This window comes from Streptomyces sp. NPDC090106, from assembly GCF_044747265.1.
Lineage (GTDB): Bacteria > Actinomycetota > Actinomycetes > Streptomycetales > Streptomycetaceae > Streptomyces.
The window spans coordinates 288,357-398,921 of record NZ_JBIVDS010000009.1; the positions used below are offsets into that span (position 1 = coordinate 288,357).

General features: G+C 72.0%; 110 protein-coding genes (2 of these 110 running past the window's edge). 53 read left to right on the forward strand and 57 right to left on the reverse strand.

Annotation, left to right across the window (positions count from 1 at the left end):
- Window positions 1-298 carry the 3' portion of an aldehyde dehydrogenase family protein gene (locus ACIPSE_RS28610; protein ID WP_401667764.1) on the forward strand. It extends 1,217 nt beyond the left edge of the window, so the window shows 298 of its 1,515 coding nt (coding positions 1,218-1,515); its start codon lies off the left edge, out of view; its stop codon occupies window positions 296-298.
- Between the two features lie 16 nt (window positions 299-314).
- Here the strand turns inward: ACIPSE_RS28610 and ACIPSE_RS28615 are convergent, their stop codons facing one another.
- Complete coding sequence (locus ACIPSE_RS28615) at window positions 315-941, reverse strand: TetR/AcrR family transcriptional regulator (protein ID WP_401667767.1); 627 nt, start codon at window positions 939-941, stop codon at window positions 315-317.
- A 108-nt stretch (window positions 942-1,049) separates the two neighbouring features.
- Here ACIPSE_RS28615 and ACIPSE_RS28620 point away from each other — a divergent pair, with 108 nt between their 5' ends.
- Window positions 1,050-2,189 (forward strand): acyl-CoA dehydrogenase family protein, encoded by a 1,140-nt coding sequence (locus ACIPSE_RS28620; protein WP_401667769.1) that lies wholly within the window; start codon window positions 1,050-1,052, stop codon window positions 2,187-2,189.
- Between the two features lie 96 nt (window positions 2,190-2,285).
- Here ACIPSE_RS28620 and ACIPSE_RS28625 read toward each other — a convergent pair whose 3' ends face one another.
- The 6 genes from ACIPSE_RS28625 to ACIPSE_RS28650 form a co-directional block, all read right to left on the reverse strand.
- Entirely contained in the window at window positions 2,286-4,118 is a 1,833-nt protein-coding gene (locus ACIPSE_RS28625) for an AMP-dependent synthetase/ligase (protein ID WP_401667771.1), read from the reverse strand.
- A gap of 196 nt (window positions 4,119-4,314) precedes the next feature.
- The gene (locus ACIPSE_RS28630; protein ID WP_401667773.1) at window positions 4,315-6,498 is read right to left on the reverse strand and encodes a 3-hydroxyacyl-CoA dehydrogenase NAD-binding domain-containing protein; all 2,184 of its coding nucleotides are present in this window, start codon (window positions 6,496-6,498) and stop codon (window positions 4,315-4,317) included.
- A gap of 59 nt (window positions 6,499-6,557) precedes the next feature.
- Complete coding sequence (locus ACIPSE_RS28635; protein WP_401667776.1) at window positions 6,558-7,772, reverse strand: acetyl-CoA C-acetyltransferase; 1,215 nt, start codon at window positions 7,770-7,772, stop codon at window positions 6,558-6,560.
- Between the two features lie 110 nt (window positions 7,773-7,882).
- Entirely contained in the window at window positions 7,883-9,025 is a 1,143-nt protein-coding gene (locus ACIPSE_RS28640) for an acyl-CoA dehydrogenase family protein (protein WP_401667778.1), read from the reverse strand.
- A gap of 47 nt (window positions 9,026-9,072) precedes the next feature.
- Window positions 9,073-10,098, reverse strand: a complete 1,026-nt coding sequence (locus ACIPSE_RS28645; RefSeq protein WP_401667780.1) for an LLM class F420-dependent oxidoreductase — start codon at window positions 10,096-10,098, stop codon at window positions 9,073-9,075.
- Window positions 10,098-11,321 carry a CaiB/BaiF CoA transferase family protein gene (locus ACIPSE_RS28650; RefSeq protein WP_401667783.1) on the reverse strand — a complete coding sequence of 408 codons (1,224 nt, stop codon included), beginning with the start codon at window positions 11,319-11,321 and terminating at the stop codon, window positions 10,098-10,100. The genes ACIPSE_RS28645 and ACIPSE_RS28650 overlap by 1 nt, the downstream gene beginning before the upstream one ends.
- Window positions 11,322-11,569: 248 nt before the next feature.
- Here ACIPSE_RS28650 and ACIPSE_RS28655 point away from each other — a divergent pair, with 248 nt between their 5' ends.
- Both ACIPSE_RS28655 and ACIPSE_RS28660 read left to right on the forward strand, forming a co-directional pair.
- Window positions 11,570-12,217, forward strand: a complete 648-nt coding sequence (locus ACIPSE_RS28655) for a TetR/AcrR family transcriptional regulator (RefSeq protein WP_401667786.1) — start codon at window positions 11,570-11,572, stop codon at window positions 12,215-12,217.
- A 147-nt stretch (window positions 12,218-12,364) separates the two neighbouring features.
- Window positions 12,365-14,287 carry an ABC transporter ATP-binding protein gene (locus ACIPSE_RS28660; RefSeq protein WP_401667789.1) on the forward strand — a complete coding sequence of 641 codons (1,923 nt, stop codon included), beginning with the start codon at window positions 12,365-12,367 and terminating at the stop codon, window positions 14,285-14,287.
- A gap of 66 nt (window positions 14,288-14,353) precedes the next feature.
- On the opposite strand, the gene ACIPSE_RS28665 is transcribed toward ACIPSE_RS28660, so the two are convergent.
- Both ACIPSE_RS28665 and ACIPSE_RS28670 read right to left on the reverse strand, forming a co-directional pair.
- The gene (locus ACIPSE_RS28665; protein WP_401667792.1) at window positions 14,354-17,443 is read right to left on the reverse strand and encodes an NACHT domain-containing protein; all 3,090 of its coding nucleotides are present in this window, start codon (window positions 17,441-17,443) and stop codon (window positions 14,354-14,356) included.
- A 259-nt stretch (window positions 17,444-17,702) separates the two neighbouring features.
- Window positions 17,703-18,194 carry a hypothetical protein gene (locus ACIPSE_RS28670; RefSeq protein WP_401667794.1) on the reverse strand — a complete coding sequence of 164 codons (492 nt, stop codon included), beginning with the start codon at window positions 18,192-18,194 and terminating at the stop codon, window positions 17,703-17,705.
- Window positions 18,195-18,433: 239 nt separating this feature from the next.
- On the opposite strand from ACIPSE_RS28670, the gene ACIPSE_RS28675 reads away from it, so the two are divergent.
- On the forward strand, window positions 18,434-19,147 hold the full coding sequence (locus ACIPSE_RS28675) for a hypothetical protein (RefSeq protein WP_401667797.1): 714 nt from the start codon (window positions 18,434-18,436) through the stop codon (window positions 19,145-19,147).
- Between the two features lie 64 nt (window positions 19,148-19,211).
- Here ACIPSE_RS28675 and ACIPSE_RS28680 read toward each other — a convergent pair whose 3' ends face one another.
- Window positions 19,212-20,612 carry an MFS transporter gene (locus ACIPSE_RS28680; RefSeq protein WP_401667799.1) on the reverse strand — a complete coding sequence of 467 codons (1,401 nt, stop codon included), beginning with the start codon at window positions 20,610-20,612 and terminating at the stop codon, window positions 19,212-19,214.
- Window positions 20,613-21,008: 396 nt separating this feature from the next.
- On the opposite strand from ACIPSE_RS28680, the gene ACIPSE_RS28685 reads away from it, so the two are divergent.
- The 11 genes from ACIPSE_RS28685 to ACIPSE_RS28735 all read left to right on the forward strand — a co-directional run bounded on the left by ACIPSE_RS28685 (window position 21,009) and on the right by ACIPSE_RS28735 (window position 31,279).
- Window positions 21,009-22,496: an aldehyde dehydrogenase family protein gene (locus ACIPSE_RS28685; protein WP_401667801.1), complete on the forward strand. Its 1,488-nt coding sequence runs from the start codon at window positions 21,009-21,011 to the stop codon at window positions 22,494-22,496.
- Window positions 22,497-22,519: 23 nt separating this feature from the next.
- Window positions 22,520-23,458 (forward strand): VOC family protein, encoded by a 939-nt coding sequence (locus tag ACIPSE_RS28690; protein ID WP_401667804.1) that lies wholly within the window; start codon window positions 22,520-22,522, stop codon window positions 23,456-23,458.
- Window positions 23,455-24,252, forward strand: a complete 798-nt coding sequence (locus ACIPSE_RS28695) for an aspartate dehydrogenase domain-containing protein (protein ID WP_401667806.1) — start codon at window positions 23,455-23,457, stop codon at window positions 24,250-24,252. Before ACIPSE_RS28690 ends, ACIPSE_RS28695 begins: the two co-directional genes overlap by 4 nt.
- Window positions 24,249-25,052, forward strand: coding sequence for an alpha/beta fold hydrolase (locus ACIPSE_RS28700; protein WP_401667809.1), 804 nt, complete (start codon window positions 24,249-24,251; stop codon window positions 25,050-25,052). The genes ACIPSE_RS28695 and ACIPSE_RS28700 overlap by 4 nt, the downstream gene beginning before the upstream one ends.
- A gap of 5 nt (window positions 25,053-25,057) precedes the next feature.
- On the forward strand, window positions 25,058-25,579 hold the full coding sequence (locus ACIPSE_RS28705; protein WP_401668289.1) for a cupin domain-containing protein: 522 nt from the start codon (window positions 25,058-25,060) through the stop codon (window positions 25,577-25,579).
- Window positions 25,572-26,315 carry an SDR family oxidoreductase gene (locus ACIPSE_RS28710; RefSeq protein WP_401667812.1) on the forward strand — a complete coding sequence of 248 codons (744 nt, stop codon included), beginning with the start codon at window positions 25,572-25,574 and terminating at the stop codon, window positions 26,313-26,315. Before ACIPSE_RS28705 ends, ACIPSE_RS28710 begins: the two co-directional genes overlap by 8 nt.
- Window positions 26,316-26,337: 22 nt before the next feature.
- Complete coding sequence (locus ACIPSE_RS28715) at window positions 26,338-27,129, forward strand: SDR family oxidoreductase (protein WP_401667815.1); 792 nt, start codon at window positions 26,338-26,340, stop codon at window positions 27,127-27,129.
- A 9-nt stretch (window positions 27,130-27,138) separates the two neighbouring features.
- Window positions 27,139-28,779: a thiamine pyrophosphate-binding protein gene (locus ACIPSE_RS28720; protein WP_401667818.1), complete on the forward strand. Its 1,641-nt coding sequence runs from the start codon at window positions 27,139-27,141 to the stop codon at window positions 28,777-28,779.
- Window positions 28,780-28,793: 14 nt separating this feature from the next.
- Window positions 28,794-29,741, forward strand: a complete 948-nt coding sequence (locus ACIPSE_RS28725) for a PDR/VanB family oxidoreductase (RefSeq protein ID WP_401667821.1) — start codon at window positions 28,794-28,796, stop codon at window positions 29,739-29,741.
- Window positions 29,742-30,018: 277 nt separating this feature from the next.
- On the forward strand, window positions 30,019-30,243 hold the full coding sequence (locus ACIPSE_RS28730; protein ID WP_401667823.1) for a recombinase-like helix-turn-helix domain-containing protein: 225 nt from the start codon (window positions 30,019-30,021) through the stop codon (window positions 30,241-30,243).
- Window position 30,244: 1 nt separating this feature from the next.
- Window positions 30,245-31,279, forward strand: coding sequence for a Rieske 2Fe-2S domain-containing protein (locus ACIPSE_RS28735; protein WP_401667825.1), 1,035 nt, complete (start codon window positions 30,245-30,247; stop codon window positions 31,277-31,279).
- A gap of 69 nt (window positions 31,280-31,348) precedes the next feature.
- Here the strand turns inward: ACIPSE_RS28735 and ACIPSE_RS28740 are convergent, their stop codons facing one another.
- The 4 genes from ACIPSE_RS28740 to ACIPSE_RS28755 all read right to left on the reverse strand — a co-directional run bounded on the left by ACIPSE_RS28740 (window position 31,349) and on the right by ACIPSE_RS28755 (window position 34,780).
- Window positions 31,349-31,897, reverse strand: coding sequence for a MarR family winged helix-turn-helix transcriptional regulator (locus tag ACIPSE_RS28740; protein ID WP_401667827.1), 549 nt, complete (start codon window positions 31,895-31,897; stop codon window positions 31,349-31,351).
- A 61-nt stretch (window positions 31,898-31,958) separates the two neighbouring features.
- Window positions 31,959-32,138: a DUF6480 family protein gene (locus ACIPSE_RS28745; protein WP_401667830.1), complete on the reverse strand. Its 180-nt coding sequence runs from the start codon at window positions 32,136-32,138 to the stop codon at window positions 31,959-31,961.
- A gap of 131 nt (window positions 32,139-32,269) precedes the next feature.
- Window positions 32,270-33,301 (reverse strand): NlpC/P60 family protein, encoded by a 1,032-nt coding sequence (locus tag ACIPSE_RS28750; RefSeq protein ID WP_401667833.1) that lies wholly within the window; start codon window positions 33,299-33,301, stop codon window positions 32,270-32,272.
- Window positions 33,302-33,523: 222 nt separating this feature from the next.
- Window positions 33,524-34,780 carry an MFS transporter gene (locus tag ACIPSE_RS28755; RefSeq protein ID WP_401667835.1) on the reverse strand — a complete coding sequence of 419 codons (1,257 nt, stop codon included), beginning with the start codon at window positions 34,778-34,780 and terminating at the stop codon, window positions 33,524-33,526.
- Between the two features lie 92 nt (window positions 34,781-34,872).
- On the opposite strand from ACIPSE_RS28755, the gene ACIPSE_RS28760 reads away from it, so the two are divergent.
- On the forward strand, window positions 34,873-35,328 hold the full coding sequence (locus ACIPSE_RS28760; RefSeq protein WP_401667838.1) for a MerR family transcriptional regulator: 456 nt from the start codon (window positions 34,873-34,875) through the stop codon (window positions 35,326-35,328).
- Window positions 35,329-35,350: 22 nt separating this feature from the next.
- Here ACIPSE_RS28760 and ACIPSE_RS28765 read toward each other — a convergent pair whose 3' ends face one another.
- Both ACIPSE_RS28765 and ACIPSE_RS28770 read right to left on the reverse strand, forming a co-directional pair.
- Window positions 35,351-35,908, reverse strand: coding sequence for an SMI1/KNR4 family protein (locus ACIPSE_RS28765; RefSeq protein ID WP_401667840.1), 558 nt, complete (start codon window positions 35,906-35,908; stop codon window positions 35,351-35,353).
- A 109-nt stretch (window positions 35,909-36,017) separates the two neighbouring features.
- Entirely contained in the window at window positions 36,018-36,665 is a 648-nt protein-coding gene (locus ACIPSE_RS28770) for a TetR family transcriptional regulator (RefSeq protein WP_401667843.1), read from the reverse strand.
- 225 nt (window positions 36,666-36,890) lie between these two features.
- On the opposite strand from ACIPSE_RS28770, the gene ACIPSE_RS28775 reads away from it, so the two are divergent.
- Both ACIPSE_RS28775 and ACIPSE_RS28780 read left to right on the forward strand, forming a co-directional pair.
- Entirely contained in the window at window positions 36,891-38,489 is a 1,599-nt protein-coding gene (locus tag ACIPSE_RS28775; RefSeq protein WP_401667845.1) for a GMC oxidoreductase, read from the forward strand.
- A gap of 40 nt (window positions 38,490-38,529) precedes the next feature.
- Entirely contained in the window at window positions 38,530-39,933 is a 1,404-nt protein-coding gene (locus ACIPSE_RS28780) for a lipase family protein (RefSeq protein ID WP_401667848.1), read from the forward strand.
- 94 nt (window positions 39,934-40,027) lie between these two features.
- Here the strand turns inward: ACIPSE_RS28780 and ACIPSE_RS28785 are convergent, their stop codons facing one another.
- The gene (locus ACIPSE_RS28785; RefSeq protein WP_401667850.1) at window positions 40,028-40,243 is read right to left on the reverse strand and encodes a twin-arginine translocase TatA/TatE family subunit; all 216 of its coding nucleotides are present in this window, start codon (window positions 40,241-40,243) and stop codon (window positions 40,028-40,030) included.
- Between the two features lie 146 nt (window positions 40,244-40,389).
- Here ACIPSE_RS28785 and ACIPSE_RS28790 point away from each other — a divergent pair, with 146 nt between their 5' ends.
- The 3 genes from ACIPSE_RS28790 to ACIPSE_RS28800 all read left to right on the forward strand — a co-directional run bounded on the left by ACIPSE_RS28790 (window position 40,390) and on the right by ACIPSE_RS28800 (window position 42,017).
- The gene (locus ACIPSE_RS28790; protein WP_401667853.1) at window positions 40,390-41,286 is read left to right on the forward strand and encodes an ion transporter; all 897 of its coding nucleotides are present in this window, start codon (window positions 40,390-40,392) and stop codon (window positions 41,284-41,286) included.
- Window positions 41,287-41,368: 82 nt separating this feature from the next.
- Window positions 41,369-41,776: a sec-independent translocase gene (locus tag ACIPSE_RS28795; RefSeq protein ID WP_401667855.1), complete on the forward strand. Its 408-nt coding sequence runs from the start codon at window positions 41,369-41,371 to the stop codon at window positions 41,774-41,776.
- Between the two features lie 10 nt (window positions 41,777-41,786).
- A complete protein-coding gene (locus tag ACIPSE_RS28800; RefSeq protein ID WP_401667858.1) occupies window positions 41,787-42,017 on the forward strand; it encodes a hypothetical protein in 231 nt (76 codons plus the stop codon).
- Window positions 42,018-42,035: 18 nt separating this feature from the next.
- Here the strand turns inward: ACIPSE_RS28800 and tatA are convergent, their stop codons facing one another.
- The 7 genes from tatA to ACIPSE_RS28835 all read right to left on the reverse strand — a co-directional run bounded on the left by tatA (window position 42,036) and on the right by ACIPSE_RS28835 (window position 48,960).
- Complete coding sequence (gene tatA / locus ACIPSE_RS28805) at window positions 42,036-42,317, reverse strand: Sec-independent protein translocase subunit TatA (protein WP_401667861.1); 282 nt, start codon at window positions 42,315-42,317, stop codon at window positions 42,036-42,038.
- A 78-nt stretch (window positions 42,318-42,395) separates the two neighbouring features.
- Window positions 42,396-44,099, reverse strand: a complete 1,704-nt coding sequence (locus tag ACIPSE_RS28810) for an LCP family protein (protein ID WP_401667863.1) — start codon at window positions 44,097-44,099, stop codon at window positions 42,396-42,398.
- Between the two features lie 227 nt (window positions 44,100-44,326).
- Entirely contained in the window at window positions 44,327-46,945 is a 2,619-nt protein-coding gene (gene mgtA / locus ACIPSE_RS28815; protein WP_401667866.1) for a magnesium-translocating P-type ATPase, read from the reverse strand.
- Window positions 46,938-47,300 carry an ArsR/SmtB family transcription factor gene (locus ACIPSE_RS28820; RefSeq protein WP_401667868.1) on the reverse strand — a complete coding sequence of 121 codons (363 nt, stop codon included), beginning with the start codon at window positions 47,298-47,300 and terminating at the stop codon, window positions 46,938-46,940. The genes mgtA and ACIPSE_RS28820 overlap by 8 nt, the downstream gene beginning before the upstream one ends.
- A 79-nt stretch (window positions 47,301-47,379) precedes the next feature.
- The gene (locus ACIPSE_RS28825) at window positions 47,380-47,706 is read right to left on the reverse strand and encodes a hypothetical protein (protein WP_401667871.1); all 327 of its coding nucleotides are present in this window, start codon (window positions 47,704-47,706) and stop codon (window positions 47,380-47,382) included.
- A gap of 74 nt (window positions 47,707-47,780) precedes the next feature.
- Complete coding sequence (locus ACIPSE_RS28830) at window positions 47,781-48,365, reverse strand: TerD family protein (protein ID WP_401667873.1); 585 nt, start codon at window positions 48,363-48,365, stop codon at window positions 47,781-47,783.
- Window positions 48,366-48,558: 193 nt separating this feature from the next.
- The gene (locus ACIPSE_RS28835) at window positions 48,559-48,960 is read right to left on the reverse strand and encodes a hypothetical protein (RefSeq protein ID WP_401667876.1); all 402 of its coding nucleotides are present in this window, start codon (window positions 48,958-48,960) and stop codon (window positions 48,559-48,561) included.
- 149 nt (window positions 48,961-49,109) lie between these two features.
- On the opposite strand from ACIPSE_RS28835, the gene ACIPSE_RS28840 reads away from it, so the two are divergent.
- Window positions 49,110-49,772, forward strand: coding sequence for a class I SAM-dependent methyltransferase (locus ACIPSE_RS28840; RefSeq protein WP_401667878.1), 663 nt, complete (start codon window positions 49,110-49,112; stop codon window positions 49,770-49,772).
- A 10-nt stretch (window positions 49,773-49,782) separates the two neighbouring features.
- Here the strand turns inward: ACIPSE_RS28840 and ACIPSE_RS28845 are convergent, their stop codons facing one another.
- Together ACIPSE_RS28845 and ACIPSE_RS28850 are read right to left on the reverse strand one after the other, a co-directional pair.
- Complete coding sequence (locus tag ACIPSE_RS28845) at window positions 49,783-51,273, reverse strand: long-chain fatty acid--CoA ligase (protein ID WP_401667881.1); 1,491 nt, start codon at window positions 51,271-51,273, stop codon at window positions 49,783-49,785.
- 79 nt (window positions 51,274-51,352) lie between these two features.
- Complete coding sequence (locus ACIPSE_RS28850) at window positions 51,353-52,087, reverse strand: TetR/AcrR family transcriptional regulator (protein WP_401667883.1); 735 nt, start codon at window positions 52,085-52,087, stop codon at window positions 51,353-51,355.
- 346 nt (window positions 52,088-52,433) lie between these two features.
- Between ACIPSE_RS28850 and ACIPSE_RS28855 the strand changes: the two genes are divergently transcribed.
- The 7 genes from ACIPSE_RS28855 to ACIPSE_RS28885 all read left to right on the forward strand — a co-directional run bounded on the left by ACIPSE_RS28855 (window position 52,434) and on the right by ACIPSE_RS28885 (window position 60,849).
- On the forward strand, window positions 52,434-53,924 hold the full coding sequence (locus ACIPSE_RS28855; RefSeq protein WP_401667886.1) for an APC family permease: 1,491 nt from the start codon (window positions 52,434-52,436) through the stop codon (window positions 53,922-53,924).
- Between the two features lie 66 nt (window positions 53,925-53,990).
- Window positions 53,991-55,637: an amidohydrolase gene (locus ACIPSE_RS28860; RefSeq protein ID WP_401667889.1), complete on the forward strand. Its 1,647-nt coding sequence runs from the start codon at window positions 53,991-53,993 to the stop codon at window positions 55,635-55,637.
- Between the two features lie 259 nt (window positions 55,638-55,896).
- Complete coding sequence (locus ACIPSE_RS28865) at window positions 55,897-56,265, forward strand: STAS domain-containing protein (RefSeq protein ID WP_401667892.1); 369 nt, start codon at window positions 55,897-55,899, stop codon at window positions 56,263-56,265.
- A 220-nt stretch (window positions 56,266-56,485) separates the two neighbouring features.
- Window positions 56,486-58,123: a PP2C family protein-serine/threonine phosphatase gene (locus tag ACIPSE_RS28870; protein WP_401667894.1), complete on the forward strand. Its 1,638-nt coding sequence runs from the start codon at window positions 56,486-56,488 to the stop codon at window positions 58,121-58,123.
- Window positions 58,120-59,214 (forward strand): B12-binding domain-containing protein, encoded by a 1,095-nt coding sequence (locus tag ACIPSE_RS28875; protein ID WP_401667897.1) that lies wholly within the window; start codon window positions 58,120-58,122, stop codon window positions 59,212-59,214. Before ACIPSE_RS28870 ends, ACIPSE_RS28875 begins: the two co-directional genes overlap by 4 nt.
- On the forward strand, window positions 59,211-59,612 hold the full coding sequence (locus tag ACIPSE_RS28880) for an STAS domain-containing protein (RefSeq protein WP_401667899.1): 402 nt from the start codon (window positions 59,211-59,213) through the stop codon (window positions 59,610-59,612). Before ACIPSE_RS28875 ends, ACIPSE_RS28880 begins: the two co-directional genes overlap by 4 nt.
- A gap of 223 nt (window positions 59,613-59,835) precedes the next feature.
- Window positions 59,836-60,849: a sporulation protein gene (locus tag ACIPSE_RS28885; protein ID WP_401667901.1), complete on the forward strand. Its 1,014-nt coding sequence runs from the start codon at window positions 59,836-59,838 to the stop codon at window positions 60,847-60,849.
- Window positions 60,850-60,946: 97 nt separating this feature from the next.
- Here ACIPSE_RS28885 and ACIPSE_RS28890 read toward each other — a convergent pair whose 3' ends face one another.
- Window positions 60,947-61,894 carry a M56 family metallopeptidase gene (locus ACIPSE_RS28890; protein ID WP_401667903.1) on the reverse strand — a complete coding sequence of 316 codons (948 nt, stop codon included), beginning with the start codon at window positions 61,892-61,894 and terminating at the stop codon, window positions 60,947-60,949.
- A 6-nt stretch (window positions 61,895-61,900) separates the two neighbouring features.
- Entirely contained in the window at window positions 61,901-62,290 is a 390-nt protein-coding gene (locus ACIPSE_RS28895) for a BlaI/MecI/CopY family transcriptional regulator (protein WP_401667905.1), read from the reverse strand.
- A 139-nt stretch (window positions 62,291-62,429) separates the two neighbouring features.
- On the opposite strand from ACIPSE_RS28895, the gene ACIPSE_RS28900 reads away from it, so the two are divergent.
- Together ACIPSE_RS28900 and ACIPSE_RS28905 are read left to right on the forward strand one after the other, a co-directional pair.
- Entirely contained in the window at window positions 62,430-63,005 is a 576-nt protein-coding gene (locus ACIPSE_RS28900; protein WP_401667908.1) for a TerD family protein, read from the forward strand.
- A gap of 173 nt (window positions 63,006-63,178) precedes the next feature.
- Window positions 63,179-63,883, forward strand: coding sequence for a hypothetical protein (locus tag ACIPSE_RS28905; protein ID WP_401667910.1), 705 nt, complete (start codon window positions 63,179-63,181; stop codon window positions 63,881-63,883).
- Here ACIPSE_RS28905 and ACIPSE_RS28910 read toward each other — a convergent pair.
- The 4 genes from ACIPSE_RS28910 to ACIPSE_RS28925 are packed head-to-tail and all read right to left on the reverse strand — an operon-like array spanning window position 63,880 to window position 66,007.
- Window positions 63,880-64,374, reverse strand: coding sequence for a GNAT family N-acetyltransferase (locus ACIPSE_RS28910; RefSeq protein WP_401668292.1), 495 nt, complete (start codon window positions 64,372-64,374; stop codon window positions 63,880-63,882). The genes ACIPSE_RS28905 and ACIPSE_RS28910 overlap by 4 nt on opposite strands.
- A gap of 20 nt (window positions 64,375-64,394) precedes the next feature.
- Window positions 64,395-64,826: an arsenate reductase ArsC gene (locus ACIPSE_RS28915; protein ID WP_401667912.1), complete on the reverse strand. Its 432-nt coding sequence runs from the start codon at window positions 64,824-64,826 to the stop codon at window positions 64,395-64,397.
- Between the two features lie 45 nt (window positions 64,827-64,871).
- Window positions 64,872-65,612, reverse strand: coding sequence for an aquaporin (locus tag ACIPSE_RS28920; protein ID WP_401667914.1), 741 nt, complete (start codon window positions 65,610-65,612; stop codon window positions 64,872-64,874).
- On the reverse strand, window positions 65,609-66,007 hold the full coding sequence (locus ACIPSE_RS28925; RefSeq protein WP_401667917.1) for an ArsR/SmtB family transcription factor: 399 nt from the start codon (window positions 66,005-66,007) through the stop codon (window positions 65,609-65,611). The genes ACIPSE_RS28920 and ACIPSE_RS28925 overlap by 4 nt, the downstream gene beginning before the upstream one ends.
- Window positions 66,008-66,086: 79 nt before the next feature.
- On the opposite strand from ACIPSE_RS28925, the gene ACIPSE_RS28930 reads away from it, so the two are divergent.
- Entirely contained in the window at window positions 66,087-66,521 is a 435-nt protein-coding gene (locus ACIPSE_RS28930) for an ArsI/CadI family heavy metal resistance metalloenzyme (protein ID WP_401667919.1), read from the forward strand.
- Between the two features lie 312 nt (window positions 66,522-66,833).
- Window positions 66,834-67,016: a hypothetical protein gene (locus ACIPSE_RS28935; RefSeq protein WP_401667922.1), complete on the forward strand. Its 183-nt coding sequence runs from the start codon at window positions 66,834-66,836 to the stop codon at window positions 67,014-67,016.
- Window positions 67,017-67,122: 106 nt separating this feature from the next.
- On the opposite strand, the gene ACIPSE_RS28940 is transcribed toward ACIPSE_RS28935, so the two are convergent.
- On the reverse strand, window positions 67,123-68,151 hold the full coding sequence (locus ACIPSE_RS28940; protein ID WP_401667924.1) for a LacI family DNA-binding transcriptional regulator: 1,029 nt from the start codon (window positions 68,149-68,151) through the stop codon (window positions 67,123-67,125).
- Between the two features lie 6 nt (window positions 68,152-68,157).
- Window positions 68,158-71,217, reverse strand: coding sequence for an aminotransferase (locus ACIPSE_RS28945; RefSeq protein ID WP_401667926.1), 3,060 nt, complete (start codon window positions 71,215-71,217; stop codon window positions 68,158-68,160).
- Between the two features lie 346 nt (window positions 71,218-71,563).
- Here ACIPSE_RS28945 and ACIPSE_RS28950 point away from each other — a divergent pair, with 346 nt between their 5' ends.
- The 4 genes from ACIPSE_RS28950 to ACIPSE_RS28965 all read left to right on the forward strand — a co-directional run bounded on the left by ACIPSE_RS28950 (window position 71,564) and on the right by ACIPSE_RS28965 (window position 74,988).
- Window positions 71,564-72,556 carry a DUF1353 domain-containing protein gene (locus ACIPSE_RS28950; RefSeq protein WP_401667929.1) on the forward strand — a complete coding sequence of 331 codons (993 nt, stop codon included), beginning with the start codon at window positions 71,564-71,566 and terminating at the stop codon, window positions 72,554-72,556.
- Between the two features lie 126 nt (window positions 72,557-72,682).
- Entirely contained in the window at window positions 72,683-73,390 is a 708-nt protein-coding gene (locus tag ACIPSE_RS28955) for a restriction endonuclease (RefSeq protein WP_401667931.1), read from the forward strand.
- 83 nt (window positions 73,391-73,473) lie between these two features.
- The gene (locus ACIPSE_RS28960; protein WP_401667934.1) at window positions 73,474-73,938 is read left to right on the forward strand and encodes a hypothetical protein; all 465 of its coding nucleotides are present in this window, start codon (window positions 73,474-73,476) and stop codon (window positions 73,936-73,938) included.
- A gap of 234 nt (window positions 73,939-74,172) precedes the next feature.
- Window positions 74,173-74,988: an SAM-dependent methyltransferase gene (locus ACIPSE_RS28965; RefSeq protein ID WP_401667937.1), complete on the forward strand. Its 816-nt coding sequence runs from the start codon at window positions 74,173-74,175 to the stop codon at window positions 74,986-74,988.
- 226 nt (window positions 74,989-75,214) lie between these two features.
- Here the strand turns inward: ACIPSE_RS28965 and ACIPSE_RS28970 are convergent, their stop codons facing one another.
- From ACIPSE_RS28970 to ACIPSE_RS29010, 9 genes are all read right to left on the reverse strand, one after another.
- Entirely contained in the window at window positions 75,215-75,838 is a 624-nt protein-coding gene (locus tag ACIPSE_RS28970) for a hypothetical protein (protein WP_401667939.1), read from the reverse strand.
- Between the two features lie 31 nt (window positions 75,839-75,869).
- On the reverse strand, window positions 75,870-76,409 hold the full coding sequence (locus tag ACIPSE_RS28975; RefSeq protein WP_401667942.1) for an RNA polymerase sigma factor: 540 nt from the start codon (window positions 76,407-76,409) through the stop codon (window positions 75,870-75,872).
- 8 nt (window positions 76,410-76,417) lie between these two features.
- The gene (locus tag ACIPSE_RS28980) at window positions 76,418-76,645 is read right to left on the reverse strand and encodes a hypothetical protein (RefSeq protein WP_401667945.1); all 228 of its coding nucleotides are present in this window, start codon (window positions 76,643-76,645) and stop codon (window positions 76,418-76,420) included.
- Between the two features lie 125 nt (window positions 76,646-76,770).
- Window positions 76,771-77,655 (reverse strand): TauD/TfdA dioxygenase family protein, encoded by an 885-nt coding sequence (locus ACIPSE_RS28985; protein WP_401667948.1) that lies wholly within the window; start codon window positions 77,653-77,655, stop codon window positions 76,771-76,773.
- Window positions 77,656-77,683: 28 nt separating this feature from the next.
- Complete coding sequence (locus ACIPSE_RS28990) at window positions 77,684-78,544, reverse strand: ABC transporter ATP-binding protein (RefSeq protein ID WP_401667950.1); 861 nt, start codon at window positions 78,542-78,544, stop codon at window positions 77,684-77,686.
- The gene (locus tag ACIPSE_RS28995) at window positions 78,531-79,589 is read right to left on the reverse strand and encodes an ABC transporter substrate-binding protein (protein WP_401667952.1); all 1,059 of its coding nucleotides are present in this window, start codon (window positions 79,587-79,589) and stop codon (window positions 78,531-78,533) included. Before ACIPSE_RS28995 ends, ACIPSE_RS28990 begins: the two co-directional genes overlap by 14 nt.
- A 92-nt stretch (window positions 79,590-79,681) precedes the next feature.
- Window positions 79,682-80,578: an ABC transporter permease gene (locus ACIPSE_RS29000; protein ID WP_401667954.1), complete on the reverse strand. Its 897-nt coding sequence runs from the start codon at window positions 80,576-80,578 to the stop codon at window positions 79,682-79,684.
- A gap of 451 nt (window positions 80,579-81,029) precedes the next feature.
- A complete protein-coding gene (locus ACIPSE_RS29005) occupies window positions 81,030-81,455 on the reverse strand; it encodes a hypothetical protein (protein WP_401667956.1) in 426 nt (141 codons plus the stop codon).
- Between the two features lie 152 nt (window positions 81,456-81,607).
- On the reverse strand, window positions 81,608-82,765 hold the full coding sequence (locus tag ACIPSE_RS29010) for an FAD-dependent oxidoreductase (protein ID WP_401667958.1): 1,158 nt from the start codon (window positions 82,763-82,765) through the stop codon (window positions 81,608-81,610).
- 178 nt (window positions 82,766-82,943) lie between these two features.
- Between ACIPSE_RS29010 and ACIPSE_RS29015 the strand changes: the two genes are divergently transcribed.
- Window positions 82,944-83,627: a TetR/AcrR family transcriptional regulator gene (locus tag ACIPSE_RS29015; RefSeq protein WP_401667960.1), complete on the forward strand. Its 684-nt coding sequence runs from the start codon at window positions 82,944-82,946 to the stop codon at window positions 83,625-83,627.
- A gap of 68 nt (window positions 83,628-83,695) precedes the next feature.
- Here the strand turns inward: ACIPSE_RS29015 and gap are convergent, their stop codons facing one another.
- The 3 genes from gap to ACIPSE_RS29030 all read right to left on the reverse strand — a co-directional run bounded on the left by gap (window position 83,696) and on the right by ACIPSE_RS29030 (window position 86,474).
- The gene (gene gap, locus ACIPSE_RS29020) at window positions 83,696-84,694 is read right to left on the reverse strand and encodes a type I glyceraldehyde-3-phosphate dehydrogenase (protein WP_401667962.1); all 999 of its coding nucleotides are present in this window, start codon (window positions 84,692-84,694) and stop codon (window positions 83,696-83,698) included.
- Window positions 84,695-84,892: 198 nt separating this feature from the next.
- Window positions 84,893-85,849, reverse strand: a complete 957-nt coding sequence (locus ACIPSE_RS29025) for a GlxA family transcriptional regulator (RefSeq protein ID WP_401667965.1) — start codon at window positions 85,847-85,849, stop codon at window positions 84,893-84,895.
- 61 nt (window positions 85,850-85,910) lie between these two features.
- Window positions 85,911-86,474 (reverse strand): dihydrofolate reductase family protein, encoded by a 564-nt coding sequence (locus tag ACIPSE_RS29030; protein WP_401667968.1) that lies wholly within the window; start codon window positions 86,472-86,474, stop codon window positions 85,911-85,913.
- A 166-nt stretch (window positions 86,475-86,640) separates the two neighbouring features.
- Between ACIPSE_RS29030 and ACIPSE_RS29035 the strand changes: the two genes are divergently transcribed.
- From ACIPSE_RS29035 to ACIPSE_RS29045, 3 genes are all read left to right on the forward strand, one after another.
- On the forward strand, window positions 86,641-86,880 hold the full coding sequence (locus tag ACIPSE_RS29035; protein ID WP_401667971.1) for a hypothetical protein: 240 nt from the start codon (window positions 86,641-86,643) through the stop codon (window positions 86,878-86,880).
- Window positions 86,880-87,257, forward strand: a complete 378-nt coding sequence (locus tag ACIPSE_RS29040) for a toxin Doc (protein WP_401667973.1) — start codon at window positions 86,880-86,882, stop codon at window positions 87,255-87,257. Before ACIPSE_RS29035 ends, ACIPSE_RS29040 begins: the two co-directional genes overlap by 1 nt.
- Window positions 87,258-87,537: 280 nt before the next feature.
- Window positions 87,538-87,912, forward strand: coding sequence for a VOC family protein (locus tag ACIPSE_RS29045; RefSeq protein WP_401668295.1), 375 nt, complete (start codon window positions 87,538-87,540; stop codon window positions 87,910-87,912).
- Between the two features lie 13 nt (window positions 87,913-87,925).
- On the opposite strand, the gene ACIPSE_RS29050 is transcribed toward ACIPSE_RS29045, so the two are convergent.
- The 3 genes from ACIPSE_RS29050 to ACIPSE_RS29060 form a co-directional block, all read right to left on the reverse strand.
- Window positions 87,926-88,909: a DMT family transporter gene (locus tag ACIPSE_RS29050; RefSeq protein ID WP_401667976.1), complete on the reverse strand. Its 984-nt coding sequence runs from the start codon at window positions 88,907-88,909 to the stop codon at window positions 87,926-87,928.
- Complete coding sequence (locus ACIPSE_RS29055) at window positions 88,906-89,517, reverse strand: TetR/AcrR family transcriptional regulator (protein WP_401667978.1); 612 nt, start codon at window positions 89,515-89,517, stop codon at window positions 88,906-88,908. Before ACIPSE_RS29055 ends, ACIPSE_RS29050 begins: the two co-directional genes overlap by 4 nt.
- A gap of 65 nt (window positions 89,518-89,582) precedes the next feature.
- Window positions 89,583-90,560: an endonuclease/exonuclease/phosphatase family protein gene (locus ACIPSE_RS29060; RefSeq protein ID WP_401667981.1), complete on the reverse strand. Its 978-nt coding sequence runs from the start codon at window positions 90,558-90,560 to the stop codon at window positions 89,583-89,585.
- Window positions 90,561-90,965: 405 nt separating this feature from the next.
- On the opposite strand from ACIPSE_RS29060, the gene ACIPSE_RS29065 reads away from it, so the two are divergent.
- The 3 genes from ACIPSE_RS29065 (at window position 90,966) to ACIPSE_RS29075 (ending at window position 94,929) form a co-directional block, all read left to right on the forward strand.
- A complete protein-coding gene (locus ACIPSE_RS29065; protein ID WP_401667984.1) occupies window positions 90,966-92,381 on the forward strand; it encodes a family 2B encapsulin nanocompartment shell protein in 1,416 nt (471 codons plus the stop codon).
- A gap of 79 nt (window positions 92,382-92,460) precedes the next feature.
- A complete protein-coding gene (locus tag ACIPSE_RS29070; RefSeq protein ID WP_401667986.1) occupies window positions 92,461-94,038 on the forward strand; it encodes a family 2 encapsulin nanocompartment cargo protein terpene cyclase in 1,578 nt (525 codons plus the stop codon).
- Between the two features lie 15 nt (window positions 94,039-94,053).
- A complete protein-coding gene (locus tag ACIPSE_RS29075; protein ID WP_401667989.1) occupies window positions 94,054-94,929 on the forward strand; it encodes a geranyl diphosphate 2-C-methyltransferase in 876 nt (291 codons plus the stop codon).
- 76 nt (window positions 94,930-95,005) lie between these two features.
- Here the strand turns inward: ACIPSE_RS29075 and ACIPSE_RS29080 are convergent, their stop codons facing one another.
- From ACIPSE_RS29080 to ACIPSE_RS29095, 4 genes are all read right to left on the reverse strand, one after another.
- Window positions 95,006-95,539, reverse strand: a complete 534-nt coding sequence (locus ACIPSE_RS29080; RefSeq protein ID WP_401667992.1) for a GNAT family N-acetyltransferase — start codon at window positions 95,537-95,539, stop codon at window positions 95,006-95,008.
- Window positions 95,540-95,620: 81 nt separating this feature from the next.
- Window positions 95,621-97,645 carry a CDP-glycerol glycerophosphotransferase family protein gene (locus tag ACIPSE_RS29085; protein WP_401667995.1) on the reverse strand — a complete coding sequence of 675 codons (2,025 nt, stop codon included), beginning with the start codon at window positions 97,643-97,645 and terminating at the stop codon, window positions 95,621-95,623.
- Window positions 97,646-97,770: 125 nt separating this feature from the next.
- Window positions 97,771-98,205, reverse strand: a complete 435-nt coding sequence (locus tag ACIPSE_RS29090; RefSeq protein WP_401667998.1) for a hypothetical protein — start codon at window positions 98,203-98,205, stop codon at window positions 97,771-97,773.
- Between the two features lie 76 nt (window positions 98,206-98,281).
- The gene (locus ACIPSE_RS29095) at window positions 98,282-99,337 is read right to left on the reverse strand and encodes a PucR family transcriptional regulator (RefSeq protein ID WP_401668000.1); all 1,056 of its coding nucleotides are present in this window, start codon (window positions 99,335-99,337) and stop codon (window positions 98,282-98,284) included.
- A gap of 224 nt (window positions 99,338-99,561) precedes the next feature.
- On the opposite strand from ACIPSE_RS29095, the gene ACIPSE_RS29100 reads away from it, so the two are divergent.
- From ACIPSE_RS29100 to ACIPSE_RS29115, 4 genes are all read left to right on the forward strand, one after another.
- Window positions 99,562-100,071, forward strand: a complete 510-nt coding sequence (locus tag ACIPSE_RS29100) for a hypothetical protein (RefSeq protein ID WP_401668002.1) — start codon at window positions 99,562-99,564, stop codon at window positions 100,069-100,071.
- A gap of 61 nt (window positions 100,072-100,132) precedes the next feature.
- The gene (locus ACIPSE_RS29105; protein WP_401668004.1) at window positions 100,133-101,656 is read left to right on the forward strand and encodes a flotillin family protein; all 1,524 of its coding nucleotides are present in this window, start codon (window positions 100,133-100,135) and stop codon (window positions 101,654-101,656) included.
- A 125-nt stretch (window positions 101,657-101,781) separates the two neighbouring features.
- A complete protein-coding gene (locus ACIPSE_RS29110; RefSeq protein WP_401668006.1) occupies window positions 101,782-102,402 on the forward strand; it encodes a DUF6000 family protein in 621 nt (206 codons plus the stop codon).
- A 221-nt stretch (window positions 102,403-102,623) separates the two neighbouring features.
- Entirely contained in the window at window positions 102,624-103,118 is a 495-nt protein-coding gene (locus tag ACIPSE_RS29115; RefSeq protein ID WP_401668008.1) for a hypothetical protein, read from the forward strand.
- Between the two features lie 11 nt (window positions 103,119-103,129).
- Here ACIPSE_RS29115 and ACIPSE_RS29120 read toward each other — a convergent pair whose 3' ends face one another.
- Window positions 103,130-103,414 carry a DUF3040 domain-containing protein gene (locus tag ACIPSE_RS29120; RefSeq protein ID WP_401668011.1) on the reverse strand — a complete coding sequence of 95 codons (285 nt, stop codon included), beginning with the start codon at window positions 103,412-103,414 and terminating at the stop codon, window positions 103,130-103,132.
- A gap of 290 nt (window positions 103,415-103,704) precedes the next feature.
- Here ACIPSE_RS29120 and ACIPSE_RS29125 point away from each other — a divergent pair, with 290 nt between their 5' ends.
- Window positions 103,705-104,646 carry a HAMP domain-containing sensor histidine kinase gene (locus ACIPSE_RS29125; protein WP_401668014.1) on the forward strand — a complete coding sequence of 314 codons (942 nt, stop codon included), beginning with the start codon at window positions 103,705-103,707 and terminating at the stop codon, window positions 104,644-104,646.
- 171 nt (window positions 104,647-104,817) lie between these two features.
- Here ACIPSE_RS29125 and ACIPSE_RS29130 read toward each other — a convergent pair whose 3' ends face one another.
- The gene (locus ACIPSE_RS29130; protein WP_401668016.1) at window positions 104,818-106,098 is read right to left on the reverse strand and encodes a cation:proton antiporter; all 1,281 of its coding nucleotides are present in this window, start codon (window positions 106,096-106,098) and stop codon (window positions 104,818-104,820) included.
- Window positions 106,099-106,490: 392 nt separating this feature from the next.
- Here ACIPSE_RS29130 and ACIPSE_RS29135 point away from each other — a divergent pair, with 392 nt between their 5' ends.
- Entirely contained in the window at window positions 106,491-106,694 is a 204-nt protein-coding gene (locus ACIPSE_RS29135; RefSeq protein ID WP_007502648.1) for a cold-shock protein, read from the forward strand.
- 87 nt (window positions 106,695-106,781) lie between these two features.
- The gene (locus tag ACIPSE_RS29140; RefSeq protein ID WP_401668019.1) at window positions 106,782-108,464 is read left to right on the forward strand and encodes a DEAD/DEAH box helicase; all 1,683 of its coding nucleotides are present in this window, start codon (window positions 106,782-106,784) and stop codon (window positions 108,462-108,464) included.
- Here ACIPSE_RS29140 and ACIPSE_RS29145 read toward each other — a convergent pair.
- Entirely contained in the window at window positions 108,461-109,870 is a 1,410-nt protein-coding gene (locus ACIPSE_RS29145; RefSeq protein ID WP_401668022.1) for a hypothetical protein, read from the reverse strand. The genes ACIPSE_RS29140 and ACIPSE_RS29145 overlap by 4 nt on opposite strands.
- Window positions 109,871-109,959: 89 nt before the next feature.
- Entirely contained in the window at window positions 109,960-110,385 is a 426-nt protein-coding gene (locus ACIPSE_RS29150) for a hypothetical protein (RefSeq protein ID WP_401668024.1), read from the reverse strand.
- Window positions 110,386-110,500: 115 nt separating this feature from the next.
- Here ACIPSE_RS29150 and ACIPSE_RS29155 point away from each other — a divergent pair, with 115 nt between their 5' ends.
- On the forward strand, window positions 110,501-110,565 hold the 5' portion of the coding sequence (locus ACIPSE_RS29155; protein ID WP_401668026.1) for a hypothetical protein. The gene runs 1,309 nt beyond the window's last position; the window shows 65 of its 1,374 coding nt (coding positions 1-65); its start codon is at window positions 110,501-110,503; the stop codon falls past the right edge of the window.

Genomic DNA, 110,565 nt, shown 5'->3' on the forward strand with positions numbered 1-110,565 from the left:
CGTGTTCTGCGGCAGCGGGCGCGCGGGCGCGGCGATCGCGGCGCGGCTGCGGGCGGGGGCCGTGTCCGTCAACTCGGTCCTCGGTTTCGCCGCGGTGCCCGCGCTGCCCTTCGGCGGGTCGGGCGACTCGGGGTTCGGCCGGATCCACGGGGCGGACGGGCTGCGGGCGTTCACCGCGCCGCAGTCCGTCACCGTGCGCCGGTTCGCCGCCCCGGTCGACCTGACGTCCTTCCGGACCCCCGCCGCCGCGAAGGCCCGTGCCATCGCCCTGGCCCGCGCGCTGCACCGGAGGCGCTGAGCGGGCCGACGGGCCCTCAGGCGTGGAGCAGGGGGGCGAGGTAGCGGCGGGCGAAGGCGCGCGCCTGCTCCTCGTCGTCCAGCTCGATGCAGCTGGCCGGGTTGAGGAGGAAGGACACCGCCACGCGCACCATCAGCTCGGCCGCCGGCCGGGGGTCGGACTCGGGACGGCCCTCGGTCTGCTGGGCTCGGCGCAGATGAGCGGTCAGATAGTCGGTGGTGGCGGTGAGCGAGGGCCCGCCCTGCACGGTCATGTACGGCAGGACGACCTCGGGTTCGAGCCGCAGCAGCCCCCCGAAGAGCGGGTGGGCCTTGGTGTACCGCAGGGCGACCACGAAGCCCTCGACGATGCGGTCCTCCATGGTCGGCAGCGCGGCGACCGCGGCGTCCAGCTTCTGGAAGAAGCGGCTCCCCTCGCGCAGCAGACAGGCCTCCACCAGGCCGTCCTTGCTCTGGAACCGCCGGTACACGGTCACCCGCGACACTCCGGCCCGTTTCGCGACGTCGTCCACCGAGGAGCGGCGCAGGCCGAACGTCGTGAACTGCTCCACAGCGGCGTCGAGGATCTGCCGCGCCAGCTTTTCCTCTGTCTCGGGCCGCGCGATGGCGCGGGCCAGCAGGGAGTCGTTAGCAGAAGTCTTCATGGTGCCTTTCACGGTACCGGCACAGCCACCGAACGCAACATTGATACATAATTCATATCTCTGTACCTCGCTGTATCCGACTGTACCTGACCGGTCCTGGAGGCCCCCATGGGAAGCCGTCTCACCCCCGAGCAGTCCGACTTCGCCGCCGCCGTACGCGACTTCGCCAAGCGCGAGTGCGGCACCCGCGAACAGCGTGAGGCGCTCACCGAGGGCGGACGGGAGCCCCACAACGCGAAGATCTACGGCATGCTCGCCGACCTCGGCTGGCTCGGCGTCTGCCTGCCCGAGGAGTACGGCGGCGCGGGCGGCGGCCTGGCCGACGCCTGCGTGTTCCTGGAGGAGTGCGCCTACGGTCTGATACCGGCGGGCGGCTTCGTCACCACCGTCATCACCGCCAAGGCCTACGAACGGTTCGGCACCGAGGAGCAGCGCCGCGAGGTCCTCGGCGCCGCCGCGCGCGGCACGGTGCTCTCCATCGCCATGTCGGAGCCGTCGGCGGGATCGGACGTCGGCGCCCTGCGCGCCCGGGCGGAGCGCCTGCCCGACGGGGGTTGGCTGGTCAACGGGCAGAAGACGTGGATCTCCAACGCCCACATCGCCCGCAGCATGCTCCTCGTGGCCCGCACGAGCGACGACAAGCACGGCGGTCTGACCATGTTCCACGTCCCCATGGACACCCCCGGTGTGGAGACGCGCGGCATCGAGACCATGGGGGGCCGCGAGGTCAACGACGTGTTCCTCACGGACGTACGGCTGCCCGCCGGGGCCGTCGTCGGCGAGGTCGGCCAGGGGTGGCGCCAGCTGATGGCCGGGCTGAACTACGAACGGCTGTTCCTGGCCGCCAACATGCTGGGGCTGGCCCGCCGGGCCTTCGACGACGCCGTCGCCTATCTCGGCGAGCGCGAGCAGTTCGGCCGACCCATCGGGTCCTTCCAGGCACTGCGGCACCGGGTCGCCGACCTCGCCACCGAGCTGGAGTGCGCACGCCTGCTGGTGCGCGAGGTGGCCCTGGACTGCGACGCCGAACCCGACCGGCTGTTCCCGCGCGAGGCGTCGATGGCCAAGCTCAAGGCGACCGAGACCGCGAAGCGGGTCACCCTGGAGTGCATGCAGATGATGGGCGGCTACGGCTACGCCACCGAGTACGGCATGGAACGCCATCTGCGGGCCGCCGTCGTCTCCACCGTCTACGGCGGAACCAGCGAGATCCAGCGCGACATCATCGGCAAGAGCTACGGGCTGTGACGCATCACCTGATGACCTGATGACCTCATGACCGAGGGCCTCCGGTCACCCGCGCGAGCTGCGGGTGACCGGAGGCCCTCGTCGTTGAGGCGGTGATCAGTCGTCGTACAACTGCGTGAGCGCGTCGGCGTACTTGTCGCCGATGATCCTCCGGCGCAGCTTCAGGGACGGGGTCAACTCCCCGGTCTCCGGGCCCCATTCCTGGTCGAGCAGACGGAACCGCTTGACCTGTTCGGTCCGGTTGAGCCGTGCGTTGGCGGCGGCGACGGCACGCTCCACCTCCTCGCGGATCACCGGGTGCGTCACCAGCGCGGCCGGGCCGGTGTCCTCGATGCCGTGCGCGGTGGCCCAGGCCGGAGCCGCCTCGGCGTCCAGGACGAGCAGCGCGACGAGGTACGAGCGACGGTCGCCGTGCACCAGCGCCTGCCCGATCAGGGGGTGTTCCTTCAGCGTGTTCTCCACCAGCGCCGGGGAGACGTTCTTCCCCGTCGAGGTGATGATCATCTCCTTCTTGCGGTCCGTGACCCAGACATAGCCGTCCTCGTCGATCCGGCCGATGTCTCCGGTGCTCAGCCAGCCCTCCCCGTCCAGGGCCGAGCGGACCGAGCCGTCCTCCTGGAGGTAGCCCGCGAAGACGGATTCCCCGCGCACCTCCAGCTCCCCGTCCTCGGCCACGCGCACCCGGACGCTGGAGACGGCACGCCCCACCGAGCCGAGCCGGAACCCGGTCTTGGGGCTGTTGGCGGTGGCGACACCGGTGGTCTCGGTCAGGCCCCAGGCGTCCATGATGACGACGCCGAGCCCCGCCCAGAACCGCACGACGTCCAGGGCCATGGGCGCGGACGCGCTGGCCGCCCAGGTCACCCGGTCGAGGCCGCCCATGGCCAGCAGCGGCAGGAGCACTTCCCGGCGGCAGCGGTCGTAGGCCGCCTCCAGGTCGGCGGGCGGCTGCTCCCCGCGCTCACGGAAGGCGACGTGCTCGCGGGCGATCTCCGCCGCGCTCTCGACGGCCTCGCGCTGTTCGGCCGGCAGGGCGGCGAGGCCGGCGCGCACCGCGGCGGCCAGCTTCTCCCAGATGCGGGGCACCCCGAAGAACTGGCGGGGCCGCACCTCGCGCACCACGCCCGCCACGGCGGTCGGGTCGGCGCACAGATGGACGTGCGAGGCCCGGTGGCAGGGCAGGTAGATGCCGAGCATCCGCTCCGCGATGTGGGCGAACGGCAGGTAGCAGATGTGCTCGACGTGCGCCGGCAGCTCCACGACCGCGTCCAGGGCACGGGCGTTGGCCAGCACCTGGGCGTGGGTCAGCACGACGCCCTTGGGCTCACCGGTGGTGCCGGAGGTGTAGACGACGGTCAGCGGATCGTCGGGAAGCGCCCCGTCCAGTTCCTTGTCCAGCTCGTCCGGGACGGGTTCGGCGGCCAGGGCCGCGCAGGGCAGATGGCGGCCCTCCTCGCCCGCGTTGACCACGACGAGCCGGGACAAGGGAGTGTCGTCGTCATCCAACAGGGCTTCCCACACGGCGACTTGGGCGGCGCCCTCCACCACGGCCACCGCGGCACGGCAGTTGCGCGCGATGTGGGTGATCTGCCCCGGCGCGGCGGTGCCGTACACACTCACCGGTACGGCACCGAGGCGGACCAGCGCGAGGTCGGACAGCCAGTGCTCGGGCCGGTTGCCGATCATCAGCAGCACGTGGTCGCCGCGCCCGACGCCGAGTGCGGCGAATCCGGCGGCCAGCCGCCTGGTGCGGTCGTGGACCTCGGCCCAGGTCAGGGTGGAACCGGTGGTGCCGCCCGGTTCCTTCCAGGACAGGGCGGGCAGGTCCGGGTGGAGGCGCGCGTTGCGCTCCAGGAGCTGCGGCAGGGTGCGTGGCGCGGAGGGCGGCGCCGGGGGTGGTTCGCCTTCGGTGCGCGGGGCTGGTGTCATGACGGCCTCCTGGCGGGCTGGAACGGACGGACCGGGGTGCGGGTGCGGGTGCGAGAGGGGCGCGGTCCGCCCCGGCCGGTGCGGGGCGGACCTGGTGCGTGCCCAGCCGGTGCCGGGCGGACCTGGTACGTGCCCAGCCGGTGCCGGGCGGACCTGGTACGTGCCCAGCCGGTGCCGGGCGGACCTGGTACGTGCGTCAGGCGTCGCGGAACGTCTCTTCGCGCTCGGCCTTGCGGATCAGCAGGGCGGGCGGTTCGAAGCGCTCGCCGTGCAGGTCGCGCAGCTCCCGGGCGCGGGTCAGGAACCCCGGCAGACCGCCCGGGTAGCCGTTGGCGTACTGGAGGACGCCGCCCGTCCAGGGCGGGAACCCGATGCCCAGCAGCGACCCGACGTTGGCGTCGGCGACGGAGCCGAGGACACCCTCCTCCAGGCAGCGCACGGAGTCGAGGGCCTCGACGAACAGCATGCGTTCACCGAGCTCCGTCAGATCCGCGTCGCGCAGCGCCGGGTCGGTGAAGTGGGTGCGCAGACCCGGCCACAGTCCGGTGCGCCGCCCGTCGGTGTACTCGTAGAAACCGGCGCCGCCGCTGCGGCCGGGACGCCCGAACTCGTCGATCATCCGGTCGACGACGGCGTCGGCGGGGTGCGGCTGCCAGGTCCGGCCGGCCTCCTCGGTGGCCCGCCGGGTCTCCTCGCGGATGCGGCGCGGCAGGGTGAGGGTGAGTTCGTCCATCAGGGCGAGCACCTTCGCCGGGTAACCGGCCTGCGCCGCGGCCTGTTCGACGGTCGCGGGATCGTAGCCCTCGCCGACCATCGCGACGCCCTCATCGATGAAGCGGCCGATCACGCGGGAGGTGAAGAAGCCCCGGCTGTCGTTGACGACGATCGGCGTCTTCCTGATCTGCCGCACGAGGTCGAAGGCGCGGGCCAGCGCCTCGTCGCCGGTCTGCTTTCCCTTGACGATCTCGACCAGGCGCATCTTGTCCACGGGTGAGAAGAAGTGCAGCCCGATGAAGTCCTTGGGCCGCTCGACGGCGCCGGCGAGCAGGGAGATGGGCAGGGTGGACGTGTTGGAGCAGAGCAGCGCGTCCGGGGCGACCCGCGCCTCGGCCTCGTGGAAGACCTCGCTCTTGACCGCGGGGTCCTCGAAGACCGCCTCGACGACCGCGTCACAGCCCGCGAGGTCCTCCGCGCGGGAGGTGGGCGTGATCCGGGCGAGCACCCGGTCCCGTTCCTCCTCGGTCGAACGGCCCTTGGCCACGGCCCGGTCGAGCAGCCGTGCCGAATACGCCTTCCCGCGCTCGGCCGCTTCCTGGCCGACGTCCTTCAGGACCACGTCGATGCCCGCCACGGCGCACGCGTAGGCGATGCCCGCGCCCATCATGCCGCCGCCGAGGACGGCGACCTTGTGGACCGTGCGGGCGCGTATGTCCTGCGGCCGGTTGGCGCCGGAGTCGACGGCCCGCAGGTCGTGGAAGAAGCCCTGGATCATGTTCTTGGCGGTCTGTCCGGCGACGAGTTCGGTGAGGTAGCGGGCCTCGACGACGAACGCGGTGTCGATGTCGACCTGGGCGCCCTCGACGGCCGCCGCCAGGATGTTGCGCGGTGCGGGGTAAGGGGCGCCGCCCAGCTTCTTGCGCAGGAGGGCGGGAAACGCGGGGAGTTGCGCGGCGAGCGCGGGATGGCTGGGGGTGCCCCCGGGTATCCGGTGGCCCGGGGTGTCCCACGGCTGGCCGGACCGCGGGTGCGCGTCGATGAACGCCCTTGCGCGGGCGTGCAAATCGTCGTCGTCGGTGGCGATCTCGTCGACCAGTCCGGCGGCGAGGGCGTCGGCGGGGGCGTACTGGCGGCCTTCGAGGAGGACCTTCTGGAGGGCCTCGGCGACGCCGAACATCCGTACCGTGCGCGTCACTCCGCCGCCGCCCGGGAGCAGCCCGAAGGTGACCTCGGGCAGTCCGACGCGGGCCGAGGGCCGGTCGAGGACGATCCGGTGGTGGCAGGCGAGCGCGATCTCGTAACCGCCGCCCAGTGCCGCCCCGTTGATCGCGGCGACCACGGGAAGCCCGAGCGTCTCGATCCGGCGCAGGGCGCGCTTGACCCGCATTCCGGCGTCGAAGGAGAGCTGTGCGGTCTCGGGGGTGACCGAGCCGAGGTCGCGCAGGTCGCCGCCCGCGAAGAAGGTCTTCTTGGCGGAGGCGACGATCACGCCCCTGAGGGTGTCCCGGTGGGCTTCCAGACGGTCGGCCGTCGCGTCCAGGGAGTCGATGAAGGCCTGGTTCATGGTGTTGGCGGACTGGCCTGGGTCGTCGAGGACGAGGGTGACGACGTGGTCGGCGTCCTCCTCCCAGCGGATGGTGCGGCGTTCGGCGTCGGGGGCCATGGATGCGCTCTCCAGGGGTGAACGGGACGGAAGGGGGCGGGAGTCGGGCATCGGGCGGTTCACAGGCGTTCGACGACGGTGGCGATGCCCATCCCGCCGCCGACGCACAGGGTGGCGAGTCCGTAGCGGCCACCCCTGCGCTCCAGTTCGTCCACGAGGGTGCCGAGGATCATCGCGCCGGTCGCCCCCAGCGGATGTCCCATCGCGATGGCGCCGCCGTTGACGTTGACCTTGTCCGGGTCCAGGCCGAGGTCCTTGACGAAGCGGAGCACCACCGCCGCGAACGCCTCGTTGATCTCGACCAGGTCGAGGTCGCCGACGGTCAGTCCCGCCTTGGCGAGGGCCTTGCGGGAGGCGGGGGCGGGCCCGGTGAGCATGATCGTGGGGTCGGCGCCGGAGACCGCGGCCGAGACGACGCGCGCCCGGGGCGTCAGCCCGTGCCGCTCCCCCGCCGCCGCGTTCCCGATGACGGTCAGCGCCGCGCCGTCCACGATGCCGGAGGAGTTGCCCGCGTGATGGACGTGGTCGATCCGCTCGACCCAGTGGTAGCGCTGGAGCGCCACCGCGTCGAAGCCGGCCTGTTCGCCGAGGTCGGCGAAGGACGGCTTGAGCCGGGCGAGCGAGTCGGCGGTCGTGCCGGGCCTGAGGTGTTCGTCGTGGTCCAGGACGAGCAGCCCGTTGCGGTCGAGGACCGGGACGACGGACCGCGCGAACCGTCCCTCCTTCCACGCCTCGGCGGCCCGGGCCTGGGACTCGGCCGCGTAGGTGTCGACGTCGTGCCGGGTGAAGCCCTCCAGGGTGGCGATGAGGTCGGCGCCGATGCCCTGGGGGACGAATCCGGTGGTGTGGTTGGTCAGCGGGTCCGTCGCCCAGGCTCCCCCGTCGCTGCCCATCGGGGTCCGGGACATGGCCTCCACGCCGCCCGCGAGGACGAGATCCTCCCAGCCCGAACGGACCTTCGCGGCGGCCAGGTTGACCGCTTCCAGGCCGGAGGCACAGAAGCGGTTCTCCTGGACCCCGGCGACGGTGTCCGGGAGCCCGGCCGCCATCGCGGCGGTCCGCGCGATGTCCGCGCCCTGCTCGCCGACGGGGCTCACGACCCCGAGGACGATGTCGTCGACACCGGCCGGGTCGAGGCCGGGGAACCTGCGGCGCACCTCGTCGATCAGTCCGACGACCAGGTCGACGGCCTTGACGGAGTGCAGCGCTCCGTCGGCCTTGCCACGGCCGCGCGGGGTGCGGATCGCCTCGTACACAAACGCTTCGGTGCTCAACGGGAACCTTCCGGTCGATTCAGGAGGGGGACACGAAGGGAGCGGGGACCGCGAACGGGACGGCCGGACGGGGAAGACCGGGGAACCCTCGGCCATCGGGCCGTCGGCGGTCACGCCAGCAGGGAGCGGCCGATGATCTCCTTCATGATCTCCGTGGTGCCGCCGTAGATGGTCTGGATGCGCCCGTCGAGGAAGGCGCGGGCGACCGGGTACTCGGTCATGTAGCCGTATCCGCCGTGGAGTTGGAGACAGCGGTCGACGACGCGCTTCTGGAGTTCGGTCGCCCACCACTTGGCCATCGAGGCGTGCGTGGCGTGCAGGCGGCCGTGGGTGTGCTCGATGATGCAGCGGTCGACGAAGCTGCGGGTGACGGCGCATTCGGTGGCCATCTCGGCGATCTCGAAGCGGATGTGCTGGAGGCGGGACAGGGGCCGCCCGAACGCCTCGCGTTCCTTCACGTACGTCGTCGTCACCTCCAGGATGTGCTCGGCCGCCGCGGCGGCGCCCACGGCGATGGCCAGGCGCTCCTGTGCGAGGTGCCCCATGAGGGCGGTGAACGCCTTGTTCTCCTCCCCCAGCAGGTTCTCCTTGGGCACCTTGACGTCCTCGAAGAACAACTCGGCGGTGTCCTGGGCCTTCTGGCCGATCTTGTCGAGGTTCCGGCCGCGCTCGAAGCCCTCCATGCCGCGTTCGACGACGAGGAGGCTCTGGCCCGAGCTGCCGCCGTCGGGGGTGGTGCGGGCGACGACCACGACGAGGTCGGCGAGGATGCCGTTGGAGATGAAGGTCTTGGTGCCGTTCAGGAGGTAGTGGTCGCCCCGGTCGGCGGCGGTGGTGCGGATGCCCTGGAGGTCGGAGCCCGCGCCGGGTTCGGTCATGGCGATGGCGGTGATGAGGTCGCCGGAGGTGTAGCCGGGCAGCCAGCGCCGTTTCTGTTCGTCGGTGGCGAGGCGGGTGAGGTACGGGCCGACGATGTCGTTGTGCAGGCTCAGTGCCATCCCGGAGGCTCCTGCCCGGGCGAACTCCTCGATGAGCAGGGCGCTGTAGCGGAAGTCGTCGACGCCTCCGCCGCCGTACTCGGTCGGGACGGCGAGGCCCAGCAGGCCCTGGCGGCCGGCCGCGCGCCACGCCGCGCGGCTGACGACGCCGTCCTTCTCCCACTGTTCGTGGTGCGGGGTCACCTCTTTGGCGAGGAAGATGCGCACGGTGTCGCGGAACGCCTCGTGGTCGGCGGTGTAGAGGTCTCGTCGCATGTCGTCTCCGGTCGGTGGGCGTGGGCCGGGCGCGGTGCCGTCGCGCTTCACAGCCAGGTCTTGACCTGCTCGACGAGGCGGGCCGGTTCGGGGCCGACGGGGGTGACGTTGAGCATGGTGACGCCCGCCTCCCGGAACACCTCGACGCGGTCGCGGACATAGCCCTCGGGGCCCGCGAGGCAGACCCGTTCGCACAGTTCGGCGGGTACGGCGGCCTCGGCGTCCTTCTTGCGGCCCGCGAGGTAGTGCTCCTGCACGGCGGCGGCCTCGGCCTCGTAGCCGTACGAACAGGCCAGGTCGTAGTAGAAGTTGCGGCCCGGTGCCCCCATGCCGCCGACGTACAGGGCGATGACGGGCCGCATGAGGTCGCGTACCGCCTCGGCGCCGTCGCCGATCGCCAGCAGGCCGCCCGCGACGACGGACAGGGGGCCCAGGGCGGCGTCGCGGCGGGCCGCGCCCTCGGCGAGGGGCTTGCCCCAGACCTCCGCCGCGCGTTCGGGGACGTAGAGGAACGGCAGCCAGCCGTCGGCGAGTTCGGCGGTCATGCGGACGTTGGCCGGGCCGAGGGCGGCGACATGGATCGGGATGCCGGCGCGGACGGGGTGGGTGAGGAGCTTGAGGGGCTTGCCGAGGGTGCCGCCCTTCTCGGCGGGCAGCGGCATGTCGACGATGCCGTGGTGCTCGATCACCTCGCGCCGCCAGATGCGCCGCGCCAGCTGGATGGTCTCCCGGGTGCGGCCGAGCGGCTTGTCGTAGCGGCGGCCGTGCCAGCCCTCGACGACCTGCGGGCCGGAGGCGCCGATACCGAGGATGGCCCGGCCGCCGGTGAGCGCGTCGAGTCCGGCCGCGGTCTGCGCGATGAGCGCGGGGGTGCGGGAGTAGACGTTGAGGATGGCCGAGCCGATGCGCAGGTGCTCGGTGCGGGCGGCCAAGTAGCCCATGATCGTGGGCGAGTCGAAGCCGTACGCCTCGGCGACCCAGACCGCGTCGAGTCCGGCGCGTTCGAGGGCGGCGGCGTCGTCGGCCGCGGTGCGCGGGTCGCCCGCGTAGTTCAGGGGCATCGAGAGTTCCATCAGTGTCCTCCTCCGGCGACCGGGCCGGGTACGTCCGATACGGCGAGCCCCGCGACCGCGCCCGGCGCCTCCGGTGCGGCGAGTGCGGGCACCTTCCAGTCCCGGGCGACCTCGCCGCCGTGGGCCCCGGGCTGGGCGGGCGGCAGCCGCAGGGCGCCCGGTGTGGCGGAGAAGCGGGGAGCCACGCCGGGCTGGGTCACGCCGTGCGCCTCGGTGAGCGTGCCCCGCGCCGCGAGGTGGGGGTGCCGGGCTGCCTCCTCCAGGGACAGCACGGGCGCGGCGCAGGCGTCCGTGCCCTCGAAGACGGCGGTCCACTCGGCCCGGCCGGCGCTCTTGAACCGCTCGGCGAAGCGGGCGCGCAACCGCGGCCACTCGCGCGGGTCGTGACGGTCCGGCAGGTCCTCCTCGCGCAGGCCGAGAAGGCGGACGAACTCGGCGTAGAACCGGCCCTCCAGCGCGCCGACCGCCATGTGTCCGCCGTCGCCCGTCTCATAGACGGAGTAGTAAGGGCAGCCCCCGTCAAGGAGGTTGCTCCCGCGCCGGTCGTGCCAGGCACCGGCGGCGAGCATCCCCCTGAGGGCGGCGGTGAGATGGGTCGTGCCGTCGACGATCGCCGCGTCCACCACCTGGCCTCGTCCCGTCAGACGGGCGTCGAGCAGCGCGGCGAGCAGACCGACCGCGAGGTAGAGGGAACCGCCGGCGTAGTCGCCGAGGAGGTTGGCGGGGACGGCCGGCGGGCCGTCGGGGGCGCCGATCATGCCGAGGGCGCCGGTGAGGGCGATGTAGCCGATGTCGTGCCCGGCGCGGGGCGCGAGGGGGCCGTCCTGGCCCCAGCCGGTCATCCGGCCGTACACCAGGGCCGGATTGACGGCCGCGCACGCCTCGGGACCGACGCCGAGGCGTTCGGCGACTCCGGGGCGGTAACCCTCGACGAGGATGTCGGCGCGTTCGGCGAGGGCGAGCACGACGGCCGGGCCGTCCGGGCTCTTGAGGTCGACGACGACCGAGCGCTTGTTGCGGTTGGTCAGGTCGTGGGCGGGGTCGATGCCCACGGGCGAGGCGGCGGGGCGGTCCACGCGCACGATGTCGGCGCCCAGGTCCCCGAGGAGCATCGCGGCGAACGGCGCGGGACCGATGCCCGCCAGCTCCACCACCCGCACCCCGGCGAGCGGGCCGGGCCCTCGCCCGGACCGCGGATCGCTGTCGCCACTGGCTGAGCTCATGAGACCCCTCTCTCGACGAGGGCCGCACGGACCCCCGGAACAGGATTACTTAGCGCTCGCTAAGACAGTAGGGGTGAGGCAATGAGCGGTCAACAGTCGTGAAACATCGGGGATTTCAACGACCCTTCGGCGGGAAGGTCATCAACTGCTGATCGATCGATAAGCTGGCTTCCAGGCCCGGCGGAGGGCGGCGGCCGTACACTTCACCTCGCCGGGGCACTTCCCGGAGACACATCGAAGGAGCGCCGTTGAGCACACAGGCGAAGCAGGGCACCGACGCCGTACAGCACTGGCGCGCGTACGAGCCGCTCGACCTGCATCCGATCCTGATGCACACGATGGAGGCGTTCAACGAGCACGGGTACCACGGCACTTCGGTCCGTGACATCGCCGGCCGGGTGGGCGTGACGGTCCCCGCGCTCTACTACCACTACGAGAACAAGCAGGCGCTCCTGGCCACCCTGCTCCAGATGTCCATGACGGACGTCCTCGACCGGTGCCGGGCCGCCGCCGCCGAGGCGGGCGAGGACCCGCTGCCCCGTTTCTGCGTCATGGTCGAGTCGATCACCCTCTACATGGCCCACCGCAAGGGCCTGGCGTTCCTGGACACGGAGATACGCAGCCTGGACGCCGGCAACCGCGCCCGCTACGTGGCGCTGCGCGACTATCTGGAGCACATGCTCCTGGACACCGTGAAGTCCGGTGTCGCGCAAGGGGTGTTCACGACGCCGATCCCCGCCGAGGCCGTCCGCGCCGTACTGACCATGTGCCAGGGCGTGGCCAACTGGTACCGGGCCGACGGCCCGCTCGCGGCGGAGGAGATCGCACGACGGTACGTCCTCCTGGCCCTCGGCACCGTCCAGCACACCGGCACGTTCCCCTCGAAGGCACCCTGAGACACGCCCCGGCCCACCACCTGGACGAGCACGGCCGACGGCACGAGCACCGCACCGGAGTGTCCGATTATCACCGCTCCGCCGTAAATGCTTGGACTGAGAGGCTTGTTCAACGGGACACTGCGCTTCCCCACCCCCGGGAGTGTGATGGGCACCTCTGAAACCTATGGTTCCGCGCCGGGCAGGAGTGCGGTCCTGCTGGCGCTGCGCCACTACAACCTCGAACTTCTCCGCCTTCGTTGGCTGGCGCTGCCCGCGCTGCTGCTGCCGGCCCTGGGCAACATCGGCATCCGCTACGTCTCTCCCCTGCTGATCGCCAAGCTCGCCGGGCGCGCCGCCGCCGACGGCGGTCTCACCCTCGCCACCGCGGCGCCGTACATCCTCGCCTTCGGCGTGACCCTGCTGCTCTCCGAAGCGGTCTGGCGGGTCGGGCAGCACTGCCTGAACCGCGTGGGCGCGCTCGGCATGGAACACCTCTACGTCGACGGCATGGACGAACTCCTGTCCAAGGACGCGGCGTTCTTCCACGACAACTTCGCTGGCTCCCTCACCAAGCGGGTGCTGAGCTACGGCAAGCGGTTCGAGGACTTCATCGACACGATGACGTACCGGATCGTGGGCAGTCTCGTACCGCTGGTCTTCGGTGCCGCGGTGCTGTGGACGTACTCGCCGATGCTGGTCGCGGGCCTGCTCGTGATGATGGCGCTGACCCTGGTGGCGGCGACCCCGCTGATCCGGCGCCGTCAACGGCTCGTCAACGCACGCGAGGCGGCCATCGCCCGTGTCTCCGGCCATGTCGCCGACAGCCTGATGAACATGGAGACCATCCGGGCGTTCGCGGCCGAACGCCGGGAGGGCGCCGAGCACCGCAGCCGCGTCGCGGAGTCCCGGCGGCTGACGCTCCGGTCGTGGGACTACGGCAACCTGCGCGTCGACACCGTGATCGCGCCGCTGTCCGTGGCCACCAACGTGCTGGGACTGGTGGTGGCGATCGCCTTCGGCGGTCCGGGACTCGGGGTCGAGGGCGTCGTCGTCGCCTTCACCTACTACTCCCAGGCCACCGAGATCATGTTCGAGTTCAACCAGATCTACCGGCGGCTCGAAAGCTCGATGACGGAGGCGGCGCAGTTCACGGAGCTGCTGCTGGACCCGCCCACCGTCGTCGACCCGCCGAAGCCGGAGCCGCTCGCCCCGCGCGACTCGGCCGTGCGCTTCGACAAGGTCACGTTCGCCCACGCGGGTTCGGAGCCGATCTTCGAAGAGCTGGACCTGGACGTGCCCGCGGGTGCGCGGATCGGGCTGGTCGGCCGGTCCGGCGGCGGGAAGACCACGCTCACCCGCCTGTTGCTGCGCATGTCGGACGTCGACGGCGGACGCATCATGATCGGCGGCCAGGACATCAGCCGGCTGCGCCAGAGCGACCTGCGGTCGCTGATCGCCTACGTGCCGCAGGAACCCGCCATGTTCCACCGCCCGTTGCGGGACAACATCGCGTTCGCCCGGCCGGGCGCGACGGAGGCCGAGATCCTCGCGGCGGCCCAGGCGGCGCACGTGACGGAGTTCGCCGAGCAACTCCCGGACGGCTTCGGGACGCTGGTGGGCGAGCGAGGGGTGAAGCTCTCGGGCGGTCAGCGTCAGCGCGTCGCCCTGGCCCGCGCCATCCTGCGCGACGCGCCGGTCCTGCTCCTCGACGAGGCGACCAGCGCGCTGGACTCGGAGAGCGAGATCCTCATCCAGGACGCGTTGTGGCGTCTCATGAAGGGCCGGACGGCGCTCGTGGTCGCCCACCGGCTGAGCACCGTCGCGGGCATGGACCGGCTCGTCGTCCTGGACCGCGGGAACGTCGTCGAACAGGGCACCCACGAGGAGTTGCTCGCGGGACGCGGGACGTACGCCCGGCTGTGGCGGCACCAGTCGGGCGGCTTCCTCGGCGACAACACCCGACGGGACTCCGGTCCGCAGGAATCCGGCACGCACAACACCAGCCCCCGGGACTCCGGCACGCAGAACACCGACCCACAGGGCTCCGGCCCCCGGGAACCGGCGACCGACCCGACGCCCGTGACCTGACCGCGGCGACAGGACGCCGGTGACATGACGTGACGCCCCGATACCGAGGAAGGCACGGCGCCACGTCTAACCCCGGTCCGCCCCGCCGCCGCCGATCCCCGTGTTCTCGCCGTCGCCCGCGGCCCCGCCGTCGAACGGACGGCGGGGCCGCAGGGCATCCGCCTGGGCGGGGAGGGCCATGTCCGCGCTCGGGCGGTCGCCTGCCAGATGGGCGTGGAGCCGCACATGGCGGAACTCGAAGCTCGCACCGTTCTGCCGCAACACCCCGCGCCGGTGGGCGTCTTCGAGGAAGGTCATCAGCCGCCACGGCAACCGGCCCGTCGTCGCGAGCCAGACGCGCGTCACCGTGAACCGGCCCCACGCGCTCAGCGACAGCGCCGCGGTGCCCAGCGGCAGCCACAACTGGGTGGCCACGTGCACCAGTCCGCCCCGGTCACCGGGCAGCGCCGCCACCGGGACGCACACCAGCGCCACGAGCAGCGCGACGGCACCGCCGCGGGTCACCGACGCCGTCCGGTCCGTACGCAGCGAGGACGCGGGGCCCGCCGCGCGCATCACGTCCGAGGGCACGCTCAGCGCGCGGTACACCCCGCACACGCACCCTCCGACCACGCCGATGAGCACACCCGCGCCGAGCAGGGGCGGCAGCGTCCGCCGCAGCAGGCCGCTCACCGGGCCCTGGCCCAGCCAGCCGCGGGCCTCCTGCGGGAGGGTCCAGCGCAGGTTGGCGGCATAGGCCACGGTCGTCCCCGCCCCCGATCCCGGCGCGGCCCGCCTGCCTGTCGGGACCGGCTTCCAGGGCGTCAGACCGGTGACCCTGCCGCCGCCCGCCAGGGTGAGCCGGACCGCCACCGCGCCGTCCCGTGACTCGAACACCGTGCGCAGCGAGGTGAAAGGAACGCACGTACGCGTGCGGAGCAGCGGCAGCGTGCAGTCCGAGGGCCTGGACCCCTCGGGGTAGGCCACCGGCCGGGCGCCGCCGCCGGGGATGAGCAGCGTGCCGCGCAGAGGGCGCAGGGTGACCGCCGTTCTGACCCCGTGGTGCTCCGCGAACCGCCAGCCGCCGAAGTGCCGTCCGCCGAGATCGGTGGTGGAGGCCGCCTTCAGCTTCACCGCGGTCACCGCGACCGCGGTCAGCCCCGCCGCCCCGCAGGCCCCCACCCCGATCACCAGGGCGGCGGCGGTCCCGCGCGTGGCACCGACCAGGAAACGCCGGGCCACCCGCCCGGCCTGCACCGAGTGCGGGCTGTCCCGCCCGGCCCGGCGGGTGGCGCCCGCCAGCAGGACCACCCCGGCCACCGCGCAGGTGGTGCCGATCAGCGCGGTCCACAGGCTTCCGGACCGTCCGGCCAGCACCAGGCCCGTCGCGTACGCGCCGCCCACCAGCAGCACCGATCCGCAGACCCGGGCCGACGCCCGGCCCGCGGAGCCGCTCCAGGGCAGGCTGAGGGGCACCGGATGCTGGGGCAGCCCGGCGATGCCGAAGAACAGGGTGAACAGCATGGAGAACAGGCAGCCGCCGAACAGGTCGGGTAGCCATCCGTCGCTGACCCCGCCGAAGCGGAAGCCGAGCCGCAGGTCGTCGGCCCAGGCGAAGCAGGCCCACAGCAGCACGCTCACGCCGACGGTGACGAGACCCTGTCGTAAGAGGAAGCGTCCACCCCGTCGACCGGGGGCCGCCGGCAGCAGGCAGTGCGCGCCGATGGCGAACCCGATGGTCTGTCCGACCAGCGCGGCGATGACGGAGACGAGATCCTCCGCGCCCGCCAGGTCGCTCTCCGTGCGGGCCACGGCGACGGGGAGCACCAGGACGGACAACGCCGCGATCGCCAGCAGTCCGGGCGCGTACAGCGCCAGGCCCCTGGGCAGCATCGACTCCAGCTCCCACCAGGCCAGGCGTCCTCCGGCCCGCAGCCGCGCGGCCCTGGCCAGCAGCGTCAGCCGCCGTACGGCGGTCTCGGCGGCCCGCGGACCCGCGTCCGCGAACGCGGCGGGCACGAACGCCTTCAGCAGATGCTCCTCGACGCTCGCCACGCTGGTGAAGCGCTCCTGGTCGAGGAGTTCGGACGGGTCACGGGAGGTGTCGCTGTAGACGGCGCGGGCGAGGGCCACCATGAGGGGGGTGGTGAGGGCGCGCGCGGCGGGTGCGGACGGGGACCGGGTGAGCCGGTGCAGCACCGGTGTCCACACGGTGCGGGGTTCCTCGGTGTCGCGGCGCAGCAGCCGTGCCGTCCGCTCCAGATGGGCGGCGGCCCCGTCGAGGCGCAGCGGCAGCAGCTCGACCACCTCGGCGGCGGTGAGCACATCCCCTTCGGTGACCGCCCGCTCCCACGCCTCCCGGCGGCTGGTCAGCAGCAGCGGCAGGTCGGTGTCGAGTTCGGCGTTGACACGGCGTACGGCCTGCCCCTGCGCGGCCTGGGCGAGTTCGTCGAAGCCGTCGAGGACGGGCAGGACGAGTCCGGTGTCGAGGAGGGCGCGGGCGAGGGAGCGCCGGTCGTCGACCGGTGCGGCCAGCGGCCGGTAGTCGGCGGCGAGCCGGGTGGTCAGCCATTCCCGCAGGCCGGTGCGGCGGGGGTCCCAGCTCGACAGGGGGAAGATCACCGGCACCGGATCGCCGGGCTGCCGGGCGGCCAGCCGGTCGAGGACGTACCGGATGGCCAGCACGCTCTTGCCGGTGCCGGGCCCGCCGAGCACCACGAGCCGCCGGCCGGGCAGGGCGGGCAGCGCCCCCACGATGTCCTGGTCGTCGCTGTCGCGGGGCGCGGGCAGGGGCGGTCGGCGCCGGATGTTCTGCGCGTGGTCGGCCAGGTGCCGGGGCGCCGGTGTCCACTCCACGTCGAGCGGAGCCGGGTCCTGGAGCCTGCGCAGCCGGGCCTCGGCACCCCACTGGTCCCGTACGGCGTCGGCGAGGGAGTCGGCCGCGCGCCGCCGGGTCTCGGTGTCGGACAGGCCCGACGCCCCTCCGTCGTTCCGTACGAGGTCGGTCACGAGCGCGGCGACCGACACGAAGGCGCCGATCGCGGAGACCAGGACGCCGGCGGTCGCCGTGTCGTCCCACCAGAACCGCAACGAGCCCGCCAGGCCCGCGAGAGAGGCCCCGCAGACGGCAAAACCCAGCCGCCGCCGCAGTCGGGCGCTGCGCCATCCCTCGTGCATATGTCCCCGTCCTCCGCGGACGGGCTCCGGCGCCCTGCCGCTGTGTCGAAGTTCCCTGTTGTAGCGGACGGGACCGGCGGCGATTCGCCTGTTCGAAACACGTGTGAGGGAGCGCGCGGGAGTACTCACGGGGCGGACGGGAGTGCGCTACGCCGTTCAGGGCACGCTCTTGGGGCATACCCGCCGGGCACATGACCACGCCCCACGCGGACGGCGCCGGACGCGGGTCCGGTCAGGCGGTGCCGTGATCCTCGGGGCGCTACAGGTCCCTCCTCTGCCACGCGTCCGGCTTGTCCCCCCGCCAGAGTTCCCGTTCCGCCGCGCTCGCGTGAGTGAGCATCCAGGCGTGCAGGGCTTCGATGTCGTGAGCCATCTCGGTGCGCGTCGGGACGAGCATGACGCGGAACGTCGTGTCGTACCACCAGGAGAACGTGTCACCGAAGAGGCGGACCACGTAGACGTCTTGGACGGCGCCGAGTTCGATGGCGATCCAGAGGCGCTGGAAGAAGTAGACGACCTGCTGCAGGTCGGAGATGCCGGAGAAACCGAACAGGTCGCGCAACTCCTGGTAGTCCCTCTCCGGGTGCTGCGCGACGAGCTGCGCGGCGGCATGCCGTGCGCGCATCATGTCCGCCCCGTGCAGCTCCTGGTGCAGGTCGAAGGTGATGCTCAACCGGCGCTGCCGGTTGGCCGACCGCTGCGTCAGGGACGCCCCGACGAAGACACCGGCGAGACTTGCCACGACACCCATGATCGTTTCCATCGCGGTCCCGGTTCAGCTCGTCGCGGCGCGTTCGACCCGGGCCGCGGCATCGGCGGAGGTACGCCCCCACCGTCCCACCGCACGGCCCCGGACGACGACGGAACGGCACAGGACGGGACCGCCGTCGCGAACGGCCCTGATCGGTCAACAGGTGCTCGACAGACGGGAGTTGAAGGAACACCATGGTGTTCCTGAGGGTGGGGCAGGACGGGTGGAGGGGGCGTTCGATGAGGGACGACGTGAGACCGCGGGTCTACCGGATGGCACCGAACCGCAAGCGCGCGTTCCTGGTGGTGATCGGCGTGGGCACCCTCGCCATGCTGGGGGTGGTGCTGCCGGCGGACGATCTGCCCGGCACGTGGCGGTTCGGGTTCCTGTTCGTGTGGGCGGCGCTGATGGGCTGGCTGTTCTACGCCACACTCCGCTGTTCCACGTCCTTCGACATCAAGGCGCTGTATGCGCGCGGCATGGTGCGCGGGCGGAGGCTGGCCTGGGAGGACATCCAGGACATCAGGGCGGAGCCGAACCCGGCGGCGGCGATGCAGCGGGGCGCGGCGGAGGTGCTGGTGCACGCCTACGGCCGGGACGGCAGCAAGGTACTGCTGCCCTTCGTCGACGACCTGCACGTGAACGTGGAACGTGAACTAGGGCTGCTCCGCACGACCTGGACGGAGCTGCGCGGCGAGGACTGGGCGCCCGATCCGCAGGCGGCCGTCACGATCGAGCGGCGTGATGCCCGGCAGGCGGCGCTGATGCTCGGGTTCGGGGTCACGATGATGGCGACCCTGCCGCTCACGGTGCTCATGCTCCTGCCCCTCTTCGTGGACATGCCCGGCTGGCTGGAGTCGACGCTGAGCCCGCTCACGGTGATGGGCCTGGGACTGCCGCTCGTCTTCCTCCTGACGGCGGTCCTCTCCTACCGCGCACGGCTGCGCCGCTGACCCGGGCGACCGGCGCCTTCGGGGGCGCACCTCCGTCACGCGCCCGGGTCAGCGGCGCAGCGGTTCAGGGAGCGACGTCCTCCAGTCGGCGCCCGCTGGTCTCCTCGGCCCCGGTCGCCGCCGTCACCGAGCCCACGAGGGCGACGGCGGCCAGCGTGACGAAGACGGTGCCGATCGCGCCGCCCGCGTAGACCGCGCCCACGACGATGGGGCCGAGGATGATGCCGAGCCGGTTCATGGCACTGCCGAGGCTGACCCCGAGCGCCCTGATCCGGGTCGGGAACAGTTCGGGTGTGTAGACGTAGAGGCAGATGTTGCAGCCGAAGAGGAAGACGGCGGCCAGGGACGTCCAAGCGAGGACCCCGACGGCGGTGCCGGTGGCCGCGAGGCCGAGGACGAGCAGACACAGAGCCGCGGCGCCCAGGCACCGCACGACCGTGTTGCGGCGGCCCACCCGGTCGACGGTGAGGGCGACGACGAGGCAGCCGAGGAGACCGGCGCAGCTCGTCACAGTGGAGTAGAGAAGGGCCGTGGACAGGTCGAGGCCGAAGCGGGTGCCGTAGATGGTGGGCAGCCAGGAGGTGATGCCGTAGTTCACGAAGTAGCCGGTGAACCAGAGGACACCGATGACGATCATGCGTTTGCGGTAGCGGCGGCCGAGGAGCTCGCCCAGTCCGCCCCTGCCCTGGGAGGGCGCGGCAGGGTGCGCGGGCTCGGGGTCGGGCAGCGGGGCGCCGGTGCTCTTCTCGACCTTCGCCTCGATGGCGGCCATCGTGGCGAGCGCCTTCTCGTGGTGACCGTGGTCGGCGAGCCAGCGGGGCGATTCGGGGACGCGGCGCAGGATGACCGGGCACAGGACCGCGGGGAGCGCCGCGAGGGCGAACATCCAGCGCCAGCCCAGCAGCGGGATCAGCCAGTAGGCGACGAGCGCCCCGGCGGTGAGTCCGGCGGGGAAGACCAGCTCGAAGAGGAGGACGAACCGGCCGCGCCGATGGGCGCGGGTGATCTCCGCGATGAAGGTGGCCGCGATGGGCACCTCGCCGCCGATGGCCATGCCCTGGAGGAAGCGGATCGCCATGAACGGTTCGGGCGAGTGGCACAGCGTGAGGGCGAGATTGCACAGGCTGGCCACCGCGATACAGGTGGCGATGACCTTGACGCGTCCGACGCGGTCGGCGAGCCGGCCCGAGACGAGTGCGCCGATGAGCATGCCGACCGATCCGACGGTCATCAGGGCGGTGGTGTGGCCGGTGTCCAGGTTCCACTCGCCGCGCAGCTGGGGCAGCGCGTAGGCGATCAGCAGCTGGTCGAAGGCCTCGAAGAAGGTGGCGGTGCCGATGATGAGCCGGACCGTCACCTGCCAGCGGCTCAGCGGCAGCCGCTCGAAGCGGGCGCCGATGTCGGCCGCGAGGGAGGATGCGTCACCTGGTCGGTCCGTGGCGGCGCGGTGTGCGTCGATCGTCATGGCTGGCCTCCGGGTCCGTACGGCGGTGAGAGGACGGGACCGCACGGGAGGGTTCGGGCCGCGAGGGTACGACGATAACCGTGTACCGGGCGGCTGAAGAGGTGGGGACGGGACGGCGGGCCTGAAGCGGGGCGGCGCATGCTGCGCGCCCACCCCTTCTCCGTAGGTGTTCTGTCGGCGTTCTGTAGGTGCTGAACATCTCAGCGCTTAATGTTCTACCGGCCGCCCTCCGTGGTTAGGCAAGCCTTATCTCTGACGTGGGGAAAAATTCTTCGACGCCGCCCCCTTGCGGCCAAAATAGTTAAGCCCTTAGATTTCAAGTGCTTCGACAAACCCGCTGAGGCCCAGCGCCCGCACTGTCGGAGGTCCCCGTACCGCCCTCATCCGGAGGTCCCCATGCCGCGCATCCCAGCCGACGAGATCCTCATCGCGGGCCACTGGCCACGCGGCCGGGGCGCCCCCGTCCGGACGGTGGACCCGGCCGACGGCACCCTTCTCGCCACCCTCCACGCCGCCTCGGTGGACGACGTCGAGGAAGCCGCCCGGGCCGCCGCGGAGGCCGCCGCCGCACCCGCCTGGCGCGACCTCCTGCCGCACGAGCGGGCCCGTCTCCTGCACCGGATCGGCGACCTGATCGAGGAGCACGCCGACGACCTGTCCGCGCTCCAGACCGCCGACACCGGCAAGACCCTCGCCGAGACCCGCGCCCTCGCGCTCAGCGCCGCCGCCACCTTCCGCTACACGGCCGCCGCGCTGGAGACCGCCGAGGACGCCCTCACCCCCTCCCGGGGCGGCTACGTGACCATGAGCGTCCACGAGCCCATCGGTGTCGTCGGCGCCATCAACCCCTGGAACTCGCCGATCGCCTCCGACGCGCAGAAGGTTGCCCCCGCCCTGGCCGCCGGCAACGCCGTGCTGCTCAAGCCCGCGGAGTGGACCCCGCTGGTCTCCCTCGCCTTCGGCCGCCTCGTCCACCGGGCGCTCACCGAGGCGGGACTGCCGGCCGCGCTGCTCTCCGTCCTGCCGGGCAAGGGCAGCGTCGTGGGCGACGCGATCGTCCGGCACCCGCTCGTCGCCCGGATCGGCTTCACCGGCGGCACCGGCACCGGGCGCGCCATCGCCCGCACGGCCGCCGACAAGCTCGTCCCCGCCTCGCTCGAACTCGGCGGCAAGTCGCCCACGATCGTCCGCCCCGACGCGGACGTCGAACAGGCCCTCGCCGGAGTGCTGTTCGGGATCTTCTCGTCCAGCGGCCAGTCCTGCATCGCCGGTTCGCGGCTGTTCGTCCACTCCTCCCTCTACGACTCCTTCGTCGGCGAACTCGTCGAGCGCGTGCGGAGGTTGCGGGTGGGCCCCGGCACCTCCCCCGGCACCCAGGTCGGACCGCTCGTGCACCACCGCCACCGCGACGCGGTCGCCGCCTACGTCGACCTGGCGCGCGAGGAGGGCGGCCGGGTGCTCTGCGGGGGCGCGGTGCCCGAGGGCGAGGAGTACGCCGAGGGCGCCTACTACCTGCCGACCGTGATCGACGGCCTGCCGAACTCCGCCCGCACCTGCCAGGAGGAGATCTTCGGCCCCGTCCTCGTCGCCCTCCCCTACGACGACGAGGACGAGCTGGTCGCCCGGGCCAACGCCACCGACTACGGCCTGGCCTGCGGGATCTGGACCCGGGACGCACGCGCCGCCTGGCGCCTGGCCCGCCGTATCGACGCCGGGACCGTCTGGATCAACACCTACAAGCAGTTCTCCATCTCCACCCCCTTCGGCGGCATGAAGGACTCCGGCCTCGGCACCGAGAAGGGCCGCGACCTGATCCGCGCCTACCAGCGGCAGAAGTCCCTCTACTGGGGCACCGACACCGCGCCGCTGCCCTGGGCCAACTGACGCACCTGTCTGGGAGACATCACATGAACCACCCCCCGATCGCCCGGCTGCGCGCACTGCGCTCGGTCGAGCTGCTCACCCCCGACTTCGCGGAGGCCGCGAGCTTCTACGAGGAGGTGTGGGGCCTGGAGGTCGTCGAGGCCGGACACAGCGCCAGCTGGCTGCGCGGCACCGGCGAGGAGCACCACGCCCTGCGTCTGACCCGCTCCGAGCGGATCGGCCTGGGCCGGCTCGCCTTCGCCGTCGGCTCGCCCGCCGAGATCGACGAGGCCGCCCGCCGTCTGGAGGCCCGCGCGATCCCCCTCGTCACCGCGCCCGGTCCGCTGGACCAGGTCGGCGGCGGATACGGGCTGCGCTTCCACGACCTCGACGGACGCCTGATCGAACTGTCCGCCGACACCTGGGCCGTCCCGGCGCGCGGCCGGGACGAGGCGCTGCCCGTCGGCGTCACCCACGCGGTCCTCAACACCACCGACATCGACGCCGCCGTCGCCTTCTACCAGGACGTGCTCGGCATGCGGGTCTCCGACTGGTCCGAGCACCAGATGGCCTTCCTGCGCTGCAACGCCGACCACCACTGCGTCGCCTTCAACCAGGCACCGTGGGTGTCCCTCAACCACGTGGCCTACGAGATGAGTTCGCTCGACCACTTCATGCGCGGCCTCGGCCGGCTCAAGCACCACGGCATCACCCCCGAGTGGGGTCCCGGGCGGCACGGCCCCGGCGACAACACCTTCTCCTACTTCACCGACCCCACGGGCCTGGTGTGCGAGTACACCTCCGAGGTCGCGCAGGTCGTCGAGGACCGGTGGATCTGCCGGACCTGGCGGCGCACCCCCGAACTCTCCGACACCTGGGGCACCGCGGGCCCGCCGTCGCGGCACATCCGCGCCCACATGGCCGGGACCCCGGACGGCAGCCCCGTCCTGGCGCCCGTCGACGCCGAGGGAGCCGCCGCGTGAACCGGACCCGTACCGTCGCACTCGTCGGCTGGGGCGCCATCGGCCGCGTCGTCGGCACCGCGCTGGCCGCCGGTGAGGTGCCCGGCGCCGAACTGGCCGCCGTCGTCGACAACCGGCCCCTGGGCGACGCCGCGCCAGCACCGCAGCTGACCATGGACCAGGCCATCGACGCCTGCGACCTGATCGTCGAGGCGGCGGGACAGGGTGTCGTGCGCGGCTGGGGCGAGACGATCCTCGCCTCCGGCACCGACCTCCTCGTGGCCTCCACCGGCGCCCTCACCGACGAGGACCTCGCGAAGCGGCTCCTGACCACCGGGCCCGGCCGGGTCTACTTCACCGGCGGCGCCGTCGGCGGACTCGACCTGCTCCAGGCGGTCCGCGCCATGGGCCCGCTCGGCGAGATCACCCTCACCACCACCAAGCTGCCCTCGACGCTCGAACAGCCCTGGATGGACGAGGACCTGCTGGGCGAACTGCGCGCGGCGACCGGCCCCGTCGAGGTCATGCGCGGCACCGCCCGCGAAGTGCCCGTGAAGTTCCCGAAGTCGACCAACGTGGCCGCCTCCGTCGCGCTCGCCGTCGGCGACCTCGACGCGGTGCGGGTCAGTGTCGTGGCCGACCCGGCGGCCGTGCACACCTCCCATGTCATCGAGGCCAACGGCCCGCAGGGCTCCTACCGGTTCGAGGTGCGCCACCAGCCGGACGCGGCCAACCCGGCGACCAGCCAGGTCGTCCCCTATGCGGTGCTGCGCTCCCTGGCCGCCCTCTGCGGACGCTCGGGCCAGATCCTGTGACCGCCCACGATCTCGCCGGGCTGCACCTGGAACGGGCGGGCGCCGACGGACCGCTCGTGCTGTGCCTGCACGGCATCGGTTCCTCCTCCGCCGCCTTCACCCCCCAACTCCGTGCACTCGCGCCGGACTTCCGGGTCCTGGCCTGGGACGCGCCCGGCTACGGCCGCTCGGCCGACCCCGAACACCCCCTCACCCTCGACGACTTCGCCGACACCGCCGCAGCCGTGATCCGCGCCCACGGCGGCCGGGCCCACGTCGTCGGCGTCTCCTGGGGCGGCGTGATCGCGCTGCGGCTCGCCGTCCGCCATCCCGGCCTCGTCGAGTCGCTCACCGTGGCCGACTCCACACCCGGCTCCGGCACCAGCCCCGACAAGGCCGCCGCCATGCGCGCCCGGGTCCCCGAACTCGCCGAGCTCGGCCCCCGCGCCTTCGCCGAGCGGCGCGCCCCGCGCCTGGTCTCACCGCAGGCGCCCGACGCACTCGTCCGACGCGCCGTCGACACCATGGCCGCCGCGGTCCGCCTCCCCGGCTACTCCTACGCGGCCGAGTCCATGGCCACCACCGACCTGCGCGACGAACTCGCGAAGGTCGACGCCCCCACCCTCGTCCTGTGCGGCGCGCAGGACCGGATCACCGGTCCCGACGCCTCCCAGGTCCTGGCCGGCGGTCTGCACAAGACCGCGTACGTGATCGTCAAGGACGCCGGTCACCTGGCCAACCAGGAACAGCCCGAGCACTTCAACGCCTGGCTGCTCGCCCATCTGCACATCGTCACCGACGCCAAGACCAGCAAGGGATGACCACCATGCCGCTCACCACCACCGACTACGACAACGGCGCGGACCTCGCGAAGTACACCGACGCCCTCATCGCCACCAAGGACTCCCGCGAGCCCGACTGGGGCACCCTGTCCTTCCAGGAGAAGGCCGGACCGCAGTTCAAGCGCGCGCAGATCCGCTACGTCGGCTCCGGCGCCACCGGCGACCACGAGAGCGACAACCGCATCCTGCCCTCCGGCGGGTTCACCTTCTCCAACATGCTGCTGCCGCCCGGCGCCGAGGGCCCCGCCCACACCCACCACGACGTCGAGGAGGCCTTCTTCGTCCTGGAGGGCCAGGTCAGCGTCGGCATCCACCGCGGCCCCGACGAGGTCGAGTACCGCACCCTCGGCTACCGCGACATGATCGTCGTCCCGGCCGGGGTGACCCGCTCCCTCAAGAACGAGGGCGACACCGACGCCCTGTTCTGCGTGATCATCGGCACGCGGAAGCCGCAGGTGCCGACCTACCCCGAGTACTCGCCGCTGTACGGCGTCACCCGTGACTGAGACGCCGCGCACCGTCGTCGTCACCGGCGCGGGCCGTGGCCTGGGGGAGGCCATGGCCCGCCGGGCCGGCGCCGACGGGTACCGGGTGGTCGTCGCCGAGCTCGACGCGGAGTCGGGCCGGCGCACGGCCGCCGCCGTCGAAGAGGCGGGCGGCACCGCCGTGTTCCTGCCCCTCGACGTCGCCGACCCGGCCTCGGTCGAGGCGCTGGCCGCCCGTCTCGCGCCCGACGGACCCGTGTACGCGCTGATCAACAACGCGGCGCTCGCCAACGGCGTCGGCGGCAAGTACTTCCACGACCTCGACGTCGAGGTCTGGGACCGGCTGATGGCCGTCAACGCACGCGGCCCCTGGCTCGTCGCCAAGCACCTGCTGCCGCTGATGTCCCGCCCGGGCCGCATCGTCAACATCGCCTCGGACGCCGCCCTGTACGGCTCCCCCCGGCTCGCGCACTACGTCGCCTCCAAGGGCGCCGTCATCGCCCTGACCCGCGCCATGGCCCGGGAGGTGGGACCCGAGGGCATCACCGTCAACGCGGTGGCGCCTGGACTGACCGAGGTCGAGGCGACGCGGACCGTCCCCGCCGAACGGCACGCCCTGTACGCCCAGAACCGGGCCGTCCCCCGGCCCCAGCAGGCGGACGACCTGGTCGGCACGGTGGCGTTCCTCCTCGGCGAGGAGTCCCGGTACCTGACCGGCCAGGTGATCGCCGTCAACGGCGGCTTCACGATGCACTGACCCCCTTCTGCAAGGAGTTCTCATGGACCTCGGCCTCGCCGACCGCACCGTACTGGTCACCGGCGGCAGTTCGGGTGTCGGCCTGGCCACGGTCCGGGCCCTGCTCGACGAGGGCGCCAACGTCGCCACCTGCGGGCGGAACGCCGACCGGCTCGCCAAGGCCGCCGACCGACTGGGCGCCGGGAGCGACCGGTTGTTCCGCGGGGTGTGCGACGTCCGGGACAGCGACGCCGTGACCGGCTTCGTCACCCGGGCCGCCGACCACTTCGGCGGACGCCTCGACGCCCTCGTCAACAACGCCGGACAGTCCCGTATGAAGCCGCTCGACGAGACCACCGCCGAGGACTGGCGCGACGAACTGGAGCTGAAGTTCGCCGGGGTGCTCAACCCCCTCACCGCCGCCCGCCCTTACCTGCGTGCCTCGGACGCCGCCGCGATCGTCAACGTCAACGCCGTCCTCGCCAAGCAGCCCGAGACCCGGCTGATCACCACCAGCGCGGCCCGCGCGGGCATCCTGAACCTCTCCAAGTCCCTGGCCACCGAACTCGCCGCCGACGGCGTCCGTGTCAACTCCGTCTGCCTCGGCCTCGTCGACACCGGCCAGTGGACGCGCCGCCACCGCGCCGCCGACAGCGGCCTCACCTACGAGGAGTGGCAAGCCGGACTCGCCGCCGATCGCGGCATCGCGCTCGGCCGGCTCGGCCGCGCCGAGGAGGTCGCCTACGCGATCGTCTCGCTGCTGTCGCCGCGCGCCTCCTACATCACCGGAACCAGCATCGACGTCTGCGGCGGAGTCGGCCGCGGCATCCTCTGAGGAGCCTGCATGTCCCCTGTGACCTACCGCGACGGAGGCGAGCTCCTCGCCGCCCACCTCACCTCGCTCGGCGTCGACACCGTCTTCGGCATCGTCTCCGTGCACAACCTCCCGCTCGTCGAGGCCATCGACGCCGACCCCGCGCTACGCTTCGTCCCGGTGCGCCACGAGGCCACCGCCGTCAACGCCGCCGACGCCTACGGCCGGGCCCGCGGCAGCATCGGCTGCGCCCTCACCTCGACCGGGACGGGCGCGGGCAACGCCGCCGGCTCCCTCGTCGAGGCCCTGGCCTCGGGAACCTCCGTCCTGCACGTCACCGGACAGGTCGAGTCCGCCCACCTCGGCAGCGGGCGGGGCTTCATCCACGAGACCAAGGACCAGCTCGGCATGCTCCGCGCGGTCTCCAAGTACGCCGCGACCGTCACCTCCACCGAGGACGCGGGCCGGCTGCTGCGCGAGGCGTCCCTCGCCGCGCTCACCGCACCCGGCGGCCCGGCCAGCGTCGAATGGCCGATCGACCTCCAGTACGCGGCCCAGCAGGACTCGGGCAGCACGGTCGCCGCCCCCGAGGCTCCGCGGCCCGAGCAGGCCGAACTGGACGCCGCCCGCGCCTTGTTGGCGGGCGCCCGACGGCCGCTGATCTGGGCCGGCGGTGGCGCGACCACCGCGCGCGCCGAGGTACTGGCCCTCCTGGAGGCCACCGGCGCGGGTCTGCTCACCTCCAACTCCGGGCGCGGCTGCGTGCGCGAGGACCATGACCAGGTCGTCGGGAACTTCGCCACCACCCCCGCCGGACGCGCGCTGCTCAAGGACGCCGACGTCCTGCTCACCATCGGCACCCACTTCCGCTCCAACGAGACCGCCGACTACGCGCTCGACCTGCCCGCCGCACACATCCAGATCGACGTCGACGCCGCCGCCCTCGGCCGCGTCCACCCGGCACGGCACGCCCTCCACGCCCCGGCCCACACCGTCCTGCCCGAACTGACCGCCGCCGCAGGGCCCGCCGACCCCGCCTGGACGGCCCGCGTCCGCCGGGTCCGCGACGAGGTCCGCGCCGCCCTGCACGAGGCCATCGGCCCGCAGGCCGCGATCTGCGACGCCCTCGCCGCGGTGCTGCCGCCGGGCACGGTCGTCGCCCGGGACGTCACCATCCCGTCGTCCTCCTGGGGCAACCGGCTGCTCCCGATCCACGATCCGCGCGCCAACGTGTTCCCCCGCGGCGGCGGCATCGGGCAGGGTCTCGGCATGGGCATCGGCGCGGCCCTCGCCCGCCCCGGCCGGCCCACCGTCGTCATCGCCGGGGACGGCGGACTCGCCGTCCACCTGGGCGAGTTGCTCACCCTGGCGCAGGAACGGCCCCGGCTGACCCTGATCGTGTTCAACGACGGCGGCTACGGGGTGCTGCGCAACATGCAGGACCGGTACAGCGAACGCCGCTCCGGCGTCGACCTGTTCACCCCCGACTTCGACCGGCTCGCCGCCGCCTGCGGGCTCGCCTACGCGCGGATCGCCGAGGAGAGCGACGCGCTGCCCGTGATCACGGCCGCCGTCGCCGCGGAGGGGCCCACCCTCGTCGAGGTCGACCTGAACGCGCTCGGCCCGATGAAGAGCCCCTTCACCCCGCCCGTGAAGATCCCCACCGCGTAAGGAGGTTCACCCCCATGAGCACCACCGAAGAGCAGCGGCTCGACCTGCTGGTCCGCCGGATGACCTGGGAGGCGGAAGGCGTGCTGTCCGTCGAACTCGCCCACCCCGACGGCAAACCGCTGCCGGCCTGGACTCCGGGAGCGCACGTGGATCTCCATGTCGACGGCCACGTACGGCAGTACAGCCTGTGCGGCACCCCGGAGGACACCGGGGTCTACCGGCTCGGCATCCTCCACGAGCCCTCCTCGCGCGGCGGTTCACGCCACGTGCACACCAAGCTGCGGCCCGGCCACACTGTGCGGGTGGCCGGGCCGCGCAACCACTTCGCGCTGGAACCCGCCGCCTCCTACGTGTTCATCGCGGGCGGCATCGGGATCACCCCCGTCCTGGCCATGGCGGGACAGGCCGAACGCGACGGTGTCCCCTACCGCCTCGTCCACGGTGGCCGCACCCGGGCGTCGATGGCCTTCGGCGGCGAACTGGGCCTGCTCGACGGCGGATCGGTGACGCTCGTCCCGCAGGACGAGCAGGGCCACATCGACCTGGCGGACGTCGTCGGTGGGCTGCCCGCCGACGCGCTGGTGTACTGCTGCGGCCCCGAGCCGCTGCTGAAGGCCGTCGAAGAGGTCGTGCCCCAGGAGCAGTTGCGCGTCGAGCGGTTCGCCGCGCCGGTGGTCGAACGCGACGGCGACGACAGCGGCTTCGAGATCGAGTGCCGCACCTCGGGCGTGACCCTCACCGTCGGCCCCGGCACCTCCATCCTCGAAGCGGCCGAGAACGCCGGACTGGACGTCAACTCCTCCTGCCGGGACGGGATCTGCGGCTCCTGCGAGACCCGTGTCCTGGCCGGCACCCCCGACCACCGCGACTTCCTGCTCAGCGAGGCCGAGCACGCGGCCGGCGAGACGATGATGATCTGCGTCTCGCGCTGCGCCTCGGACCGGCTCGTCCTCGACCTCTGAGCCCCCGCACCTCCTCGACCCTTGAGCCCCGCACGTCCTCGCCGCCCGAGACCCGCGCCTCCCCGACCTCTGAGACCTGCACGCCTCAGCCCGCCGAGCCCGCGCCTCCCCAACCACCGAGGCCGGTGGGCCTCAGCCCGCCAAATCCGCACCCCCCAACCACCAAGACCGGTGCGCCTCAACCCGCCGAGCCCGCACCCCCCGACCACCAAGACCGGTGCGCCTCAGCCCGCCAAACCCGCACCCCCCGACCACCAAGACCCGCCCGGAGAACCCGATGCCCGAGACCTGGCCCTACCTGGACCCGCACCAGAGCCGCGACCACGCGCCCACCCCGTACGAGATCAAGCTCGCGCGGACGCTGGAGGACATCTTCACGCACGACGGCCACGAGCTGGCCGACGTGATCGACGGCCTCAACTCCCGTCAGCTGCACACACCCACGGGCGCGCCCTGGACCGAGGAGTCCTTCCGCGCCGAGATGCACCGCCTGGGAGCCTGAGATGACGCTGTCCACCCGTGCCACCGCCGAGCACATCTACGCCCACGGCCTGCGCAACCAGTGGCACCCGGTCGTGCCGTCCGACTTCGTGAAACCGGGCGCCATGCGCCGGGTGACCGCCCTGGGCGAGAACTGGCTGCTGTTCCGCACCGCCGCGGGCACCCTGTCCATGCTCGCCGACCGCTGCCCGCACCGCGGCGCACCGCTGTCGCTGGGCAGGCACCTGGGCGACCGCGTCGCCTGCTGGTACCACGGGGTCGAGGTCGACGGCACCGGCAAGGTCGCCGCCGTCCCCGGTCTGCCGGGCTGCAATCTGGAGGGCAAGACCCTCGTCACCTCGCTGCCGGTGCGCGAGGCCGGCGGGGCGGTCCTGGCCTGGTTCGGCGACGAGGAGCACCCGGAGCCGGGCGAACTCACCGTGCCGGACCCGCTGGCCGACGACGAGATCTCCGCGTTCCTCTGCTACGCCGAGTGGGACGTGCCGTGGCGGTACGCCATGGAGAACCTCCTCGACCCGATGCACGGCGCGTTCCTGCACAGCGAGTCCCACACCATGTTCGGCGGCGACACCCGGGCGAAGTTCCGCATCCGGGAGACCGACCGCGGCTACTTCTTCGAGAAGACCGACCAGCGCGGCGTCAACTTCGACTGGGTCGAGCTGTGTCACACGGGCGTCGACTGGGTCGACCTGTCCATCCCCTACCCGCCCTCCGCGGGACCCGGCGGCGCCTTCGGCATCGTCGGCATGGCCTGTCCGGTCGACGCCGGGCGCACGGGCGTCTTCTTCTGGCGCTACCGCAAGGTGCGGGACTGGCAGCGGGACACCTGGCGGTTCCTGTACCGCACGCTCATCGAGGCCCGGCACTGGGACGTCCTGGAGCAGGACCGCGTCATGCTGGAGGGACTGCCCCAGGACGCCGACCAGCACGAGAACCTCTACCAGCACGATCTCGGCATCGTCCGGCTGCGGCGCATGTACCAGGCCCAGGCGAAGCGGCAGTCGACAGCCGGGCAGCCGGCCGGAGCCGAGCGCTGACCCATGCGGGACGGCCGGGGGGGGCGGCGAGGCGGGCGGGGCAGGCCGTCGGGCCGGCCGGCAGCCGGGTCAGCCGGTGGCCGGGCCCGTCGGCTCCAGCTCGTCGGACTCCACGATGGACCGCTCCAATTTGGAGAGCAGACCGCCCAGTTGACGGCGTTCGGCGGGCGAGAGACCGCTGAGCATGCGGCGTTCGTTCTCCAGGTGGGCGGCGAACAGCTCGTCCACCTTCGCCAGCCCGGCGTCCGTCAGCCGTGAGTAGACGACGCGGCGGTCCTCGGCGTCCCGTTCCCGTACCAACAGGCCGTCCTTCTCCAGCCGGTCCAGGCGCAGGGTCACCCCCGCCGACGAGATCAGTCCGGACGCGGCCAGCTGCCCGGCGGTCAGCCGGTAGGGGGCGCCGGACCGGCGCAGCGCCGTGAGGACGTCGAAACCGGCGACCGACAGTCCATGGGCGTCGAGCTGGGACGTCATCCGGGACTGGTACTGGAGGTAGGAGCGGTGCAGCCGGGCGAGCACCTCCAGCGGCGAGGTGTCCAGCTCGGGCCGCTCCCGCGCCCAGTCGTCGACGATCCCCGCGACGGCGTCCGGCCGTCGCGCCGCCCTGCGCTGAGCCATGTGTTCCCCTCACGGCATATCTGTAGGTGTTGAAATCTTAGCCCTGAGGGAAACGGATGGTTCAGAGACCGGCGATACGGGCCACGAAGAACCCGGCGACGAGCAGGCATCCGAGCACGATCAGCCCGAGCCAGATCCGGGGATGCTCCCAGACGCCCCCGTCGGGCCGTTCCTGGTGGGCCTCGGCGGTCGATCCTTCCATGGCGGGCGTCTCGTTCGGCGGGACGAGAGGTTCAGGCATGGTCCGGCCTCCTCACAGGAGCAGGAGCACGGGAAGTCGTGCTCCTCGCACAGCTCCTTCCTGATGTTCCGCCGCGGCCTCCCGATCGGATGCGGCCCGCGAGACCGGCCCGCGAGACGCGGCCCGCCCGCTCAGCCCGCGATCCGCACGCCGAACTGGAACGATCCGATCGTGCTCATCGACTCGTAGCGCACGTAGGCGCCCGGGTAGGGGGCGTGCAGCACCTGGTTGTTGCCCGCGTAGAGGCCCACGTGCTCGGTGTTGTTGAAGAAGACCAGGTCACCGGGCTTGAGAGCGCTCATCCCGATCTGGGTTCCGTCGTTGACCTGGGTGTAGGTGACCCGGGATATCCCGACACCGGCCTGCCCGTACGCCCACTGCGTGAGACCCGAGCAGTCGTAGGAGCCGGGGCCCGTGCCGCCGCGGGCGTACGGCTTGCCGATCTGGGTGGCGGCGGCGTTCAGCGCGGCGGCGCCGAACGGGGAGGCGGCCACCTCGTTGCCGAGGTCGACCTGCTGCGCGGCGGTCTGGCTGGCCTGCCGCTCGGAGTCGGCGATCTCCTGGCGCTCGGCGGCGGTCAGCGTGTTCAGCAGCTTCTGCGCCTTGCTGAGCTTGCCCTGGATCTCCTTCTTCTTCTCACCGAGCTCGGTGCGGGTCTCCGCGAGGTCCTTGAGCTTCCGCGTGGCCTCGGCGCGCTGCTGGGCCAGCTCACGCTGTTTCGCCTGGACCTTCTTCAGCGCCTCCAGCTGCTGCTCGGAGAGCGACTCCAGCGTGGACGCCTTGTCGAGGTAGTCGTCCGGGTCAGCGGAGAGCAGCAGCTGGACGGAGGGGTCGATGCCACCGGTGCGGTACTGGGCGCTGGCCATCGTGCCGATGCCTTCGCGCAGTTCGTTGAGTTCGTCCTGCTCGCGGGCGACCTTGTCCTGGAGCCGGCCGATCTCCTTCTGGAGCTTCTCCTGCTTCTCCTTGGCGCCGTCGTACTGGTTGGTGGCGCGCTCCGCCTCCTTGTAGAGCTTGTCGACCTCGGACTTCACCTCGCTCTTCGTGGGCTTGGGGGCCGCGTTGGCGGCCTGCGAGGTGAGCGCCACGGCAGCGGCGGCGGTCGCGGTCAACACCGTCACGCGAGCGCGGCTGGGTGACTTGGGTCGGCGGTGAAGCGCCACGAGGACAAGCTCCTTCTTCCTCCACCGCCCACGCAACTGCCCGCGCGCGGTGGCACCTTCACCGTCATCCACCCCTGGCGGGCGATCGTCCGTGCGAAGGTTCGAGACCTCACCTTAGTGATCTTCTTGTGACCGAATCAAAGTTTGATGAGAATCATCTCGATCACGTTCCGCACTCTTTACACACAAACCGATCACAAACCGCCCTCACGATGAGAGTCGTCACTCAGGTTCCGGGCTCGGGTCGTGCCCCGCGCGCAGGGCGACCGGCACGCAGAGGAGCAGGGTCACGGTCAGCGCGGCCAGGGGAACCGTCCAGGTTCCGGTCGCGCCGTGCAGCACGGAGGCGAGGACCGGACCGGTCGCGGCGAGGAGGAAGCCACCGGTCTGGGCCATGGTGGACAGGGCCGTCACATGGTCGTGGTCGCGCCCCCGGCGGGCGTAGAGCACCCCGGGCAGGGCCTGTCCGGCACCGAGCCCGACCCCGAGGACGACGACCCAGAGCATCGCGCCGCCGGCCGGGGCGAGCACGAGCCCGGTGAGCCCGGCAGCGCACACCAGCAGGGTCGCCAGGACGTGCGGGCGCTGATCGGCTCGCCGGGCGGCGAGGACCGGGGCCGTGAAGCCACCGGCGGCCACCCCGCAGATGAGCACGGCCTGACCGGCCCCGGCGGCACCGCTGTCCAGGCCCGCCCGGACGAGGATAGAGGGCAGCCAGGCGAGCAGGGTGTAGAAGGCGAGGGTCTGGACGCCGAAGAAGGCGGTCAGGCTCCAGGCGAGGCCGGTACGGGCCACGGGCCGGCGTCCCGCGCTCCCGGCGCCCGCGACCGCCCCGGCGGAAACCTCCGGAAGCCGGTGCCGTAGCTGCGGGGCCATCCCGGCGGCGGCGAGAACGGCGGGCACGACGGCCAGGCCGACGGCCGCCTGCCAGGACCCCGTGGCCCGGGCGACCGGGACGACCAGGGCCGCGACGAGCGCCGATCCGGCACCCATCGACAGCGCGTAGAGGCCCATCATCGCTCCGCCGCGCTCCGGCGGGAACCGCTTGCGCACCAGGACCGGGACGATCACGTTGACCACGGCGGTGGCCGCGCCGACCACCACCGTGCCCGCGATCAGCCCGGCCGCGCCCAGCACGCGCAGCACCGCTCCGGCCACCAGGATCAGGCCCGCCCACCACAGCCCGCGTTCCTCGCCGAAGCGGCGCCGCACCACGGCCGCGAGCGGGGCGAAGGCGCCCATGCACAGCGGCGGCAGCAGCCCGAGCAGGGAGACGGTTGCGGAGGAGAAGCCCGCGAGCGGGGCCAGCGGCCCGATCTGCCCGAACGCGACCCTCGTGTTCAGGCTCAGCAGCACGAATCCGACGACCAGCAGCGCACCCGCTCCGGCGGCGGGCGGGGCGCCGCGACCGGCGACGGACACGGGGCCGGCGACTGCATCGGGGGCGGTCGCCGCTGTCGGGACCGGGGAGACGGGCATGGAAGGCCCTCCAGGGAACTCGGCGGTTAGGCTGGCCTCAACCCTGCGCGCTCAAGTCCACTTGAGCGCAAGTTCCCGAGCCCGAGGACTCCATGGAAGAGCGACTGCACTCGATCAGCGAGGTGGCGCGCGCCTTCGGCCTGTCGGTGCCGACGCTGCGCTACTACGAGGAGTGCGGCCTGCTCCGGCCCGTCGCGCGACGCGGCCGGGTCCGCCAGTACGACCGCGCGGCCCTGGAGCGCCTCGCCTACGCCCAGCTCTGGCACCACGACGGTCTGATGCCCCTCGCCGACACCGCCGCCGTGCTGACGACGGCCCACGCGCCCGAACGGCACGCCCTCATCGCGGCGCAGCACGACGCCATGCGGCAGCGGATCGAGAAGCTGGACCGGGCCGCCGCCGTCCTGCGCCACCTGCTGCGCTGCCCGGCCGACCATCCGCTCGACTGTCCCGTCACCGGCGCCTACATCCGCGCCCGGGTCGACGCCGCCCTCACCGGCGAGGACCTCCCCGAGCCCGTCTTCCCCGATCCCCCGCACACCCCCTGAGCCCCTGGCGCACCGCGCCTCCCTACACCCCGGACGAAAGCCGCCCCTCGGCCTCCTCCCACGGCTGCGGTTCGGCCACGTCGTCCCTGTCGCAGGCGTCCTCCTCGAACCAGCCGGTGCCCGCGAGCCAGGTCTCCAGCCATGCCGCCAGGCCGGTGGAGTCCAGGAACCAGCACGGCGCCCACGATCCGCCGCCGTACGGGTTCGGTTCGAAGAGCAGGACCTGGCCGTCCTCGGCGCGGCAGTCGACGCCCGCGTACATGCCGCAGCCCCAGGTGAGGATCGGTACGACCCTCTCGGGCCACTCCGGGTGCTCCGCGCCGACGGATGCCGCACGTCGCGCCAGGTACTCGCCGACGACGCTCGCACCCGGGCCGAGCAGTGGCAGCAACCGGTAGTCGGGGCCGTAGCCGCCGTCGGCGACCTCGCGGTACAGGCGGGCGAGCAACGGGTGCAGCGCCGTGCCCAGTTGTCTCTCGGCCTCGGCGATCCGGGCGTCGTCGGCGGGCGCGGGGAGTTCGTCGTTCTCGGACGCGGCCCGCAGGGCCACGCGCCGGACCAGGGCATCGGCATCGATCATGACCGTGATGCTGCCAGAGGCAACTGACAACGCGACGGCCGCGGGGTGCACCACGCTCCGCCCCCTCCCTGACGGCCGCCCAGTACGGAACGGGCCAGTAGGGCACGGGTCAGTAGGGCAGCCCTTCCGCCGCCGCCCGCAGTGCCGTCTCGATGCACGGGGCGATCTCGGCACCCGAGGCCCCCGGGTCGTCGGCGTGCCGACGCGCGAACTCCTCGACGGCCGCGCGCAGCGCCCCGTTGAGCGTCGCGGCGTGCACCGCGACCCGCAGATCGCCCGGGTCGGCCCCGGAGCGCTCGGCCAGCAGCCGGCCGAGGACGGGGAGCGCCTCGTCGTGGGCCTGGAGCCACAGGGAGCGCAGGGACGGATCGGTGGAGGTCATGCGGATCAGCGCGAGGATCTCGGGTGTGGCGGGCGGGAGTTCGCCGATGCGGCAGGTCTCGGTGAAGAAGTCGAGCAGGCTCATGTCGGTGGGCCAGTGGTGCATTCGCTCCACGAGGAAGTCGAGGCCCGCCGCGAGGAGCGGCAAGACACAGCTCTCCTTGGTGGGGAAGTGGCGCCACAGGGTGCGGGCGGAGATCCCGACGGACCGGGCGATCTCCTCGCCGGTGGTGGCGGTGACGCCCTGGGCGGTGAACCGGCGCAGCGCCTCGAACGCGATCTCCAGCCGGAGCGCTTCCCGGCGGCGTTCGGCGAACGACGGCCGCTCCCCCTCTCGCGCCGTCCGTCCCCGTGCCGTCGACAGCGTCTCGCGCACCCTGGTCCCCACCCTCCGCCTGCGGTCGGCGCAGCATATCGAGCGGGTGCCTGAATTCCCGCCCTCATGACGCTTGCAGACATCTTGTCAGTGAGTGACAGCCAACCCTACTCTGCAGTAGCTGACTGGCGAGTAACCGCTCCTTCCTCCCGTCCGCTTGGCATGCCCACGCCAATATTTCGCCTTGCTCGGCAGCCCCCGAACACCCTCATCAAGGAGTTGTTCATGCCCTCACCCAGCAGGCGCGCCCTGCTCACCGGCGCCGCGGCCCTGGCGGCAGCCGGTGCCCTGCCGGCTCGCGCCGCCTCCGCCGCGCCCGCCCGCATCACCCTGACCCGGGAGGAACACCGGGTCGTCGTCATCGGATCGGGGTTCGGCGGCGGTGTGGCGGCACTGCGGCTGGCCCAGGCCGGTGTCCCCGTCACCGTGCTGGAACGCGGCCGACGCTGGCCGACCGGCCCGAACGCGGAGACCTTCCCCCATGTCTCCGGCCTCGACAGACGGATGCTCTGGTACGGCACGCTCCCCGAGGCCGTACGGCCGCTCGCCGGGCTGATCGGCACCCCGCTCGGCTTCACGCCCTACGTGGGCCTCCTCGAACCGGTGCTCGGCGAGAACATCCTGAGCGTGTGCGCGGCCGGAGTCGGCGGCGGCTCGCTCGTCTACCAGGGCATGACCCTCCAGCCGTCGGAGGCGGTCTTCAACACCTGGCTTCCCGAAGGGCTCGACTGGCGGCGGATGAACGAGATCCACTACCCGCGCGTCGCCCGCATGCTGCGGGTCGCGACCGCACCGGACGCGCTGGTCGACTCCCCCACCTACTACGCCGCACGCGTCTTCGCCGACCGGGTCCGCAAGGCCGGATACGGCCTGGAGAAGATCCCGATGCCGATCGACTGGGACTACGCGCTGGCCGAACTGCGCGGCGAGATGAAGCCGTCCTACACCAACGGCGACTGCGCGCTCGGCGTGAACAACGGCGGCAAGAACTCCGTCGACGTCACCTACCTCAAGCAGGCCGAGGAGACCGGCCGGGTCACCGTCGCCACCCACCACCACGTCACCTCCGTGGCCCGCGCCGCCGACGGCCGGTGGGAGGTCCACGTCGACCGCACCGACGACGAGGGAACCGTCCAGGAACAGAAGATCCTCACCGCCCGCGCGCTGGTCATGGCCGCCGGGAGCGTCAACACCAGCAGGCTCCTGGTGCGCGCCGGTGCCACCGGTGCCGTCCCCGACCTCCCGGACGGTCTGGGCCAGGGCTGGGGCACCAACGGCGACCGCATCTACGCCTGGACGAACCTCTGGGAGGACTTCGGCGGCGAGCAGGGCGGCCCCGTCGTCTACGGCAGCAAGGACTGGGACGACCCCGCGACCGCCCACACCGTCATCCAGGCGTCCCTGCCACCGGTGGGCATCGACACCAGGACGACGATGCTCGTCGGCTTCGGGGTGAGCCGCGACCGGGGCAGCCTGCGCTACGACTCCGCCACGGACTCCGTGTCCCTGCACTGGCCGCGGGACGGCGACGCCTCCAGCCATCGCGCCATCCACCGCCGCGTCACGGCGATCTCGCAGGGTCTCGGCACCCTCACCGACACCAACTCCCTGGTCAACAGCACCTGGCACCCGCTCGGCGGCGCCCCGATGGGCACCGTCTGCGACCTCGACGGCCGGGTGAGGGAACAGCGCGGCCTGTACGTCCTGGACGGCGCGCTGATCCCCGGCACCACCGGGGCCTGCAACCCCTCGATGACCATCGCCGCCGTGGCCGAGCGGGCGATGGACGCCATCACCTCCCAGGACATCGACACGGTCTTCTGACCGGCCCGCACACCCATCCACCGCGAACGAGGAGCACACCTTGAGCCGCAAGCTGTCCCCTTCCCGCGTCACCTCCCCCGCCTCCGCCTCGGTGGAGCCTTCGACCCCCCGCGCCACGCGGACCGGTCGGCGCGTGCTGGCCGGCGTCGTCACGAGCGGCGTCTGCCTGTGCCTGGCCACGGTCCCCGCCTCCGCCGCCGACGTCCCGCCCGTGGTCTCGCGCGGGGTGACGATCCCGGCCTTCTACACCCCGCCCGCCGAACTCCCCGCCGCCAACGGCGCGTTGGTCCGCACCGAGCCGATGTCCCTGGGGCTGGCCATTCCCGGGCTCGACGGCCGCCCCATGCCGGGCACCGCGACCCGGCTCATGTACCGGTCCACGGACTCGGCGGGACAGCCCGTCGCCGTCACCGGGACGTACATCGAGCCCTCGGCCGCCTGGACGAAGAGCGGGCCGCGTCCGCTGGTCGCCGTCGCGTCGGGCACCATGGGGCAGGGCGACCAGTGCGCGCCGTCCCTCGCCCTGGAACACCCCCTCACCCTGACCGGCGACACGGTCTCCGTGGGCTACGAGGCGCTCGCCGTCTACCGCATCCTCGCCACCGGCGCGGCGGTCGTCCTCACCGACTACGTCGGGCTGGGCGCCACCGACCGGCTGCACACCTACGCCAACCGCCTCGACCAGGGCCACGCCCTGCTGGACGCGGCCCGCGCCGCCCGCAAGGTACCGGGCGCCTCCGTGACCGCGGCCTCGCCGACCGGTCTGTACGGCTACAGCCAGGGCGGCGGCGCGGCGGCGTCGGCCGCCGAACTCCAGCCCGGCTACGCCCCGGACGTGCCCGTCGTCGGCACCTACGCCGGTGCGCCTCCCGCCGACCTGACGTCCACGATGAAGGGCATCGACGGAAGCGCCCTGGCCGGGGCACTGGCCTGGTCGGTCAGCGGGTTCGCCCAGGCCGACCCGGACCTGCGGGCCGTCGTCGAGGCCAACATCAACGACACCGGGAAGGCCGCGCTCAAGGACGCGTCGACCATGTGCGTCGGCGACGCCCTCCTCGGCTACGGCTTCACCAAGAGCTCGAAGTGGACCGTCAGCGGCAAGTCCGTCGCCGAGGTCATCGCCGCGGACCCGGCCGCCCAGCAGGCCCTGGACAAGCAGCGCATCGGCAACCTCACGCCCGCGGGCCCCGTGCGCGTGGCGACCGGCGTGCACGACGACATCGTCCCCCACGCGCAGGCCAGGCAACTGGCCGTCGACTGGTGCCGCAAGGGCGCGAACGTCACCTACGAGCCGGTGATCCTGCCCAACCTCGGCGACAAGATCCTCACCAACCATCTCGTGCCGTTGATCACCGACCAGGGCAACGCCATCGACTGGCTGAGCGACCGCCTCTCCGGCAAGCCGGCCGTCTCCGACTGCTGGAGCATGCCGCTCCAGCCCTGACACGCCGCCGGCCGGCGCCGCCCGGGGAAGGGGGCGGCGCCGAGACCGTGCGGGGCTCCGCGCCGCGCGAGGGCCGCGCCGCGCGAGGGCCCTGTCAGGTGCGGGTGGGCGGCTCGTCCCGGTCGACGACCGTGCCCTGGACGACCGGGCCCGTGGCGGGCCGGGTGCCGTCGGCGTCCTGCTCCTTGAGGGCCTTGGCCTCGCTCTTGAAGATGCGGGCGGCCTTGCCCGCCGAGCGGGTCAGCTCGGGCAGCTTCTTGATACCGAGGACCACCACCACGACGAGGAGGATCAGGGCCAGTTCACTCATGCCGAACATCGTGTCTGCTCTCCCGGCGAGGCGATGCTGTCTACAGTGCTGTAGAAGTCTCCCTGAAACGTGATCGCTCAACAAGTCCGCGTTCCGGCCGCGTTGGCCGCGCGGCTTGTGCCATGCCAGGGAGCAGAGACAGCAGGATGCACGACACCCCCACCATCTCGGCGCACACCCCTTCCGCCCGCGCCGAGTTGGCCCGCCGCTGCCACGCGGTGACCGAGGCGCGCTGGTTCGCGCTGACGGTCTTCGCACTGATCCTGGCCAACGCCGCCCTGCTGGGCGTGGAGACGTACACCGGCCTGGTGGCCGATTGGCACCGCCCGTTACGGCTCGCCGAACACCTCTGCCTGGCCGCCTTCACCGTCGAGATCGCGCTGCGCCTGGGCGCCCACGCCGACCGGCCGCGCGACTTCTTCAAGGACCCCTGGAACCTCTTCGACCTGGCCGTGGTCCTGTCGGCGTTCCTGCCCGTCGTCCGCGAGAACACCACGATCCTGCGGCTGCTGCGGCTGGCGCGGGTCCTGCGCACCGCCCGTTTCCTGCCCCAGCTCCGGGTGGTCCTGACCGCGGTGGTCCGCAGCCTGCCGGGCACGCTCAGCTTCCTGCTCGTCGGCGCCCTGCTGCTCTATGTGTACGCGATGGTCGGCTGGGTCTTCTTCGGCCGGCACGACCCCGAGCACTACGGCTCCATCGGCCGCGCCGTCCTGTCCCTGTTCCTGCTGATGACCCTGGACGGCATCGGGGACGCGGTCCGGGCCGGCCTGGAGCTGTCCCGCTGGAGCCTGCTCTACTACGCCTCCTACGTGCTCATCGCGTCCTTCGTGCTCGTCAACGTCCTCATCGGTGTCGTCCTCACCTCCCTGGACGAGGCCCGGCAGGAGGAACGGGACGAGCCGGAACCCGCGCCGGAGACCAGCGACCCGCATCTGCTGAACGCGCGCATCGCCGCCGCCCGCCGCGCCCTGGACGACCTCCAGAGCGAGCTCGACCGCGCCGCCCCGGCCGCCCTGACACCCGGCCCGACCACACCGCAATAGTTCTATGCTTGCGCAACCTATAAAGTGTTGACCTGTGGAGGCCGTGCGGACAGGCCCGCGCGACAGAGGCGAAAGGTGTCAGATGCTCTCCGATGTGGGCCCCCTGGAACTCATCACGCTGGTGATCCTCGCCGTCCTGCTCTTCGGCCCGGACAAACTCCCCGAGCTCATCCAGAACGTGGCGGGGTTCATCCGCAGGGCGAGGGAGTTCTCGGAGAGCGCCAAGGACGAGATCCGATCCGAACTCGGCCCGGAATACCAGGACTTCGAGTTCGAGGATCTGCATCCGAAGACGTTCATCCGCAAGCACGTCCTCGACGGCGAGCAGGGCGGACTCGGACTGGACGAGGTACGCCGGGCCCTCGACCCGAGGGCGGAACTGGCCGAGGCCGCCGAGGCGGTGCGCGAAGCGGCCGACGAGTCGCCGCGGGAAAAGGCGCCTTCGGGCCGGCCCGACGCCAAAACACCTATAGATTTGCGCAAGCTTTAAACTCGTGACCGTGGAGACGATCAACGTGAAGACATGGGAGACCGCGGTCCTCGACGGAGGACCCGCGGACGGACTGCGGATGAAGGTCGCCGACCGGCCGCGGGTGATCCAGGTGACCTACCCGTGCCAGGTGGAGGCCGCGCCCCAGGGCCTGCGCGCGGACGGGGTGTACATCTACCGCCGCGACCACGACTCGGCGAGCGAGCCGCTGCGGTACGGCTTCGACATCGCCAGCCCCTGACCGGCACGGCCCGCCGGGTCAGCGGACCGAGTGCCCTTCGGCCGCCGGGCGCGCGGTGACGGTCTCGTCGGAGCCCGCCCGGACGGTCGTCCGGGCGGGCTCCGCGGCGGCGCGCTCGGCGTTCGCCGCGGACGCGGGCTCCGCCCCGTCCTCCTTCATCGCCTTCGCCTCGCTCTTGAGAATGCGCATCGACTTGCCCAGCCCCCGGGCGGCCTCGGGCAGCTTCTTCGAACCGAACAGCACGATGATGACGATCGCCACGATCAGCAGATGCCAGGGTTCCAGTCCGTTGCGGAGCATCCCGCTCACCTCTCCTCATTCAACAGTTGCCATCAATATTTGCGATGTTGCGCAACTATATAACTCTCGGGCCGGCTCTCAGTCGTCGGAGTCGGGCTTGCCGGCCGCGGCCTCGTACGCCTGCGCCGGGGTCATCGGCACACCGTTGAGCTGCACCGTCCTGTAAGGGCTGACCTTGGCGCAGGTCTTGGCCTCGTCCGCGGTGGAGGCATGGGCGTCGGAGACGGCCGCCTTGGTGTCGGCGGGCGCCGGCGAGGACGTGCCGCCGGGGTAGCTCGTCCCGCTCGGCCAGTCGTCGCCGATCACCAGGCTGAGCCCCGTGCCGGTCCCCTGCTCGATGCGCGAGCCCGGCAGCCCCAGGGCCTTCGCGACGGTCCTGGCCTCCGCCTTCTGCCCCGTGCCGTACGACAGGGTGGTCTTCGTCGCGGTGCTCGCGGCGTTGCCCGTGGTGGTGTCGGGGCTGAAGCCCTGGTCGATCAGGGCGGTCGCGACGTCCGAGGCGCGGCCGGTGATCCCGGTTCCGTTCTCCACCGTGACGGCGATATCGGACGCGGGGACGGCCGACGCGGTCGCCGTCGCCGAGGCCGCCGCCGACTTCTTGCCCGAACCCGTCGTCAGCGACTGGTCGCCCGCGATGGCGGCGAACAGGCTCTTGGCGCCTGTGCCCACCACGACCCGGTTGCTGTCGGCCGGGTCCGGGGCCGTCTGCATCGTGGTGAACGTCATCCGCTTGGTGGGGACCTTGTTCAGGTCGGCGGCCAGGGAGATCAGCTTCTTGACGCTCCCGAGGCCGTCGTCCACGGTCAGCGCCTTGGTCGCGGCGTCCGCGAGGTGGTAGACCGCGGACGGATCGGTGAGGGTGCCCGCGCTCTTGAACTTGCGGATCATCGCGCTGAGGAAGATGTGCTGGGACACCGTGCGGCCGAGGTCGCTGCCGTCGCCGAAGCCGTGCCGGGAGCGGACGAACTGGAGCGCCGCCTCGCCCTTGAGGGTGTGGGTGCCCTCGGACAGTTTCAGGTGCGAGTACGTGTCGTACACGTCGTCGTCGACACAGACGGAGACACCGCCGACCGCGTCCGACATCTTCACCACGCCCGAGAAGTCCAGCTTCACGAAGTGGTCGATGGGGATGCCGGTGAGCTGGTGGACGGCGTCCACCTGGCAGGCCGGGCCGTAGCGCAGCGCGCTGTTGATCTGGCCGTGGTAGCCGCTCGTGGACTCGCCGGAGTCGGGGTCCTCGCAGGCGGGAATGTCGGTCATCGTGTCGCGGGGGATGCTCATGACCGTGGCGTTGGAGCGGTCGGCCGCTATGTGCACCACCATCTGCACGTCGGCGTTCCCGTTGCCGCTCTGGACTCCGGTCTTCGAGCAGCCTCCGCCGAGCTTGCAGTCCGCCGCGCTGGTGCGGCCGTCCGACCCCATCACCAGGATGTTGATCGGGGTGCGGCCGAACGCGTCGGCCGTCTCGGAGCCGCCCTTGCCGTCGAGCGAGACGCTGTTGATGTTGCCGTTGAGGTGCTGGTAGAACCACCAGCCGAAGCCCGCCGTCCCCAGCACCAGGACCGCCAGGCACAGCCCCAGGATCCGCAGCGCCCGCCTGCCCCGCCGCACCGGCTTGGCGCGCCGCGCCCCCCGGCCGCCCCGCGAACGGTTCGCGGCCCGAGACGCCGCCCGGCCGCCGGACCGGCGGGAGTCCCCGGAAGCCTCCTTGCGGCCTCCGGGCCCTTCCTCGGCGCGGTCACGGGTGGCTTGTACGCCCTGACCGTCCCACGGGTCGCTCATGTCCCACTTCCCTGAACGGTAGGGCCCGCCACGCCGCGGGATGCGGTACGGCCGGCACGCGTGGCGGAGTACAAACGGGTGAAGCAGAGGCACATGTTAATTGCATGGTTGCGCAATCTACAAACTTATGCGGGGTCGAAACCCGTCCCGGGGCCCTTCACGCGCGACGGCGTGATCTCACACGCGGCCCGAGGCTCCCCGCGCCGGCGCACACGTGGCTCCGGGCCTCACAGCGCCGACCCGCGCCTCGCGCGGCGCCGCTCGTAGCCCGCCCTCGCCGCCACGAGCCCCACGGCGTACAGACCGAGGACTCCGGTCAGCATCAGGTAGTACACCGGTGGCAGCGCGGTCAGGTGCAGCACCGGTCCCAGCGGGGACAGCGGCAGGGTCAGACCGATCACGGCCAGCGCGCCCGCCGCCCAGGCGACCGGGCCCGGCCGCCGTCCTTCGGCGCCCCGGCGGCCCGCGCGCAGCAGGACCATCACCAGGGCCTGGGTGAGCAGGTTCTCGGTGAACCAGCCGGAGTGGAACACCGCCTGGTCGTCGCCGGTCCCCGGGCCGTGCAGGGCCAGCGCGAGGACACCGAAGGTGGCGAGGTCGGCGACGGCGTTCAGCGCGCCGAAGCCGGTGATGAAGCCGAGCAGGTCGCGCGGGCGCAGGACGACGGGCCGGCGCAGCACCGACGGGTGGGGGCGGTCGTGGGCGAAGGCGAGCTGGGCCGCGTCGAAGCAGAGGTTCTGGGCCAGGACCTGGGCGGGGAGCATCGGCAGGAACGGCAGGAGCAGGCCCGCGGAGAGCATCGCGATGACGTTGCCGAGGTTCGAGGACAGCGTGATGCGCAGATACGTGGTGATGTTGCCGCTCGCGCGACGGCCCGCGCGCACCGCGTGGGCGATCGCGGTGAGGTCCTTCTCCGCGAGCACCACGTCGGCGCCCTCGCGGGCCACGGCGGCGGCGTTGCGCGGGGCGATGCCGACGTCGGCGGCCCGGAGCGCGGGCAGGTCGTTGACCCCGTCGCCGAGGAAGCCGACGGTGTGCCCGGCCTCCCGCAGCGCCTGGGTGACGCGGGCCTTGTGGGCTGGGGTGCAGCGGGCGAAGACGGTGGTGCGGCCGACGAGGTCGGACAGCTCCGCGTCGGTCAGGCCGCCGAGCCGGTCGGCGGTGAGGACGGCGTCGTCGGCGACCGGGATGCCCAGGTCGCGGCAGGCGCGCGTGGCGGTGCCGGGGTGGTCGCCGGTGAGGATCTTCACGGTGACGCCCTGCTCGGCGAGGACCTTCAGGGCGTCGGCGGCGCTCGGCGCGAGGGCGTCGCGGAAGGTGACGAGCCCTTGGAAGTCCAGCCCGCGCTCGTCGGCGGGGGTGTAGGCACGGGTGCGTGCCGGGCGTACGGCGGTGGCGACCGCGAGGACCCGCAGCCCGTCCTCCGCCTGGCGCGCGGCGAGCTCGCGCAGCCGGACGCGCTCGTCCTCGGTGACGGCGCACCGCTCCAGGACGGCCTCCACGTCCCCCTTGACCACCAGGGTGTGGCGGCCGAGCAGGCCCGGAGCGCGGACGACCGCGGTCGCCAGGCAGCGCCCCGCGTCGAAGGGAATGGCGTCCGTGCCGTCGTACGCCATGAGGTCGTCCTCGTCGGCCGCGTCCAGGAGCGCCTCGTCGAGCGCGTCGGGGACGGGGAGGTCGGCCAGTTGCAGGGTCCACCAGGCGTTGGCCGCCGCCCAGCGCAGTACGGCGGGCTCGTCGCGGCCGTCCGGTCCGAGCGCGCGGTCCAGGACCGGGCGGTCCTGGGTGAGCGTGCCGGTCTTGTCCAGGCACAGCACGTCCATGGCGCCCACGTCGTGCAGCGCGGGCAGCCGCTTCACGATCACGCCGTGGGCGCGGCCGAGGAGGGAGGCGCCGCGCGCCAGACAGGTGGTGACCAGGACCGGCAGCATCTCCGGTGTCAGTCCGACCGCCACGGCGACGGCGAACGGCAGGGTCTCCAGGCCGCGCCCACGCAACGCCGCGTTGGCCATCAGGACCAGCGGCGGGGTGAGCAGCATGAACCGGATCAGGATCCAGGAGATGCCGTGGACGGACCGGTCGAAGGCGCTGACCTGCGGTCGGCCGGACATGTGACCGCGCGCGGCGGCGAACCGGGTGTGCGCGCCGGTGGCGACGACGACGGCGGTGGCGCTGCCGGAGGCGACGCTGCTGCCCTGGAAGCACGACTCCGCCTCGTCGGACGCGCCGGGATGTCCTTCGGCCGACTTCGCGACGGGCGCCGACTCCCCGGTCAGCGCCGCCTGGTGCACGGTCAGCCCGCTCGCCCGCAGCAGCCGTAGGTCCGCGGGGACCAGGTCGCCCGGGCCGAGCCGGACGATGTCGCCGGGGACGAGTTCCCCGACCGGGATCTCCCGGGCGGCCTGTGCCGCCTCCCCGTCGGCGCGGCGGACCACGGTCGCGGTCGTGGCGACCAGCTCGCGCAGGGCGGCGGTGGAGCGGTCGGCCCGGTGCTCACCGGACGCCCGCAGCGCACAGCTGACCAGCACGAGAAGGAGGATGACGGAGGCGGTGCCCCAGGCGAGGACGACCGCGGACACCAGTCCGAGGCAGGCCAGCACCGCGGTGAACGGGTCCCGCATGCTGCGCACGAACAACCGCGGCCACGAGGGGGCGCGCCCGCCCGGCACCGCGTTCTCGCCGAGCCGGGCCAGCCGCTCGACGGCCTGTGCCTCGGTCAGCCCGCGCGGACCGCTCTCCAGACTCCGCAGCACCTCGAGGACGGTGGGTACGCAGGGGGCGGCGCCGAGTTCCGCGACGTCCTGGCCCCCGCTCCCCGCCGGAGCGGCCGGAGCGCTCTCAGACACCGATCCCGTGCATTCGCCGTACCGGCGCCGTGCCCTCGCGCGTGCGGGCGGTCAGCTGCCCGACCATCACGCGCACCACGGTCACGATCTCGGGGTCGTCGACGTAGTAGATCTGCCGACGGCCCTCGCGGCGGGCCCGGACGAGTCCGGCGAGTTTGAGCTTCGCCAGGTGCTGGCTGACGGCGGGCAGGGCACCGCCGACGCGGTCGGCGAGGTGGGTGACGTCGCTCTCGCCCTGGGACAGGGCCCACATGAGGTGGAGCCGGGCCGACGAGGCGAGCAGCCCGAACGCCTCGGCCGCCTCCGCCAGCACCTCGGCGGAGGGATCCTCGTACCCACCGGAGTCCTTCGCCAAGGTCCTCTCCCGTCCCACCCTCATCGCTTCCTGTGCACACGTACCGTCCCAGTCTAGGTGCCGGGCCGGCCACCGCTGCTCAGCCGTGTCCGGCGAGCATCCCGTGCGCCTTCGCCGCCTGGTCCGTCGCACACGTGCGGCTGTCGGCGCACACCTCGACGTACCGTGTGCCGCTCGCCGCGTGCCGCTCCCGTACGGCGTCCGCGTCGCCCTGCGCGCACGGCACGATCGCCACGACCCCGTTGCGGGCCGGTACCTCCGCGACCAGGCCGGTGCGCCGGGCGTCCGCGCCGATGTCCGCGAACCGGTCGAGCACCTCCACGCGGCGCCGCTCGGCCAGGAGCCGTTCGGCCAGGGCGTGGGCGGTGGCGAGCCGGTCGGCGACGGACCGGCCCGTGACCCACACCGTCGCCCCGGGACACGTACATCGGCACTCCGCGTCGCCCACCTCCGGCACGCGTCTTTGCCGCTCGGATTCCGCTACTTGCTGACGGCGAACCGCATCAGCGCGTGCTCGTCGCCCTGCTTGATCTTGCCCGTCGTATTGATCACTTCGAGCTTCCAGCTCCCGCCGACCCGGATCGCCTTGGCCACGGCGCAGCCGTTGTCCTGGCTCAGCAGGCTCGGCCAGATGTCGGCGACCTGCTGCGAGCTGCCCCCGGTCGCGTCGTACACCTTGAAGCTGATGTTGCGGGCCTTCTGGAAGGAGCTGCCCTTCTTGTACGCGGCGGCCACGAACACGATCGACGTGATCTGCGAGGGGATCCGCGCGAACTCGACGGTCACCGTCTCGTCGTCGCCCTCGCCGCGGCCGGTCTGGTTGTCGCCGCTGTGCACCAGCGAGCCGTTGCCCATCGGGTCGAGCGAGTCCAGGCCCGCGAGACGCACCGGGTCACCGCCCTGGAGGGCGATCGCGATCAGGTCGAGGTCGGTACCGCTGTTGCGGCGCAGCTTGCCCAGCACGCCGCCGCTGCTGCCGGCCGTGGGGTCCCAGGAGACGCCGATGGACAGATGGGTCACTCCGTCCAGGTCCGCCGGGCCGTCTTCCTTGGTGAGCGTGATCATGAGTGGTGCATCCTTACGTCGTAGCAACTGCGGCACGCAGAGTCTGCCTGGCCCCCGCGCGCCCGCACAGACCGGGGCATCATGCTCGCACCAGGCCACTTGCATGATCCAGCAAGTATCCACCGTGCACACGAGACGCCCGGCCGGGGGTGTCCCGGCCGGGCGTCGGTCGTCGTCCGTCGTCGGCGCGCAGCTAGCAGGACCGGGTGTCCGGGAGGACGTTGTCCGGGTAGTCGACGTAGTAACTGGCCATCCAGCCCTGGAAGTTGGGCGTGATGATGTAGATCCAGTACGGGTTGCCGCCCACGGTCTGGCTGCCCACCGTCTGACACCACACCTCGAACGAGTCGCCCCGGTTCACCTGCCCCCGGATGTCGGGGCAGTTGGCCGTGGACGGCGACATCCCGCAGGTGGTGAGGCTGGCGTTGTTGTGGCGCACGTTGACGTTCGTGGCCCAGGTGCCGAAGGCACGCTGGACGGACACCTCGCCTTCGCTCTTGGCGGTCACGGCCGGTCGCGGACCGGCGTCCGCCGACGGCGCACCCACGAGCACCATGGCCGCCGCCGCGAACAGACCCAGAACAGTCCTACGCATCAGAACTCCTTCCCGAGCGGAGCATCGTGGGCGCAAGACTAGGAAAACGGGGACGGGGAAGGTCCTGACAGATGTCAGGGTCGCAGGGCCCGACTCCCGCGCCCTGCGGGCGCATCGGAACCGAAGCGGAACCCGGGAGGCGCACCGCGATGCACGACCCCGACAGCCAGGTCCCCTACTGGGACGCCGCCGCGGCCACGAAGACGTTCACGCACCCGCTCCATCCGCCCTGGCTCGACCGCATCGGCAGAAACGCCGCGATCCTCGACCACGGATGCGGATACGGCCGCGTCCTGACGGAACTCGGACGCCACGGCTTCACCGACCTGACGGGCGTCGACACCTCACCCGCGATGATCGCCCGGGCCCGCGCCCTGCACCCCTCCCTGCGCCTGGCCACCCTGGACACGCCACCGGCGCTGCCCTACCCCGACGCGCACTTCGACGCCGTCCTCCTCTTCGCCGTGCTGACCTGCGTTCCCGGCGACGCGGCCCAGCGCCGGCTGATCGCCGAGCTGAACCGGGTCCTCGCACCCGGAGGAACGCTCTACGTCAGCGATCTGCTCCTCCAGAACGACCCGCGCAACCGCGGCCGTTACGACCGTCACGCCGATCGCCACGGCAGCCGCGACAGCTACGGCGTCTTCGAGACCGGCGACGGCGCGCTGTGCCGGCACCACCCCCGTGAGTGGTTCACCGACCTGCTCGCCGGATTCCGGACCCTCGACACCCGGACGATCACGGTGTCCACCATGAACGGCCACGAGTCGACCGGCATCCAACTCCTCGCCCGCAAGCCCCCGTCACCGTGAACGGGCGCGGTCACCCGGTCGTGACGTCGATCCGGCGCTTGAGGATCTTGCCGCTGGGTCCGGTCGGGAGGGCGTCGACGATTCTGACGTGGCGTGGGTACTTGTAGGCGGCCACGCGTTCCTTGACGAAGTCGCGGAGTTCGTCCGGGGTGGCCTGCGCGCCGGGGCGCAGCACGACGGCGGCGGCGATCTCCTCACCCAGGTGGTCGTGCGGGACACCGACCACCGCGGCCAGCGCCACGGCGGGATGCTCGTGCAGGACCTCCTCGATCTCGCGCGGGTACACGTTGTAGCCGCCCCGGATGATGAGGTCCTTCTTGCGGTCGACGATGAAAAGGTAGCCGTCGTCGTCGGCGCGGGCGAGGTCGCCGGTGCGCAGCCAGCCGTCGGGGACGGCCGCGGCGGTCTCCTCGGGGCGGTTCCAGTAGCCCTTCATCACGTTCGGCCCGCGCACGGAGAGTTCACCGACGGCGCCGGGTTCGACGTCCTTGCCGTCGTCGTCCAGGAGCCGCACCTCGACATCGCGGATGGGGGTGCCGATGGAGCCGGGTTTGCGCGGGCGGTCGCTGTGGTTGAAGGTGACGACGGGGCTGGTCTCCGACATGCCGAAGCCTTCGAGGACCGGGCAGCCGAAGCGCCGTTCGAAGCCGTGCAGGACCTCGACGGGCAGGGAGGCACCGCCGGAGACGCACATGCGCAGCGAGGAGACGTCCGTGTCGGCGGCGGCCGGGTGCGCGAGCAGCGCCGCGTACATGGTGGGCACGCCCTCGAAGACGGTCGCCCGGTCGCGGGCGATGGTGTCGAGCACGGTCTGCGGGTCGAAGCGCGGGACGAGGACGAGCGCGGCCCCGGCGTGCACGGCCGTGCTGAGGGTGCAGATCTGCCCGAAGATGTGGAACAGCGGCAGACAGCCGACGACGTCCTCGGCGGTGAGCAACTCGATGTCGACCGAGGTGACTTCGGTGTTGTGGCGCAGACCCGCGTGGGTCAGCGAGGCCCCCTTGGGGCGGCCGGTGGTGCCGGAGGTGTACAGGAGCACGGCGACGTCCTCGCCGGCCGTCTCCGCGATCTCGTACGCCGGGGCCAGTCCGGCGAGCGTCGCGGCGAAGGCCTCCGGTTCGACGGCCAGGGCACGAACACCGGCCGCGGCGGCCCCCTGGCTCCCCTCCCCCGGTGCCTGGTGCCACTCGCACAGCAGCACCGCTCCGGAGTCACCGAGGTGGTACGCCACCTCGCGTTCCTTCAGCAGCGGATTGAGGGGGACGACGATGCCTCCGGCGCGCAGGACGCCGTAGTACAGGACGACGAACTCCGGCACGTTGGGCAGCATCAGCGCGACCCGGTCGCCGGGGCCGACGCCTTCGGCCCGCAGCAGCGCCGCCGCCCGCGCGCTGCGTTCGTCCAGCTCGGCGTAGGTGACGTCCGTGGTGCCCAGGCGCAGCGCGGTGCGCCCGGGGTGACGGCGCGCCGTGCGCGTCAGGAACTCCGCCAGATTCGACATGATGCCTCCTTGCATCGGTACCGGATGGTGACAAGGGCCGGCCGGACGAACCGACCGGGGCCGACCGCCGTACGCCTCTTCAGCGGGCCTGACGGTCGAGCGCGGCCTGCACGCCGTCCAGGAAGACCTCCAGCGCGCCGGGGTAGGCGCTGACGCTCATCGTCTGCGCCAGGGCCTGGGCGGACTCGGCGATACGCGGGTACTCCTCGGCGGGCAGGCGGGCGTAGGTCGCCTGCCAGGCGGCCCGGTCGCCCGCTCCGGCTTCGGCGGGCAGCGCGTGGGCCGCCGCGTCGATGGCGGCGAAGCCGAGGGTGAAGTCGATGAACCGGTGGTAGTAGCGGGCCGCGTCGTCCGGCCCGAACCCGGCCCCGCGCAGGACGTCCAGACCGGCCTCGATGCCCCGCATCTCGTTGGGGCGGCGGGTGACTCGGGCGGCGGCGAGCACCGCGACCTGGGGGTGCGCGGTGTACGTGCGGTGCAGGTTCATCCCGCTGCGGCGCAGGTCGACGCGCCAGTCGCCGGTGACACGGGCGTTCTCGAGGCTCATCCCGATCAGCTCGTCGGCGACCGCGAGGACGAGGTCGTCGGTGCCGCGGAAGTAGCGGTAGAGGGCCGAGGGGTCGGCGCCCAGCGCGAGGCCCAGACGCCGCACGCTCAGCGCGTCGTCGCCGGGCTGTTCCAGCAGCCGGATGGCCGTGCGCACGATCAGCTCCTGGCTGAGCACCGTGCCCGTGCGCGTCGTGCGGCGCCGCCGGCCGGCCGCCAGCCGGCCGGCCGCGTCGTCTGTGTCGTCTGTGTCCTTGAGGGTGCTCATCCGGACTCCGATCCGTACGGGAACGAGCGGCGTACGTTCTTATGACAACGCGATTGACCTTAAAAGTCCAGCGCTGTTTGATGTGGCACCACCAGCGCGAATCATCCGTATCGGCCCAGGCCGGCGGCGACCGCGCGGGGCCGGTCGGTGCGGGCCGGCCGGCCCGGCGGTCCGGTCGGCACAGCCGTTCCCGCACGGGTCCGGCGCGCTGTCCGGCACGACTGCTCCACCACGAACACGAGGCCCCGTTCCGCCGGACGCGGCCTCGACGCCGCCGCACCGGCACACCTTCCTCGACCGCTCACGGACGCCGCGCGTGCGTCCCGCCACCCTGGACCGGTTGCCCATGGAACAGACCACCTCCGCCACGGAGCTGAAGAAATCGCTGGGCGTCGTCGACGGCGTCGTCCTGGCCGCCTCCAGTACCGCCGCGACCACCAGCATCGGTATCGGCCTCGGCGTCCTCGCCTCGATCACGGGGCGGCAGACGCCGCTGATCCTGCTGCTCGGCTTCCTGCCGATGCTGGGCATCGCCAGCGCGTACGCCCGCCTGAACAAGGTGGAGCCCAACTGCGGTGCCGGATACGTGTGGGTCGGCCGGAGCATGGGCCCCTGGCTCGGGATGATCGCCGGCTGGGTCCCGCTCGCGGGCGGCGTCGTCTTCCTCGCCTACACCACGTCGGTGACCGGTTCCGTCCTGGTGCAGAGCGCCCACAAGGCGGGCGTCGACAGCATCCTGGGCCTGCGCCTGGACGCGAACTCCACCCTCCAGTGCACGCTGATCGGCCTGCTCGTCCTCACCGCGGTCACCGTGACCGCCGTGACCGGCATCCACAAGGCCACCCGGTTCCAGACCTATCTGCTCGTCTTCGAGTACGTGGTGCTGCTGGTGTTCTGCTGCTGGGGCGTGCTCGCGGGCGACCAGCCCTTCTCGCTGTCCTGGTTCGACCCCTTCGCCTTCGACTCGCCCGCCGCCCTGGCCCAGGGCCTGGTCCTCGCGGTCTTCTTCTACTGGGGCTGGGACGCGGCGTTCTCGGTCACCGAGGAGACGGAGCAGGCCGGTGACGCGGCCCGGGGCAGCTACATCGCCCTGTTCACCATGCTCGGGCTGTTCCTCCTGGGCGCCGTCGCCTTCCAGCGGGTCATGACCGCGCCCGAGATGAGCGAGACCGGCCCCCAGGGGCTGACCTACTACGCCTCCCAGCTCGCCGGCGAGCCCTGGGCCACCCTCCCCCTGATCGCCCTCATGTTCTCCGCCGTGGCCTCCCTCCAGGCCGGCATCATCCCCACCGCGCGGCTGACCCTGGCCATGAGCCGCGAACGCACCCTCGGCCCCGTCTGGGCCCGCATCAGCGCCCGGCACGGCGGTCCCACCGCCGGAACCGTGATCGTCGCCCTCATCTCCGCGGGCGTCGCGATCCTGACCGTGGTGATCCCCAAGCTCAACGAGGCGATCCTCGCCGCGGTCAACGCCATCGGCATCCTCGTCGCCCTGTACTACGGGCTCACCGCCGTCGCCTGCGCCCTGCGCTTCCGGGGGCTCGTGCGCACCGACCCGCGCCAGGCGCTCCTCGCGGTCGTCGTGCCGTCCGTGTGCGCCGCCGTCCTGTTCGCCCTCGGCGCCTACCTCGCGTACTACTACGCGACCCTCAGCGACGGGTTCGCCGTCAGCGTCGACAACGGCTGGTTCAACCTGCTGTGTCCCGGCGTGATCCTCGTGACCGGCCTCGCGGTGTCCGCGATCGCCAAGTGGTACCGCCGCGCCCCCGCCTTCACCCGCACGCCCGAGCCGGTCGGCGTCCCGGCCGCGGAGGCCGGGGCCAAGTCCCTCTCCTGACACCGCGCCCCGCCCGGCCGACCCTCCTCACCCCTCACCCCCCCAACGATTGGACCCCTCCCCCTCATGTCCCACCCCACCGCGGACCTCGTCCTCACCAACGGCACGGTCCTGACCATGGACCCGGCCCGCACCCGGGCCACCGGCCTCGCCGTCACCGACGGCCGTATCACCGCCGTCGGCCACGACGAGGTCAAGGACCTCGTCGGAGCGCGCACCGAGGTCGTCGACCTGCGCGGCCGGCTGCTGCTCCCCGGCTTCCAGGACGCCCACATCCACGCCGTCATGGGCGGCATGGAGCTGGGCGAGTGCGACCTGACGGAGACCACCGACCCCGACGAGTACGCACGCCGCATCCGCGCCTACGCCGACGCCCACCCCGAGAGGGAGTGGATCACCGGCGGCGGGTGGTCCATGGAGAGCTTCGACGGCGGCATACCGACCCGGGAGTTCCTCGACACGCTCGTGCCCGACCGTCCCGTCTACCTCCTCAACCGGGACCACCACGGCGCCTGGGTCAACACCCGGGCCCTGGAGATCGCCGGCATCAGCGCCGACACCCCCGACCCCCAGGACGGCCGTATCGAACGCGACGCGACCGGCGCCCCCGTCGGCATGCTCCAGGAGGGCGCGGTCAGCCTGGTCGGCGCCCACATGCCCGCCAAGACGGCGGCCGACCGGCTCACCGGACTGCTGCGCGCCCAGGAACTCCTGCACAGCCTCGGCATCACCGCCTGGCAGGACGCCCTGCTGTGCGGCGCCGACGGCTACCCCGACCCCTCCGACGCCTACCTCGCCGCGGCCCTCGACGGCACCCTGACCGCGTCCGTGACCGGCGCCCTGTGGTGGCGCAGGAACCTGGGCGAGGAGCAGATCCCGGACCTGCTGGACAACCGGCGGCGCCTCACCCACGGCAAGCTCCGCTGCTCCACCGTCAAGCTCATGCAGGACGGGGTCGCGGAGAACCACACCGCGGCCATGACCTCCCCCTACCTCGACGGCTGCGGATGCGCCACCGACAACTCCGGCCTGAGCTTCATCGACCCCGAGGCCCTCAAGCGGTACGTCACCGCCCTCGACGCCGCCGACTTCCAGGTCCACTTCCACGCCCTGGGCGACCGCGCGGTCCGCGAGGCCCTCGACGCCGTCGCCGCCGCCCGGGCCGCCAACGGCTTCCGCGACACCCGTCCGCACCTCGCGCATCTCCAGGTCGTCCACCCCGAGGACATCCACCGCTTCCGCGAACTGGGCGCGACCGCCAACATCCAGGCCCTGTGGGCCGCCCACGAACCCCAGATGGACGAACTCACCATCCCGTTCCTCGGCCCCGAACGCGCCGCCTGGCAGTACCCCTTCGGCGACCTCCTGCGCGCCGGGACCACCTTCGCGGCCGGCAGCGACTGGCCCGTCTCCAGCCCCGATCCGCTGGCCGGCATCCACGTCGCCGTCAACCGGGCCCTGCCCGGCGCCGACGACAAGCCGTTCCTGCCCGAGCAGGCCCTCGACCTCACCACCGCCCTCGCCGCCTACACCGCGGGCAGCGCCCACGTGAACCACCTCGACGACACCGGAACCCTCCGCCCCGGCAACCGCGCCGACCTCGTCGTCCTCGACCGCGACCCCTTCGCCGCACCCCCGTCGGCGATCGCCGGGACCCGCGTCCACCTCACCTACGTCGACGGCCACCGGGTGCACGCGGCGGCCGACGCGTGACCGGGGGCCGCTCGCCGGCACCTCGGCGCGGCCCCAAACCCCTTGTCTATCGGGGCGTTCGTGGATCCGGGGGTCCTCCCCGGCGCCGAGAGCCCGAAGCGAACCGGATCGCCCCACGACCTCCGGGTCGCGGCGGCGCGTGAGAGCGAACTCCTCGTGGGTAGTGTGATGCGGCAGCCGTCCCGGCGCAGGGTGAAGAGGCCCGCGGACCAGTCGTACCGGGTCACCTTTCCGGTTGCCCAGAGCGGAGTGTGGCGACATGTCTCGTTGGGAGGCGGCCCACGAGGCGGTCGTGGTGCGTTCGCGGGCCGTCGGCTCGGTGTGGGTGATCACCCTGCAGGGGGACTTCGACTTCGAGAGCAACAACGCGGTCGACGAAGCCGTGGCCCAGGCACTGTGCACCGTCACGTGGCCGATCGTCTTCGATGTCACCGGCGTCAGCTTCTGCGACTCGCAACTGCTGGGCAGCCTGCTGCGGGCCGCGGGCGCGAGACGGGTCGGCCTGGTCGGGGCGAACTCGCTCGTGCGCCGTCTGACGGAGGTCACCGGCACCGACCATCTGCTGGTCGCCCACCCCGACCTGGACTCGGCACGCGCCGCTCTGACAGCGGAACCTGAGTCCGACTGAGCCGTTGTGAGGCTTATGTGTCCGTTCTGGGGGCAGGTTGCAGCCAGGGCGACCGATGCGGGATGGTTGCCGTACGGCACTTGTTCCCGATGGTCGGAAGGTGGTGAGGTGCGCACGACGCGCACCTCCGCTTGTGTCCTCTCCCCACGCTTCATCCCTTCGCCAGTCCGGCATCCGCCAGTCCGGCCTTCCCCGGTCCGGGTCTGACGTCCGGATCGATGTGACCCGGGCCGACGCCCCCTACCCCGTGCTGGTCGTCGATCGCACCGGCGGCCTCGTCCGTCTGAACGAAGCGGCCCGGCTGCTCCTGGACGAGGCCGGCGACGGCGCGCCGCACGAGCGTCAAGTGCCGTCCTGGCTCACGGAACCAGGCCCCGAGGACAGCGACCGTCCCAGCGACGGCGAGGGGCCTCGCGACGGCACGCGCCTCCGCTCCGGGTTCGTCAACGGCCGCTTCTACGAGGCCCATCGGACGCTCGCCGACAACGGCGACGCCCTGTGGTGGCTGATCGACTGCACCGACCGGCGGCTCGCCGAGACCGCCCTGCGCGACGCCCGGTTGCGGTCCGAGGTGCTCTCGGAGGTCTCCAACGCGCTGCTGTCCACACTGAACGTGCCCCGTTGCATGGAGGTGGCCGCGACGATGGCCGCGGAGCACCTCGCCGAGGCCGCCGTGCTCGTCGCCCCGCCGCAGGGGCGCCGTTTCCCCCTCACCTACGCCCACCGCGGCGGACCCGTCACACAGACGCTGCGGAAGGTCGACGTCTCCGGCGTACCGGGTCTCAGCGAGGCGCTCCAGGGCTTCCCGCCGGTACCGGCCCGCTGGATCGACCCCGCCCACATCCCGCAGTGGGTGATCCCGGACGGCTTCGAGGGACCCGTCGGCTCCGTGATCGTCGCCCCGCTGCCCGGCCACGGCGTACCCGCCGGTGCGCTGATCCTGCTGCGTTCCAGCACCGAACGCGCCTTCACCAGCGGCGAGGAGGTGTTCGCGCGCCTGTTCGCGGCCCGGGCCGGCGCGGCCCTGTCGGCGGCACGGCTGTACACCGAACAGACGTCCATCGCGGCCACGTTGATGCGCGACCTGCTGCCGCCCGCGCTCCAGCACGTCCACGGCGTCGAGTACGCGGGCCGGTACCGGGCGTCGAAGGACCACGAACAGGTCGGAGGGGACTTCTACGACGTCCATCCCGGCCCCGACCCCTCACAGGAGACCCTGGTCGTACTGGGGGACGTGGCGGGCAAGGGCCTGGACGCGGCCGTCCTGACCGGCAAGATCCGCAACACGCTGCACGCGCTGCTGCCCCTCGCCGACGACCACGGGCGGGTCCTGGAACTCCTCAACGGTTCGCTGCTCTCCTCGCACCACACCCGCTTCGCCACCGTCGTCCTCGCCTCCGTACGCCACCGCCCGGACCGCGTGGAGTTGCGGCTGACCAGCGCCGGGCATCCACCGCCGCTGATCGTGCGCCTGGACGGGACGGTGGAGGAGGTACCCACGCACGGCACCCTCGTCGGCGCCGTGCCCACGATCCGGACGCACACCGTGGAGGCGGCACTCGCGCCGGGCGAGACGTGTCTGCTCTACACCGACGGCGTGATCGAGGCCCGGGGCGGGCCCTTGGGCGACGACTTCTTCGGCGAACACCGGCTCCGCCGGGCCCTCGCCGACTGCGGCGGCATGCCGGCGGAGGCCGTGGTCGAGCGGGTGCAGATGCTGGCCACGCAGTGGGTCGGCGGCGGACGGCACGACGACATGGCCGTGGTGGCCGTCAGCGCGCCCAAGCCCAGCTCCTTGACGGTGGCCGACGCCTTCCGGGAACTGCGGGGCGGCGCGGACGGCGAGGGTCCTCGATGAGTCGGCCCACCACGGCGGTGCCGGTGGCGGAGCGGCTGTGGGAGGCTGTCGCCGCGGGCGACGAGCGGGCCGCCGCCGCGGCCGTGCACCGGGCGTTGAGCGAGGGCATGGACGAGGAGACGCTGCTGCTGGAGGTCGTCGCCCCGGTCCAGACGAAGGTCGGGACCGAATGGGCCGCCGACCGCCTGACCGTCGCCCAGGAACACGCCGCGACCGCCATCAACGAACGGGTGGTCGCCGCCCTGGCCCACCGCCGGCACCGCGACGGCGGCCCCGGCTCCGCCCCGGCCCGGGGCAGGGTCACCGTGAGCTGCGTGGACGGCGAGTGGCACGCCTTTCCGGCCCGGCTGGTCGCCGAGGTGCTGTCGCTGAGGAACTGGCAGGTCGACTTCCTCGGCGCCCAGACACCGACCCTGCACCTGGTCACCCACCTGCACCGGACCAACCCCGACGCCGTCCTGCTGTCCGGGTCGATCCCGCTGCGCCTGCCCACCGCGCACGCCGCCATCACCGCCTGCCAGGCCGTCGGCGTCCCGGTCCTCGCGGGCGGACGCGCCTTCGGGCCCGACGGCCGCTACGCCCGCAGCCTGCGCGCCGACCGGTGGGCGCCGGACGCGCGGGGCGCCGTCGCCGTACTGGAGGAGGGGATGGCGCGCCCCGATCCTTCGATGAGCCGGCAGGCGGTGGACGACCTGCCGCATCTGGCCGATCAGGAGTACACCCTGATCGTCCAGTCGCGTCCCCAGCTGGTCAAACAGGCGCTGGTCGACCTGGAGGCCCGCTTTCCCGCGATGCGGGCGTACAGCGAGGAGCAGCGGGAGCGGACGGTGGAGGACCTCGCGCACATCGTGGACTTCCTGGCCGCCGCGCTCTACGTCGACGACGTCGAGCTGTTCACCGCGTTCCTCACCTGGACGGCACACATCCTCCAGGTGCGCGGCGTCCCGGTCGGCTCACTGACCACGGGCCTGGAGGTCCTCGCCCACCGGCTGTCGGACTTCCCGCGCGCCCTGACGCTCATCGACCAGGGAGCCGCCGCCCTCGCCGCGTGTGCCGCCGGTCCCGTTCCAGGCTCCGAGACCCCTGCATGAGCGACCTCTCCCCCGTCGACTTCACCCTGACCGTCCTGCGCGAGCCCGCCACCCTGGTCGTCCGCGTGAGCGGGGAGCTCGACTACGACACCAGCGACGACCTCGTCGCCACGGTCACCGAGCATCTGACAGCCCCCGGAACCCCGCCGCGCGCGGTGCGACTCGACTTCACCGGTCTGACGCTGATCGACTCCTCGGGGCTCTCGGCCCTGCTGATGGTCCACCGGCGCACCCGCGCCCTGGGCGCCGCGCTCCATCTGGACAACCGGCCGGTGATGCTGGAACGCATGCTCCAGATGACCAACATCCTTGATCATCTGCTCAGTTGCGGATCCGAGGGGTCCGTACCGGCCCACGACGGCCTCCCCGCCGGCTCCCCCAGCGAGCAAGTGGGCTGACGCCCTCGGGCACACCCGCCGCGGCGCCCGCCCCGGTCTCGCTCCGGCCAGGGCAAAGGCCACTTCAGGCCGTTTCCGCCAGGGTCGGGCGGGCCGAGCCCCCGCGCGGGCCCGGGAACCCTATCCTTCTACACGCCTGTAGAGGAGCTGCGGTCGAAGGGTCCTCACGGCATCACACGCTCGTACAGAGCAACACACGCACGCATAAGGAGTGGACGCCACGATGGTGTTCAAACGACTGCTCGGGGCGCTCGGCGTGGGCGGGCCCACGGTGGACACGGTGCTCGACCCGGGTCCCGTACGGCCCGGCTCCGCACTCACGGGCCGGGTCCATCTCCAGGGCGGTGACTCGGACTTCGAGATCGAGCACATCACCCTGGAGCTGGTCGCGCGGGTCGAGGCCGAGCACGAGGACGGCGAGAGCGAGGGCGTGGTCGTCTTCGACCGGTTCACCGTGGGTGGCGGCTTCCGGCTCGCGGCGGGCGACACGCACAGCGTCCCGTTCACCGTGGCGGTGCCGTGGGAGACGCCGATCACCGAGCTGTACGGGCAGGGGCTGGGCATCGTGCTCGGCGTGCGGACCGAACTGTCCGTGGCCGGGGCGAAGGACAAGGGTGATCTCGACGCGCTGACCATCGGCCCGCTGCCGGCGCAGGAGGCGATCCTGGAGGCGCTCGGCCAACTCGGCTTCGGTTTCCGGTCCGCCGACCTGGAGTACGGCCGCATCGGCGGCACCGGGCAGCAGTTGCCCTTCTACCAGGAGATCGAGCTCACTCCCGCGCCGCGGTACGCCGACCAGTTCAACGAGATCGAGCTGACCTTCCTCGCGGGCCCTGGCGGCATGGAGGTCGTCCTGGAGGCCGACAAGCGCGGCGGCCTCTTCTCCGAGGGCCACGACTCGGTGACCCGGTTCACCGTCTCCCACGAAGGCGTCGAGCACCAGGACTGGAACGCGGTGGTCGACGGCTGGCTGCGGCAGTTGACGGAGCACCGGGCCGCGTACGGCTCGCACACCGCCCACGGGTACGACGCCTACGGGCACGGCCAGGGGCACGGACACGGCGGCCACCATCACGACGACGGCCACCGCTCGGGCCCCGGCATGGGCACCGCCATCGCCGCCGGAGCGGCCGGGCTGGCCGTGGGCGTGGTCGGCGGGATGGTCGCGGCCGAAGTGGTCGACGAGGTGGGGGACTTCTTCGAGGACGAGGACGAAGAGGGCGGCGAGGAGGACTGACGGGACCGGCAGGCGCGCCAGGGCGGGTCGGCGACAGCCGGCCCGCCCGCCGTGCGCGGGGTGCCGCCAGGCCCTCGGTCTCAGGCGGAGCGCCCGGTCACAGCGGCGTGGCGGCGTGCAGGATGACCAGCATGGTCACCGCGGAGTTCGCTGACGACATCGCGGAGGCCACCGTCCCCGCCGCCGCGCCCCAGGCCGCCAGGCCCATCGCGGTGAACACCGACGGCCAGTCGCGCCCGGCGGGCGCGGGGCCGAGCAGAGCCGCCACCCGGCGCGGCACCGGTCCCGGCGCGGCGAACCCGGCGAGCGTCAGCGCCGGGGCACCCCGGGAGACCAACGCCGCCTTGCCGATCGCACGCGCCACCGTACGACGGCTGCCGACCGCTTGTGCCGCCTCCTCGTCGGCCCATCGCTCCGCCGCGTACGTGACGGCCGTGCGGAGCGGTCGTAGCAACGGGTTGGCGTGCGAGGCGAGTTGGACGGTGAGGAGGAAGCGGTGGTGGCGGGCGGCCAGATGGGCGCGCTCGTGGGCGAACAGCGCGCGGCGCTCGGCGGGTTCCAGGCAGTCCAGCAGCGCGGAGGTCACCACGACCCTGCCGCGGCCCCGACCGGGGAGACGGCCACCGGGGAGCGCGTACGCGTACGGCACGTCGTCGGGCAGGACGACCACCTCGGTGCCGGGCAGCCCGGCGAGCGCGCGGTGCGCCCGGCGCCGTACCCGGCCGTGCCGCCACAACGCCCGCGCGCAGACGGCCAGTACGACGAGCAGGGTGGGGATGGCGGCCTTCCCGGCGATCTCGTCGAACGGGACGGCCGCGCGGACCTCGGGGTCGGACCAGCCGTCGGGCAGCGGATTGCCGGGCAGTTGGGCGGTGCCGACGACCATGAGCAGCGCGAGGCACAGCGTGCTGCAGGCCGCCATGGCCGCCGCGACCCCGGTCAGCAGCCGGGTCGCGGTGCGCGGATGCAGATGCTGTGCGGCCAGGCGTGCCACGGGCCACGCGGTGAGCGGCAGGACGAGCGGAAGAAAGACGAACACCCCCATGAGGCTTCAGTCTTCCCCTTCGTCGCGTGCGCGACCCAGCAGTTCACGCAGGACACGTTCGTCGTTCGGCTCCAGGCCGGTGACGAAGCTCGCCAGCACCGCCTCCCGGTCGGTCTCCGCGTCGAGCACCCTGCGCATGCGGTGGGCGGCGAGACCGGCCTCGTCCGAGGCGGGCGTCCAGGCGAAGGAGCGCCCTGTCCGCTCCCGGGTCACCACGCCCTTGGCCAGCAGCCGGGTCAGGATCGTGACCACCGTCGTATAGGCGAGACCGGCGCCGAGACGCTCCTGGACCCAGCCCGCGGTGGCCGGTTCGCCGGCCTCCCGCAGGGCCGTAAGGACCTGCGCCTCCAGCTCACCCTGCCCCCGCCGCCTGGGACCGTGCAGCTGTTCCGTCACGCCCTGCCTCCCCTTGCCTTCGACTGTCCACCTTGACCGTCGGCTTCGATTATCCGCAATTCTCTGAACTTCTACAGTGTTGTAGATTCTAACTCGGCCCGCACCGCGGCCGGACCGACCCCGTACGGAGGTACGAACCATGGGTGTTTCCCTGTCCAAGGGTGGCAACGTCTCGCTGAGCAAGGAGGCGCCGGGGCTCACCGCCATCGTCGTCGGCCTGGGCTGGGACGCCCGCAGCACCACAGGCGCCGACTTCGACCTCGACGCCTCCGCGCTGCTGCTGAACGCGTCGGGCAAGGTCGTCACCGACCAGCACTTCGTCTTCTACAACAACCTCACCAGCCCGGACCGTTCGGTCGAGCACACCGGCGACAACCTCACCGGTGAGGGGGACGGCGACGACGAGAGCATCAAGGTGAACCTGGCCGCCGTGCAGCCCGACGTCGACCGGATCGTCTTCCCCGTGTCGATCCACGACGCCGACGCGCGCGGCCAGAGCTTCGGGCAGGTCCGCAACGCGTTCATCCGCGTGGTGAACCAGGCCGGCGGCGCGGAGATCGCCCGCTACGACCTGTCCGAGGACGCCTCGACCGAGACCGCGATGGTCTTCGGTGAGCTGTACCGCAACGGCGCCGAGTGGAAGTTCCGCGCGGTCGGCCAGGGCTACGCGTCCGGCCTCGCCGGGATCGCCTCCGACTTCGGAGTGAACGTCTGAGGCAGGTCGCCACGTACATCTGAGGCGGATCGCGACGCACGTCCGAGTCGGACGGCGGCGCGCGTCCCGCACGGGCGGGATCGAGCCCGAGTGCAAGCCGGAGCGAAGCCCGACGACGTGCCGAGCCCCACGCCCGAGAACGAACCGCGGCCCCGCCGGGTCCCTCCCGCTGGATGCGGACCCGGCCCCGGCCGCACCCCATCCGCGAGGAGGCCCCGCTGACCGCCCCGTTCCGCCTTCGCCCCGAGGACCGGCCGGACTTCGAGACCGTTCTGCACCTGGCCCTCAACACCCCCGACATCCGCACCGTCCTCACCGCCGACCCCACCGGCCGGGCCTCCGCCCGGCTCCGCCTGCGCGCGCTCACGGACGCGGACGAGATCGCGGTGGCGGCCCGGGACGAGTACGACACGTACGTCACCCTGCACGCCTCGGCCAACGAGACCACCGCGGCCCACGAGAGCGACGAGGGCCGCACCGAGGGCGAGAGCAGCCTGCTCCCGGCGCTGGCCGTCCTGACACCGGCGATCTCCGGAACGTCCGCCGCCGTCCTGGTCGTTCTCGGCTATCTCCTCCGACTGGCCGACACACAGGGTTCCTTGGCAGGCTCCCTGATCACCGCGGGCTGGATCCTGGCCCTGATCGCGACGGTCAGCACACTCACCGCCGTGGCCGCCCTGCTCGTCCACGCCGTACGACGGCACCGCGGCCCCGGCCACCCGGCCCGCCTGGCGCAGGCGCGCCTCGAACAAGCGCGGATGGACTGGCAACAGGCGCTGCTGACAAGGGGGATGCTCCCCCGGCTGCGGCACTACCTCGACGCCGCCCCTCACCGCGCCACGGCTCCCGACGCGCAACCACCGACCGGGGTGTCCTAGCCGCCCGCCGGGGCTTCCCGACCCACGACAGGGCTGCGTCGCTCGATGAGGACGACATCGCGCCAGACACCGTGGTGCCGTCCGACGCGTTCCCGGGTCCCGACGATCCGGAACCCGGCCCGGCGGTGCAGCGCCAGGCTGCCGGTGTTCTCCGGGAAGACGCCCGACTGGACGGTCCAGATCCCCGCCGCCTCGGTGGAGGCGATGAGCGCGCCCAGCAGGGCGGCGCCCACTCCCCTGCCGCGCGCGCGGGGATGGACGTACACCGAGTGCTCGACCACCCCCGCGTACACGCAGCGGTCCGAGACCGGCACCGCGGCGACCCAGCCGAGCACGGTGCCCGCCCCGTCGAGGGCGACGTGGCGGTGGCCCGGCAGCTTGGTGGCGTCGAAGTGCTCCCAGGCCGGAGGGGCCGTCTCGAAGGTGGCGTCGCCCTCGTCGATGCCGAGTCGGTGGATCTCCAGGACCTCGTCGGCGTGCTCGGGGCCCATGGCCGCGATGCTGAAGGCGGTCACGGCGCCGCTGTCCCGGTCGCCGGGGCGATCTCGTCGAGGAGAGTCCGGATGCGCTGTTCGATCCGGTCGCGGATGGGCCGGACGGCGGCGACGCCCTGTCCGGCCGGGTCCGGGAGCTCCCAGTCGAGGTAGCGCTTGCCGGGGAAGACGGGGCAGGTGTCGCCGCAGCCCATCGTGATGACCACGTCCGACGCCTGGACGGCCTCCACCGTGAGCACCTTGGGGGTCTCGGCGGAGATGTCGACGCCCACTTCCGCCATGGCCGCCACGACGGCCGGGTTGACCGTGTCGGCGGGCGCGGACCCCGCGGAGCGCACCCGCACGCGGTCACCCGCCAGATGCGTGAGGAAGGCCGCGGCCATCTGGGAGCGCCCGGCGTTGTGGACGCAGACGAAGAGCACGGACGGGCGTGCGGCGGGACTGTTCATCGGCGGATGCGGCTTTCTGTACGGAGACCGGCGGGCGGATGGCGGTCAGGGGAAGGCTGGGGCACGTTCACCGCCGACTGGCCCGACGGGAGCGGCCGTTGAGGGAGCCGATCGCCCGAACACCGCGACCACCAGACCGAGCCCCGCCACGCCTCCGGCCAGTTGGGCCCCGATGAACGGGACCAGCGAACCGGGGGCGATACCGGCGAAGGTGTCGGTGAACGTGCGGCCGATGGTGACCGCGGGGTTGGCGAACGACGTGGAGGACGTGAACCAGTAGGCCGCACCGATGTAGGACGCCACGGCGACCGGCCCCATGTGGGCCCGGCCGGTCCGGGCGAGGCCGAGGATCAGCAGGACCAGACCGGCGGTGGCGACCGCTTCGCCCAGCCACAGATGACCGGCGAACCGCTCGTGCGTGGACCACCGGACGAGCGGCTCGCCGAACATGGCGTCGGCCACGACCGCCCCGGCGACGGCTCCCCCGACCTGAGCCGGGAGGTACGCGACGACGTCCCGCGCGGTGAGTCCGCCCGCACCGCCCCCGCGTCCGGTGAACCAGGCGGCGAGCGTGACGACGGGGTTGAAGTGCGCGCCGGAGACCGGGCCCAGGAGCGCGATGAGCACGCCGAGGCCGAGGACCGTGGCGAGCGAGTTGGCCAGCAGTTGCACACCGACGTCCCGGGTCAGCTCGGTGGCCTGGATGCCGGAGCCGACGACGACCGCGACCAGGGCGGCCGACCCGACCGCCTCGGCGACGACCCGGCGGCCCAGCGGAGCGCTCACCCGGCCGCTCCAGCGGTCCGCGACGGGGCCAGGAAGGCGGCGAGCCGGTCCAGGGTGGCGGGCAGGGCCCAGTAGTAGACCCATGTTCCGCGCCGCTCGCAGTCGATCAGACCCGCTTGCCGGAGGAGCTTGAGATGGTGCGAGATCGTCGGCTGGGAGAGGTCGAAGGCGGGGGTCAGATCACAGACGCAGACCTCACCGCCGGCCCGCGAGGCGATCATCGACAGCAGACGCAGACGCACCGGGTCACCCATCGCCTTGAAGAGCTTCGCCAGCTCCGCCGCCTGCTCCTCGCCGAGCGGCGCGGCCACCAGCCCGGGGCAGCAGACCCCGCCCTCGCCGTTCTCCTCGCAGGCGCCGCTCTCGTCGAGCACCACAAGCTCTTGTTTCGACATGCTTCTATATTGACATCCTTCGATGCAGAGCGCAATCTTGAATCGACAGACATCAATACAAGCCGATGGGAGCCGTGCCATGTCCCGTGCTCAGCTCGCGCTGCGCGTCAGCGATCTCGAAGCCTCGATCACCTTCTACTCGAAGCTCTTCGGCACCGAACCGGCCAAGCGACGCGAGGGCTACGCCAACTTCGCCATCGCCGAGCCCCCGCTCAAGCTCGTCCTGATCGAGGGCGAGCCCGGCCAGGCGACCGGCCTCGACCATCTCGGCGTCGAGGTCGAGTCCACCGACCAGGTCACCGCGGCCACCACCCGGCTCAAGGACGCCGGACTCGCCACCTTCGAGGAGAACGACACCTCCTGCTGCTACGCGCTCCAGGACAAGGTCTGGGTCCACGGCCCCGGCAAGGAACCGTGGGAGGTCTACGTCGTGAAGGCGGACGCCGACACTCTCGACAAGAACACCGAGCCCGGCGACCCCGGATGCGCTTCAGGATGCGCCTGCGGCCAGTGATCCCGACGGAGGCGCCGGACCGCGACTCCCCCACCGACGCTTCCGGCCCGTTCCGGAAGAGCGCCGGGTGAATTCCTGGAATTCGAGCGCGGAATCGACGAATTCGCGGCTCGCGCAAAAATACGCCGGCGCCGTCGTTTGGAAGGAATTCGACGCAGAGACTCTGCCCCAGCTTGAGTAGCCGAACACCACCTCACGCCCCGCCGAGTCGGGTAGACGCCTTTCATAGCCATCTACCCTGTGATCGGGCAGATGCATTGCGTAGATTTTTTCTTCCGGATCGGAAAAGCGTCTGGAAGGCCGGTGGAACACATGCCCGAACCGATCACGATGGGAGTGCTGGGGGCAGCCGCAGCCAAGGGGGCTGCGGGCGCCGCAGGGGGAATCGCGGTGAAGGAGACGTGGCAAGCGATCAAGAAGAACCCTGAAGTCGCGAAGGCGGCCGCGAAGGTCGTCCTGGCGGCGACCGGTGTCGTTCTCCCGCTCGACACGTAGCGGGAGAGCCGCGCTCAGGAGGGGGCGGAGCACCGGCTCGGCGCGCCGCCCCCTCCCTCGCCGCCACAGCACCGTCGAGGGGGCGACCGCTCGCCCGAAAACGCCTTCACCGAGCGCGCGTGGAGGCCCGGCAGATCAGTTCGACGGGCAGCGTCCGGGTGGTTCCTCGGGGTGTCTCCCCGGAAATGATCTCGCACAGCAACCGGGCGCATTCCGCGCCCGTTTCGCGCGGACGCAGGTCGAGCGCCGTGATGGGCGGCTCGGCGGTCCGCATCGCCTGGCTGTCGACGCAGGACGCCAGGAGCAGGTTCTCGCCCACCACGCGACCCGCCGCCCGGACCTCGGGCAGGACGGCAGCGGCGGCACTGTCGGCCGCGCAGAGGATCGCATCGGTCTCCGGCGCCCCGGACAGCAGGTCCCGGACGACGTTGCGCAGCACCTCGGGTGGAGAGCCCGACGGCGCCTCGCCGACGAGTGCGGGCAGGCCGCGCTCGGCGCACCAGCGGGCGTGGGCGCGCTGGAGGGTGAGCGCCCGGTCGCCGGTGGTGCCGGAGGCGACGAACGCCGGACGGCGGGCGCCCGACTCGTGCAGATGGTCGAGGAGTTGAGTCATCGCGGTGTCATGGTCGGACCGGACGATCCCGGTCACCCGCGGGTCCCCGACCTGGCACTCCGCCGTGACGACCGGGAGTCCGTTGCTCATGAGCCGCTCGACGACCGGATCCCGGGCCATCGGGTCGCACAGCACCAGCCCGTCCGCCTGCGGGACCGTGGCGTGACGGTCCGGGAGGCGCCCGGAGGGGATCAGGGTGACGTTCAGTCCGGCGCGGGCCGCCTGCTCGGCGACGCCGAAGACGAACGACATGCCGTACTCGGCGTTGTCGAGGAACTCCGGGACGTGCAGGGCGATGGTCTCGGTCATCAAGGTGCGCAGGCTGCGGGCGCTGCGGTTGGGGGCGTAGCCGAGCCGCTCGGCGGCCTCCAGGACCAGTCGGCGGGTCGGCTCCGCCACCCGGCCGTGGCCACGCAGCGCGTCCGAGGCGGTGGTCTTGGAGACCGCCGCCTCCCGTGCCACGTCGGCGATGGTGGGCGGGATGCCGGGTCCGGGCCGCACGACCGGCCGCCTAGCCGGCATCGCGGGTCACCATCCGTGTGTCAGCACGTCGTCTAGGGCGGCGACGAACACGTCCGCGCTCTCCCGCGTCAGACACAACGGCGGCTTGATCTTCAGCACGCACTGCCGGTCCGAGGTCGGCTGCATGACGACGCCCAGCTCGCGCAGCCGCTCGCAGATCGCGGCGGTCTCCTCGGTCGCCGGCTCCAGGGTCGTCCGGTCGCGCACGAACTCCACGCCGAGGTACAGCCCTGAGCCGTGCACCGTGCCGATCAGCGGGTGCCGCTGGCCGAGTTGGAGGAGCCGCTCCTTCAAGTAGCCTCCGACGTCGCGGGCGTTGGCTTGCAGGTCCTCGTCGCGCAGGGCGTCGAGAACGGTCAGCCCGACCACCGAGCTGACCGGGCTGCCACCGGCGGAGGAGAAGAAGTAGCCCTGGGTCCGGTACGCGTCGGCGATCTCGCGTCGGGTGATCACCGCTCCGAGCGGGTGCCCGTTGCCCATCGCCTTGGCGACGGTGACGATGTCCGGGACGACACCCTGCTGCTCGAAGCCCCAGAAGTGGGTGCCCAGCCTGCCGTAACCGACCTGCACCTCGTCGGCGACGCACAGGCCGCCGACGGCGCGGGTGGCCTCGTAGACCTGTTCCAGGTAGCCGTCCGGGAGGGCCATGCCACCGGCGTTGCCGTAGTAGGGCTCGCAGAGGAAGGCGGCGGGCGGTGTCCCCTGTCCGGCGAGTTCGCGGATCCGCTCGGCGGCCTCGGGCCCGTACCGCCACGCCTCCGCTCCCCGGTGGCTGCCTCGGTAGGAGTTGGGGGCGGCGACCGTGTGCACCCAAGGCGGGCGTGAGGCGAGGGCGTTGGGGTTGTCGGCGACGGAGGTGGAGACGGCGTCGCTCGCGTAGGTCCAGCCGTGGTACGCCTCCTCGACCGCGACCACGTCCTGCCGCCCGGTCGTCGCCCAGGCCAGACGGAGCGCGAGGTCGACGGCCTCCGAGCCGCTGTTGACCAGGAACACGGTGTCCAGTTCGGCGGGGAGGAGTGCGGTGAGCCGCTCGGAGAGTTCGACCACCGAGGCGTAGTGGAAGCGGGAGTTGGTGTTCAGCCGCTGCCACTGACGGTGCACGGCGCCGCTGAGCGCGGGGTGGCCGTGGCCGAGGACGGTCACGTTGTTGAGCATGTCCAGGTAGCCACGGCCCTGCGCGTCGACCAGGTGATGACGCCAGCCGCGCTCGATCCGGGGCGGGGCGTCGAAGTAATGCTCTTGGACGGTGGCGAAGGCGCGGTTTCGGCGGTCGAGCAAGTCGTCGCGCGGGACGGACGGTTGGGCCTGCATCGGGGTCGGGGGCAGGGTGGGGTCCGGAGTCGGTGGGTGGGTGAGGAGCGAGGTGGGGTCCGGAGTCGGTCGGTGAGTGAGGAGCGAGGTAGGGTCCGGGCACACCTCGATCCAGCCGGCGGCGAGTTCGGGCTCGGCGAAGCGGGGCGGGTGGATGTCCCGTGGCGCTGTGGAGAGCTGGACGGCCAGGAGGTGGGTGCCGTCCCGGTCGGCGACCGTGCCGAGGAGTTCACCGGCCCGGACGGGAACGGCGTCAACTGTGCTCTCGCGGTCGGTATCGATACCGACCGGGAGAGCACAGTTGACGCCGTCGAGGAGCAGCGTGGGCCCGTCCCCGTGCAGGGAGACGCCGTCGGCCGCACGCCGGACGAGCGTCCCCGCCCAGGGCGCCCGCACCTCCAACGGCCCGGCGAGGAACACCTCGACGCCCAGCGCGCAGGTCGCGGCGGCATCCTGGGTGTCGACCTCGGTTCGGGTCAGCCGGAACTCCCCGTGCCGGGTCATCACGGCGCCCCGGCCCTCCGCCAACACGTCCACGGCAAGGGCGTGTTCGGCACCCTGCCCCTCCAGCCAACGCCCCTCGTGCAGGTCGTCGCTCTCCGCGGAGAGGTCGAGCACGCGCACGTCGTCCGACAGTCCGGGCAGCAGCGGATGCCCGGTGACGGGCGCGGTGCGTGCCGCCGGACGGCCCAGGGCGTGCCGCAGCCGGGCCGTCATCACCTCCGCCGGGACCGACGCGGCGGTCTCGAACATCGCCCACTCACGGTCGAGCGCGGCCGAGGCGTAGGCGTTGTCCGGGTCGAGCAGGGCGTCGTACCGGCCACTGACCACCAGGACTCCGGCGCGCAGCACGATCAGCGGCCACAGCACCGCCAACTCCGCGTCCGCGAGGGGGCGTACCTCGTGGAAGGCCCGTACGGCGGGCAGCACGGAGGTGGGTCCGGCGCCGTGGTGGTGCAGTACCGAGGTGCAGGCGACGGCTAGTTCGGACACCGTCCAGCCGGTGCCGAGGTCGCCGAAGTCGATGACGCCGACCGGCATGGGACGGCCGTCCGGGCCCGTCTCGCAGACCACGTTGTTGTCGGTGACGTCACCGTGGATGACCTGCGTAGGGAGGGTCTCGGCGTACGGCCGCACCAGCGCCCACGCGGCACGGGCCGCGGCGGTGACGCGTTCGGCGCGCGCCCGGTCGGTGAGGTGCGGTGCCAAGGCCTCGATCACGGCGGGGGCCTGGGCCAGATCCCACAGCCGTCCCGGAGCGTCCTCGGCCGCTTCGCGCTCCGCTGCGTCGAGGTCCGCCAGCCCGGCCGCCACGCGCCCGGCGAGCTCGCCCAGCCGGGCGACGACCGCCGGCGCGAGGTAGCGGCTGTCCATGACCGGCTCGCCGGGCACGTAGTCGAGCAGGCGGCAGGCGAGCTCGACGCCGTCCACCGAGAGCCACTGGACGGTCTCCCCGTCGACGCCTTGGTGGGCCCGGGGCAGCCGAAGCCCGGGGAGGGCGTCCGCCAGGAGGCCGATCGCCGTGCACTGGGTCCGCAGGGCGTCTGCGGACGTGGCGGGGTTGGCGATCTTGAGGACGTAGTCGCCGGTCGTCGTGCGCACGCGGTAATTGCGGTCCTGCTGGCTGCCGAGGTCCTCCAAGGTGCCGCGCACACCGAACCGTTCGGTGAGCAGCTCCGTCACCTCGGCCTCACCGACGGCGGGCATCGGCCCCACCAGCCAGTCGGCCACGGGGAGGCCCGAAGGAAGAGCCATTGGTTCACTCCGCTTCTCATCAGCACGAACAGGCTCGGCGCACTCACTGCCGGAACGTTCCGGCAACGGTAGGTCGACACCCCGAATCGGTCAACGCCTCCCCAGGTGCCGGTCGCGCCCCGTGGGCTCCCGCTCGTGTCTCCTCCCCCGCACGCGATCTTCCGGCGAGCCGGGAGGAGGCACCATGACAGGGCGAACGGTGTACGACTCGCCGCGGAGAGGAGTCGTACCGGCGACAGCCTGGAATGAACGGAGGAGAAGCCGGAGGCCCGTCCGGCACGTCACCTGTCCGACAAGAGACTCGTCCAGCAAGAAGTCCAGTCCGTCCGGCAGGAGGGAGGCGCACATGCCCGAGTCCGACGGCATCGCCCCGATCACCGGTCCCCCGACCGGCCCCATCACCGGCCCCCCGACCGGTCCGATCCCCGCCCCCATCACCGAACAGCCCCACAGGTTCTACGACGGTGGTCTCGGCGCCTCGGCGAACCAGCAGGGAGTCCCGCCGGACCCCGGCAAGGATGCCCGTATCGAGCTGAAACGGGTCTTCGAGGCGCGCCGCGAGTCGTTCATGATGCAGCGCCGCATCGCCTACCGTGACCGGCACCTGGGTGAGCTCCTGGTGCCCCGCGAGACGGCCTCCTTCCGCACGGACCTGACCTCGGTACCCGCGTTCCTCACCTGGCTCGTGCCGAAGACCGGCGAGCACCTCCCGGCCACGCTGCTGCACGACGGTCTCCACCACCCGGCGGGCGTCCCCGAGTACACCTCCACGGAGGGTCACGTCGTGCGGCGTGCGGAGGCCGACCGGGTCCTGCGCGACGCCATGGCCGACGCGGGCACGGCGCTGATCCGGCGGTGGCTGATCTGGTCCGCCGTCGCCATGGTGACCATGCTGGAGGGCAAGGGCACGGGCTGGCCCACGTGGCTGCGGTGGCGCTACCGCCTGACCGTGGGGCTGACCCTCCTCGCCATCCTCGTACTCGGCACGTGGGCCACCCTCGACCTCTTCGACACCCTGCCCTCCTGGCTCGGGCCGCTGTGGTGGATGGGCGACCGGCCCTGGTGGGCGGAACTGGTCGGCGGCCTGTCCGCCGCCCTCGTCCTGTCGTCGGCGTGGTCCGCCACCTGGGGCCGGTTCTGGAAGGCGGGGGCGGTCGTCGCCATCAGCCTGACGGTGCTCCTGCACGTCACCGCGGCACTTCTCGCCATCACCGCCGCGTACCAGTTCATGGAGCGCCTCACGGCGAAGGCACCGAAGACGGCACTGGTCACGGCAGCCCTCGCCATGCTGGCGGCTCTCGCCGCGTTCGTCGCGACGGTCCTCACACGGGGTGGCTAGCCGCCCTCCGCCCTCTACGGGACGGAACGACGAAACGCACGGCCGCCCTGGCCGAGAACTCCCTCTTGGCCGCCCGCCGGGCCCCTTCCACACTGGCAGGAGGGTCCGGCCGGCCGAGGGGGTGCGATGGCAGCCAAGAAGGGGCGTCTACGCAAGGTCATGCGCCGTCTCGATCCCAGGTGGCGCGTCGGCTTGTCGGTGGCGCTCGCGCTGGCCGTGCTGGTTCTCCTTGCGCAGACCCCCTGGCTGCTGGTGACGGTCCTCTGCCTCGGCGCCCTCGCCGGTGCGGGATGGGTTCTGCGGAAGGCCCATCTGCGGGAGCGGACCGGGGACTTGGCCTGGCGGGAGCAGGATCGACGGATGGAACTCGAACGTTCCATGACCGTCATCGACGCCATGAGCTGGCAGGACTTCGAACAGTACGTCGCCGAACTGTGCCGTCGCGACGGCTGCACCGGCGTGAGCGTCACCGGAGGCTCGGGCGACCTCGGCGCGGATGTCGTCGGCACCCTCCCCGACGGACGACGCCTGGTCGTCCAGGTCAAGCACTACGCGGCCGACCGGACCGTGCCCAGCGGGGACATGCAGAAGTTCGTCGGCACCGCGAAGCTCGAACACAAGGCGGACGTCGCCCTGTTCGTCGCCACCTGCCCGTTCGGCCAGGCCGCCCGCGAACTCGCCCTACGGCACGACATCACCGCCCTCAACCGCGACCTGTTCGGCGCCTGGAACAGCGGCGCGCGTCTGCAGTCACTGCTCCCCCTCAACGGGTCGGGCGACGGACCACGCCGACGACCGAAGAGCCTGCGCAAGCCGGGCGCGGGCACGCCGTAGGAGGGCCTCTGGCGGGCACGATGCCCCGTGACGCCGAAGCGAAGCTGTCGCTCTCAGCGGAAGAGCCGGGGTAGAACAGGGACATGGACGCCGGAGCACTTGAACGGATGCTGGACGAGGCCTTCGACCATGCCATCGTGCGCCACGGTTTCACCGACTACATGCGTGACTACGAGGTCGTCGTCTTCATGACCGCGGACCCGAGGACCGGGATCGAGCCGTCCTATGTTCGGTATCTCTTCCGTCACTGCGTGGAGGCGAGGTGCGAGACGGCAGTGCCGGCCGAGACATGGGAGCGGTCCTTGGACGACCGCCTCATCGACCACGAGACCGGTGTGGACCTCGAAGGCTTCGTCTGGGGTGTGAAGTGGCAGCCCATGTACCCAGGGGCCAAGGTGCTTCCCGCATCGGATGCGAGCCGCCGCTGGTCACGTGCACTCGGACTCGACTTCCACGAAGTCCTCATCGAGACCAACACCCATCGGCTGACCCTGATCTTCTCCGAACTCCGAACCATCGAACTCACTGACGATGAACGCTCCCTCTGACGAACGGGCGGGCCGTCACCGCCGTCGGCGGACCGCTGCGACGAGTTCTGGACGGCAACCTGCTGAAGGCCGTGAGCGGCGCGGGCCGCCTCGCGCGGGCCTGGGAGCGGAACGGCTGCCGGGGCGCCCTCCTCGTGGCAGATCAACTCCTCAACATGGGGGCGTGAAGCAGGCGTTCGGACGTAGGTTGTGCCGTGGATGATCCATACCCCGGCTGAAAGACTGACGCGACCCATGACTGACCCCTCGGCGACGCCCGAACCAGCGGAGCACCAGAAGATCGACACCTCGGTGCCGCACTCCGCCCGCATCTGGAACTACTGGCTCGGCGGCAAGGACAACTACCCCGTCGACGAGGCGGCCGGCGACGCCTACACCGACGTCTTCCCGGGCATCGTCACGATCGCGCGCAGCAGCCGCGCGTTCCTGCGCCGGAACATCTCCTATCTGGTCACCGAGGCGGGCATCCGGCAGTTCCTCGACGTCGGCACGGGCCTGCCGACCGCCCAGAACACCCACCAGGTCGCCCAGGAACTCGCCCCCGAGGCGCGGATCGTCTACGTCGACAACGACCCCATGGTCCTGGCCCACGCCCGCGCCCTGCTCTACTCGACCCGCGAGGGCGCGACCGCGTACATCGACGCCGATGTCACGGACCCGGACCGCATCCTCGCCGCGGCCTCCAAGACGCTCGACCTCAGCCGGCCCACCGCGCTCATCCTCAGCAACATCCTGGGCCACGTCGCCGATCACGCCCAGGCCCACTCCATCGCGACCCGCCTGATGGACGCCCTGCCCTCGGGCAGTTACCTCTCCATCAACGACGGCTCCCGCGGCATCGACCCGGTCTTCGAGCAGGCCCAGGACGCCTACAACAGCAGCGGCGCCGTGCCCTACAACCTCCGCTCCGTCGACGAGATCACCGCCTTCTTCGACGGCCTCGACCTCATCGAACCCGGCGTCGTCTCGGTCACCCGGTGGCGCCCGGAGCCCGACGCGGCCAACGCCGAGATCATCGCCGAACACGGCGGCCTGGCACGCAAGCCGTAGTCGGCCGCGCCGATCACGACACTTGGGGGACGGCGGACCCCGGCCCCCAAGTGGTCAGGGCACACCCCGACAACCCAACGCACAGAAGCACACGCCTCGCCACCGATCGACCTCGGCCGATGGCTCCTGTCCCTCGATCACACGTCTTTTCAGAACGCTCTGGTAGCGACGTCGGCCACTTCAGGGCCGGGCCTCGCGAAGAGCTGCCCGGTGCGGGCTTCTTGGCTCACCCCTGGGTGGGCACGCTCTCACCGGCGTCCCTGAACAGGCGCAGTGCCCTGACCTCGATGGGCTTGAGGGAAGCGGCTGCCCGTAGCCATGCCTCGACCACGTGTTGGTGCAGTTGGGGGCGTGGGCCCAGCAAGGTGGTGCTGATGCCCGCGCTGTGGTCCCTGAGGGTTCTGAACAGCGTGCGTACTTGAGCCTCCGTCAGATCGCGTGCCTGCAAGCCGGCATGCAGGCACTGGAGTGCACTCGTCACGGCCTGGGTCCTCCCGCGGAGCTCGTCGGACGAGCCGGCGCCGTCCTGGATTCTCTCGGCCATCCGCCCGATGGCCTGGAGTCGGGTGAGAATCCCCTCCAGCCAGGCCGCGTTGGGCGGATCCGTGGAGTCTTCCGTGTGCGCGCTGTCCGTGCCGTCCGTGGAGGGGGGCAGGCTGAGGGGCTGGATGCCGTGGAACAGCTCGCGGCGCAGCGGAGTCAGGGCGGTGAGGCCGGTGCGGGTGTCGAGAGCATCGGCGACTGCACGATTCATTCGGGTGCGGTGCTGGGCCAGAAGTCGGTCCAACGGCTGATCGGGATCGTTGCGCCCGCCCTCGTCGAAGGTGCGGTCAACGCTGTTCATGTGCATCCCCCAATTCTTGGAGGTCGAGGACAGGTGGTCACAGGCTCAGGAGGGCCGTGAGTCGCTTGCGGGCGCGGCTGATGTTCTGCCGTACCGCCGCGGGGGTCATGCCCAGCGCCTCGGCGATCTCCGAGTAGGTGAATCCGTCGATCTCCCAGGCCATGACGGTGCGCATGGTGGGCGGAAGTCGGCGTAGCGCGTCGAGCACGGTCTGCTCGAACTCCGAGACGACCACGGCGGTGAGCGGGCAGGTGCCGCCGGGTCGGTCCGGGACCGGGTCGGTTGGGGCGGTGCGCGTGGTGCTCTGACGCCAGTAGCAACGTTGCGCGGTGACCCGTAACCAGGCCCGCGGGTGATCCAGGGTCCGCCACAGGTCCGGGAGCAGCTTGGTCATGGCCTCGTGCGCGGCGTCGGCCGCTTCGTAGGCCGTGGCTCCCTGGTGCATCAGGAAGACCGTGGCCGCGCTCATCTCCTGCCGGTAGAAGACGTCGAAGTCGTGGCGCCGGAAGAGTACGTGCTCGAGTTCCGCCGGTTCGGTCGCGGAGTGGACAGGAGACGGCAGTCGGTCGATGGTCATGTCGCGCATCACCTCGTCGAAGGGCCGACACTCGTGCCGCCGACCAGTATGTCGACGTCACGGTGTGCGGTCTTCTCGATGAGGCGGCTGCCCGGTGGCAGCAAGCGGGTGCGCTCCGACAGCCCGTGCTCATAGACCTCCGCCCGCCGGAGCTGCGCGCGGATTCTGATCCAGCGGTGGCCAAGACGCAGGATGTACCCGGCTGCGGCGAGACCCGCCGCAGCCGTTGTCGTCATGGGATCCACACCCACCCCCTGTCTCCGGCACGGCGTCCGTCGCGCCGCGCTCCTGTCTATAAGCGAGCAAGGAGCCGTTCTGTGACACCGGACGCGTGGACGCCGCCGACTCGGCCTCGTAGTTCTCAGTCGGTCTCCGCCCCCGGACCGCGCGGAACGTCGCCGCGCAACGTGATCCGGTGCATCACCCGGTGCTGGTCGCCGTAGTCGCGGTTGGCGTAGTGGGATGTGCTTCGGTTGTCCCAGAGGGCTACGTCGCCGGACTGCCAGCGGTGGCGTACGACGTGTTCGGGCTTGGTGAGGTGGGCGTAGAGGATGTCGAGGAGTCCTCGGCTCTCGTGTTCGGAGACACCCGTGATGTGGGACGTGAAACCGGGGTTGACGAAGAGGCCCTTGCGGCCGCTCTCCGGGTGGACGCGTACGACCGGATGCTCGACCGGTGTGAGTGAGGTGAAGACCTCGCCCTCCCAGAGGTTGCCCTGGCCCTGGCGCCGCTGGGCGAGGTAGTAGCCGAACTCGCGGCTGCCGTCGTGGACGGCGGTCAGCGTGTCGATGTGGGCGCGCAGGCCCGGGGAGAGGGAGGCGTAGGCGAGTTGGCTGTCCGCCCAGTTGGTGTCGCCGCCGGTGGGCGGGAGGACGACCGCGCGGAGGACGGAGATGGCCGGAGGCCGTTTCACGAAGGTGACGTCGGTGTGCCAGACGTCGGCGAAGCCGTTGTCCTGACTGTCGAGCGAGTACACCTCGGGGGCGACGTCGCCGGAGTCGTGGACCGGATGTCCGACGGTGACCTCGCCCAGCCGTCGGCCGAAGTCGATCTGGGCGGCGTCGTCGAGACCGTGCTGGCCGCGCACGAAGAGCACCTTGTGGGCCACGAGTGCCTCGCGCAGGGCCAGGATCTCGTCGTCGCCGAGACGGGCGAGGTCGATGCCGTGGATTTCCGCGCCGAAGTTCGGGCCGAGCGGGGTGATCGGAAGACCGGTGGCGGTGGGGCGTTCGGTGAGGATGCTCATGATGCTGTCCCTTTCCTCGTACGGGAGTTCAGGCTGCGGCGGCGGCTTTGACGGCGTGCGAGACCTGGGCCCTCAGCTCGGCGAACTCGGGTGAGTTGCGGAGTTCCTCGGCGTCGACGTCGCCGCGCGGGAGGTCGATCGGCAGGTCCAGGGCCACGGTTCCGGGGCTCTTGGTCAGCACCACGATCCGGGAGCCCAGGAACACGGCCTCTTCGGCCGAGTGGGTCACGAACACCGCTGTACGGTCTGCCTGTTCGGTCACCTGGCGGACGTCCTCCTGGAGGCGCTCCCGGGTCAGTGCGTCGAGTGCGGCGAACGGTTCGTCGAGCAGGAGGAGCGGGTTCTCCGCCGCGAGGGCGCGGGCGATGGCGACGCGCTGCTGCTGGCCCCCGGAGATCTCCCAGGTGCGCCGCTCCTCTGTGCCCTCCAGGCCGACGCGGGCCAGCAACTCCGCCCGGCGAGCGGGCCGTTGGGCGCGGTCGACGCCCGCGTACCGCAATGCCAGGTCAATGTTGCCGCGCACGGTCCGCCACGGGAAGAGCCGTGGTGACTGGAAGACCACGCCCGCCGTGCCGCCCGGCCGGGGCTCGGTGCCGGAGACGAGGACGGAACCGCGGGTAGGGCGTTCGAATCCGGCGACGAGCCGCAGCAGGGTGCTCTTGCCGCAGCCGGACGCGCCGACCAGGACCAGGAACTCCCCCGCCGGGACGGTCAGGTCGACCGGGCCGACGGCCGTGAACCTCTCGCCGTCACGGCCGTACTGGTGAGTGACGTGGTCGATGCGGACCGATCCGGCGCGGCTGACGGCCTCTTCGCCCGCGGTTCCGGCTCGCGGCGTGGCGGAAGGCGTCGCCGCCCGTGTGGCGGCCCTGGTCTCACTTGAGGACATCGGACAGTCCCTCCAGATAGAAGGCCTTGCGGACGGTGTCCTCGGTCGGCGCGGCGTCGATCTGCTTCTGGTCGGCGAGGAACGTGGCGGTGTCGGTGACATAGCCGAGCAGCTTGCCCGGGCCGCTGTCGGTGCCCAGCCAGTCGGCGGAGACGACCTGTTCGGGGGTGAGGAAGACGCCCTGCGCGAGCTGGGCCTCGGCGTCGGACTCGCTGATGCCGATCTCGGCGGCGACGGCCTTCACCGATCCGTCCGGGTCCGACTTCAGCAGGCGCAGTGCCTCGGCCTGTGCCGTGCGCCAGGCGGCGATGGCCTTCGGGTCACGGGAGATCAACTCGTCGGACACGACGGCCAGATCGAGGGTCGGCTTGCCGGCGGCGCCGATCTCCTTGCTGCTGGTGAGCTGGGTGCCGGTCTCCCGCAGTTCGTCCAGGGTGGGGAGCCAGACGTAGGCGGCGTCGATGTCGCCGCGCTGCCAGGCCGCGAGGATCGGCTGCGGCTGGAGGTCGATGAGCTGGACGTCCGAGGCGGCGAGGCCCGCCGCGTCGAGCGCCGCGAGGAGGCTGTAGTGGGACGTCGAGGCGAAGGGGGTGGCGATCTTCTTGCCCTTGAGCCCGGCGACGTCGGTGATGCCGGTGTCCTTGCGCGCCACCAGTGCCTCGTTCTCGCCCGCGACGTCAAGGATCCACGCCACCTTGTACGGGATGGGTGAACTCCCGGAGACGCCACGGGCGAACGGGCTGGACCCGAGAGCGGCGATGTCGAGGGACTTGCCGATGAACGCCTGGTTGACGCTGGCTCCCGAGTCGAACTTGACCCATTTGATCGTGTACTCCGGCAGCGCCTTCTCCAGCAGTTTTCTGTTCTTCACGATCAAGTCGCCGCTGGGGAAGGCGAAGTAGCCGATGCGTAGGTCCTTGGAGCCGCCGGAGGCCGAGGCTTCGCTGTCCGAGGAGCAGCCGGTGACCGTGGCGGCGACCCCGGCCAGGGCACCGGCGAGAAGGAGACGACGGGAGAGGCCTCGGACGGAGGAGGAAGGTGACATGGCGGTGCCGTTTCTGTGCGAGGGACAGGCAGGGAGGGAACGGTTGGCGGGAAGTGCGGAGGCGGTGGTCCGTGCGCCGGTGACGGGCCGGGTCACGCCCGTCCGCGCCACGGCACGAGCGTGCGTTCCAGCCGTAGCAGCAGCCCGTCGATGATCAGCCCGGAGATGCCGATGGCGATGATCCCGACCAGGACGACGGGCGTGTTGTTGTAGTTGGCGGCGTCCTTGACCATGCCGCCGATGCCCGGCAGACCGTTGACCAACTCGGCCGCGACCAGCGAGGAGTAGGCCACGCCCACCGCGAGCCGCACGCCGGTGAGGGTCTCGGGGAGCGCGGACGGGACGACGACGTCCCGGACGACGTCCCACCGTGTCCCGCCCAACGCGCGCGCCGCTTCGAGCAGATGCTTCGGTACGGCCGCGACGGCCGTGGTGGTGGAGACCGCCACGGGCGGGAACGCGGCCACGGCCAGCAGGGTCACCTTCGGCTGCTCGTCGATGCCCAGCCAGATGATGAGCAGCGAGAAGTACGCCAGTGGCGGCAGCGTGCGCAGGAACGTGATCCAGGGCTCGAACAGCGAACGCACCCACCCCACGGTGCCCATGAGCAGCCCGAACACCACTCCCGCGACGATGCCTATCCCGGCTCCCAGCGCGATGCGGCGCAGGCTGATCCCGAGGTGCTCGACGAGAGTGGTGCCGTTGTAGCCGCGCACGCCGTCGTGGGTCGTGGAGACGTCGATGAACGCGTCCCAGACCTTCGCCGGTGCCGGAACCAGCGTCTCGCTCCACGTTCCACTGGCCGCCAGCAACTGCCACAGGGCGAGGAAGACGAGCAAGGAGGCGAAGGGCAGGAGGACATGGCGCACCCGGCCCCGGACGCCGCCTCTCCGTACGCGCGACGGCCGCTTCGACGCCGACGCCACCCTCTCCGTCCCCTTCGATGACGGATCGTCAAGAACATTTTTCGTAGATGGAGTTGTCGACACAGGTGTCCTCCATGGAGGCGCTGGAGCTGTCCGAGCCGCCGTCGGCCGACGCGGGCGGACGAGCCCCGGGGAGAGTGATGCCGGGGTGAGAGAGGGCGCGCCTCACGCGAACGAACGCTTCGAAGCACTTATAAGCACTCACAAGCACTCACAAACGCTTCCGAAACGCTTCCGATCGCTTCAGGAGAGGGCGCGACAACCGGCCTCGCGCGGGTGATTCACCGCGGGGAGGGGCGCGTCAGAAGGGTTCGATCAACAACAACAGGAGTCCGCGCGTCGGCACAGGTCGATGACCAGGCGTCGCACCAAGGACTCAGAGATCATGGGACATAGTTGTACCGCAGCGACGGCCACCGACCAACGGGTGTCCCACCTGCTGGACCCGGCACATCCCGGCCGGGCTCCTCACCGAGCAAGGGCCGACGGCCCCACGCTCCCGGCGGTGCCTGACTCAGCTCGGGTCACGCGAAGCGACATAGTCCGAGGCCTCGGACGTGCACGCGACCCGCGGCTTCCCCGCGGGCACCCAGTGCTCCAGGTGCTGAAGAACACTGAACGCGGTCTCGCCCTCGACGCCCTTCTTCTCCAGGCTCTTCAGGGTCGCGCCGACCACCTTCACGAGACGCGGACCGTCCTCCTCGCAGCGTGGCGCCAGCGCGTCGAGCACCTGCTGGTACTGGACCGCCGGTCTGCCGTCACCGTCGAGCGCCGCCAACTCGTCCCCCGGTCCGGGCGGAGACGTCCGCGTCGGCAGAGCCTGCGCCTCCTGCGTCACGGAACCACCGGAACTCACGGAGGACTTGGCCGCGGCGGCCTCCCCGTCGCCGGAGCCTCCGCACGCTCCGAGCAGCGTCGTCCCGATCAACGCGCCCACCACGACCGCCGATCCCCTGCCACCGCTCGACGACCGTGGCCGCCTCGACACCGGAAAGTGCCTGTCCCTCACGGTCTCCCCCAGTTCGACAGCCGCACTCGTGGACGGGTGGCGCGGCATGGAGACCCTACACTCCGGCCCTCCGGCCAGGGGTTCTAGGCCGGCGAGCCCGTCGCCGCAACTTCCCTGGCGAAGTCGGGGAGTTCGGTGGACAGCAGGCCCTCGGCGCCGTTGTCGAGGAGGTGCTGCATCCGGGCGGAGCGGGGCAGCATCGACGTCTCGTACGCGAGGAGGGCGTCGCCGACGGTGTCGTTGCCGACGAGGGCGAGGGCGAGTTCGCAGGCGTCGAGCAGGGCGAGGTTGACGCCGACGCCGAGGGGCGGCATGAGGTGGGCGGCGTCTCCCAGGAGGGTGACCGTCGGGTTGTGCTCCCAGGTGTGCGGGACCGGGAGGGCGTGCAGGGGGCGGTCCACGTAAGGGCCGTCGTTGTCGGTGAGCAGGCGGCGCAGGCTCGGTGACCAGTGGGCGTAGCGGTTCAGGAGGAGGGCGCGGATGCCGTCGGTGTCCGTGCCGGTCAGACCGGCGGCGGCGATCCAGTCGGCGGGGACGCGCTGGACGATGTAGACGCGGACATGTCCACCGCTGTTGCGCTGGGCGAACAGGCCCCGGTCGCCGTCGGTCGCCGCGGCGCTGCCCTGACCGACGAGGGCCGCGATCTCCGGGTGCCTGACGTCGACGTCGTCGAACCGGGCTTCGAGGAAGCTGACGCCGGTGTACCGCGGGACGGCGTCCGAGAGGGCGCGGCGGACCTTCGACCAGGCTCCGTCGGCGCCGATGACGAGGTCGGCCTCGACGACGGAGCCGTCGGCGAAGTGCAGTCGCCGGGGTCCGGCGGCCGGACCCTCGACGGAGCGGAGGGTCCGGCCCCAGCGCACGGTGCCGGGTTCGAGGGAGTTCAGGAGGAGGTCGCGCAGTTGGCTGCGGTCGATCTCCGGCTTGAAGAGCTCGCCTTCGGCGGGGGTGTGGTGGAAGCGGGACGCGCCGGTCGGGGCCAGCAGCCGCATCTCCTGCCCCTCGGGGCGCGCGAGCCGGAGGAACTCGTCGAGGAGTCCGGCTTCGCGCAGGGCGATCTGGCCGTTGTCCTCGTGCAGATCGAGGGTGCCGCCCTGGTTGCGGACGTGCGGGCCGGCCTCCTGGTCGTGGACGGTGACGGCGATGCCGTACCGCTGAAGGACGCGGGCGCAGGTCAGGCCGCCGGGACCGGCACCGATGACGGCGATGCGCGGGGTGGGGGTGTGCTCGGACGTGGGCATGGCTGATCACTCCTTTGGAGCGGGAGGGAGTGGGCGAGAGAAGGGCGAAGGTCGCCGGGCTGCGCCTCGCGGCCGGCGCACTGTGTCTCGCGGCGACCGTTCCAGAAAAACACAACGACCCAATAAGTGCAACAGCTCAACTTTTGTAGCCGGGCAACCGAGCGGGTAGAGTCGCGGCATGACCGCCCCAGAGACCGACGCCGAGACCGACCCCGACAGCGAGACCGCCGGCGAGACGGCCGCCGGGTCCGGCACCCCGTCCGCGCCGATCGGCCGCCGTGAGCGGAAGAAGGCCGCCACCCGCCAGGCCATCGCGGACGCCGCGCTGCGCCTGTTCCTCGAACGGGGCTACGACGACGTCGGCATCCGGGAGATCGCGGACGCCGCCGACGTCTCCACCACGACCCTGTTCAAGCACTTCCCGGTCAAGGAGGCCCTCGTCCTCGACGAGGACGTGGAGCAGGAGGCGCGGCTCCTCGCCGTCGTCCGCGAACGTCCCGCGGGGCAGTCCGTCCCCGCCGCGCTGCGCGAGCACACGGTGCGCCACCGGCTCGCCGCCAAGGAGGGCGACGCCCGCTTCGCCGCCTTCGTGGACCTGGTCGACAGGACCCCGGCCCTGCGTGACTACGCGCAGGCCATGTGGCTGCGCCACACCGCGGCCCTGGCCTCGGCCATCGCCGAGGACGCCGGACTGCCCGCGGACGACCCCGCCTGCGTCGCCCTGGCCCACTTCGCCCTTGAGGCCCCGCGCGCCGTGCACGGCCAGGCCGACCGCGCCGCGGCCGTCACGCGCGCGTTCGACCTCCTGGAGAGGGGCTGGACAGACGTGGCCGGGGGGACGACAGACGACAGCGACGGGTGATGCCCGGCCGCTGAGGCCGGGCATCACCCGTCGCAAGTGGATCCGCCGCCGGGAACCCGGCGGTGCTGTCAGCGGCCGGCCAGCAGCTCCAGCGTGTCGATCACACGGTTCGAGAAGCCCCACTCGTTGTCGTACCAGGCGACGACCTTGACGTGACGGCCGTCCACGCGGGTGAGGGCGGAGTCGAAGATCGACGAAGCCGGGTTGCCGACGATGTCGGACGACACGAGCGCGTCCTCCGAGTACTCCAGAACGCCTGCCAGCGGACCCTCGGCCGCGGTGCGGTACGCCGCCAGCACCTCGTCGACGGTCACGTCACGGGCGACGGTCGTGTTGAGCTCGACGATCGAGCCCACCGGGACCGGCACGCGGATCGAGTCGCCGGACAGCTTGCCCTCGAGGTTGGGCAGCACCAGGCCGATCGCCTTGGCGGCGCCGGTCGTGGTCGGGACGATGTTGACGCCGGCGGCACGGGCGCGACGCGGGTCGCGGTGCGGGCCGTCCTGGAGGTTCTGCTCCTGCGTGTAGGCGTGCACCGTCGTCATGAACCCGTGCTCGATGCCCGCGAGTTCGTCGAGGACGGCGGCCAGCGGGGCGAGCGCGTTGGTGGTGCAGGAGGCGTTGGAGACGACCGTGTGCACGTCCGCGTCGTACGCGTCGGTGTTGACGCCGTAGGCGAGCGTGACGTCGGCGCCGTCCGACGGGGCGCTGACGAGGACCTTCTTCGCACCCGCGTCGAGGTGGGCGCGGGCGGCCTTCGCCGAGGTGAAGCGGCCTGTGGCCTCCAGCACGATGTCGACGCCGAGTTCGGCCCACGGCAGCTGCGCGGGTTCGCGCTCGGCCAGCACCTTGATCCGGCGGCCGTCGACGACGAGGGTGTCCCCGTCCACGGTCACCGGGCGCCCCAGCCGGCCGGCCGTGCTGTCGAAGGCGAGCAGCTTGGCGAGGGCTGCGGGCTCGGTGAGGTCGTTGACGGCGACGACCTCCAGGGCGCTGTCGCGCTCCAGCAGTGCGCGCAGCACATTGCGTCCGATGCGGCCGAATCCGTTGATGGCGATGCGAGTCATGAGTGGTGTCCCTTCCCTTCGCCACCAGGGTCGCTCGCCGCGCGCGCCACTGACAGTGGCGGCATCGCCATGGTTCGAAAGGATCTCGCCATGGCGTCGGAAGCGGGTCGTGCACCCGGGTGGGCGCCGGTCGTCCGCCCAGGTGGGCGCGGGTGGTCCGCCCAGGTGGGCGCCGCTCCTCGCCCGGCAGGACGCCCGTCACTCGCCCCGGGTGAAGGTGCGCCGGTACTCGCTGGGGGTGGTGCCGAGGATGCGCTGGAAGTGCAGGCGCAGGTTGGCGCCGGTGCCGAGTCCGACGTCCGCCGCGATCTGCTCGACACCGCGCTCGGACCGTTCGAGCAGCTCGCGGGCGAGGTCGATACGCGCGCGCATCACCCACTGCATGGGCGTGTAGCCGGTCTCCTCGACGAAGCGGCGGGAGAACGTGCGTGCCGAGACGCCCGCCTGCCGCGCCAGTATGTCGAGGGTGAGGGGGTCGCCGAGCCGGTGCAGCGCCCACCCCCGGGTGGCGGAGAAGCGCTCGCCCTGCGGTTCGGGCACGCTGTGCGGCACGTACTGGGCCTGGCCCCCGCTGCGGTAGGGGGCCGCGACCAGGCGCCGGGCGGCGTGGTTGGAGGCGGCGACGCCGAGGTCGCCGCGCAGGATGTGCAGGCACAGGTCGATGCCGGAGGCCGCGCCGGCGGAGGTGAGCACACTGCCCTCGTCGACGAACAGGACGTTCTCGTCGACGTTGACGAGCGGGTGCCTGGCCATGAGCGCCCGCGTGTAGTGCCAGTGCGTCGTCGCGCGTCTGCCGTCGAGCAGCCCTGTCGCGGCGAGCGCGAAGGCGCCCGTGGAGATGGCCGCCAGGCGCGCGCCCCGGCCGTGGGCGGCGATCAGCGCGTCGATGACCTCCCGCGGCGGGTCGTCCCGGTCCGGGAAGCGGTAGCCGGGCACGAACACGATGTCCGCCCACTCCAGCGCGTCGAGGCCGTGGGCGACGTAGTACGCGAGACCGTCGCCGCCCGTCACCAGCCCGGGTGTCGCCCCGCACACCCGCACCTCGTACGGCATGCTCGCGCGGGTCGTGAACACCTGCGCGGGGATGCCGACATCGAGCGGCTTCGCCCCTTCGAGCACGAGGACGGCGACGCGATGCTGGCGGGAGGCGGACACAGCACGAGGTTACGCGGCAGCCGCCACCCGCCTGAAAACCCCGGCAGAAGCCGTGCCCCGCCTAGCGCTCCACGCGGTGGCGGAGGTGGACGACCCCGGAGTCGAAGGTGCGGGTCTCGACGAGCTTCAGGTTGACGTGACGCTCGTTCCGGGCGAAGAACGGGATGCCGCCGCCGACCAGCACGGGGTAGACCATGACCCGGTACTCGTCGATGAGGTCGGCCGCCGCCGCTTGGGCGGCGAGCGTCGCGCCGCCGATGGCGATCTGGCCGTCCCCCGGCTCGGCCCGCAGCCGCTCGATCTCCGCCATCACGTCCCCGGAGGCGAGACGGGCGTTGCCCCGCACGGTCGACAGCGTCTTGGAGAACACCACCTTGGGAAGCGGATTCCACAGCGCGGTCCATTCGAGTTCCGCTTCGCCGAGCGTCTCGTCCTCGGCGGCGGTCTCCCAGTAGAGCATCGTCTCGTACAGGCGCCGGCCCAGCAGATGGACGTCGACGCCCCGGATGTCGTCGATCCAGAAGCGGAAGACCTCCGGGTCGGGGTCCGTCCAGTTGAAGCCGCCGTCGGGCCCGACGATGTAGCCGTCGAGCGAGATGTTCATCGAATAGGTCACGGTGCGCATCGCAGGTCCTCCTCGGTGCGGGGTTCGACAGTACGACCGTCGGACGGCGCGGAACTCATCGCCACTCGCGGGACTCGCCGCCCCGGCCCCGCCGGGCGGAGTGCCCCCGCGCCCGCCGTCACCCAGCCTCTCGCATGCGCGGCACCAAGTAGGTACCATCTCCGTCATGCCCTCCCTGAACGTGTCTTTCACCGACGAGGAACTCGAAGGTGTCCGCGCGGCAGCAGCCGCCGAAGGCAAGAGCCTCAAGCTGTACCTGCACGACCTCGGGGTCCGTGAGATGCACCGGCGCCGGTTCGTCTCGGGCGCCGGCGCGTGGGCCGAGCGGCTGCGCGACGAGTTCGACGAGGCCTTCCCCGACGAGGTGCCGCCGTCCGAGCGCCCGGGCGGGGTCACGGCCGCCTGATGCACCTGTACATCGACGTCTCCTGGCTGCTCGACGTCCAGGAGGCCGCTCTCGGCACGGACGACATGTCGGTCGCGGACTACTCGGCCCTGGTCTCCGCCGTCGCCCGGCACAAGACCAAGCTGCCGACCCTGGAAGCGGCCGACCCGGACGCGGCCTGGCGGGCGGCGGCGCTGATGCACACCATCGTGCGCCTGGAGCCGCTCCCCCACCGCAACAGCCTGTTCGCCGCCTTCGTCGCCGCCCAGTACATGGACCAGTCCGGTGAGGGCATCGACCCCCCGTACGGCGCCCTCTCGGACCTCATCCGCAAGATCCGCGACTCCCGGCTCCGGATACCGGCCGTCGCCGATCAGCTGCGCGGCTGGCGGCTCTGACCACCGGCCCACCGCCCCGGCCGGGCCCCGCGTGGGGCGATCGCCCGCCAACTTCCCACGCCCGCAATCCTGTTGTCCCCGCCCACCCGATCACGTAAGGTCCCGGACGTGAACACCGGACCGGCTTGCAGCCACGCACGGATCGGCGACCCGGTGGTGCGCTGAGCGCACCGCGGGTGCGTGTCAGGCACCCCCGTTCGACACGAGGACCTCCCAGGACTCTCCTCAGCTCCACTCCCTGAGTCCCTCTCCCGTGTCGAACACCAGCGAGGCCATCCCTATGAGCGTGTCGTTCAACCACACCATCATCGCCGCCAAGGACCGCACCGAATCGGCTCGTTTCTTCTGCGAGTTGCTCGAACTGTCGGAAGCACCGTCCTGGGGCCCCTTCACCAACATCCAGCTCCCCGACGGCGTACTGCTCCAGTTCGCCGAGCCGCCGGTGGAGATCCAGATGCAGCACTACGCGTTCCTGATCGACGACGAGCTGTTCGATCGCGCGTACCAGCGGCTCCGTGACGGCGCGGTCGAGCACTGGGCCGATCCGCAGATGAAGAAGCCGGGCGAGATCAACCACGGTCACGGCGGCCGGGGTGTGTACTTCAAGGACCCCGCCGGTCACGCGATCGAGCTGTTGACCCGCCCGTACTTGTAGGGCCCACCCCCGGTCACCGGGTCGGCTGCGGGTCCGCCATGGCGGCTGCCTCGCCGTCCTGCGCCGCGGCGACCCTGGCGCGGCGGCCCGCACCACCGGCAGGTGCGGTCAGGACGCCGAGGCAGCCGACGACCAGGGCGATGCCGATCCAGCCCGGCGCGGGCAGCCGCTCGCCCACGACCAGGACGGCGAGCACGGCGGCGACGGCGGGTTCCAGCAGGGACAGCGTCGTCGCGGTGCTCGCCGGGACGTGGGCGAGACCCCAGCCGAACAGGACGTAGCCGAGGAACATCGGGACGAGGGCCATGTAGAGGCCGACGCCCGCGTTGGACCAGGAGTCGAGCAGCGGGCCGCCGGTCACGAGCAGCACCGGCATCAGCAGCAGCCCGCCGATGCCGAACACGGCGCCCATCGCGGCGCCGGAGCCGACACCGCCGCTGATGAGACGGTGAGCGGCCCAGGAGTACAGGGCGTAGGTGAGCCCGGCGACCAGTCCGAGCGCGACGCCGAGCACCGTCTCCCCCGCCGAGCCCGCCCCCGTACCGCTGGAGGCGCGGGCGGCTTCGGCCGCGCACAGCAGGACCGTCCCGGCGAGTCCGAGTGCGGCGCCTGACATCCAGCGGCGGGTGAGCCCGCGGCCGTCGACGACCCGCTCGACGAGCGCGGAGGCGAGCGGGGCCGAGCCGATCGAGACCACGGTGCCGGTGGCGACCCCGGCCAGATGCATGGAGCTGTAGAACGCGAGCGGATAGGCACCCACCGCGAGCGCCCCGAGCAGGACGGTCCCGCGTCGCACGCGCAGCGCGGGTGCCTCGCGGCGGATGCGCGGGGCGGCGACAAGGGCCTGGAGCAGTCCGCCGAGCCCCATGGCGACGGCGCCGATCGCGAGGGGGCCCACGGCGGGGGCGAAGGTGGCGGCGGTGCCCGTGGTGCCCCACAGCACCGAGGCCAGCAGGACACAGACCGAGCCGGTCAGGGTTCCGGCGGGCCGTGTCACAGCCGGTCCAGGAGGTCGGCCGCCATCGTGCGCGCATGCGCGACCCGGGTGTCCGAGCCTTCGAGACCGGCGCGGGCGATCGACCCCTCCAGCAGGAACGACAGGTGTTCCGCCGTCGCGCGCACCCGTTCCGGCTCGTCCGGCAGGAGTTCCTCCAGGTGCCCGGCGAGCAGCGCCTCGACCTCCTCCTTGTGCCGGCGCACCACATGGCGCCCTTCGTCCCCGACGGGCAGCTCGGCGGCGGCGTTGAGCAGTCCGCAGCCCCGGAAGCCGTGCTCGTAGGCGAAGTTGGCGTGGTCGGCGTACGCGTCGAAGACGGCGAGTACGCCGCCGCGCGCGTCCTGGCCGGCCGCCGCCAGGCGCTGCCGGTAGAGGTCCAGCCATTCCTCGTGCCGTGCGTCGAGGTAGGCCAGGACCAGGTCCGCCTTGGAGTCGAAGTTGTTGTACAGGCTCATCTTCGCCACCCCCGCCTCGGCGGTGATCGCGTCGATGCCGGTGGCCGACACACCGTCCGCGTAGAAGCGGCGGGCCGCCGCGGCGAGCAGCCGCTCGCGGGCGGCCCCCCGGCGCCTGCGGGGCTCCGGGGGAGCCGCCTCAGTCTCCGTCATGACACCCTTCCCTTAATTAGGTAGACCAGTCTACCTAATCAGCGAGAGTGCTCCGAGAGGGCGGTCTACGCGGGCGGGGCCGTGAACTCCACCCACATCGGATAGTGGTCGGAGAGGTGGAAGGACAGGTCACCGAGGGTGGCGCGGCCCTTGAGCGCGGGCACGAAGTCGACGTGGCCGCCGGCACCGGCCTGGAGGGTCAGCACCGGGCGCTGCTTCTGGCCCTGGGTGAACCAGGCGATCTGGTCGTAGAAGTGCTCGGCGCCCGGGTCGTCGAAGATCGTCCGGGGCAGTCCGGCCAACTGCGGGGCGGGGACGAGGCCGGTCGAGGTGAACGCCTCGAAGAGGGGGTCGCCGACACGGTCGATGTTGAAGTCGCCGAGGGCGATCAGGTTGTGGTCCCAGCCGAACTCCTGCTCCGCCCAGTCCGCCAGCCACCGGGCGATGGCCCGCAGCTCCGGGACCCGGTCGGCCGCCGAGCCGCCGAACCTGACGTGCAGGGTGACGAGGGTGAAGGTCTGCTTCTGCCACAGGAAGCTCACCGCGTAGGGAGTGCGGGCGAACTGGCGGTCCAGCTCCCCCTTCCCCAGTTCGGCGCCCTTCTCCAGGGGAACGACGAATTCACAGGCCAGGCCCGACGGCTTGACGCGGCGGGTGTCGAACAGGAACGCGAGCCGCTCGGGGTTCTGGTCCTCGCCCCTGGTGACGTCGGTGAGGATGAACGCCCAGTGCTCGCCGAGGAGTTTCATCAGGTGGCGCAGCGCCCGCAGATCGCCGCGCACCTCCTGCACCGCCACCACGTCGAACCGCCGGATCACGGCGGCGATCAGGTGCAGGTCGGTGAAGTTCCGCTTGGGGGAGGCACCTTCGGGGGTCGTCCAGTCCTTGGTCAGGCCGCCGAAGGCCCGCAGGTTCCACGTGGCGACGCGCAGCTTCCGCGCGGTCTTCCTGGGCGGGACGAAGGCGTCGAGCGCCTCCTCCCAGCGAGCGACCCGGTCGGCGATCCGCTGCGGCGGCGCCAGCACATCGATGTCCCTCGGCACGATCCGGCCTCCTTGACGACGCGATGGACACGCGACGGGTGACGCGGCAGGAGACGCGTCCGACAACGCGTCGAGCCTCGAAGACGCGGGCACCCAGCGGCAAGCCACTGTTGCGGTGACGTGCGCGATCGGCCACCGCTGGCCGGTTTTCGATCAATGGTCCGATAAACCGGATTCGAATGATTGTCACCGCTTCGAAGTAAGCATCCCGCTTCTCCACGAAACCCGCCCCGACCGGCCCTTACGGTCCTGTGGGTAGACGGATCAGCCACATCGTCACCCTTTGCCCAGTAATTCCAGTTCAGCGCGTTTCAGTTCGGTTCGGTTCAGTTCAGTACTTCCTGTCTCGCGGTCGCGCACCCGTGTGCGTCGGCCGCCCCGTCACGCAAGGAGCAGCTCACTCCGATGACCGTGGACAGCAGCCCGGAAACCCAGGCCGCACCAGCCGTGCCGCAGCAGTCCCTGAGCACTGCCGCCGCCCGGAACCTCGCCACCACCACCAAGTCCGCCCCGCAGATGCAGGAGATCACCTCCCGCTGGTTGCTGCGGATGCTCCCCTGGGTCGAGACCAAGGGTGGCGCCTACCGGGTCAACCGGCGGCTGAGCCATACCGTCGGCGACGGGCGCATCGAGTTCGTGCAGGACGGCGCCTCGGTCCGGGTGATCCCCCGTGAACTCGGCGAACTGGCCCTGCTGCGGGGCTTCGAGGACGTGGACGTCCTGACCGCGCTCGCCGACCGCTGCGCCCAGCGCGACTTCAGCGCCGGTGAGGTGCTGGTCGGGCGCGGCACCCAGGCGGACCGGATCCACATGATCGCCCATGGGCGGGTCAGCCAGTCCGGTGAGGGCAAGTACGGCGGAGAGATCGCCATCGGGGTCCTCGCGGACGGCGACCACTTCGCCGAGAACGCCCTGCTGGACGGCGACGCGCTGCACGACTACACGGTGACCGCCGAGACCTCCGGGACCCTTCTCACGCTCGCCCGCGCCGACTTCGAGGCCGTCCGCGACACGGCGCCCAGTCTCCAGGCGCACCTGGAGGAGTTCAGATCGGTCAGCCGGCAGCGGCAGAACAAGCACGGCGAGGCCGAGATCGCCATGTCCGCCGGTCACGTCGGTGAGGCCGACCTGCCGGGCACGTTCGTCGACTACGAGGCCAGGCCGCGCGAGTACGAACTCTCCGTCGCGCAGACCATCCTGCGCATCCACTCCCGGGTCGCGGACCTGTACAACGGGCCGATGAACCAGACGGAGGAGCAACTCCGTCTGACCATCGAGGCGTTGCGGGAGCGCCAGGAGCACGAGCTCATCAACAACCGTGACTTCGGGCTGCTGCACAACGCCGACTTCAAGCAGCGCATCCAGCCGCACTCCGGCCGCCCCACGCCGGACGACATGGACGACCTGCTCTGCCGCCGCCGGGGCACCAAGCTCTTCCTGGCCCACCCGCGGACGATCGCCGCGATCGGGCGCGGCTTCAACGCCTACGGCCTCTACCCCGACCACGTCGACCTCGGCGGGCAGTCCGTGCCGGCCTGGCGCGGGGTGCCGATCCTGCCGTGCAACAAGATCCCGATCAGCAAGGAGCAGACCAGCTCCATCATCGCGATGCGCACCGGCGAGGAGAACCAGGGCGTCATCGGTCTGTGGCAGACCGGGCTGCCGGACGAGGTGGAGCCGGGGCTCTCCGCGCGGTTCATGGGCATCAACGAGCAGGCGGTCATCTCCTATCTCGTCAGCACGTACTACTCCGCCGCCGTCCTCGTGCCGGACGCGCTCGGCGTGATGGAGAACGTGCAGATCGCCCGCGAACGGGACTGAGCGCGTCACGCGTGGACCGGGGGCCCTGCCCCCTCCACGCGGCCCACGCCCTCCTCCCCACCGCAGCAAGGAGTCATAGATGCCCGATCCCGGGCCCCTTGGTTCATCCGTGCCCGAGCAGCGGCGGCCTGGGACGCCGGCCGCCGGACCGGACGTGCTCACGCCCGACGCCGTCGTACCGGATGTGCCCGTGCCGGTCGCTTCCGGTCTCCCGCTCGCCACGGCCGTCCTGGGCCTCTCGGCCGCCCTGCATCCTCCGATCACGGTGAGGGCGCCGTCCGCTCCCCCGGCCGAGGTCGTGGCCTCGCCACCGATGCCGCCGATGCCACCGGCGCCGCCCGCATCGGCCGCCGAGCCCGCCCTCCAGCGGGCCCTGAGCGGTCCGAGCGGCCTCGGCACCGCCTCGCTGTCCCTGGTGGGCGCGGCGCCTCCGTCGATCGCAACGCCACCGGCCGCGCCACCGCTCCCGCCGACGCCCGCACCCACACCCACACCCACACCCACACCCACACCCACCGAGCCCTTTCACGCGGAACCCGTCCACACGGAGCTCGTGGGCGAAACCGTCCTGCAGCGAACCCTGGGCGGGCCCACCGGTCTGGGCACGTCCTCCCTCTCGCTGACCCGGGTTCCCGCGACTCCCCCGCTCTCGCCGCCGGCGGTGCTCCCGCCCGCCGAGGGACGGGCCGTGCCCGGCCTCTACCACCACCCCGTTCCCGAGCCGGACCCGGCGCGGGTGGAGGAGGTGAGCCGCCGGATCAAGGCCTGGGCCGAGGACGAGGTGCAGCTCTACCCGGAGGAGTGGGAGGGCGAGTTCGACGGGTTCTACGTCGGCCGGTACATGGTCGGCTGTCATCCCGACGCGCCCAGCGTCGACCATCTGATGCTGGCCACCCGGCTGATGGTCGCGGAGAACGCCCTCGACGACTGCTACTGCGAGGACCACGGCGGCTCCCCCGTCGGTCTCGGCGGGCGGCTGCTCCTCGCGCACACCGCGCTCGACCCTCTGCACACCACCCCGGAGTACACCCCGGCGTGGGAGGAGTCGCTCGGATCGGACTCGCCGAGACGCGCGTACCGCAGCGCGATGGACTACTTCGTCCGTGCGGCGACGCCCTCCCAGTGCGACCGCTACCGGCACGACATGGCCCGGCTGCACCTGGGGTATCTGGCCGAGGCCGCCTGGTCGGAGACGGATCACGTCCCGGAGGTGTGGGAGTACCTGGCGATGCGCCAGTTCAACAACTTCCGCCCCTGTCCCACGATCACCGACACCGTCGGCGGCTACGAACTCCCGGCGGACCTCCACGCGCGCCCCGAGATGCAGCGGGTCATCGCGCTCGCCGGCAACGCGACGACCATCGTCAACGACCTGTACTCGTACACCAAGGAACTCGCCAGTCCCGGCAGGCATCTGAATCTGCCCGTGGTGATCGCCGAGCGCGAGCGGCTCTCCGAGCGGGACGCGTATCTCAAGGCGGTCGAGGTCCACAACGAGCTCATGCACGCCTTCGAGGCGGCGGCGGCCGACCTCGCCGCGGCCTGTCCCGTGCCGGCGGTGCCGCGCTTCCTCAAGGGCGTGGCCGCCTGGGTCGACGGCAACCACGACTGGCACCGCACCAACACCTACCGCTACACCCTGCCCGACTTCTGGTAAGGAACGGACATCTCTGTGACCACGGAAATCAGCCCCACCGTCTCCGCGACGATCCCGGCCCCGGCGAGCCCCTACCAGGAGGACATCGCCCGCTACTGGAACAACGAGGCGCGGCCGGTGAACCTGCGCCTCGGCGACGTGGACGGGCTCTACCACCACCACTACGGGATCGGCGCCGTCAACCACGCCGCGCTCGGCGACCCGGAGCACAGCGAGTACGAGAAGAAGCTGATCGCCGAGCTGCACCGGCTGGAGTCCGCCCAGGCCGAGTACCTGCTGAGCCACCTCGGTCCCGTGACGGCCGACGACACCCTCGTCGACGCCGGCTGCGGGCGCGGCGGGTCCATGGTGATGGCCCACCAGCGGTTCGGCTGCAAGGTCGAGGGCGTCACCCTGTCCGCCACCCAGGCCGACTTCGGCAACCGGCGGGCGCGGGAGCTGCGCGTCCAGGACCACGTGCGCTCGCAGGTGTGCAACATGCTCGACACGCCGTTCGAGAAGGGCAGCGTCACGGCGTCGTGGAACAACGAGTCGACGATGTACGTCGACCTGCACGACCTGATGGCCGAGCACTCCCGCTTCCTGAAGGTGGGCGGCCGGTACGTGACGATCACCGGCTGCTGGAACCCGCGCTACGGCCAGCCCTCGAAGTGGGTCTCGCAGATCAACGCGCACTTCGAGTGCAACATCCACTCCCGCCGTGAGTACCTGCGGGCGATGGCGGACAACCGGCTGGTGCCGCAGGCGGTGATCGACCTGACGCCCGACACGCTTCCGTACTGGGAGCTGCGGGCCACGTCGTCCCTGGTGACGGGGATCGAGGAGGCGTTCATCGAGTCGTACCGGGACGGGTCCTTCCAGTACGTGCTGATCGCGGCCGACCGCGTCTGACCCGGTCAAGGCGGCCTTGAGCGGCCGGGGGCCCTGGCGTGCGCGCCAGGGCCCCCGGTTCGCGTTCACGGCACCGTCAGGTCCGCTTCCAGTCCTGGGCCAGGAGTCCGAGCAGCACCTCGTCGAGGAACTCGCCCATCACCCAGGCCGCGGAGCGCAGGACGCCCTCGCGGACGAAGCCGTTGCGTTCGGCGGAGCGCAGCATCGCGGTGTTGTCGGCCAGGGTCTCGATCTGGAGCCGGTGCAGACCGTGGACGACGAAGCCGTAGTGGCACAGCACGGCGACGACGTCCGTGCCGTAGCCCTTGCCGCGGGCCTGCTTCAGCAGTCCGAGGCCGATGTGCGCGGTGCGGTTGTGGGTGTCGATGCCCCACAGCACGGCGCTGCCGATCAGCGTGCCGCCGTCCAGTTCCACCACGGAGAACGGGACGTTCGTGTCCTGGTCGTCGTCGACGTGGTACGGCGCGTTCTTCGAGCCGTGCACGATGGGCCGCCATGGCCTGCCCTGGGCTCGCGAGTGGTTGACCACGTCGTCGTGGAGCTCGGCCTGGAGGATCGGGATGTCGTCCTCGTGGCGGGCCCTGAGCCCGACCTTCGTACCCGTCAGCATGCGTTCGTCCTATCCGACGGGTCCGGTGGGCGGCAAACGAATTAGTGATCATCCGTTCGAAGGGGACCGCCCACCGGAGGCTCATCCGACGAGGTCGGTCGGGCGCAGGAACGCCCGGTCCTCGGCGAGTTCGGCGGCACCCTTCTCGGCGAGGACGTTGACCGCGGTGTTGAACCGTTCCATGGAGGTGGGGCGGTCGGGGCCGAGGACGTACTCCTTGAGGACGCGGCGGTCCGCGGCCATCGGGTCGTCGCCCGGTTCGCGCACCGAGCGCAGGATGGCCGGGAGGCGGGCGCAGTCCCGGTCCAGGAGGTGGGCGCCGCCGGCGGTGGTGTAGGCGGCCCGGAACTCGTCGTCGGGGAGATCGTGGGCGTTGGTGAGGACGTACGGCTTGAGGCTGGCGACGAAGTCGGCGACGACGGAGGAGACGTCGCTGATGAGGACGTCCGCCTGGTTGAAGCACTCGTACAGGGTCGGCAGCTGTTCGACGATCACCTGGTGCCGCTCGGTGCCGTGGCTGTCCCAGTGCAGCCGGTGCCACTCGGCGCGCAGGGCGTGCCATTCGGCCGCGTCGTCGTGTGCGGGCAGGCGGGCGTCGCGGGTCTGCTGGGTGTCGTCGCCGGTGTCCCGTCCGGCCAGGTCGTCGAGGCGGGCGCGGATCTCCGTGAGGCGGGGCCGGACGGCCGCGGCGGCGGCCTGCGCGCGGGCGGCCTCGCGGTGCTCGTTGTCGGCGTGCAGGAGTGCGCGGATGGCCCGGTCCGCCTCGGCCGCCTCCTCGGAGCGCTTTCCAGTGAGCGGGTGCGGCTTGTAGAGGACGCGTACGTCGTCGGCGAGGAGCTTCTCGATCAGCCGGACGCCCATCGGGATCAGGGAGGTGTGGCAGTCGTCGTCGCTCCATCCCTCCCAGGTGGGGGCGTACATGACGACGGGGCGGGGGCCCGGGGCGCGGTCTCCGTGGAGCTGGATGGGCGCCAGTTGCGGACGTCCCACCTCGACGATCGCCGCGTCGCTGATGGCGTGGCGGACCCGGCGGTAGCGGTCGCGGCCGGCGCGTCCGGCGACCCAGATCTCGTCGTAGACCTTGCTGACGCGGTTGCTGCTGGCCAGTTTGTCGCTGTCGCCGTGGCCGATGAAGACGTGCTTGGCCTCGGCGACGCGGAGCATGTGGACGTTCTTGCCGGCGTTGCCGGGGTAGAGGACGACCCGGACGCCGGTCAGGTCGAGTTCGGCGAGGTCGTCGGCCTTGGGCACGCACAGCACGGGGAGCCGGGTGCGGCTCAGGTGCCGGAACGACGCCCGCTCGCGCAGGATGATCACCGGGCGGCGGTCGAGCTGCTCCAGCGTCTCGATCCACATGTTGACCTGGTACATGAAGTCCCGGGAGACCGAGGCGAAGCTGAAGTAGAGGGCCACCTCGGGCCGGTGTTCGGCGAGCCGCCGGTTGACCTCGGCGAACACGTCCTCGCGCGGGGGCATCCGCCGCGTCCGCAGGTACTGCCCGAGCAGCGCGAGCACGGCGAGGGCGGTGACGCCGAGGGTCAGCGCGAACCCGCCGTACGCCCACCGCCGGTCGCCGCTCACCACGGCGAGCAGGAGCCCGGCGTGCGCGGCGAGGTCCAGGTGCAGGAGCTTGCGCAGGGAACGCCGGAACAGGAGGGCGGGCGGCTGCCTCGGCAGGCCCAGCGCGCTCATGTCGAGGTTGCGCACCACCAGCGGGAGCACCCGGCGGCGCCGGATCGCGTGGTGCAGCGCGGTGTGCAGCATGACCAGGGCGAAGTGCGCGCTGAAGACGGCGAGGCCGGCCACCAGCAGGATGTCCGGCGCGCCCGTGCGCTCGGCCAGGGCGAGCAGCATCACCGTGCGGACGGCGAATCGCAGGGTGCGGTCGAGCTGGAGGGCGGCGAGCCTGCGGACGAACCCGGGCGCGCGGGCGTGCAGCGCCTCGTCGGCCACGTAGCTCACCAGCGACGCCACCGCGAAGCCCCCCGGCGACGGCAGCAGCGCGAAGACCGGCAGCGCGGTGAAACCGGCGGCCAGCAGGACGACGAGGAGCAGATCGGCCGTGTTGCGTACGCGCAGTACGCCGCACAGCCGACGGAACGACATGGACAAGGTTCCCCCCACGGGAATGTGCACGGCTGACGCCGTTGGTCGCCCGTTCGACGGGGGTGGGGGGTGCAAAGTTGCGCACCTCGGGAGCGCAACTTATTCAGCTTTCGTTCGTCTTCTGTTCACTCGGCGGGGAGGTCGGTGTCGAACGGTCCGGCGACACCCGTGGTGATCCGGCGGTAGGCGACCCGGGCGTGATGCACGCGGGCCATCGCGGTGCCGAGCAGGGCGGCGGCGCACAGGCAGGTGAGCCAGAACGTGTCGCGGTGCGCGGCCCAGGTGAGGGTGCCCGCGGGCGGGATCGCGAAGCCGTTGAGGAACAGCCAGCACAGCACGGCGGTGCCGGGCGCCGCCGTGAAGCGGGCGGGCAGCCCCAGCAGGGCGGCCAGCAGGGACAGGGCGACGAGGGCGGGACCGGGACGGTCCGGGCCTATGAAGGCGGTGTGCAGGGCCACCAGGGTCAGGGCACCGCCGAAGGCGACGGCCCACACCCAGGGGGTGGCGACGGGACGGGGAACGGGCTTTGCCTCGGCGCTGAGGGACGCCCACTCGATCATGGTGTCGGTTCCTTCCGCTGGGGTGACGCGGGGGTACGGCGCGGTCGCGAGGTCCGCCGGGCCCCGGACCGCCGCCTCACAGGGGCCTGGTGGGCCAGTTGAGCAGGCGGGCGCCGATGACGGCAGTCTGCAGGGTGTAACGCTGTGCGGGATCGGCGGGGTTGGCACCGGTCAGCGTGTGGATGCGATCCAGCCGGTAGGTGAGGGCCCGCACGCTCAGGTTCAGCCGGCGGGCCGTCTCGGCGGCCACGCACCCGGTGTCGAAGTAGGCGGCCAGGGTGGCGAGCAGGGGCTGGGCACCGCCGCGCGCCTGTTCCAGAGGGCTGAGCGTGCTGCGCACGAGGTCCACCAGGGCCTGTCGGTCACGGGCCAGGACGGGGAAGACGAGCAGGTCGACCGCGTGCAGCACCGGATCGTCGTAGCCCATCCGCTGGGCCACGTCGAGTGCGTTCAGGGCCTCCTCGTAGCTGTGGCCGATGCCGACGACGCCCTCCCTGGGGCGGCCGATCGCGACCTGGCCGCCGTCGGTCGCGGCGTGGGCGCGCTTGGCGAAGTGGGTGAGGACGTCGCTCTGGTCGCCGGGCGCGATGCACACCATCCGCCCGTCCTTGGTGGTGAACAGGATTCTGCGGTTCTCGAAACGGCCGAAAAGCGCCTCCTCGACCTGGCGCGGGACCGGGTCCGTCTCGTCGTACTTGACGGGCCCCTCGGCGACGGCCACGGCGTGCAGCCGCGACAGGCGCAGCCCGAACCGTTCGGCGCGGGCGGCCAGATGACCGGAGTCGCCGCCACCGTGGAGCACGTCGTCGATGAACTCGCGCCGGGCGGCCTCCTCCTGCCGGATGACGAGCCGCTGGGCGCGTTCGTAGCCGTCGGCGAAGGCGTCCAGGGCCTGCGCGATGACGGACAGGACGCTGTCGGGGTCGGCCCCCGAGGGCCGGGCGGCCCGGCCGACCGCCAGGTGCTCGCGCACCAGCACCCGCCAGCCGTGTCCGGACGCCGCCGCCCTGGCCCCCAGCTCACGGCGGGAGTCGAGTTCGTCCCGGGTGAGGCGGCGGCCTGTGGAGGAGGCGTCCGCGAGTATCTCGGCGTAACCGTCGAGGTACTGGTCCGGTCTCTCGTCCGCGGTCATGTCCGTCTCCCACCTGTCTCGGACCCTCACCTGTACGTGCTCGGCACGCGCCCCGTCCAACCGGCGACCTGCGCCGACCGCGCGGGCGGTCCCTCGGCCGACTGCCGCAGCCCCGCATCAGGAACGCGTAAAGATTGCCGGAATCCGGCAATGAACACGTCGCGCCCTCTGTGTGAAGATCTTGCCAGGCCAGACCGGCGACGGGGCGAGAGGGGGCGGTACGCATGAGCTGGTTCCTCGGACTCGGCATCACGGGGGTCGTACTGCTCGTCCTGTCGCTGGTCTTCGAGGGGGTGCTGGAGGGGCTGCTGGACGGGGCCCTGGACGGCGCTCTCGACGGGGTGCTGTCGTTGCCGGTCGTCGCCGGGTTCCTGGCGATGACCGGCTTCGGCGGCGCCATCGCCCTCGGCACCACGGGCATGGCCCCGGTGGCGGCCACCGGCGTCGGCGTGCTCGCCGGGTCGGGGACGGCCTGGCTGACGTACCGGTTCAGCCGCGCCCTCATGCGCGACCAGACGGCCGCGACACCCACCGGTGACGACCTCGTGGGCACCACGGGGAACGTCGTGACCGCCATCCCCTCCGGGGGCTTCGGCGAGGTCCTGCTCCACCTCGCGGGCCAACGGGTCAAGTTCGCGGCGCGCAGCGCCGAACCGGTGCCACGGGGCGCGGAGGTCTGGGTGGAGTCGTCACCGACGGCGACCTCGGTCGTCGTCCGCCCGGTGGACCGCTGACCCGGCCCGCTTCTTCTTCTCTCTTCCTACTTCCCACAGTTCATTTCGGGGGGCATGTGCCATGAGTTCAGTCGTCGTCGCAGTGGTGGGAGCCGTCGTGCTCCTGGTGCTGCTGGCACTCGTCGTCATCACGCGCTACAAGGTGGCCGGGCCGAGCGAGGCGTTCATCGTCACCGGCCGGCGCGGCAAGAAGGCCACCGACCCGGAGACCGGACGGGTCTTCACCGACAACAGCGGCCAGAAGGTCGTGGTGGGCGGCGGGGTCTTCGTCGTCCCGTTCGTGCAGCAGAAGTTCACCCTGGACCTCTCCTCCCGGCACATCCCGGTGGCCGTGCGCGGCGCGGTCACCCTGCGCGGCGTCAAGGCCAACCTGGACGGCGTCGCCATCGTCAAGGTCGGCGGCACGGAGGATTCGATCCGGGCGGCGGCGCAGCGGTTCCTGATGCAGCAGGACGGCATCGTCGGCTTCACCCAGGAGGTGCTGTCGGGCGCGCTGCGGGCCATCGTCGGCCGTATGTCGGTGGAGGACGTCATCCGCGACCGGGCGGCGTTCGCCTCGCAGGTCGCCGAGGAGGCGGAGGCGAGCCTGTCCGGGCAGGGCCTGGTCCTGGACGCCTTCCAGATCCAGGACATCACCACCGAGGGCTCCTACCTGGAGGACCTCGGGCGTCCCGAGGCGGCGCGCGCCAAGCAGGAGGCCGACATCGCGGAGGCCGTGGCCCGGCGGGCCGCCGAGCAGGCGCGGCTGAAGGCGGAGGAGGAGATCGCCGTCGCGCAGCGGACCTTCTACCTCAAGCAGGCCGAGATCAAGGCGGAGACCGACGAGGCGCAGGCCCGCGCCGCCGCCGCGGGTCCGCTCGCGGAGGCGGCACGGCAGCAGGACATCCTCGCCGAGCAGGAGAAGGTCGCCGCACGGCAGGCCGCCCTGACCGACCGCCAGCTCGACACCCAGGTCCGCAAGCCGGCCGACGCCCAGCGGTACGCCGCCGAGCAGGAGGCCGAGGCGAAGCGGGTCGCCCGGGTCAAGCAGGCCGAGGCCGAGCGGCTGGCCGCGATCGCGGCGGCCCAGGCCGAGGCGGAGCGGGCGCGTCTGACCGGTGAGGGCGAGAAGCAGCGCCGCAGCGCGCTGGCCGAGGCGGAGGCCATCGAGGGCCTCAAGCAGGGTGAGGCGGAGCGGGCCCGGCGTGCGGCGATCGCCGAGGCGGTGCGGCTGGAGGGCGAGGCCGAGGCGTCGGCGATCGGCGCCACGGGTGCGGCCGAGGCGGAGGCCATGCGCAAGAAGGCCGACGCGTTCGGGCAGTACGGCGACGCGGCCGTGCTCCAGATGCTCGTCGAGGTGCTGCCGCAGGTCGTCGCGAAGGCGTCCGAGCCGCTGAGCGCCGTGGAGAAGATGACGGTGATCTCGACGGACGGCGCGGGCCGTATCCCGCGTGCCGTGGCCGACAACGTCGCCCAGGGTCTCGAACTCCTCGGCTCCACCACCGGGGTCGACCTCACCGAGCTGCTCAAGGGCATCACCACGCGCACCCCGGCGCCGCGCACCGAGCCGCCCGTCGCGAACGGCAAGGTCGACATCACCGGCTGAGCCGTGAGCGGGACGCGTCCTGGGCGGGGTCACGGGGCGGGTCACGGGATCGCCACCGGCTCCGGGCCCGGGCCCGGGGAAAAAGAGGCGGAACGTTCCCGCACCACCGGGGCAGAATCGGCCCCATGATCCGCGACCCCCGCGAGGACGCCGGACTCCTGGCCCTCGTCCAGCGTTATGTCACCCCCGAGCGGCGCTATCTGAAGCTCGGGGGTGGCTTGCTGCACCCCCGGGGCCCCGAAGGCGACCACGCCCGGTTCCTGCGCGATCTGCGCGAGGACGCGGACGTCGTCACGGCGGACGAGATCGGCACGCTCTTGGAGGGCGGGTGGCGCGAGCGCAGGACGGCGACCTGGCTCGTGGCCGTCTCGCGCCGCACGGCATTCCGCGAGCGCATCGGGGAGTTGTTGCTGGCCAGTGAGGTCTGCTGTGTGGGGCTCGCCTACTGCATGACCCTGGCCGGGTTCGGGACGGCACGGGACGCCGACCTGCTGGCCGCCTACCTGGAGCGCTACCTGCGCCGCCCCGACCTCGCCCATGACCAGAGCGTGGCCATGGGCGCGCTGCTCGTCGTCGACGAGAAGCTTCCCGGCGACCGGGCGGCGGCGTTCCTGGAGCCGGGCGGACTGTGGCCGCGGTGGCTCCGTGACGCGCCCCACATGAGACTCGACACGGACCCCGCGGGCTACGCGAATCTCGTGCGCGCGCTCTGCGCCCTGGTGGACGACTGCGCGCGTACGCGGTGACCGCGCCTCCCGCCAGGGGCCGTTCGGCCCCCTCTTCGGCCCGGGCGGCCCCTGGGACTTCCGGTGGGCCGGGACGATCCTGCGGAGCATGACGTGGGCGGACCGCACGCCCCTGCGGAGCCGCCCTCGTCGTGACAGCGCCCGGTGGATACGCTGTCGCCGTCGGAGCCGGCCGAGACGTCCCTCGGCCGACCCGGGTCCGTGTGGAGAGGCCTCCGGAAGTGATCGTTGTCGTGGGACATCCCGATCTCACCGCACCCACGCTCGCGATGCTGGAGGAGGAGCTGCGCCGACGCCTGTCGGACCTCACCAAGGCGGGCAGGGCCGGGCTGGTGCGGGCCGGGCAGGGCCTGCCCCTGGCGTTCGGCCGCGCGGCGCGGGCCGCCGGGCTGGCCCTGGTGACCGCTCTGCCGTCGATGAACGGCATGCCGACGGTCCTGGACCCCCAGGACCGCAAGGCCGCCGGGGAGTTGCTGCTCCTGTCGGAACAGGTGCGGCTCCTGGAGTACGACCAGAACGACCGGGACGCGTGCGTGGGCGCCGACGAGAGTCTGCTGCGCACCTGCCGCCGCCTGCTGGCGGTGTGGGACGGTTCGCCGTCCAACGGCCGTGACGCCACGGCCCACTTGGTGGCCTACGCGCGCAGCCGCGGCATCGACGTGGAAGTGTTCTGGCCCGCCGCTGCCCGGCGGCTCACGGGCCAGAACACCGTCTAGGCGACCGGCGGTCAGGTGTCGGGGGCCGCGGTCCTGCCCCGGTCCCGGTGGGGATCGAGGAGTTGGGCCGCGACGCCCGCGAACACCAGGCCCGCGGCGATCAACAGGCCGCTCGGCACCAGCACTCCGATGCCGAACACGGCGAGGGAGACGGCCAGCACCCACCACATCGCCACGCGCCTGACCGCACGGCGGCGACGTGGGACGCCGGTGCTCATCGCGTGGGCGAATCCCGGGTCGTCGCGCTCGTAGCGGGCGGCGAGCGCGACCAAACGCTGATCCTCGAAGCGGGCCATGGCATCTCCTTCGGTCAGTGCGCCGGGCGGGCGGGGCCGGGTCGAGTGGGCCGGGCCGGTTCGACACCCCGCGCCGGCGGTCCGGTCTCCAGCGTCACCGGAGCGGCACCGGTTGTGCCATGGGGTGCGGCACGCATCCTTCGCGCCGACGGGCGGCCCCGGCGGCCGGGATGGGTGGTGTCACGGATGGCAGTACGTCACCGCACTGGGCACCCTGACGGAAGGAGGCCGCGCGGCGCCCCGGGACTTGGGCGTGGGCGCGGAGGCCCACGTCGAGGAGGCATGGTGCGGTGCCGCTGTTCTGGCGCATCTTTCTGCTGAACGCCGTCGTCCTGGTCGCGGCCACGGCGCTGCTGCTGGGCCCGGTCACGGTGTCGACTCCGGTGCTGCTCACCGAGGCGGCGGTCCTCGCCGGAGGCCTCGGCGCCATGCTCGTCGCCAACGCCGTCCTGCTGCGCGTCGGTCTGACTCCGCTGCAACGGCTGACCCGTGCCATGACCACCACCGACCTGCTCCGGCCCGGGCGTCGGCTCATGGTCGACGGGCGCGGTGAGGTCGCCGAGCTGATCTCCGCCTACAACGCGATGCTGGACCGGCTGGAGGACGAGCGGGCCACCAGCAGCGCCCGCGCGCTGTCCGCGCAGGAGGCCGAACGGCGGCGTATCGCGCGGGAGTTGCACGACGAGGTGGGACAGACGCTCACCGCCGTGCTCCTCGAACTGAAGCGGCTCGCCGACCGGGCGCCGGAGGACGTGCGCGACGGGCTGCGGCAGGTGCAGGAGACGACGCGGGGCAGCCTGGACGAGATCCGGCACATCGCGCGCCGTCTGCGCCCCGGCGTCCTGGACGAGCTGGGCCTGACCAAGGCGCTCCGGGCGCTCACCGACGAGTTCGCCAAGCCGGGTCTGGCCGTCCGGCACCGCGTCGACACGGACCTGCCGGCGCTGGGCCAGGCCGCCGAGCTGGTGGTGTACCGCGTCGCCCAGGAAGGGCTGACCAACACGGTGCGGCACTCGACGGCCTGCCGCGCCGAGCTCGTCCTGCGCCGCGTCCCGGACGGGGTCGAGCTGCGCGTCCGGGACGACGGGCAGGGCGTGGGCGACGCGCCCGAGGGAGCCGGCATCCTCGGCATGCGTGAGCGCGCGCTGCTCATCGGCGCCGAGCTCTCCCTGGGCGCGGGCCCGGACGGGGGCACCGAAGTACGGCTGACCATCCCCGACCGGGCCGGTTGACGCGGGCTGCGCCCGGGGCGTGCCCGCACAGATCCGTCACCCACCGGGAAGGCGGGCCCTGCGGCGTCCGGTGCGCGCTCCCGGCCTGCCGGGCGCACTGGGGCTGTCGCCGGGTGCCGCGAGAGTGCCTACCGGGCGCCGCGGGCCACCCGGGACTGTCCGGACACGGGCCTAGCGGGCGGACGGTGCCGGTTGCGCCGCCGGGCGTTCGGGTTCGCCCGGTTCGACGGCCACGTCCGGCACGTCCGGCACGTCCGGCACCGTCGCCGTCCTGCCGGGCAGCAGCGACCTGACGGACTCCAGCGCACGGGCCAGCAGGTCGGCGCGGGCCGCCACCAGCGGGCCGAGGACGGCGAGGACGAGGACGTATCCGGCGATGAAGGGCCCGAGCCGGCTGTCGAGTCCGGCGCTGGTCGCCATGGCGGCCAGGATCAGGGCGAACTCGCCGCGCGCGACGAGCGTGGTGGCGATCTCGGCGGCCCGTTCGACGCCGTAGCGGTAGAGGCGGGCGACGAGGAGTCCGGCGATGACGTTCATGACGACGGTCACCGCCGCCGCGGCGGCCACAGGTCCGGCGACTCCGGCCACGACCGAGGGGTCGATGCCGAGGCCGAAGGCGAAGAAGAAGATGGCCGCGAACGCGTCCCGCAGCGGATGCACGAGACGGCGGATGCGCGGTCCGGAGGGGGTTCCGGCGAGGATCAGACCGACCATGAAGGCGCCGATGGCGTCCGCCACGCCCAGGACCTCGGAGACACCCGCGACGAGCACGGCGGCACCGAGGAAGCTGATCACGAGGAGTTCGTTGTCGCGGACCGCGATCAGCCGGCCCACGAGCCGGGTGCCGTACCGGGCCGCGGCAGCCAGGACCAGCAGGAAGCCGAAGGCCTTGCCCGCCTGCCAGAGGACGTCCCCGATGCCCTGCGCGCCGCCGATGACCGGTTGCAGCGCCGCGAGATACAGGGCGAGGAAGATGTCCTCCACCACGATCACGCCGAGGATCAGCCGTGTCTCGGGCCGTCCGATGCGACCGAGGTCGATGAGGATCTTGGTGACGATCGCGGACGAGGAGATGCCCAGCACTCCGGCCAGGACCAGCGCCTCCCGGACGCCCCAGCCCAGGGCGAAGCCGAAGCCGAGGCCCGCGCCGACGTTGAGCACGAGGTAGATGCCACCGGCGGCCAGCAGCCGCCTGCCGCCGCTCCTGAGATCGTCGAGATGGAACTCCAGGCCGAGATAGAAGAGGAGCAGCACCAGGCCCAGCGCGGAGAGCATCTCGAAGTCGTGCGCGTCCTGGACCAGCACGATGCCGGGCGTGTGCGGGCCCAGCAGGATGCCGGCCAGCATGAACAGGGGGATGGTCGGCAGCCCGATCCGCCCGCCGAGACGGGCGAGGAAGGCGGCGGCCAGGAAGGCGCCGCCCATGGCCAGCAACGTGTCAGCGTGTCCCACAGGTCACCGCCTTCGGCCGGACGGGGGCTCGGGATGGCTCCCGGGGATGGTTCGGGTCACGGGGATGGATACGCGTTCTCCTGTCGTCGTCGATGTCTCGATCGGCGTCCCCTCAACCTCACACGGCCGCCACCTGCGGAACCATCCGTGACAGCACTCAAATCCGGGCTTTCCCCGACACTCGGATCGTCGAGCACATGTACGACCTCGCCGCGCGGGCCCCGATGCCCCCTCCCACCAGGCACGGACGGCCTCGTTGTGCTACGGTTTACTCGTTGCAGTTGTGGTACCCATGAACCTATGTGCGCCTGACGGGAATGTTTATCCATCGGGCGCATTATTTGTTTTCCGGCATCTCCGGATGGGGCCTCTGCCTACAGAAGGAGAAAGTCATGGCACAGGGAACCGTCAAGTGGTTCAACTCTGAAAAGGGTTTCGGTTTCATCGAGCAGGACGGTGGCGGTCCGGACGTGTTCGCCCACTACTCGAACATCGCGACCCAGGGCTTCCGTGAGCTGCAGGAGGGCCAGCGGGTCTCCTTCGACGTCACGCAGGGCCAGAAGGGTCCCCAGGCGGAGAACATCGTCCCCGCCTGATCACCGGACGCGTATCCGCTCACCGGGGTCCGCACCGTCATGGTGTGGACCCCGGTTTGTGCTGTTTCCAGGAAGGCAGATCACCGCATGTCCCGCAGGCCCCAGAGAACGAACCGGCGCGCCTCGGCACCGCCACCGACCGCGTCGAAGCCGCGGGAATTCCGGCTGCCGGAGAATACGACCCCCGCACTTCCCGCCGTCGAGAAATTCGCCGATCTGGACATGCCCGCGGGATTGCTGAAGACCCTCACCGCGCAGGGTGTCACCGACCCCTTCCCCATCCAGGCCGCCACGCTGCCCAACTCGCTCGCCGGACGCGACCTGCTCGGCCGGGGCCGCACCGGCTCCGGCAAGACGCTGGCGTTCGGTCTGGCGCTGCTGGCCCGCACGGCCGGGCTGCGCGCGCAGCCGAAGGCGCCGCTGGCCCTGGTGCTGGTGCCCACGCGTGAACTCGCCCAGCAGGTGACGGACGCGCTCACCCCGTACGCGACCGCCGTCAACCTCCGGCTGACCACCGTCGTCGGCGGGCTGTCCATCACCAAGCAGGCCAGTGCGCTGCGGCGCGGCGCCGAGGTGCTCGTGGCGACCCCCGGCAGGCTCAACGACCTGGTGGAACGTGGGGACTGCGTCCTCGGCGACGTGCGCATCACGGTGCTCGACGAGGCCGACCAGATGACCGACATGGGCTTCCTGCCGCAGATCACCAAGGTGATCCAGCAGGTGCGTGCGGACGGTCAGCGCATGCTCTTCTCGGCGACCCTGGACCACAACATCGACCGGCTGGTGCAGCGGTTCCTGACCGACCCGGTGGTGCACTCAGTGGACCCGTCCGCGGGTGCCGTGACCACCATGGAGCACCATGTGCTCCACCTCCAGGACGAGACCGACAAGAAGGCCGTCACCACGCGGATCGCCGCCCGCGACGGCCGTGTCATCCTCTTCCTCGACACCAAGCGGTCCGCCGACCGGCTCACCAAGCGGCTCCTGTCCGTCGGGGTCCGCGCGGCGGCCCTGCACGGTGGCCGCTCGCAGCCGCAGCGCAATCGCACCCTGGAGCAGTTCAAGAACGGCCAGGTCACCGCGCTGGTGGCGACGAACGTGGCGGCCCGCGGCATCCACGTCGACGACCTCGACCTCGTGGTGAACGTCGATCCGCCCACCGACCACAAGGACTACCTGCACCGCGGTGGCCGCACGGCCCGTGCCGGTGGCTCCGGCAGCGTCGTCACGCTCGTGCTGCCCGAACAGAAGCGGGACGTCACCCGTCTCATGTCGGACGCGGGCATCCGCCCCCGTACGGCCCGGGTGACCTCCAGCGACACGGAGCTGGCGACCATCACCGGTGCGCGCGAGCCGTCCGGCGTGGCCGTCACCATCGAGGTGCCCCAGCCGGCGGCTCCCGCCGAGTCCCGGCAGGGCCGCGGGGCGGGCTCCCGGCCCAGCAGGCGCTCCGGCTCCCGGCGCCGCGGCGGCGGGGACGGCGAGGCCAGGACGGCGACGGCCGGCGGTGAGCCGAGGGGCGCCGCCCGTGGCGAGTCCAGGCCGGGCAGCCAGGGCTCGGCGCGTCGCTCCGGCGGCGCGGCGAAGGCCACCGGCGGCGGCACCGCGGCCGGCGGGCGCGCCACCGGCCGCCGCACCGGCTCCGGCGCGGCCAAGACCGCCACCGGTGCGACGGGCGGGCGGAACTCCGGCCGTCAGTCCGCGGCCGGTACGACGGGCCGCGCGGCCTCGGGCAACGCCTCCCGTTCGTCGGGTCGCCGCACCGCCTAGGCCGGACGGTGCCCAGGGGTCAGGCCCCTTGAGCGCAGCACGTCCAGTACCTCCGCGGCCACCGGCCGGGCCCGCCGTCCGCGGAGGTCGAGGACGGGCGACGGGTTCGACACGGCGTGGTACGCCAGGAGGTTCATCAGCGGCCACAGGGCGTCGGAGCGGCGGGGCAGGGCGATCGCGTGGCCGTCGGGGGTGATGACGGTGGCCGTGGTGACGCCCGCGAGGAGGTTGGTGCGGCTCCAGTCGATGTCGTAGGCCCGGCCGTTCGGGGTGACGCGGAGGATCACGTCCCTGGTGTGGTTCAGGACGGCCAGGTAGTTCATCGGTACCGTCAGCCGCCGGGCCGCGTCGAACGGGCCGGTGCCGTCCACCGGGCGGACACGCACGACCGTGTCGAGGACGGGGCCGTGGTCCTGGAACGTGGTCCGGCCGCGCATCTCCAGGAACCGGCCCCGCGCCAACTGCCCGCCCCGGCGCGACCAGCCTCGGCCGACCTGCCCGAAGCCGCCCCGCTCGCCGGGGAGTTCGTCCACCAGGAGACGGGCCTCCTCGCCGGGTTCGGTCACCGGTGCCCTGTCCTCGGGACGGGTGCGGGCGAGGTCGGCCAGGGCGCTGTAGCGGGCGGCCGTGTCCGGAGCGAGGCGTCGCAGGTCGATGGTGTCCCCCGTCAGCGCGACGCCTCCGACGTCCCGGGAGATCCGCATCTGAGCGAGCTGTCGGCCGGTGCGGCGGGTCACGTCGGTCACGCGGCCTTCGAGGTCGACGATCCGGCAGGTGCGGGTGCCCGCGAGCAGGGTGCTGCGCGGCCACATGACGGCGACCCTGCCCTCGGGTCGGGCCGGATCGACGAGGACCGCCAACCGTCCCGCGGTGACCGCCGACAGGCAGAGGGACGGTACCCGCCACTCGTCCGTGACCTCGAAGTCGGCTTCCTCCCGCGGCACTTCGCCGCTGTCGGTCATGCGGACCCGCAGGGTCATCCTGATGACCGGGGTGAACTCGTCGGGGGCGTAGTCGCCGTAGTGGGTCGTGAACGTCGCCTCCCCGTCAGGGTTGTACCGGACGAGCGACGCCGCCAGGACGTCCGCCCGGGCGAGTCGGGCGCTCGCCGGTCCCGGTGCGGAACTCGGCGCCCGCATCACGAAGGTGTCGTCGGCGTACGGGCCGTACCCCGTGTCCTTCAGCCGGTCCCGGCGCGTGATCCGGCAGTGGATCTGCCGGGTCGCGCGGACGGCCACGACCGGGATCATGGCGGTGACGGCCGCACCGGCCACGGTCACCGCGGGTCCCCAGTCCTCGCCTCCCTGCCAGGCCGCGGCCCCCAGGAGGAGGAAGACCGGCCCCACGCCGAGACAGACGGTCGCGAACAGGAACTGGCCGATGAAAACGCTGGCGTGGCTGCGCATCTCCCTCTCCTCACCGGGCTCTCGGTCGTGGTCGGACGGTTCGGCGGAACGGGCCGGGCGTCACAGGGGGCCGGGCCGCGCTGCCGGTGTCACGGGGTGACGCCGTCGCCCGCATAGAGGTAGCCGCCCGGGTGCGCGGGGTCGGGGGTCAGGGCCACCTGGTCGCCGGGGCGGGGGATCCGCAGCTTGGACACGACCGTCCTGACGGTGATCGGGGCGGGCGAGCCGGGCGTCTGGAGGAGCAGGTCGACGACCGGGTCGTGGTTGACGAGCTGACCGGTGTCGGCGAGGGACACCACGACGGCGGGCACGGTCGGCGCCCCCGCGGCCAGCAGCCGCTGCACCTCCTGGACCGACCGGTACGCCCCGACGGCCTGCTGGACGGAGGCGAAGTCCTCCCGGCCGAGGACGGCGCGGGTGGCACGGCCGTAGAAGCCCTTGCCGCTCGCGACCTTGTCGGCGATCTCGGCGGCGCGCTCCTCGCGGCTCGCGCCACGCTTCCCGAAGATTCCCATGACCGCTTCTCCTTGTGGTGAGCCGTTGCGGTGCGTGAGGGGGACGTTAGGCGGGGCGGTGCGTCTACCGATCCCAGGTTCGCCCGCCTGTTCGGTGAGGACGTACGCTCCCCGCATGCCGCCCCCGCGTCAGCCGACCGCCGCGTCCTGGTCCCGTGCCCAGGTCATCGACCGTGCCTG

Bases quoted from the DNA above. Each gene is read 5' to 3' on its own strand.
- ACIPSE_RS28930 (WP_401667919.1), top strand. From the start codon at position 66,087: ATGTCCCGTGCTCAGCTCGCGCTGCGCGTCAGCGATCTCGAAGCCTCG.
- ACIPSE_RS29015 (WP_401667960.1), top strand. From the start codon at position 82,944: ATGACCGCCCCAGAGACCGACGCCGAGACCGACCCCGACAGCGAGACC.
- ACIPSE_RS28645 (WP_401667780.1), bottom strand. From the start codon at position 10,098: ATGGAACTCTCGATGCCCCTGAACTACGCGGGCGACCCGCGCACCGCG.
- ACIPSE_RS28965 (WP_401667937.1), top strand. From the start codon at position 74,173: ATGACTGACCCCTCGGCGACGCCCGAACCAGCGGAGCACCAGAAGATC.
- ACIPSE_RS28735 (WP_401667825.1), top strand. From the start codon at position 30,245: ATGACGCTGTCCACCCGTGCCACCGCCGAGCACATCTACGCCCACGGC.
- ACIPSE_RS28670 (WP_401667794.1), bottom strand. From the start codon at position 18,194: ATGGGTGTCGTGGCAAGTCTCGCCGGTGTCTTCGTCGGGGCGTCCCTG.
- ACIPSE_RS29055 (WP_401667978.1), bottom strand. From the start codon at position 89,517: ATGACGGAGACTGAGGCGGCTCCCCCGGAGCCCCGCAGGCGCCGGGGG.
- ACIPSE_RS28795 (WP_401667855.1), top strand. From the start codon at position 41,369: ATGCTCTCCGATGTGGGCCCCCTGGAACTCATCACGCTGGTGATCCTC.
- ACIPSE_RS28665 (WP_401667792.1), bottom strand. From the start codon at position 17,443: ATGCACGAGGGATGGCGCAGCGCCCGACTGCGGCGGCGGCTGGGTTTT.
- ACIPSE_RS28685 (WP_401667801.1), top strand. From the start codon at position 21,009: ATGCCGCGCATCCCAGCCGACGAGATCCTCATCGCGGGCCACTGGCCA.
- ACIPSE_RS28675 (WP_401667797.1), top strand. From the start codon at position 18,434: ATGAGGGACGACGTGAGACCGCGGGTCTACCGGATGGCACCGAACCGC.
- ACIPSE_RS28980 (WP_401667945.1), bottom strand. From the start codon at position 76,645: ATGACGACAACGGCTGCGGCGGGTCTCGCCGCAGCCGGGTACATCCTG.
- ACIPSE_RS28745 (WP_401667830.1), bottom strand. From the start codon at position 32,138: ATGCCTGAACCTCTCGTCCCGCCGAACGAGACGCCCGCCATGGAAGGA.
- ACIPSE_RS28865 (WP_401667892.1), top strand. From the start codon at position 55,897: ATGTCTCGTTGGGAGGCGGCCCACGAGGCGGTCGTGGTGCGTTCGCGG.
- ACIPSE_RS29135 (WP_007502648.1), top strand. From the start codon at position 106,491: ATGGCACAGGGAACCGTCAAGTGGTTCAACTCTGAAAAGGGTTTCGGT.
- ACIPSE_RS28985 (WP_401667948.1), bottom strand. From the start codon at position 77,655: ATGAGCATCCTCACCGAACGCCCCACCGCCACCGGTCTTCCGATCACC.
- ACIPSE_RS28945 (WP_401667926.1), bottom strand. From the start codon at position 71,217: ATGGCTCTTCCTTCGGGCCTCCCCGTGGCCGACTGGCTGGTGGGGCCG.
- ACIPSE_RS28955 (WP_401667931.1), top strand. From the start codon at position 72,683: ATGGCAGCCAAGAAGGGGCGTCTACGCAAGGTCATGCGCCGTCTCGAT.
- ACIPSE_RS28680 (WP_401667799.1), bottom strand. From the start codon at position 20,612: ATGACGATCGACGCACACCGCGCCGCCACGGACCGACCAGGTGACGCA.
- ACIPSE_RS28970 (WP_401667939.1), bottom strand. From the start codon at position 75,838: ATGCACATGAACAGCGTTGACCGCACCTTCGACGAGGGCGGGCGCAAC.
- ACIPSE_RS28995 (WP_401667952.1), bottom strand. From the start codon at position 79,589: ATGTCACCTTCCTCCTCCGTCCGAGGCCTCTCCCGTCGTCTCCTTCTC.
- ACIPSE_RS28720 (WP_401667818.1), top strand. From the start codon at position 27,139: ATGTCCCCTGTGACCTACCGCGACGGAGGCGAGCTCCTCGCCGCCCAC.
- ACIPSE_RS28730 (WP_401667823.1), top strand. From the start codon at position 30,019: ATGCCCGAGACCTGGCCCTACCTGGACCCGCACCAGAGCCGCGACCAC.
- ACIPSE_RS28845 (WP_401667881.1), bottom strand. From the start codon at position 51,273: ATGTCGAATCTGGCGGAGTTCCTGACGCGCACGGCGCGCCGTCACCCC.
- ACIPSE_RS29100 (WP_401668002.1), top strand. From the start codon at position 99,562: ATGAGCTGGTTCCTCGGACTCGGCATCACGGGGGTCGTACTGCTCGTC.
- ACIPSE_RS28880 (WP_401667899.1), top strand. From the start codon at position 59,211: ATGAGCGACCTCTCCCCCGTCGACTTCACCCTGACCGTCCTGCGCGAG.
- ACIPSE_RS28615 (WP_401667767.1), bottom strand. From the start codon at position 941: ATGAAGACTTCTGCTAACGACTCCCTGCTGGCCCGCGCCATCGCGCGG.
- ACIPSE_RS28975 (WP_401667942.1), bottom strand. From the start codon at position 76,409: ATGACCATCGACCGACTGCCGTCTCCTGTCCACTCCGCGACCGAACCG.
- ACIPSE_RS29010 (WP_401667958.1), bottom strand. From the start codon at position 82,765: ATGCCCACGTCCGAGCACACCCCCACCCCGCGCATCGCCGTCATCGGT.
- ACIPSE_RS28855 (WP_401667886.1), top strand. From the start codon at position 52,434: ATGGAACAGACCACCTCCGCCACGGAGCTGAAGAAATCGCTGGGCGTC.
- ACIPSE_RS28925 (WP_401667917.1), bottom strand. From the start codon at position 66,007: ATGTCGAAACAAGAGCTTGTGGTGCTCGACGAGAGCGGCGCCTGCGAG.
- ACIPSE_RS28740 (WP_401667827.1), bottom strand. From the start codon at position 31,897: ATGGCTCAGCGCAGGGCGGCGCGACGGCCGGACGCCGTCGCGGGGATC.
- ACIPSE_RS28885 (WP_401667901.1), top strand. From the start codon at position 59,836: ATGGTGTTCAAACGACTGCTCGGGGCGCTCGGCGTGGGCGGGCCCACG.
- ACIPSE_RS28765 (WP_401667840.1), bottom strand. From the start codon at position 35,908: ATGATCGATGCCGATGCCCTGGTCCGGCGCGTGGCCCTGCGGGCCGCG.
- ACIPSE_RS28640 (WP_401667778.1), bottom strand. From the start codon at position 9,025: ATGCGACGAGACCTCTACACCGCCGACCACGAGGCGTTCCGCGACACC.
- ACIPSE_RS28850 (WP_401667883.1), bottom strand. From the start codon at position 52,087: ATGAGCACCCTCAAGGACACAGACGACACAGACGACGCGGCCGGCCGG.
- ACIPSE_RS28785 (WP_401667850.1), bottom strand. From the start codon at position 40,243: ATGAGTGAACTGGCCCTGATCCTCCTCGTCGTGGTGGTGGTCCTCGGT.
- ACIPSE_RS28860 (WP_401667889.1), top strand. From the start codon at position 53,991: ATGTCCCACCCCACCGCGGACCTCGTCCTCACCAACGGCACGGTCCTG.
- ACIPSE_RS28760 (WP_401667838.1), top strand. From the start codon at position 34,873: ATGGAAGAGCGACTGCACTCGATCAGCGAGGTGGCGCGCGCCTTCGGC.
- ACIPSE_RS28900 (WP_401667908.1), top strand. From the start codon at position 62,430: ATGGGTGTTTCCCTGTCCAAGGGTGGCAACGTCTCGCTGAGCAAGGAG.
- ACIPSE_RS29110 (WP_401668006.1), top strand. From the start codon at position 101,782: ATGATCCGCGACCCCCGCGAGGACGCCGGACTCCTGGCCCTCGTCCAG.
- ACIPSE_RS28810 (WP_401667863.1), bottom strand. From the start codon at position 44,099: ATGAGCGACCCGTGGGACGGTCAGGGCGTACAAGCCACCCGTGACCGC.
- ACIPSE_RS28935 (WP_401667922.1), top strand. From the start codon at position 66,834: ATGCCCGAACCGATCACGATGGGAGTGCTGGGGGCAGCCGCAGCCAAG.
- ACIPSE_RS28660 (WP_401667789.1), top strand. From the start codon at position 12,365: ATGGGCACCTCTGAAACCTATGGTTCCGCGCCGGGCAGGAGTGCGGTC.
- ACIPSE_RS29145 (WP_401668022.1), bottom strand. From the start codon at position 109,870: ATGCGCAGCCACGCCAGCGTTTTCATCGGCCAGTTCCTGTTCGCGACC.
- ACIPSE_RS28910 (WP_401668292.1), bottom strand. From the start codon at position 64,374: ATGGGCCCCGAGCACGCCGACGAGGTCCTGGAGATCCACCGACTCGGC.
- ACIPSE_RS28620 (WP_401667769.1), top strand. From the start codon at position 1,050: ATGGGAAGCCGTCTCACCCCCGAGCAGTCCGACTTCGCCGCCGCCGTA.
- tatA (WP_401667861.1), bottom strand. From the start codon at position 42,317: ATGCTCCGCAACGGACTGGAACCCTGGCATCTGCTGATCGTGGCGATC.
- ACIPSE_RS29095 (WP_401668000.1), bottom strand. From the start codon at position 99,337: ATGACCGCGGACGAGAGACCGGACCAGTACCTCGACGGTTACGCCGAG.
- ACIPSE_RS29080 (WP_401667992.1), bottom strand. From the start codon at position 95,539: ATGCTGACGGGTACGAAGGTCGGGCTCAGGGCCCGCCACGAGGACGAC.
- ACIPSE_RS28690 (WP_401667804.1), top strand. From the start codon at position 22,520: ATGAACCACCCCCCGATCGCCCGGCTGCGCGCACTGCGCTCGGTCGAG.
- ACIPSE_RS28890 (WP_401667903.1), bottom strand. From the start codon at position 61,894: ATGGGGGTGTTCGTCTTTCTTCCGCTCGTCCTGCCGCTCACCGCGTGG.
- ACIPSE_RS28625 (WP_401667771.1), bottom strand. From the start codon at position 4,118: ATGACACCAGCCCCGCGCACCGAAGGCGAACCACCCCCGGCGCCGCCC.
- ACIPSE_RS28630 (WP_401667773.1), bottom strand. From the start codon at position 6,498: ATGGCCCCCGACGCCGAACGCCGCACCATCCGCTGGGAGGAGGACGCC.
- ACIPSE_RS28755 (WP_401667835.1), bottom strand. From the start codon at position 34,780: ATGCCCGTCTCCCCGGTCCCGACAGCGGCGACCGCCCCCGATGCAGTC.
- ACIPSE_RS28905 (WP_401667910.1), top strand. From the start codon at position 63,179: ATGCGGACCCGGCCCCGGCCGCACCCCATCCGCGAGGAGGCCCCGCTG.
- ACIPSE_RS28835 (WP_401667876.1), bottom strand. From the start codon at position 48,960: ATGCGTAGGACTGTTCTGGGTCTGTTCGCGGCGGCGGCCATGGTGCTC.
- ACIPSE_RS28940 (WP_401667924.1), bottom strand. From the start codon at position 68,151: ATGCCGGCTAGGCGGCCGGTCGTGCGGCCCGGACCCGGCATCCCGCCC.
- ACIPSE_RS29085 (WP_401667995.1), bottom strand. From the start codon at position 97,645: ATGTCGTTCCGTCGGCTGTGCGGCGTACTGCGCGTACGCAACACGGCC.
- ACIPSE_RS28950 (WP_401667929.1), top strand. From the start codon at position 71,564: ATGCCCGAGTCCGACGGCATCGCCCCGATCACCGGTCCCCCGACCGGC.
- ACIPSE_RS29090 (WP_401667998.1), bottom strand. From the start codon at position 98,205: ATGATCGAGTGGGCGTCCCTCAGCGCCGAGGCAAAGCCCGTTCCCCGT.
- ACIPSE_RS28715 (WP_401667815.1), top strand. From the start codon at position 26,338: ATGGACCTCGGCCTCGCCGACCGCACCGTACTGGTCACCGGCGGCAGT.
- ACIPSE_RS29040 (WP_401667973.1), top strand. From the start codon at position 86,880: ATGCACCTGTACATCGACGTCTCCTGGCTGCTCGACGTCCAGGAGGCC.
- ACIPSE_RS29150 (WP_401668024.1), bottom strand. From the start codon at position 110,385: ATGGGAATCTTCGGGAAGCGTGGCGCGAGCCGCGAGGAGCGCGCCGCC.
- ACIPSE_RS29140 (WP_401668019.1), top strand. From the start codon at position 106,782: ATGTCCCGCAGGCCCCAGAGAACGAACCGGCGCGCCTCGGCACCGCCA.
- ACIPSE_RS29030 (WP_401667968.1), bottom strand. From the start codon at position 86,474: ATGCGCACCGTGACCTATTCGATGAACATCTCGCTCGACGGCTACATC.
- ACIPSE_RS29035 (WP_401667971.1), top strand. From the start codon at position 86,641: ATGCCCTCCCTGAACGTGTCTTTCACCGACGAGGAACTCGAAGGTGTC.
- ACIPSE_RS28790 (WP_401667853.1), top strand. From the start codon at position 40,390: ATGCACGACACCCCCACCATCTCGGCGCACACCCCTTCCGCCCGCGCC.
- ACIPSE_RS29120 (WP_401668011.1), bottom strand. From the start codon at position 103,414: ATGGCCCGCTTCGAGGATCAGCGTTTGGTCGCGCTCGCCGCCCGCTAC.
- gap (WP_401667962.1), bottom strand. From the start codon at position 84,694: ATGACTCGCATCGCCATCAACGGATTCGGCCGCATCGGACGCAATGTG.
- ACIPSE_RS28775 (WP_401667845.1), top strand. From the start codon at position 36,891: ATGCCCTCACCCAGCAGGCGCGCCCTGCTCACCGGCGCCGCGGCCCTG.
- ACIPSE_RS28705 (WP_401668289.1), top strand. From the start codon at position 25,058: ATGCCGCTCACCACCACCGACTACGACAACGGCGCGGACCTCGCGAAG.
- ACIPSE_RS28830 (WP_401667873.1), bottom strand. From the start codon at position 48,365: ATGATCACGCTCACCAAGGAAGACGGCCCGGCGGACCTGGACGGAGTG.
- ACIPSE_RS28650 (WP_401667783.1), bottom strand. From the start codon at position 11,321: ATGAGCTCAGCCAGTGGCGACAGCGATCCGCGGTCCGGGCGAGGGCCC.
- ACIPSE_RS28840 (WP_401667878.1), top strand. From the start codon at position 49,110: ATGCACGACCCCGACAGCCAGGTCCCCTACTGGGACGCCGCCGCGGCC.
- ACIPSE_RS29070 (WP_401667986.1), top strand. From the start codon at position 92,461: ATGCCCGATCCCGGGCCCCTTGGTTCATCCGTGCCCGAGCAGCGGCGG.
- ACIPSE_RS28990 (WP_401667950.1), bottom strand. From the start codon at position 78,544: ATGTCCTCAAGTGAGACCAGGGCCGCCACACGGGCGGCGACGCCTTCC.
- ACIPSE_RS28875 (WP_401667897.1), top strand. From the start codon at position 58,120: ATGAGTCGGCCCACCACGGCGGTGCCGGTGGCGGAGCGGCTGTGGGAG.
- ACIPSE_RS29105 (WP_401668004.1), top strand. From the start codon at position 100,133: ATGAGTTCAGTCGTCGTCGCAGTGGTGGGAGCCGTCGTGCTCCTGGTG.
- ACIPSE_RS28915 (WP_401667912.1), bottom strand. From the start codon at position 64,826: ATGAACAGTCCCGCCGCACGCCCGTCCGTGCTCTTCGTCTGCGTCCAC.
- ACIPSE_RS28725 (WP_401667821.1), top strand. From the start codon at position 28,794: ATGAGCACCACCGAAGAGCAGCGGCTCGACCTGCTGGTCCGCCGGATG.
- ACIPSE_RS29045 (WP_401668295.1), top strand. From the start codon at position 87,538: ATGAGCGTGTCGTTCAACCACACCATCATCGCCGCCAAGGACCGCACC.
- ACIPSE_RS29065 (WP_401667984.1), top strand. From the start codon at position 90,966: ATGACCGTGGACAGCAGCCCGGAAACCCAGGCCGCACCAGCCGTGCCG.
- ACIPSE_RS28960 (WP_401667934.1), top strand. From the start codon at position 73,474: ATGGACGCCGGAGCACTTGAACGGATGCTGGACGAGGCCTTCGACCAT.